Annotated in this window: 101 protein-coding genes and 1 pseudogene (2 of these 102 running past the window's edge); 76 read left to right on the top strand and 26 right to left on the bottom strand. The window is 62.9% G+C overall.

Translation table 11 applies throughout. The annotated features are described in order from the left end of the window. Nucleotides 1–172: the 3' end of a mandelate racemase/muconate lactonizing enzyme family protein gene (locus IVA79_RS17120; RefSeq protein ID WP_247554678.1), read on the top strand. 953 nt of this gene lie to the left of the window's left edge; the window shows 172 of its 1,125 coding nt (coding positions 954–1,125); its start codon lies off the left edge, out of view; the stop codon is at nt 170–172. A 103-nt stretch (nt 173–275) separates the two neighbouring features. Here the strand turns inward: IVA79_RS17120 and IVA79_RS17115 are convergent, their stop codons facing one another. After that, on the bottom strand, nt 276–1,553 hold the full coding sequence (locus IVA79_RS17115) for a serine hydrolase (RefSeq protein ID WP_247554676.1): 1,278 nt from the start codon (nt 1,551–1,553) through the stop codon (nt 276–278). 47 nt (nt 1,554–1,600) lie between these two features. On the opposite strand from IVA79_RS17115, the pseudogene IVA79_RS17110 reads away from it, so the two are divergent. Continuing rightward, nucleotides 1,601–1,789: pseudogene (locus tag IVA79_RS17110) on the top strand (hypothetical protein); the annotation flags it as partial. A 126-nt stretch (nt 1,790–1,915) separates the two neighbouring features. Here the strand turns inward: IVA79_RS17110 and IVA79_RS17105 are convergent. After that, nucleotides 1,916–2,152 carry a hypothetical protein gene (locus tag IVA79_RS17105; protein ID WP_247554675.1) on the bottom strand — a complete coding sequence of 79 codons (237 nt, stop codon included), beginning with the start codon at nt 2,150–2,152 and terminating at the stop codon, nt 1,916–1,918. Nucleotides 2,153–2,636: 484 nt separating this feature from the next. Here IVA79_RS17105 and IVA79_RS17100 point away from each other — a divergent pair, with 484 nt between their 5' ends. Continuing rightward, nucleotides 2,637–3,926: a c-type cytochrome gene (locus IVA79_RS17100; RefSeq protein WP_247554673.1), complete on the top strand. Its 1,290-nt coding sequence runs from the start codon at nt 2,637–2,639 to the stop codon at nt 3,924–3,926. 7 nt (nt 3,927–3,933) lie between these two features. On the opposite strand, the gene IVA79_RS17095 is transcribed toward IVA79_RS17100, so the two are convergent. Both IVA79_RS17095 and IVA79_RS17090 read right to left on the bottom strand, forming a co-directional pair. After that, nucleotides 3,934–4,233: a hypothetical protein gene (locus IVA79_RS17095; RefSeq protein ID WP_247554671.1), complete on the bottom strand. Its 300-nt coding sequence runs from the start codon at nt 4,231–4,233 to the stop codon at nt 3,934–3,936. A gap of 34 nt (nt 4,234–4,267) precedes the next feature. Next, on the bottom strand, nt 4,268–6,247 hold the full coding sequence (locus IVA79_RS17090) for a 4Fe-4S binding protein (RefSeq protein WP_247554670.1): 1,980 nt from the start codon (nt 6,245–6,247) through the stop codon (nt 4,268–4,270). Nucleotides 6,248–6,465: 218 nt separating this feature from the next. Between IVA79_RS17090 and IVA79_RS17085 the strand changes: the two genes are divergently transcribed. The 10 genes from IVA79_RS17085 to IVA79_RS17040 all read left to right on the top strand — a co-directional run bounded on the left by IVA79_RS17085 (nt 6,466) and on the right by IVA79_RS17040 (nt 15,581). Then, nucleotides 6,466–7,152 (top strand): biotin/lipoate--protein ligase family protein, encoded by a 687-nt coding sequence (locus IVA79_RS17085; RefSeq protein WP_247554668.1) that lies wholly within the window; start codon nt 6,466–6,468, stop codon nt 7,150–7,152. Next, nucleotides 7,149–7,688, top strand: a complete 540-nt coding sequence (locus IVA79_RS17080) for a DUF6505 family protein (protein ID WP_247554666.1) — start codon at nt 7,149–7,151, stop codon at nt 7,686–7,688. The genes IVA79_RS17085 and IVA79_RS17080 overlap by 4 nt, the downstream gene beginning before the upstream one ends. Continuing rightward, the gene (locus IVA79_RS17075; RefSeq protein WP_247554663.1) at nt 7,685–8,692 is read left to right on the top strand and encodes a DUF6352 family protein; all 1,008 of its coding nucleotides are present in this window, start codon (nt 7,685–7,687) and stop codon (nt 8,690–8,692) included. Before IVA79_RS17080 ends, IVA79_RS17075 begins: the two co-directional genes overlap by 4 nt. Beyond that, nucleotides 8,689–9,204, top strand: coding sequence for a DUF3305 domain-containing protein (locus IVA79_RS17070; protein WP_247554661.1), 516 nt, complete (start codon nt 8,689–8,691; stop codon nt 9,202–9,204). Before IVA79_RS17075 ends, IVA79_RS17070 begins: the two co-directional genes overlap by 4 nt. Continuing rightward, complete coding sequence (locus IVA79_RS17065; protein WP_247554659.1) at nt 9,201–9,821, top strand: DUF3306 domain-containing protein; 621 nt, start codon at nt 9,201–9,203, stop codon at nt 9,819–9,821. Before IVA79_RS17070 ends, IVA79_RS17065 begins: the two co-directional genes overlap by 4 nt. Nucleotides 9,822–9,956: 135 nt before the next feature. Then, complete coding sequence (locus IVA79_RS17060) at nt 9,957–10,736, top strand: molecular chaperone TorD family protein (RefSeq protein ID WP_247554657.1); 780 nt, start codon at nt 9,957–9,959, stop codon at nt 10,734–10,736. A 29-nt stretch (nt 10,737–10,765) separates the two neighbouring features. After that, the gene (locus IVA79_RS17055) at nt 10,766–10,975 is read left to right on the top strand and encodes a twin-arginine translocation signal domain-containing protein (RefSeq protein ID WP_247554655.1); all 210 of its coding nucleotides are present in this window, start codon (nt 10,766–10,768) and stop codon (nt 10,973–10,975) included. Nucleotides 10,976–10,989: 14 nt separating this feature from the next. Beyond that, nucleotides 10,990–13,932 (top strand): formate dehydrogenase subunit alpha, encoded by a 2,943-nt coding sequence (locus IVA79_RS17050; protein WP_247554653.1) that lies wholly within the window; start codon nt 10,990–10,992, stop codon nt 13,930–13,932. Between the two features lie 11 nt (nt 13,933–13,943). Continuing rightward, on the top strand, nt 13,944–14,540 hold the full coding sequence (fdh3B, locus tag IVA79_RS17045) for a formate dehydrogenase FDH3 subunit beta (protein ID WP_027571966.1): 597 nt from the start codon (nt 13,944–13,946) through the stop codon (nt 14,538–14,540). Between the two features lie 39 nt (nt 14,541–14,579). Continuing rightward, complete coding sequence (locus tag IVA79_RS17040) at nt 14,580–15,581, top strand: formate dehydrogenase subunit gamma (RefSeq protein WP_247554651.1); 1,002 nt, start codon at nt 14,580–14,582, stop codon at nt 15,579–15,581. Nucleotides 15,582–15,611: 30 nt separating this feature from the next. Here IVA79_RS17040 and IVA79_RS17035 read toward each other — a convergent pair whose 3' ends face one another. The 3 genes from IVA79_RS17035 to IVA79_RS17025 form a co-directional block, all read right to left on the bottom strand. Beyond that, nucleotides 15,612–15,815: a hypothetical protein gene (locus IVA79_RS17035; RefSeq protein WP_247554649.1), complete on the bottom strand. Its 204-nt coding sequence runs from the start codon at nt 15,813–15,815 to the stop codon at nt 15,612–15,614. A 160-nt stretch (nt 15,816–15,975) separates the two neighbouring features. Beyond that, nucleotides 15,976–17,343, bottom strand: coding sequence for an amidase (locus IVA79_RS17030; protein WP_247554647.1), 1,368 nt, complete (start codon nt 17,341–17,343; stop codon nt 15,976–15,978). Then, nucleotides 17,324–18,520, bottom strand: coding sequence for an MFS transporter (locus IVA79_RS17025; protein ID WP_247554645.1), 1,197 nt, complete (start codon nt 18,518–18,520; stop codon nt 17,324–17,326). The genes IVA79_RS17030 and IVA79_RS17025 overlap by 20 nt, the downstream gene beginning before the upstream one ends. 26 nt (nt 18,521–18,546) lie before the next feature. Between IVA79_RS17025 and IVA79_RS17020 the strand changes: the two genes are divergently transcribed. Further along, nucleotides 18,547–18,882 (top strand): hydroxyisourate hydrolase, encoded by a 336-nt coding sequence (locus IVA79_RS17020; protein WP_247554643.1) that lies wholly within the window; start codon nt 18,547–18,549, stop codon nt 18,880–18,882. Here the strand turns inward: IVA79_RS17020 and IVA79_RS17015 are convergent, their stop codons facing one another. Genes IVA79_RS17015 through IVA79_RS17000 form a run of 4 tightly spaced genes read right to left on the bottom strand, consistent with a single transcriptional unit; the run spans nt 18,883 to nt 22,742 of the window. After that, nucleotides 18,883–19,698 (bottom strand): ABC transporter permease, encoded by an 816-nt coding sequence (locus IVA79_RS17015; protein ID WP_247554761.1) that lies wholly within the window; start codon nt 19,696–19,698, stop codon nt 18,883–18,885. Beyond that, nucleotides 19,698–20,561 carry an ABC transporter permease gene (locus IVA79_RS17010; protein WP_247554641.1) on the bottom strand — a complete coding sequence of 288 codons (864 nt, stop codon included), beginning with the start codon at nt 20,559–20,561 and terminating at the stop codon, nt 19,698–19,700. The genes IVA79_RS17015 and IVA79_RS17010 overlap by 1 nt, the downstream gene beginning before the upstream one ends. Before the next feature lie 9 nt (nt 20,562–20,570). Then, nucleotides 20,571–21,617 (bottom strand): ABC transporter substrate-binding protein, encoded by a 1,047-nt coding sequence (locus IVA79_RS17005; RefSeq protein ID WP_247554638.1) that lies wholly within the window; start codon nt 21,615–21,617, stop codon nt 20,571–20,573. Between the two features lie 30 nt (nt 21,618–21,647). Continuing rightward, a complete protein-coding gene (locus IVA79_RS17000; RefSeq protein WP_247554637.1) occupies nt 21,648–22,742 on the bottom strand; it encodes an ABC transporter ATP-binding protein in 1,095 nt (364 codons plus the stop codon). Between the two features lie 88 nt (nt 22,743–22,830). Here IVA79_RS17000 and IVA79_RS16995 point away from each other — a divergent pair, with 88 nt between their 5' ends. Then, nucleotides 22,831–24,219 (top strand): amidase family protein, encoded by a 1,389-nt coding sequence (locus IVA79_RS16995; protein WP_247554635.1) that lies wholly within the window; start codon nt 22,831–22,833, stop codon nt 24,217–24,219. Here the strand turns inward: IVA79_RS16995 and IVA79_RS16990 are convergent, their stop codons facing one another. Both IVA79_RS16990 and IVA79_RS16985 read right to left on the bottom strand, forming a co-directional pair. After that, complete coding sequence (locus tag IVA79_RS16990) at nt 24,220–24,969, bottom strand: aspartate/glutamate racemase family protein (RefSeq protein WP_247554759.1); 750 nt, start codon at nt 24,967–24,969, stop codon at nt 24,220–24,222. It lies immediately after the preceding gene. Between the two features lie 2 nt (nt 24,970–24,971). Next, entirely contained in the window at nt 24,972–25,682 is a 711-nt protein-coding gene (locus IVA79_RS16985) for an FCD domain-containing protein (protein WP_247554633.1), read from the bottom strand. 204 nt (nt 25,683–25,886) lie between these two features. Here IVA79_RS16985 and IVA79_RS16980 point away from each other — a divergent pair, with 204 nt between their 5' ends. Beyond that, nucleotides 25,887–26,627 (top strand): aspartate/glutamate racemase family protein, encoded by a 741-nt coding sequence (locus IVA79_RS16980; protein ID WP_247554631.1) that lies wholly within the window; start codon nt 25,887–25,889, stop codon nt 26,625–26,627. A 14-nt stretch (nt 26,628–26,641) separates the two neighbouring features. Further along, a complete protein-coding gene (hydA, locus tag IVA79_RS16975) occupies nt 26,642–28,051 on the top strand; it encodes a dihydropyrimidinase (protein ID WP_247554629.1) in 1,410 nt (469 codons plus the stop codon). Nucleotides 28,052–28,096: 45 nt separating this feature from the next. Here hydA (IVA79_RS16975) and IVA79_RS16970 read toward each other — a convergent pair whose 3' ends face one another. Both IVA79_RS16970 and IVA79_RS16965 read right to left on the bottom strand, forming a co-directional pair. Beyond that, the gene (locus tag IVA79_RS16970) at nt 28,097–29,515 is read right to left on the bottom strand and encodes a cytosine permease (protein WP_247554627.1); all 1,419 of its coding nucleotides are present in this window, start codon (nt 29,513–29,515) and stop codon (nt 28,097–28,099) included. Between the two features lie 118 nt (nt 29,516–29,633). Further along, nucleotides 29,634–30,128 carry a MarR family transcriptional regulator gene (locus IVA79_RS16965; RefSeq protein WP_247554625.1) on the bottom strand — a complete coding sequence of 165 codons (495 nt, stop codon included), beginning with the start codon at nt 30,126–30,128 and terminating at the stop codon, nt 29,634–29,636. A 156-nt stretch (nt 30,129–30,284) separates the two neighbouring features. On the opposite strand from IVA79_RS16965, the gene IVA79_RS16960 reads away from it, so the two are divergent. The 10 genes from IVA79_RS16960 (at nt 30,285) to IVA79_RS16915 (ending at nt 40,999) form a co-directional block, all read left to right on the top strand. Beyond that, a complete protein-coding gene (locus IVA79_RS16960; RefSeq protein WP_247554624.1) occupies nt 30,285–31,562 on the top strand; it encodes an amidohydrolase/deacetylase family metallohydrolase in 1,278 nt (425 codons plus the stop codon). A gap of 9 nt (nt 31,563–31,571) precedes the next feature. Further along, nucleotides 31,572–33,965 (top strand): xanthine dehydrogenase family protein molybdopterin-binding subunit, encoded by a 2,394-nt coding sequence (locus IVA79_RS16955; protein WP_247554621.1) that lies wholly within the window; start codon nt 31,572–31,574, stop codon nt 33,963–33,965. Further along, nucleotides 33,962–34,798: an FAD binding domain-containing protein gene (locus IVA79_RS16950; protein ID WP_247554618.1), complete on the top strand. Its 837-nt coding sequence runs from the start codon at nt 33,962–33,964 to the stop codon at nt 34,796–34,798. Before IVA79_RS16955 ends, IVA79_RS16950 begins: the two co-directional genes overlap by 4 nt. Continuing rightward, a complete protein-coding gene (locus tag IVA79_RS16945; RefSeq protein ID WP_247554613.1) occupies nt 34,795–35,979 on the top strand; it encodes a 2Fe-2S iron-sulfur cluster-binding protein in 1,185 nt (394 codons plus the stop codon). The genes IVA79_RS16950 and IVA79_RS16945 overlap by 4 nt, the downstream gene beginning before the upstream one ends. 75 nt (nt 35,980–36,054) lie before the next feature. Next, nucleotides 36,055–37,209 carry an ABC transporter substrate-binding protein gene (locus tag IVA79_RS16940; protein ID WP_247554609.1) on the top strand — a complete coding sequence of 385 codons (1,155 nt, stop codon included), beginning with the start codon at nt 36,055–36,057 and terminating at the stop codon, nt 37,207–37,209. A gap of 70 nt (nt 37,210–37,279) precedes the next feature. Next, entirely contained in the window at nt 37,280–38,152 is an 873-nt protein-coding gene (locus tag IVA79_RS16935) for a branched-chain amino acid ABC transporter permease (RefSeq protein WP_247554607.1), read from the top strand. Beyond that, nucleotides 38,149–39,195: a branched-chain amino acid ABC transporter permease gene (locus tag IVA79_RS16930; protein WP_247554605.1), complete on the top strand. Its 1,047-nt coding sequence runs from the start codon at nt 38,149–38,151 to the stop codon at nt 39,193–39,195. Before IVA79_RS16935 ends, IVA79_RS16930 begins: the two co-directional genes overlap by 4 nt. Next, on the top strand, nt 39,195–39,977 hold the full coding sequence (locus IVA79_RS16925) for an ABC transporter ATP-binding protein (protein ID WP_247554603.1): 783 nt from the start codon (nt 39,195–39,197) through the stop codon (nt 39,975–39,977). The genes IVA79_RS16930 and IVA79_RS16925 overlap by 1 nt, the downstream gene beginning before the upstream one ends. Beyond that, the gene (locus IVA79_RS16920; RefSeq protein WP_247554602.1) at nt 39,970–40,674 is read left to right on the top strand and encodes an ABC transporter ATP-binding protein; all 705 of its coding nucleotides are present in this window, start codon (nt 39,970–39,972) and stop codon (nt 40,672–40,674) included. Before IVA79_RS16925 ends, IVA79_RS16920 begins: the two co-directional genes overlap by 8 nt. Next, nucleotides 40,646–40,999: a Rieske (2Fe-2S) protein gene (locus tag IVA79_RS16915; protein ID WP_247554600.1), complete on the top strand. Its 354-nt coding sequence runs from the start codon at nt 40,646–40,648 to the stop codon at nt 40,997–40,999. The genes IVA79_RS16920 and IVA79_RS16915 overlap by 29 nt, the downstream gene beginning before the upstream one ends. Before the next feature lie 123 nt (nt 41,000–41,122). On the opposite strand, the gene IVA79_RS16910 is transcribed toward IVA79_RS16915, so the two are convergent. Continuing rightward, complete coding sequence (locus IVA79_RS16910; protein ID WP_247554598.1) at nt 41,123–41,983, bottom strand: alpha/beta hydrolase; 861 nt, start codon at nt 41,981–41,983, stop codon at nt 41,123–41,125. A gap of 316 nt (nt 41,984–42,299) precedes the next feature. Between IVA79_RS16910 and IVA79_RS16905 the strand changes: the two genes are divergently transcribed. The 8 genes from IVA79_RS16905 to IVA79_RS16870 all read left to right on the top strand — a co-directional run bounded on the left by IVA79_RS16905 (nt 42,300) and on the right by IVA79_RS16870 (nt 51,832). After that, nucleotides 42,300–43,649: an extracellular solute-binding protein gene (locus IVA79_RS16905; RefSeq protein WP_247554597.1), complete on the top strand. Its 1,350-nt coding sequence runs from the start codon at nt 42,300–42,302 to the stop codon at nt 43,647–43,649. An 80-nt stretch (nt 43,650–43,729) separates the two neighbouring features. After that, on the top strand, nt 43,730–44,614 hold the full coding sequence (locus tag IVA79_RS16900; protein WP_247554595.1) for an ABC transporter permease: 885 nt from the start codon (nt 43,730–43,732) through the stop codon (nt 44,612–44,614). Next, nucleotides 44,611–45,516, top strand: a complete 906-nt coding sequence (locus IVA79_RS16895; protein WP_247554592.1) for an ABC transporter permease — start codon at nt 44,611–44,613, stop codon at nt 45,514–45,516. The genes IVA79_RS16900 and IVA79_RS16895 overlap by 4 nt, the downstream gene beginning before the upstream one ends. 7 nt (nt 45,517–45,523) lie before the next feature. Further along, a complete protein-coding gene (locus IVA79_RS16890; protein ID WP_247554590.1) occupies nt 45,524–46,630 on the top strand; it encodes an ABC transporter ATP-binding protein in 1,107 nt (368 codons plus the stop codon). 28 nt (nt 46,631–46,658) lie between these two features. After that, a complete protein-coding gene (locus IVA79_RS16885; RefSeq protein ID WP_247554588.1) occupies nt 46,659–47,144 on the top strand; it encodes a (2Fe-2S)-binding protein in 486 nt (161 codons plus the stop codon). Between the two features lie 2 nt (nt 47,145–47,146). Next, a complete protein-coding gene (locus IVA79_RS16880) occupies nt 47,147–49,534 on the top strand; it encodes a xanthine dehydrogenase family protein molybdopterin-binding subunit (RefSeq protein ID WP_247554586.1) in 2,388 nt (795 codons plus the stop codon). Between the two features lie 11 nt (nt 49,535–49,545). Continuing rightward, a complete protein-coding gene (locus IVA79_RS16875) occupies nt 49,546–50,343 on the top strand; it encodes a xanthine dehydrogenase family protein subunit M (RefSeq protein WP_247554584.1) in 798 nt (265 codons plus the stop codon). A gap of 16 nt (nt 50,344–50,359) precedes the next feature. Further along, a complete protein-coding gene (locus IVA79_RS16870; RefSeq protein ID WP_247554582.1) occupies nt 50,360–51,832 on the top strand; it encodes an amidase in 1,473 nt (490 codons plus the stop codon). Nucleotide 51,833: 1 nt separating this feature from the next. On the opposite strand, the gene IVA79_RS16865 is transcribed toward IVA79_RS16870, so the two are convergent. Continuing rightward, on the bottom strand, nt 51,834–52,733 hold the full coding sequence (locus tag IVA79_RS16865) for a LysR substrate-binding domain-containing protein (RefSeq protein WP_247554580.1): 900 nt from the start codon (nt 52,731–52,733) through the stop codon (nt 51,834–51,836). A 128-nt stretch (nt 52,734–52,861) separates the two neighbouring features. After that, nucleotides 52,862–53,749 carry a LysR family transcriptional regulator gene (locus tag IVA79_RS16860; protein ID WP_247554578.1) on the bottom strand — a complete coding sequence of 296 codons (888 nt, stop codon included), beginning with the start codon at nt 53,747–53,749 and terminating at the stop codon, nt 52,862–52,864. A gap of 151 nt (nt 53,750–53,900) precedes the next feature. Between IVA79_RS16860 and IVA79_RS16855 the strand changes: the two genes are divergently transcribed. From IVA79_RS16855 to IVA79_RS16810, 10 genes are read left to right on the top strand one after another with little or no spacing between them, the layout of a single operon-like run. After that, complete coding sequence (locus tag IVA79_RS16855) at nt 53,901–54,860, top strand: N-carbamoyl-D-amino-acid hydrolase (protein WP_256465629.1); 960 nt, start codon at nt 53,901–53,903, stop codon at nt 54,858–54,860. Between the two features lie 35 nt (nt 54,861–54,895). Beyond that, nucleotides 54,896–55,720 carry an ABC transporter substrate-binding protein gene (locus IVA79_RS16850; RefSeq protein ID WP_247554576.1) on the top strand — a complete coding sequence of 275 codons (825 nt, stop codon included), beginning with the start codon at nt 54,896–54,898 and terminating at the stop codon, nt 55,718–55,720. After that, a complete protein-coding gene (locus IVA79_RS16845) occupies nt 55,717–56,574 on the top strand; it encodes an amino acid ABC transporter permease (RefSeq protein ID WP_247554574.1) in 858 nt (285 codons plus the stop codon). Before IVA79_RS16850 ends, IVA79_RS16845 begins: the two co-directional genes overlap by 4 nt. Then, on the top strand, nt 56,571–57,335 hold the full coding sequence (locus IVA79_RS16840) for an amino acid ABC transporter ATP-binding protein (RefSeq protein ID WP_247554571.1): 765 nt from the start codon (nt 56,571–56,573) through the stop codon (nt 57,333–57,335). Before IVA79_RS16845 ends, IVA79_RS16840 begins: the two co-directional genes overlap by 4 nt. Before the next feature lie 13 nt (nt 57,336–57,348). Then, nucleotides 57,349–58,164: an ABC transporter substrate-binding protein gene (locus IVA79_RS16835; protein WP_247554569.1), complete on the top strand. Its 816-nt coding sequence runs from the start codon at nt 57,349–57,351 to the stop codon at nt 58,162–58,164. Continuing rightward, a complete protein-coding gene (locus tag IVA79_RS16830) occupies nt 58,151–59,041 on the top strand; it encodes a polysaccharide deacetylase (RefSeq protein ID WP_247554567.1) in 891 nt (296 codons plus the stop codon). Before IVA79_RS16835 ends, IVA79_RS16830 begins: the two co-directional genes overlap by 14 nt. Nucleotides 59,042–59,061: 20 nt before the next feature. Continuing rightward, on the top strand, nt 59,062–60,645 hold the full coding sequence (locus IVA79_RS16825) for an ABC transporter substrate-binding protein (protein WP_247554566.1): 1,584 nt from the start codon (nt 59,062–59,064) through the stop codon (nt 60,643–60,645). Continuing rightward, on the top strand, nt 60,642–62,015 hold the full coding sequence (locus IVA79_RS16820) for an amidohydrolase family protein (RefSeq protein ID WP_247554564.1): 1,374 nt from the start codon (nt 60,642–60,644) through the stop codon (nt 62,013–62,015). The genes IVA79_RS16825 and IVA79_RS16820 overlap by 4 nt, the downstream gene beginning before the upstream one ends. A gap of 36 nt (nt 62,016–62,051) precedes the next feature. Then, on the top strand, nt 62,052–62,978 hold the full coding sequence (locus tag IVA79_RS16815) for an N-carbamoyl-D-amino-acid hydrolase (protein WP_247554562.1): 927 nt from the start codon (nt 62,052–62,054) through the stop codon (nt 62,976–62,978). 18 nt (nt 62,979–62,996) lie between these two features. Beyond that, nucleotides 62,997–63,641, top strand: a complete 645-nt coding sequence (locus IVA79_RS16810; RefSeq protein ID WP_247554560.1) for a flavin reductase family protein — start codon at nt 62,997–62,999, stop codon at nt 63,639–63,641. A gap of 16 nt (nt 63,642–63,657) precedes the next feature. Here the strand turns inward: IVA79_RS16810 and IVA79_RS16805 are convergent, their stop codons facing one another. Continuing rightward, the gene (locus IVA79_RS16805; protein ID WP_247554559.1) at nt 63,658–64,320 is read right to left on the bottom strand and encodes an aspartate/glutamate racemase family protein; all 663 of its coding nucleotides are present in this window, start codon (nt 64,318–64,320) and stop codon (nt 63,658–63,660) included. Between the two features lie 153 nt (nt 64,321–64,473). Here IVA79_RS16805 and hydA (IVA79_RS16800) point away from each other — a divergent pair, with 153 nt between their 5' ends. The 8 genes from hydA (IVA79_RS16800) to IVA79_RS16765 all read left to right on the top strand — a co-directional run bounded on the left by hydA (IVA79_RS16800) (nt 64,474) and on the right by IVA79_RS16765 (nt 74,452). Further along, nucleotides 64,474–65,943, top strand: a complete 1,470-nt coding sequence (hydA, locus tag IVA79_RS16800; protein ID WP_247554557.1) for a dihydropyrimidinase — start codon at nt 64,474–64,476, stop codon at nt 65,941–65,943. Between the two features lie 12 nt (nt 65,944–65,955). After that, entirely contained in the window at nt 65,956–66,933 is a 978-nt protein-coding gene (locus tag IVA79_RS16795; protein WP_247554555.1) for an NAD(P)-dependent oxidoreductase, read from the top strand. Between the two features lies 1 nt (nt 66,934). Beyond that, nucleotides 66,935–67,696, top strand: a complete 762-nt coding sequence (locus IVA79_RS16790; protein WP_346658184.1) for an SDR family oxidoreductase — start codon at nt 66,935–66,937, stop codon at nt 67,694–67,696. Then, a complete protein-coding gene (locus tag IVA79_RS16785) occupies nt 67,693–69,129 on the top strand; it encodes an NAD(P)/FAD-dependent oxidoreductase (protein ID WP_247554551.1) in 1,437 nt (478 codons plus the stop codon). Before IVA79_RS16790 ends, IVA79_RS16785 begins: the two co-directional genes overlap by 4 nt. Before the next feature lie 127 nt (nt 69,130–69,256). Further along, nucleotides 69,257–70,876 carry an ABC transporter substrate-binding protein gene (locus IVA79_RS16780; protein ID WP_247554549.1) on the top strand — a complete coding sequence of 540 codons (1,620 nt, stop codon included), beginning with the start codon at nt 69,257–69,259 and terminating at the stop codon, nt 70,874–70,876. Nucleotides 70,877–70,905: 29 nt separating this feature from the next. Beyond that, nucleotides 70,906–71,937 carry an ABC transporter permease gene (locus IVA79_RS16775; protein ID WP_247554547.1) on the top strand — a complete coding sequence of 344 codons (1,032 nt, stop codon included), beginning with the start codon at nt 70,906–70,908 and terminating at the stop codon, nt 71,935–71,937. After that, a complete protein-coding gene (locus IVA79_RS16770; protein WP_247554545.1) occupies nt 71,934–72,794 on the top strand; it encodes an ABC transporter permease in 861 nt (286 codons plus the stop codon). Before IVA79_RS16775 ends, IVA79_RS16770 begins: the two co-directional genes overlap by 4 nt. Next, nucleotides 72,791–74,452: an ABC transporter ATP-binding protein gene (locus IVA79_RS16765; RefSeq protein WP_247554543.1), complete on the top strand. Its 1,662-nt coding sequence runs from the start codon at nt 72,791–72,793 to the stop codon at nt 74,450–74,452. The genes IVA79_RS16770 and IVA79_RS16765 overlap by 4 nt, the downstream gene beginning before the upstream one ends. Nucleotides 74,453–75,046: 594 nt before the next feature. Here IVA79_RS16765 and IVA79_RS16760 read toward each other — a convergent pair. After that, nucleotides 75,047–75,262: a hypothetical protein gene (locus tag IVA79_RS16760; protein WP_247554541.1), complete on the bottom strand. Its 216-nt coding sequence runs from the start codon at nt 75,260–75,262 to the stop codon at nt 75,047–75,049. A 666-nt stretch (nt 75,263–75,928) separates the two neighbouring features. On the opposite strand from IVA79_RS16760, the gene IVA79_RS16755 reads away from it, so the two are divergent. The 3 genes from IVA79_RS16755 (at nt 75,929) to IVA79_RS16745 (ending at nt 78,533) form a co-directional block, all read left to right on the top strand. Continuing rightward, a complete protein-coding gene (locus tag IVA79_RS16755) occupies nt 75,929–76,174 on the top strand; it encodes a hypothetical protein (protein ID WP_247554539.1) in 246 nt (81 codons plus the stop codon). Nucleotides 76,175–76,345: 171 nt separating this feature from the next. Continuing rightward, nucleotides 76,346–77,470 carry a serine/threonine protein kinase gene (locus tag IVA79_RS16750; RefSeq protein WP_247554537.1) on the top strand — a complete coding sequence of 375 codons (1,125 nt, stop codon included), beginning with the start codon at nt 76,346–76,348 and terminating at the stop codon, nt 77,468–77,470. Then, on the top strand, nt 77,457–78,533 hold the full coding sequence (locus IVA79_RS16745) for a nucleotidyltransferase family protein (protein WP_247554534.1): 1,077 nt from the start codon (nt 77,457–77,459) through the stop codon (nt 78,531–78,533). Before IVA79_RS16750 ends, IVA79_RS16745 begins: the two co-directional genes overlap by 14 nt. Before the next feature lie 133 nt (nt 78,534–78,666). Here the strand turns inward: IVA79_RS16745 and IVA79_RS16740 are convergent, their stop codons facing one another. Beyond that, a complete protein-coding gene (locus tag IVA79_RS16740) occupies nt 78,667–79,050 on the bottom strand; it encodes an H-NS histone family protein (RefSeq protein ID WP_247554532.1) in 384 nt (127 codons plus the stop codon). Nucleotides 79,051–79,771: 721 nt separating this feature from the next. Here IVA79_RS16740 and IVA79_RS16735 point away from each other — a divergent pair. Further along, nucleotides 79,772–80,140, top strand: coding sequence for an H-NS histone family protein (locus IVA79_RS16735; protein ID WP_247554530.1), 369 nt, complete (start codon nt 79,772–79,774; stop codon nt 80,138–80,140). A 55-nt stretch (nt 80,141–80,195) separates the two neighbouring features. Here the strand turns inward: IVA79_RS16735 and IVA79_RS16730 are convergent, their stop codons facing one another. From IVA79_RS16730 to IVA79_RS16720, 3 genes are all read right to left on the bottom strand, one after another. Beyond that, nucleotides 80,196–81,665, bottom strand: coding sequence for an exopolysaccharide biosynthesis polyprenyl glycosylphosphotransferase (locus IVA79_RS16730; protein ID WP_247554529.1), 1,470 nt, complete (start codon nt 81,663–81,665; stop codon nt 80,196–80,198). 141 nt (nt 81,666–81,806) lie between these two features. Beyond that, complete coding sequence (locus IVA79_RS16725; RefSeq protein ID WP_247554527.1) at nt 81,807–83,906, bottom strand: hypothetical protein; 2,100 nt, start codon at nt 83,904–83,906, stop codon at nt 81,807–81,809. A gap of 94 nt (nt 83,907–84,000) precedes the next feature. Continuing rightward, entirely contained in the window at nt 84,001–86,334 is a 2,334-nt protein-coding gene (locus IVA79_RS16720) for an AAA family ATPase (protein ID WP_247554525.1), read from the bottom strand. 294 nt (nt 86,335–86,628) lie between these two features. Between IVA79_RS16720 and rfbC the strand changes: the two genes are divergently transcribed. From rfbC to IVA79_RS16675, 9 genes are all read left to right on the top strand, one after another. Further along, nucleotides 86,629–87,186, top strand: a complete 558-nt coding sequence (rfbC, locus tag IVA79_RS16715) for a dTDP-4-dehydrorhamnose 3,5-epimerase (RefSeq protein ID WP_247554523.1) — start codon at nt 86,629–86,631, stop codon at nt 87,184–87,186. A gap of 10 nt (nt 87,187–87,196) precedes the next feature. Further along, nucleotides 87,197–88,255 carry a dTDP-glucose 4,6-dehydratase gene (gene rfbB, locus IVA79_RS16710; RefSeq protein WP_247554521.1) on the top strand — a complete coding sequence of 353 codons (1,059 nt, stop codon included), beginning with the start codon at nt 87,197–87,199 and terminating at the stop codon, nt 88,253–88,255. Between the two features lie 7 nt (nt 88,256–88,262). Further along, a complete protein-coding gene (gene rfbD / locus IVA79_RS16705; protein WP_247554519.1) occupies nt 88,263–89,252 on the top strand; it encodes a dTDP-4-dehydrorhamnose reductase in 990 nt (329 codons plus the stop codon). Further along, nucleotides 89,161–90,063: a glucose-1-phosphate thymidylyltransferase RfbA gene (gene rfbA / locus IVA79_RS16700; protein WP_247554517.1), complete on the top strand. Its 903-nt coding sequence runs from the start codon at nt 89,161–89,163 to the stop codon at nt 90,061–90,063. The genes rfbD and rfbA overlap by 92 nt, the downstream gene beginning before the upstream one ends. Nucleotides 90,064–90,149: 86 nt before the next feature. Next, a complete protein-coding gene (locus IVA79_RS16695; RefSeq protein ID WP_247554514.1) occupies nt 90,150–96,761 on the top strand; it encodes a DUF4082 domain-containing protein in 6,612 nt (2,203 codons plus the stop codon). Between the two features lie 10 nt (nt 96,762–96,771). Further along, nucleotides 96,772–97,107, top strand: coding sequence for a hypothetical protein (locus tag IVA79_RS16690; RefSeq protein ID WP_247554512.1), 336 nt, complete (start codon nt 96,772–96,774; stop codon nt 97,105–97,107). Continuing rightward, a complete protein-coding gene (locus tag IVA79_RS16685) occupies nt 97,085–99,289 on the top strand; it encodes a peptidase domain-containing ABC transporter (RefSeq protein ID WP_247554510.1) in 2,205 nt (734 codons plus the stop codon). Before IVA79_RS16690 ends, IVA79_RS16685 begins: the two co-directional genes overlap by 23 nt. A 110-nt stretch (nt 99,290–99,399) precedes the next feature. After that, a complete protein-coding gene (locus IVA79_RS16680; protein ID WP_247554509.1) occupies nt 99,400–100,713 on the top strand; it encodes an HlyD family type I secretion periplasmic adaptor subunit in 1,314 nt (437 codons plus the stop codon). Beyond that, complete coding sequence (locus IVA79_RS16675; RefSeq protein ID WP_247554507.1) at nt 100,710–101,957, top strand: hypothetical protein; 1,248 nt, start codon at nt 100,710–100,712, stop codon at nt 101,955–101,957. The genes IVA79_RS16680 and IVA79_RS16675 overlap by 4 nt, the downstream gene beginning before the upstream one ends. On the opposite strand, the gene IVA79_RS16670 is transcribed toward IVA79_RS16675, so the two are convergent. Then, entirely contained in the window at nt 101,954–102,841 is an 888-nt protein-coding gene (locus IVA79_RS16670) for a glycosyltransferase (protein ID WP_247554505.1), read from the bottom strand. The genes IVA79_RS16675 and IVA79_RS16670 overlap by 4 nt on opposite strands. Nucleotides 102,842–103,017: 176 nt before the next feature. Here IVA79_RS16670 and IVA79_RS16665 point away from each other — a divergent pair, with 176 nt between their 5' ends. From IVA79_RS16665 to IVA79_RS16625, 9 genes are all read left to right on the top strand, one after another. Continuing rightward, a complete protein-coding gene (locus IVA79_RS16665; RefSeq protein ID WP_247554503.1) occupies nt 103,018–103,812 on the top strand; it encodes a WecB/TagA/CpsF family glycosyltransferase in 795 nt (264 codons plus the stop codon). A 3-nt stretch (nt 103,813–103,815) separates the two neighbouring features. After that, nucleotides 103,816–104,940: a UDP-N-acetylglucosamine 2-epimerase (non-hydrolyzing) gene (wecB, locus tag IVA79_RS16660; protein ID WP_247554502.1), complete on the top strand. Its 1,125-nt coding sequence runs from the start codon at nt 103,816–103,818 to the stop codon at nt 104,938–104,940. Next, the gene (gene wecC, locus IVA79_RS16655) at nt 104,933–106,195 is read left to right on the top strand and encodes a UDP-N-acetyl-D-mannosamine dehydrogenase (RefSeq protein ID WP_247554500.1); all 1,263 of its coding nucleotides are present in this window, start codon (nt 104,933–104,935) and stop codon (nt 106,193–106,195) included. Before wecB ends, wecC begins: the two co-directional genes overlap by 8 nt. Nucleotides 106,196–106,260: 65 nt before the next feature. Continuing rightward, nucleotides 106,261–107,322 carry a Gfo/Idh/MocA family oxidoreductase gene (locus IVA79_RS16650; RefSeq protein ID WP_247554498.1) on the top strand — a complete coding sequence of 354 codons (1,062 nt, stop codon included), beginning with the start codon at nt 106,261–106,263 and terminating at the stop codon, nt 107,320–107,322. Between the two features lie 46 nt (nt 107,323–107,368). Then, nucleotides 107,369–108,844, top strand: a complete 1,476-nt coding sequence (locus tag IVA79_RS16645) for an oligosaccharide flippase family protein (protein WP_247554495.1) — start codon at nt 107,369–107,371, stop codon at nt 108,842–108,844. A gap of 31 nt (nt 108,845–108,875) precedes the next feature. Next, nucleotides 108,876–109,388, top strand: a complete 513-nt coding sequence (locus IVA79_RS16640; protein ID WP_247554493.1) for an acyltransferase — start codon at nt 108,876–108,878, stop codon at nt 109,386–109,388. A gap of 106 nt (nt 109,389–109,494) precedes the next feature. Next, nucleotides 109,495–110,673: a DegT/DnrJ/EryC1/StrS family aminotransferase gene (locus IVA79_RS16635; RefSeq protein WP_247554491.1), complete on the top strand. Its 1,179-nt coding sequence runs from the start codon at nt 109,495–109,497 to the stop codon at nt 110,671–110,673. Further along, a complete protein-coding gene (locus IVA79_RS16630) occupies nt 110,670–111,671 on the top strand; it encodes an NAD-dependent epimerase/dehydratase family protein (protein WP_247554489.1) in 1,002 nt (333 codons plus the stop codon). The genes IVA79_RS16635 and IVA79_RS16630 overlap by 4 nt, the downstream gene beginning before the upstream one ends. Further along, entirely contained in the window at nt 111,611–112,807 is a 1,197-nt protein-coding gene (locus IVA79_RS16625; protein WP_247554487.1) for a DegT/DnrJ/EryC1/StrS family aminotransferase, read from the top strand. Before IVA79_RS16630 ends, IVA79_RS16625 begins: the two co-directional genes overlap by 61 nt. 21 nt (nt 112,808–112,828) lie before the next feature. Here the strand turns inward: IVA79_RS16625 and IVA79_RS16620 are convergent, their stop codons facing one another. Beyond that, entirely contained in the window at nt 112,829–114,148 is a 1,320-nt protein-coding gene (locus IVA79_RS16620) for a glycosyltransferase family 4 protein (RefSeq protein WP_247554485.1), read from the bottom strand. Nucleotides 114,149–114,328: 180 nt separating this feature from the next. On the opposite strand from IVA79_RS16620, the gene IVA79_RS16615 reads away from it, so the two are divergent. After that, a protein-coding gene (locus IVA79_RS16615; protein WP_247554483.1) for a class I SAM-dependent methyltransferase crosses the window boundary here: on the top strand, nt 114,329–115,343 show its 5' portion. The gene runs 530 nt beyond the window's last position; only the first 1,015 of its 1,545 coding nucleotides appear in the window; its start codon is at nt 114,329–114,331; its stop codon lies off the right edge, out of view.

Here is a 115,343-nt window from a genome sequence, read left to right as displayed (position 1 = left end):
CGGCGTCGGAGGCGATGGCTGGCTGGAAGTCGATGCCAACGACAACCCGTTGCGCGATCTGTTTTGCGGCCCGATCCTCAATGTCAGCGACGGCACGGTCGAACTGGACCACGAGCCGGGGCTCGGCGCCGCGCCTGATCTCTCCAGTATCGAGCGCTATCGCTGCATCTAGCATGTGTGGAAGCCGGTCAGCGTTCGTCTACATAGCGGCCACACCGACCAAACGCGCCGCCGCGTCAGTTGTCGCGTTCGCGTCAATGAGGGCCACCCGCGGCCTACCGAACCTGCGCTCGCAGCGCATTCCAAAGAGCGAACAGCTCAGCGGTCGCGGGCGGGTCACCGCTGAGCGCGGTCTGCACGAGAACAAGCTTTAGGTCCGGATCGACAAAGACAAATTGTCCGCGGAGGCCCTGGAGCGAGAAACGTTTGGTGTCTGCGGAATACCAGATTTGATAACCGTACTTCGCCAGGGGTGTATATGTCGGAAGCGAATCAGCAGCCGATGCCGTGAGCCAGTCTGCCGGCACGATATGCTTTCCATTCCAATTGCCGTGATTGGCCAGCATCAGGCCGAGCCGCGCCCAATCGCGCAGCACCGCGTTGACATAGGCAAATGTGATTTCCTGCCCGGTCGCATCGATGATCCATGTCGCATCAGCTTCCGCCCCCATTGGCTGCCAGAGCCTTTCGGCGGCATAGTCGGACACGGTTCGCTTGGTGGCAGCCGCGAGCACCAGGCCCAGGACCAGCGATTCAGCGGACGAATAAGAAAAACGCACGCCGGGCGGGGAGAGACGGGTATTGAACTGCTTCACCGCGGAGAGGCTGCCGGGAGAGCCCGGCTCAATCGTCAGACGGGCCAGCTTGTAAATATCGCTCAATTTGCTGCCGTAATCCTCCGAGAATGCGACACCTGAAGACATCAGCAGCAAAGCCTTGATCGGCGTCCGGCCGTATTCGGTGTCCTTCAGGTCAGGGACATAGCTTTCCGCGAGATCATCGACGGACCGGATGGCGCCCTCCTTGACGGCGATCCCGATGAGCAGCGAAAGCACGGTCTTCGCCATCGAGAAGGACGCGAGGCGATCCCTATCGCTGCGTCCGTACTGGTAACGCTCGACCAGGATCGTATTGTCTTTCGCAATCAATAGGCCGGTGGCCGGTTGGCGATTGAGGTAGTCATCGAGCGTCAGCTGGAGTCCGGCGAAGGCGTAGTGAATGACGGGTTCGTGCGCTGCGCGAGCCAGCGGGATTGACTGTTTCGGAGCACTGATGGTGCGTGCAGGAAACAGAGTGTCATAGCGGCTCAGCGCGCCTACCCGGCAGCGCTTTTGGTCAACATAGTCGATACCCTTGCAACTCGGATATCCGTCCTTCTGGCCAAATTCGTCTGCAGCCGGTCCATCCGCACGAAAGCGGGGACTGGCAGCTTGTGGTGCCGGCTCTGTTTGGGCGAAGGCGCGATGCGAATTCAGCGTGAGCACATCCAAAAGGAGCGGAAATGCCACCGCACCGGCGATGCAAAGTAGCTGTTTGAAGCTTCGTCCAGTCATTGAGAGAGCGCCCAAAGCAAATGAAGCCAGGGAACATGATAATTGACGAACGTTTCTTCAATCGGATCAAGCAATGCCGTCGGGTGGCGACACGTTACGATAAGGCTGCGGCCAACTACCTCGCCTTTGTCCTCCCGGAATTTGGGTGTCTCAGAGACGTACGCCGGTTGTGGCAAACGCTTGCGCGACCGGCTCCTGGACTCGGTTCAAGAGCACCATCCCCGCAATTGCGATGACCAAGGCCGCGACGCAGCCTAGAAGAAACGCCTTCATCCTCAGTCTCCATCGAAGAGCATCAAGGTACTTATACGACACAGCTTGCCGCGAGCAAACTCGTTGATCGCATCACGCCACGAGCCGACTTACGGGCTTTTGAAGATGGGATCGGCGGAAAATGCATTGCCCATCAGGCCAAGGGACTGAAGCGCGGCGTGATTCAGGTCGACCTCCAACATCGCGAGAAGAAGCGCAAGCACGACGGCAATGAGGATCAGAAAGGGCGACGCGTCTCGGGAATCGGGATCTTGCGATCCATCAAGCGCGCGCAAAGCGCGCAGTCGCGCCAGCATCTGCAGAAATGGCCGCGTTCGCCCCTGCATGCCGTCCGCCTTGACGTCACCAGACCTGCGCAAGCGTAGTGCCCGGCCTCCCGGCGTTCAAGCAGGATATGCAACGCCAGTCTGTTGCGGCGCACATTCCGGAACGTAAGCGGTGTCAGCTCGTTTGGTACGTGCATCGGAGGATCCGACGTGAAATTGCTGACGACGATTTTGTGCTTTGCAGCACTCGTGCTCTTCGAGAGCGCCTCCGCCCAGCCCGCGCAACCCAACTCACCGGCGGCGCAAACGCCTCCCGAGGAGAAGGGCCAACCGCAGCCGCAAGGGTGGACGGGTCCAACATATACGGGTTCGGGTGGCGCGCCCGCCGAAAGTCCCCAAGGTCAGAGTCCGCCTGGAATGCAGGCCGCGCCTGAAGGATCATCCAAGACCACGACGGCACCAGCCAAGTAGATCGGATATTCATCTCCGCCGGCTGTTCTGGCAATCTCGAGGGCATGAACGTGATCAGGGCCGGTGAGGGGCAATGAGGTTACCTTTCTGCGCCGGTGGCGCCGCAGTCCTGTGGGCCATCGTTGCAGTATCATCCGTGCACGCGGACATGGTGGGACATGGCGGCCCCGTACGGGCTCTCGCTATCTCCCGCGATGGGAAGGGGCTTTTGTCCGGCGGCTTCGACACTGCGGCCATTCGCTGGTCGCTAGAGACGGACACCGCGGAGCAGGTGTTGCGGTATCATGCTGATGCCGTCAATGCGGTCGCCTTCCTGAACGACGGCCGCATGGTCACGGCGGGTGCTGATGTACGCATTGCGGTGTGGATGGCCGGTCGGCAGCAGCCGGACCGGGTGTTCGAGGGACATGAGGGTCCGATCGTCGCGCTTGCGGCCTCTCCCGAGGGGGCGCTTCTCGCATCCGCTTCCTGGGATCGCACGGTGCGGCTATGGTCGCTGTCCGATGGCGCCTCGCGCGTGCTCGCAGGGCATTCGCAGAACGTCAACGGCGTCGCGTTCACGCCGGACGGCAAGTCGCTTGTCAGCGTCGGCTATGATCTGACGATGCGCATCTGGCGCTTGCCGGACGGCCCGCCCGAAATCGTGACGTTGCCGGCGCCGCTCAATGCCGTGGCCGTGGCGCCGGACGGAGAAATCGTGACAGGCGCGGTCGATGGCATGCTGCGCATGCTGACCACGGACGGCAAGATCAGCGGCGAGGTTGCGGCCGGCCCGTCATCGGTGGTGGCCTTGGCGATCTCGGCGGACGGCATGTTGATTGCCGCAGCCGGCATCGGCGGCACGATAGCCATCATCGACCGCAAATCGCGCAGCCTGCTGCGCACGTTGATCGAGCCTGGACTTCCGGTTTGGTCGGTCGCTTTCCTGCCAGATCGCGAGACGCTGATCACGGGTGGCGCGGACGGCAAGATCCGGCGCTGGAACGCGCGTACGGGCAACCCGATCAGCCCAGGCCAACCCGGCGAAGCGGCCGATCCGCTGGCGAGCTATGCTGGCGACCACGGTGCAGAGGTGTTTCGTGCCTGCGTTGCCTGTCACACGCTGTCGGACAAGGAGGTTCAGCGTGCGGGCCCGACGCTTGCGGGACTCTACGGCCGCAAGATCGCATCGCTCCCGGGCTATCGCTTCTCCGAGGCCCTGAAGACGATGGACATCACCTGGACGCCGGAGACGGTCGCAAAGTTGTTTGAAGTCGGACCGAACACTTACACGCCCGGGACGAAGATGCCGGAGCAGCGCATCGGCTCGGCCGAGGACCGGCGCGCATTGACGGATTTCCTTGGCCGCGCCACGTCGCGGTAACCGCCTCTCAGATCGAATCCCAATTGTCCATCGGCAGATCCTTCATCTCCGGATGCTGCTTGAGGATCTGAATGACCTCGACGATGGGATGCTCCTTTAACGCTTCGGCAACGCAGTGGTTGACGTATTTCCGGCGCGACAGCCACGCGATTTTCTTGCCCTTGGCTTCGGCCTTGCAGGCGACGATCGCCTGCTTCACCGCGATCTTCTGCGCCTTGGTCAGGGGAGGAGCGGCGGCTTCGGCCGATCCACCGGCAAGAGCAATCGAGATCATGCACGTCGACAACGCTGCAATGAAACGAGCCATGGTGATGCTTCCTTAAGTTTCCGACCCTGCGAAATTACCCGTTGTTGTCCTTGGCCTCGCGCTGACGCAGATAGTCGTCCGTGGTGCGCGGTGGCGTTCGTTCGGGAACGCCCTTGAACGGATCGAATTGCTGTTCACTCATGACGATGACGCGGCAGTCGGCACACATCCTGAGTGCCGCGACGCGCTTATCGCCCGCCGGATACATCCAGTGCCGGCCTTCGAGCTTGGCCGCGATGCGGTCGATCGTGCTCTTGACACCGAAGGCCGTGCCGCAGCGGACGCAAAGCGCGGGCTCCTCTTCCTTGATGGTCACGGCGGAAGCGCGGGCTGCGCGGAAATCGATCTGCGGCTTGAGACTGATGACCTTCTCCGGGCATGTGCTCTGGCACAGGCCACATTGCACGCATGCGTCCTCGACGAATTTCAGCACGGGGCGCTCGGGATCGTCGCGCAGTGCGCCGGTCGGGCAGGCCGAGACGCAAGAAAGGCACAGGGTGCAGCCGCCGGTATCGACGCTGATCGCGCCGATCGGCGCTCCCGGCGGTAGCGCGATCACGTCCACCGGTGTCGGCGCCAGGCGGTGCAGCTCGCTCAGTCCAAATCGCAAGAGGTCGCGCCGCTTGCCGACCGTCTTGAAGGTCGCGGGCGTCGCGACGGCGGCGAGCGTGCCGATCTCTGTCAGATGCGCGCCGAGCGCATCAGGATCGTCCGTTTCGATGGTGGCGAGGCGGCGGCCGGTAAATCCGAGACCACCAAGGATCGCCTCCGCCATGCCGATCGTCTGCAACAATCCCGTCACATCGTGGCGCGGCTTTGCCCGCAGCAGGAACCGTACCGCCGATACCCCATAAGCGAAGGCGCCGACGATCGCCTCCAGTCCGAGCTGCGTCAGTTCGTTGACGGCAAAGGGAAGCACGTTCGCCTGCAGGCCGTCGCCATATCGCGCCAGGGCATCGATCAACGGTGTGCCATGCGGGCTGTCATGAAAGAGCAGCACGGCATTCGTGCCACCGGCCTCGCGATAGGCGAGCAGCATGGCGCGAATGCGCTGGAGCTGCGTATCGGCGGGCGGCAGCGTGTAGGACGCAGCGCCAGTCGGGCAGGCGGCGGCGCATTGGCCGCAGCCCGCGCAGATGTTCGGGTCGATTGCGACATGATCCCCGACGGGCGTGATCGCCCCGGTCGGGCAGAGATCGAGGCAGCGATGGCATCCCGTGCGCTTCGAGCGCGAATGGGCGCACAGACTGGGCGTCACGTCGACATATTTCGGCTTGTCGAAGCTGCCGACGAGGTCGCGCGCGCTCAGCACCGCACGCAACACCGCCGCGGGATCGTTCGGATCCGCGCGAAGGTAGCCGTCGCGCAGCTCATGGGCAGGAAATAGCGGCATCCCGCCGGAAAGATCGAGCACGATGTCGCAGTGCGAGGTGACGCCGCTTCGTGACGCGTCGAGCACGAAGCGATCGCGCGAAGAGGGGCGGGGACGCGCATAATCGTCGATCGCAAGCTCGAAGGCGCCGAAATGACCCTTCGCGGAGCGGATCGTGCCCTTCACGATCGGGAAGACCGCTGCTGTCGGCGGCACCAACTCATCGAGCTGCTTCAGCATCACCGTGACGTCGAGGTGATCGGCTAGCAGGCGGCCGGCCTCGATCGCGGCCTCATCGCGCCCATAGATCAGGACCACGCCCTCGCTCGACAAGGTGACGAGCGGATAGTCTGGCGCCGGGATGGAGGCGGATGCGAGCAGGGCAGCCATTTTTGCACCGGCCCGGGCGCCGTCGCGTGACCATCCCGCCGTTTCGCGGATGTTGACGAAGCTGACCGCATCAGGCCGTTCGCCGGCCTCGTCCGAAAATTGCGCCGCCTGCTGCGTGCAGGCGACCGTTAGCGTGCCCTCTGTCGCCGCGATCGTGCGGAAATGATCGAGCTCGGCACCGCAGAGATGGCGGAAGCCCCTGATCTCGCTGCTCGGACATCCGCGCTTGATCGTGGCCACGTCGAGACGCATCGTGTCTTCGCACGAGCAGATCAGGACGGTGTTCGATGGCTGCTCCAGGTTAACCCCTCCGCCATTCGGACGACGACGACGGACTCGCGCCGGCCCTTGGTCTCGTATAGACATTATCCATCGGGAAGAAAAGGAAAGCGGAGAACGGTCTGTCCTCGACCTTAGTCAGCCACGTTTCCCTGGCGGAACCGATTCACCTGCCGCCGCCGTTCACATTGGTGCGGCTGCGCGAGAGTGGCGACGCTTTTGCCCATGCATGCCGCATTGCACCGGAGAGCGGCGCCGGCACGCTCGTCTATGTCGGCCGCTTCGACCTCGCAGAGTTCGCGGTGGTGCTCGAGCCGGCCGAGCCGCTGCGCACCGCGCGGCGCGCCTTCTACGCCGGCATGGTCGCGCTCACCGATGCGCTACGCGCCTATGCGCCGCCGAGCGAACCCATCACGATCGGCTGGCCGGATGCAGTCAGGATCGATGGGGGGCTGGTCGGTGGCGGACGGATGGGCTGGCCTTCCGATGCCGACGAGCATGCACCGCCGCCCTGGCTGGTATTCGGGGCCATGATCCGGACGGTCGCCATGAACGACGACGATCCAGGCGTTCACCCGCTGGCCTCGGCGCTCGACCAGGAAGGCTTCGGCGAGGCTGGCGCGGCGCAGATCACGGAGAGCTTTGCCCGGCACCTGATGCTGGCATTCGACGGCTGGCGGGCGGACGGTTTTGACGGCGTCGCGCGCGAATATCTCTCCCGCATGCCGCGCGAACGGCAGACCGTCCAGCGCATCGACGATCACGGTGATCTCCTCACGCGCCGGATCGGGGCGGGCGCGACCGAACGTGGCGACCTCGTGCAGGCCCTTGCGACCCCATCCTGGCTCGATCCGGCCCTCGGAGGCCCGCGGCTGTGAAGCTCCTGCGTACCATCGCGCTCGATCCCTCCGACACCTTCGTGTTTGACGTGGCGGCAGAGCCCGGCGAATGGGCCGTTTCCGGTGCTTTCCGCTTCTGGGAGTGCGATGCTGCGACGCTCGAGGGCAAGGAGCGGGCGGCGTTTCGCGGCGGCTTCCTCGGGGTGCAATCCTGGGGCTGGTCGACGCTGGCGCAGATCGTTCCGGCGACCGCGGACGATTACCAAAGTCTGATCGATCTCCTGGCAAGGCAGCTCGTCGACCGCTTCGGCGCGCCGGACGTCGCGACCGCAAAGGCCGCCGCGGAGGAGGAGGTGGCATTCTCGCAGGCGCTTTGCAGCCATCCGATCAGCTCGCTTATTGCGGTGCATCGGGCGGTGAGTGACGGCGAGGTCCGCGAGTCGTTCCGCCGCCTGCAACTCCGCGAGGGGCAGGGACACGGCAAGGCGTTCTCGTTCATGGAAATGGAGGACGACGTCGAGCCGGACGGCAGTCTCCGGCTTGCGGATCTCGGCCGGGGACCGACCGCCAGATGAACGATTTCTGGATCGCCTGCGGCCATCATCTGCTCGATCGCGACGAGGGCGGTGGACTGCGCGTCACCGATGACTTCCTCAAGGCTTATTTTGCCCGACCCGAGCTGATGCCGCCGGAGGATGCGTGCCCGGCCGAACGCCGGCTGCATCGCGAATTGCTTGCCGACCCGCGCCAGGCGGTCGGTGCGAAGGAAGTTGCGGCACTTGCCGATCCCGACGCCCGGGAGAACTGGCAGTTCGTGCTGGCGTTTCGCGATCTCCTGGTGCGGCATCCGACGGTCGAAGCAGCTTATCTTGCCTTCGTACGGTCCGGGGCGAACGACCTGCCGCCGCTGTTCGTCAACCAGCTCGTGCACGTCATCCTGCGGAACGCCCTCGACGGCTGCGACGATCCGTTCGTGCTGCGCGCGGCCGAGCTGTTCTTCCGGGTCCAGCGGGTCCTGCCGCATGAGCAGGCCGTGCTGCTCGGTGACGAGGAGATCATCGGCGGCCGCAGTCCGACCCCGGTGCTCTCTCTCATGTCGATGCTGGGAGCCACCACCGATGCGGTGGTCGACGTGTTGAGCGAGGAGAACGCCGGGGGCTATTGGCAGCGCAGCGATCAGTTCGACATGGCCCTCGACCTCACCGCCGGCGGACGCGGACCAACTGCGCTGGCACAGGCGATGACGCGCTGGATCGCCCATCTGCTCGGCATCGATGTCATGATCGAGCCGCTGCGCGCGTTGCAGGACGAGAAGCTCACTTGGTATGTCGGGCTCGATGCCGACGCCACCCGGCTCGGCGACCGCCTTTGGCACGGTGAGGAACTCGATCAGCGCAGCGCCGACCGGGTGCTTGCACTGTTCCGGCTGACCTTTGCGGATCCAAGGCGGACGCTTGACGATGTCAGGGACGAGCCGGTCTACTTGATCCTGTCGATGACGGCGGACCAGAAGCTCCGGCTGAAGCCGCAAAATCTGTTGACCGGGCTGCCGGTGAAGGGCCTGGAGGTGGCAACATGAGCCCTGCGGCGCGGCCCTTATTGTCCATTGCCGTCGGTGTCGTGGTGGAGCGGCGCAAGGCCGACTCGCCCTGGGTCGATTTCATCTGGCGCGGAATTGCCGTCCTGCCGGACGAGCCGGACACACGACCGTGGACCGTGCTTCGCGAGCAGGACGGCTCGACACTGTTCTACGCCGGGTGTGCGACCGTGGATCTCTATCCGTCCGAGACGGCGCGCTATCGTGACAATCTCGCCTCCGGCAGTCCGAGTATATGGACCGTGCTGTCGCCTTCGGAAGGCGAGTGGCCCTATGCAATTGCCGCGGTCACCGCCGATCCCGCCGAGGGCGAGGGCTTTACCGAAGCCGCCGACAATCTCGTCGAGGCCGTGCCGATGCCGGAGGTGCTGCGCGAGGCAATTGAAAGCTTCGTGGCCGAGCACCATGTCGAGCGGGAATTCGTCAAGCGCAAGCGGCGCCGCGCCGACCCGGAGGCGCTGGCGCGGCGCGAACATGAGGGCGGACAGGAATGAGCGAGGAGGAGTTCCTTGCACGTTGGTCCCGCCGCAAGCGCGAGGCGCGAGCGGAGCCGGCGACGCCTGCTGCGGCGCAACCCACGCCTCCCCTCGAGGTCAAGAACGACGAGAGCGAGATCGATCTCTCGAGCCTGCCGTCGATCGACGAAATCGATGCTGCAACCGACATCACCGCGTTCCTGAGCAAGGGTATTCCACAGGAGTTGGGTCGTGCGGCTCTTCGCCGCGCTTGGGCGGCCGATCCCGCAATTCGCGACTTCATCGGTCTGGCGGAGAACGCATGGGACTTCAACGATCCGACCGCGATGCCGGGTTTTGGGCCGTTGGATTGTTCGTCGGAGGAGCTGGCTGCACTCGTCGACCGGATCGTCGGCGGCGTGCGGGAGGTGGTGCAGTCTCTCCCCGACGCGTTGACTGAAACAGCGGATTCTTCGGATTCTTCGGCGCAATTTCATCAAGCCGGTGCGACGCCTCCATCGGAGATCGCCGAGCCGCCGGGTGAGACGGAGCACCCGGCCATTCCTGTTGCAATGCAACCAATAGTGGGGGAGAGATTCGCGGATCTTGCTGAGCCTGTCAGGCCGCGTACGCACGGCGGTGCATTGCCGCGCTGAGCAATAGACCAAAGGCTATAGGCTCGGACTATGAGCGGGCGATTGACGGTCCGTGGAACCGAGACTACGCTTCCACTAGTGCTTTGAAAAAGACTGACAATATCTGCAGACGGGACTCTTGGATGGGAGGTCCACGTGCGTGATGACGGGCTTGAGCGCGCGATCGATGCCGCAGGCGGCATCGCTCAGCTTGCGCGCAAAATTGGCATCAGTCAGCCCTCCGTCTCGACCTGGAGCCGCGTGCCGGCACAACGGGTGGTTGCAGTCGAGTCCGCCACCGGTGTTCCTCGCAACGACCTGCGGCCCGATCTTTACGGCGAGCAGGCCGGCTCGGCCGAACTGGTCGATCCCATCGATGCGGCGCGCGCGCGCGAATACGCGCTGCTGGCTGCGCTGCTGTCTGCGCCTCCATCAAAACGAATGCTCGATCAGCTCGCTGCGTTGAGCTGTGACGCGACGCCGCTCGGGCGCGCGCATGCGGCGCTGGCCGACGCCGCCTCAAGTGCCGTCGCAGCGAAAGTCGAGCGGGAGTATTTCGATCTGTTCGTCGGACTCGGCCGCGGCGAATTGCTGCCCTATGCCTCCTATTATCTTACGGGCTTTCTCAACGAACGGCCGCTGTCGCGTCTGCGCGCCGACCTGACGAAGCTCGGCATCGAGCGGATTGCCAACAATTCCGAGCCCGAGGATCACGCCGCCATCCTGTGCGAGATCATGTCGGGCCTTGCCGACGGCTGCCTGGATGCTTCGACCGAGGCCCAGCGCGCCTTCTTCGACAAGCACCTGTCACCCTGGATGGGGCGGCTCTTCGCAGACATGGAGAGCGCCGGAAATGCGCGCTTCTATCGGGCGGTCGGGGCGCTCGGCCGCACCTTCATCGAGATCGAGACGGAAGCATTCACATTTGCCAATTGATCGACGCGCGTCGGTCCGGGAGAGATGCGATGAGTGACGAGACGAAAGCAAAGGTCGGACGCCGCGACTTCCTGCGCCAGGTCGGCATCGGCACGGTCGGCGCCGGCGCTGCGCTTGCGACGCCGTTGGTCGGGTCGGCGCAAGCGGACAGCGAAAACAACGATGAGAAGCGCAAGGCGCGTTACAAGGAATCCGATCACGTGAAGGCGTTCTACCGCGTCAACCGTTATCCGGCCTGAGAGGGAGGCTGCCCGTGCTTATCAAGCGAACACACCAGCATTCCGATCGCCGAGGTTCCGTCGCCGAATCCCTTGCGGGCCAGGCCGGCGGTCTCGACCGCCGCAGCTTCCTGCGCAAGTCCGGCCTGGCCGGCGGCGCGCTTGCTGCGCTTGGCACCATGCCGCTCGGCAGCGTGCGTAAGGCGGAAGCAGCTCAGGCCGGTCCGCTCACCGCAGGCGCGACCGTCCGCAAGAGCATCTGCACGCATTGCTCGGTTGGCTGTACGGTGACGGCCGAGGTCTTGAACGGCGTATGGATCGGCCAGGAGCCCAGCTGGGATTCGCCGATCAATCGAGGCTCGCATTGCGCCAAGGGTGCTTCGGTGCGCGAACTCGTGCACAGTGAGCGGCGGCTGCGCTATCCGATGAAGCTTGTGGGCGGGCAGTGGACACGCGTGTCCTGGGAGACCGCGATCAACGAGATTGGAGACAAGCTTCAAGCCGTGCGCGAGAAGTCGGGCCCTGATTCCGTCTATTGGCTCGGCTCGGCCAAGATGACCAACGAAGGCGCCTACCTGTTCCGCAAGCTCGGTGCGTTCTGGGGAACCAACAACACCGATCACCAGGCCCGCATCTGCCATTCGACTACCGTCACCGGCGTCGCCAATACCTGGGGCTACGGCGCGATGACCAACAGCTACAATGATATCCGCAATGCGAAGACACAGGTCGTCCTGGGCGGCAATCCGGCCGAAGCGCATCCGGTATCGCTGCAACATCTACTTGAGGGCAAGGAGCTGCAAAAGGCCAACTTTGTCGTCATCGACCCGCGCCTGACGCGCACGGCCGCGCATGCAACCGAATATGTGCGGATGCGGCCGGGCACCGACATCCCCATACTCTACGGCATGATGTGGCACATCCTCCAGAACGGCTGGGAGGACAAGGAGTTCATCCGGCAGCGCGTCTACGGTTTCGACGACATCAAGAAGGAGGTTGAGAAGTGGCCTCCGGAAGAAGTCGAGCGCGTCACCGGTATTCCCGGCGAGCAGCTCAAGCGCGTCGCCAAGATGTTCGCCACCGAGAAGCCGGCAACCCTCATCTGGGCCATGGGCCAGACCCAAAAGACCGTCGGCACCGCCAATGTGCGCGCCAGTTGCATCCTGCTGCTGATGACCGGCAATGTCGGCGGAGCGGGCATGGGAGCGAACATTTTCCGTGGCCACGACAACGTGCAGGGTGCGACCGATGTCGGGCTCGATATCGTCACGCTGCCGTTCTACTACGGCCTCGCCGAAGGCGCCTGGAAGCATTGGTCGCGAGTCTGGGAGGTCGATTATGACTTCCTGAAATCCCGCTTCGACTCCAAGCAGATCATGGAAACCCCGGGCATTCCGCTGACCCGCTGGTTCGAGGCGGTGACGCTGCCCAAGGATCAGGTCGCGCAGAAAGACAATGTGAAGGCGGTGTTCGTGCAGGGACACGCCTCCAACAGCATCACCCGCATTCCTGAGTCCCTCAATGGTCTGAAGGCGCTCGAGCTGCTCGTCATTGCCGACCCGCATCCGACGACCTGGGCCTCGCTCGCCGTCGAGGCGGGCCGCAAGGATGGCGTCTACATTCTGCCGGTCGCCACGCAATTCGAATGCAAGGGGTCGCGCGTCGCCTCCAACCGCTCGCTGCAATGGGGCGAGCAGATCGTGAAGCCAATCTTTGAATCGAAGGATGATCTCGAGGTCATCTACCTGATGGCGAAGAAGCTCGGTTTCGCCGACCAGATGTTCAAGAAAATCAAGGTCGAGAACAATCTTCCTGAAGCGGAAGATGTACTGCGCGAGATGAACCGCGGCAGCTGGTCGACCGGCTATTGCGGACAATCGCCCGAGCGCCTCAAGGCTCACATGAAGAACCAGGCCAAGTTCGACATGCTGAGCATGCGGGCACCGAAGGACGATCCCGAGGTCGGCGGCGACTATTACGGTCTGCCCTGGCCATGCTGGGGAGCACCGGAGGTCAAGCATCCCGGCACGCCGCTGCTCTACAACACCAATCTGCACGTGATGGACGGCGGCGGCACGTTCCGGCCGCGGTTCGGCATCGAGCGCGAGGAGAAGCTGCCGGACGGCACGACGCGCAAGGTGAGCCTGCTCGCGGATGGCTCGTACTCGCTGGGGTCGGGCATCCAGGACGGCTATCCGGAATTCACGCTCGCGAGTTTGAAGAAGCTCGGCTGGGACACCGAGCTCACCGAAGCCGAAATGGCCGTGATCAATAAGGTCAATCCGGCGACTCCGGACGCGGTGTCGTGGGCGCTCGACCTGTCGGGCGGCATCCAGCGTGTCGCGCTGGCGCATGGCTGCGTTCCCTACGGCAACGGCAAGGCGCGCATGAATGCCTTCGGCTTGCCCGACCCGATCCCTGTTCACCGCGAGCCGATCTACACGCCGCGCGTCGACCTCGTCGCCAAATATCCGACGCTGCCCGACGCCAAGCAGTTCCGGATGCCGAATATCGGGTTTTCCGTGCAGAAGGCGGCGGTGGAGAGGGGTATTGCAAAACAGTTCCCGCTCATCCTGTCGTCCGGCCGGCTGGTCGAATATGAGGGCGGCGGCGAGGAGACCCGAACCAACCCGTGGCTCGCCGAATTGCAGCAGGACATGTTCATCGAGATCAATCCTGCCGATGCCGCCGAGCGCGGTGTCAAGGACGGTGGCTGGGTTTGGGTCACCGGTGCCGAGAACAATTCCAGGGCGAAGATGAAGGCGCTCGTCACCGAACGCGTCGGCAAGGGAGTTGCCTGGATGCCCTTCCACTTCGGTGGCTGGCTTGGGGGCAAAGATCTCCGCGGCAACTACCCGAAGGGCACCGACCCGATCGTGCTCGGTGAAAGCGCCAACACGATCACCACCTACGGATACGACCCCGCGACGAACATGCAGGAGACCAAGGTCACTCTCTGCCAGATTGCGGCGGCATAGGAGCAACGACGATGGCACGTATGAAATTTCTCTGCGACGCTGATCGCTGCATCGAGTGCAACGCCTGCGTCACCGCCTGCAAGAACGAGCATGAGGTGCCCTGGGGCATCAACCGGCGCCGCGTCGTCACCATCAACGACGGCAAGCCTGGCGAGCGCTCGATCTCGATGGCCTGTATGCATTGTACCGACGCGCCCTGTGCGGCCGTGTGTCCGGTGAACTGCTTCTACACCACCGCGGATGCCGTGGTGCTGCATTCCAAGGATCTTTGCATCGGTTGCGGCTATTGCTTCTACGCCTGTCCGTTCGGTGCGCCGCAATACCCGAAGGTCGGGAATTTCGGCTCTCGCGGCAAGATGGACAAGTGCACCTATTGCGCCGGCGGCCCGGAGGCCGATGGCAGCAAGGAGGAATACGAGAAATACGGCGCGAACCGGCTGGCCGAAGGCAAGCTGCCGCTCTGCGCCGAAATGTGCTCGACCAAGTCGTTGCTTGCGGGCGACGGCGAGATCATTGCGCAGATCTACAAGGAGCGCGTCATGAAGCGCGGCTACGGCTCGGGCGCATGGGGCTGGAAGACCGCCTATCGCGAGACAATCGAGTCCTGACGTGGGCAGCCGAGGGCGCGCAAGACCGGGGAGGACGTGATGGCGTCGTTTGGAAGGTTCATTCGTCTGGCGCTGGGCGCCTGGGCGCTGCTTGTTTTGGTAACGGTGGCCCCCGCAAGTGCGCAACAGGTGAATCCGACTGCAAGCGCGGTCAAGGAGCAGCAGCTTCTGCAAGAGCTCAACCGGGTCCAGGGGCGCGTCAGCATTCCGGATCAGCGCTCCGGCGTTCTCGAGCAGCCGCAGGGACGGGAGTGGCGGGACTTCCGCAATGTAACGCTGCCTTGGATCGGCGGCATCGCGATCCTCGGCATGATCGCAGGTATCGTGATCTTTTATCTCACCGTCGGGATGGTGCGTCTCGAGGCCGGACGGTCGGGCCGCACCATCGTGCGGTTCAACGCATTTGAGCGGTTCGTGCACTGGCTGACCGCAACCTGCTTCATCGTCCTGGCCATTTCCGGGCTCAACATCACGTTCGGTCGGCCGTTGCTGCTGCCCTTGATGGGCTTGGAGGCTTTCTCGGAATGGTCGCAATGGGGAAAGTACGCCCACAACTATCTGAGCTTCCCGTTCACCCTCGGCGTCGTCCTGATCTTCCTGATGTGGATCGGCGGCAACATCCCGAACAAGGTGGATGTCGAATGGGCGAAGCGCGGCGGCGGGATGATCGGGCATGATCATCCGCCGGCCTATCGCTTCAATGGCGGCCAGAAGATGATCTACTGGATCGTCGTGATCGGTGGTGGGCTCGTCGCGGCGAGCGGCTATGCGCTGATGTTCCCGTTCTACGGCACGGGAATCCAGGGCATGCAAATGGCCCAGATCGTCCACTCGATCGTCGCGGTCCTGTTCGTCGCGGCGATGATCGGGCACATCTATATCGGCACCATCGGGATGGAAGGTGCCTTCGAGGCCATGGGCTCGGGCGAAGTCGACGTCAACTGGGCCCGCGAGCACCACAGCCTCTGGCTCGACGAGCAGAAGGCGCGAACGGGACCGAACGACGGACAACCGCAGCCCGCAACCGCGGCGGCGGAGTAATTTGCGCAGCCTGAAAGCGGGCAGCCGGCTCTATGGGGCCGGCTCTTTGCCGAACAGGACGGAACGATCCTGGATGTCCTGTTCGGGGAGCCGGGCCGTTTGACCTGTCTGCATGCTTTGGATGGACGCCATGCCGCTCTGACCGGAACGGAACAGGGCATGCGATTTGAGCACAGTGCTGGCCGCACCGGCCAGAATCAGGGCCGCGGTAAGCGAGAGCACGAGGCGTTTCATGCGCATCTCCGTCTGCCATGTCCACCCGGCACGACTGATAGACCTACATTGTCTGGCGCGATGTGAGCCACTTCACAGGCAGCGGTTCCAATTGCATCGACCCTCCCAGCGGGGCGGGATGAAGCGACGCAACTAGACCAGTGTCTCGCGACGGCAGGCTTTACGTTCGCAGCACTGCCTCAATCTGTTGCGCTGCTCCAAGGAGCGTGCGGTCTTGTCCGCGCGCGGCGATGATCTGAAGGCCGAAGGGCAATCCGCTCCGATCCGTTCCGCACGGAATCGAAATCGCCGGCAGGTGGGCATGATTGACAAAGGGCGTGAACATCGCGTGGGCGCGCGCGCTCGCAGCTTCTCCGCCGATCGTGTCCGGGCCGAGCTGCGTCAATGGCCACGCGACGCAGGGGACGGTTGGCGTCAGCAGCAGGTCGATCTCGCCGAAGAGCGCCGCAAATGCCCTGGCGATGGCAGCGCTTGCGAGCAGCGCCCCAGCGACTTCTGCGCCCGACCACGACAGTCCCCGCTCGATCTGGCCCGCGATATCAGGATCGAACAGGCTTGGATCCTGGCGGAAGACATCGCCATAGAGGGCGGCGAGACCTGCATGTTGAAGCGGCATGATGGCCTGTTCGGTCGCATCCGGAGGCCAGGCGGGATCACATTGGGCGATCCGTAGCCCAGCCGCCGCGAGACGCTCGACGGCCAATGAGAAGCCGTCGGCGACGGCCCGATCAACGGCGGCATCAAGTCCAAGGCGCGGCGAGAAAGCGATGCGCAAGCCCGAGAGCTCGCCGCTATCGCGAGCGATCGTTGCGGAATCCGGGTCGCGCGGATCGCCGCCGACCATGGCTTCGAATGCCAGCGCGATATCGGCCACATCAGACGCGATCGGCGCGATGACGGAGAGGCCGAAGAACGGTTCGGCGAAGCCGGGCCCATAAGGAATTGCGCCATAGGATGGCTTGAACCCGGCGACACCGACATGGGCGGGCGGCCTGCGGCTGGAGCCGCCAGCATCGGTGCCGATCGCGAGCGGTACGAGGCCGGCTGCGACCGCGACAGCCGGACCGCCGGACGAGCCGCCCGGTGTCAGCGCGGGATTGAGAGGATGCCGCGTCGGACCATAGAGCGGTGAGGTGGTGACGCCCTTGCAGGCGAACTCGGACGTCGCTCCGATGCCGACGATGACGGCACCGGCCCGACGCAGCCGCTCGATCGCGATTGCATCCTGCGGCGCGACGAAATCGGCGAACAGGCGCGAGCCCTGCGTCACGCGCCAGCCAGCGGCCCAGATGTTGTCCTTGACGACGACGGGGACGCCGGCGAGCGGCATCGTCTCGCCGGCGCGCAGGCGCTCGTCGACAGCCATAGCGTCGGCAAGCGTGCGCGTGGGATCGATGGTCACGACGGCGTTCAGCGCCTTGGCGGCCTCGATGCGCGCGAGCGCGGCCATGGCGGCCTCGACCGCGCTTGTCCGCCCGGCGGTGACGTCGGCTGCAATGTCGCGCGCGCTATTGACCGGCTTGGTCATGGCCTCCCCAGATCAGCGCCAATGTCCCGCAGAGCGCAAGGCACGCCAAGGCGAAGAAGGCCGCGCCGAGGCCGGCCGCGCCGTCGAGGATCGAAACCAGCACCGGTGCGGCCAGCAGGCCCATATAGGAGGCGGTCAGTACCGCACCCGTGGTCTCGCCGATCCGGTCCTGCGGGGCGAGGCGGGCGATCTCGGCGATGAAGACGCCGTTCCAGCCCGAGGCCGTCAGGCCGAACAGTGCCGCGACCGCAAACTGCCAGGTACGGCCGAGCGATGCGCCGTCGAGGCCGAGCAACGCGGCGCAGAACGCCATGCCGAGGCCGATCACGACGAGAACGCCGCGTGAGGCGTCGAGCCGCATCGCGACATAGCCCCAACCCAGACGGCCGACCAGGCCGCCGGCCTGCGCGCAGGCGAGCGCCATGCCGGCCTCGATATGGCTGAGGCCGAGCTCGCGGGTGCCGAGCGTGACGAATACGGTGTTCAGCGAGACCTGCATGGCACTGAATGGCATCGAGGCCAGTGCCAGCATCGCGATGCGCGGGTCCGCGGTGACGAGCGCCAGCCGTGCACGGAGATCCAGCTTTGGGGGTGGGACGAGCTTGCCGGCGTAGGCCGGCCGCAGCCGCTCGAACAGCAGGATCGCCAGCAGCGCCAAGGCAGCAACGGCCGCATAGCACCAGGCCGGCCCGAATGCGATGGCGATCGCGGGCAGGGCGAGCGAGCCGCAGACCGCGCCGATCTGGTTGCCAGTCTGGCGCACCGAGAACACGAAGGCGCGCCGCTCGGCGGTTACGAGCCGTGCCAGCAGCGCCGCGCTCGCCGGCGTCTCGGGCCCCATGGCAAGGCCGAGGCAGAGGCCTGCGGCCAGCAAGGCAGCGCTCGAGCCGAGCGAAGCCAGCGCCATGCCAACGACGATCGCCGCCGCGCACAGGCTCGCGATCCGCAGTGAGCCGACCCGGGCGATCAAGCTGCCGCCCCAGAACGAGGCGGGAATGCCGACGACAAACACCGCGCAGGAAAACAACGAGAGCTGCCAGACCTCGATATGGGCGCGGGGCGCAACCACGCCCGGCGCGAACAAGGCCAGAGCCACCAGCGCCTGGAGCGAGGTCATCGCGCCGAGTGCCGGCAGCAGCGGGGGTGCTGGCCGAAGGTACGTGTTTGCGCCTACCATGGCGCTGCGTTCACGGGAGCAACATTGTGGCAGGCGGTATTTCCATTCATGCGGTTGATGTGGCGAGCGGGCGGCCTGCGCAGGGGCTGCGCGTCGAGATCTGGCGGATCGATCCGGAGCGGCTGCGCATCGCCGACGGACGGCTCGGCGCCAACGGCGTGCTCGATCATTCGGTCGCGCAAGGCGCGGGTGTGACGGCGGGCGAGTACGAAGTTTTGTTTCATCTCGGTGAATTTTTTGGCGACAGCGACGGCTTCCTGACCGTGACGCCGTTCCGCTTCCGCATCAAGAACGTTAACGAGCATTTTCATCTGCCGCTGAAATTCACCCGCTGGGGCTATTCGCTGTTCCGAGGCGCCTGATCAGCTCGTCAGCCGCCGCGACAGGCCGGTGACGCGCTCCATCACCGCAACCAGCGCGACGGTCGCGATGATCAGCACGCCCGACAGTGCGGCGATGGTCACGTCGAGCTTGCCCTCGAGGTCCTGCCACATCCGGATCGGCAGCATGTCGGTCGCGGCATCGCGCAGGAACAGTGACACCGGGACGTTGTCGAAGGACGACATGAAGGCGATGAAGGCGCCCGCGATGATGCCCGGCCGGATCAGCGGCAATACGATGCGATAGAACGTGTAGAGCCGGCTCGCGCCCAGCACCGCCGAGCTTTCGAGCAGGGTCGGCTCCAGCTGCGCCAGCGCAGCAACCGTGTTGCGCACGACATAGGGCACGCAGACCACGGTGTGGCCGATTACCAGCGTCAGCGGGGACACCGGCAGGCCGACCAGCGAGAACAGCATCAGGGCCGCAAGGCCGAAGGCCAGCGCCGGCAGCACCAGCGGCGACATGAAGAGGGAATCGAGCAGCCGCGCCGACAGCGTCCGCGATCGTGAGATCGCGAGCGCCGCGGCGACGCCGAGCACGACCGACAGGCCAGTTGCCCATAGCGCCACGATCAGGCTGTTCTTGGCGGCGAAATGCAGCTGCCAGGCATTCCACAGCTCGACATACCAGCGCATCGAATAGCCCGGCGGCGGGAAGCGCAGCGAGAAGCCGCTGGTGAAGGAGACGATCAGCACCACGAGTGAGGGTGCGATGATGATGATCAGCGCGATGATCGCGACCAGCGTCATGACCAGCTCGAAGCTGAACGCTTCGAGAGTTCGCTTGCGTCCGCTCATCATGCGCCCCCATAACCGCGCGAGAGGCGGCCGAGCGTGGTGAAAACGGAGACGACCGCGAGCACGGCGAGCAGGAAGATGATCGAGATCGCGGCCGCGAACGGCCAGTTCTGCAGGGTCGAGGCCTGCTGGTAGAGATACATCGGCATGAACAGCATCTGCCCGCCACCGACCAGCGACTGGGTGATGAAGGCGGTGATCGCGGCGGCGTAGGTCAGCGTGCAGCCGGCGATCACGCCCGGCAGCGACAGCGGCAGCACGACGCGGAAGAAAGTGCGCCAACTTCCGGCGCCGAGCGAGCAGGAGGCGTCGTCGAGATTGGGATCGATGCGGCCGAGCGCGGTGATCAGCGGCAACGTCATCAGCGGCATTTGGACCTGAGCGAGCGCGATCACCACGCCGAACTGGGTGTAGAGCAGCTTCAATGGGGTATCGATGATGCCCAGGGATTGCAGCGTCGCGTTGATGATGCCCTGGCGCCCGAGGATGACGATCCAGGCGAAGGTGCGGACGACCACGCTGGTCAAGAGCGGCAGCAGCACGATCAGGATGATGATGGTCTGAAGTTTTGGCGCGACCCGCTGGTAGAGCCAGGCGATGGGAAAGCCGAGCACGAGGCAGACCGCCGTCACCTCGGCACCGAGCAGCAGCGTCGAGCCGAGCACGCCGAGGCTGAAGGGATCAGTGAGGAAGTGCAGGTACTGGCCGAGCCCCCAATGGAGCCCGGCCGTGTCGTTGTGCAGCGAGAGCCAGAGCAATTGCAGCAGCGGCGCGACGAAGAAGGCCAGGAAGAACAGCGCCAGCGGCGCTGCCAATCCCAGTCCATAGGACGTCACGTCCCGTGATGCCGGTGCTGCGCCCATCGCCGAGCCTTAGATCTTGATCTCGCGGTTGAAGCGCTCGATCCAGGCCGAGCGCTGCTCGTTGATCTTTTTCCAGTCCTGGAACACGAATTTCTGCTTCAGCTCGGCTGTGTCCTTGGCGAGCACGCGCGCGATCTCGCCGCCCATCGTCACCTTGGAATTGGTCGGCACGATCAGATAGGGCGGGTTCATCAACGTGGTCTGCACCTCCGGCGTCAGCGCAGCCTCGATCAGCTTGAAGGCGAGCTCGCGGTTCGGCGAGTTCTTGACGATGTGGATCGTGGTCTTGAAGGCGATGGCGCCTTCCTTCGGCGCCACGAACTCGACCGGCACGCCGCGCGCTTTGAGGATCTGGATGGCGTTGAAATTGCCGGGCGAGATGTCGATCTGGCCCTGCTGGAACAGGGTGGCGAGTGCGCCGGGATTGGCGGCAACGGCCGCGAGATTGGGCTTGAGTTCCTCCAGCGCCTTGAAGCCGGGATCGACATTGGCTTCCGAGCCGCCGCGCATCTTGGCGATCTCCACCAGCCATCCGGTGCCGAGCGTCGAGTTGAGGTTGGTGATGCCGACGCGACCCTTGAACTCGGGTTTCCAGAGATCGGCCCAGGACGTCGGCGGTGTCTTGACGGCTTCCGGATTGTAGGTGAGGCCGACGACCTGGAAGAACGGGGCAGGGCCCATCGGCTCCTGCGCCTCGGCGATCAGATCCTTGTAATAGGCGCTCTTCTCGACCGGATAGGGCTCGACCAGATCCTGGCCCATCGCGACGAGAGCCGGGCCCGGATCGTGCAGCATGACGTCGATCGGCGGATTGGCCTTGGCGGCGTTCACCTTCGCGATCTGGTCGACCGAGAGCATGGGATCGAGCACCATTGCGGCATCGGCGTTGGCTTTCCGGAAGGCCGGCACCAGCACGGCCTTGTGCGCTTCCTCCCAGCTGCCGGTGAAGGTCGCGAACACCAGCGGGCGGGCCTGCGCAAAACTCAGCCCGGGAAACGCCTTCATGGCGCCGAGTGTGAGTGCGGTCGTCATCAGGCTGCGGCGGTTGAGGATCATGTCGAACTCCGTTGTGGACAATGACTGGAACTAAAGCGTTGCAGGAAAGGCGTTGGCGAGCGACGGGGCGAGCGGCGCGAGGCGCACCGCAGCGCCACTCTCCAATGCGCGCGTCTCGCCGATGCGCGCCTGGGAGACTTTCACGCCGGAGCCGTCGGCGGTGGTGACCTCGTGCACGACGGTGGCACCTAACGGCAACGACATGCCGACCACGCCGGCAAAGCCGGTCCCGTCGCCGACGAATTGCAGATGTTCGGGACGGATGCAGACGGTGACACGGCCGCCTTCGCTGAGTGCACCGCCGGCGGGCCGTGCGATGATCTCCGCGCCGGCATCGAGGCGAACCCTTGCCGCCGTGCGATCCGCCGAAACGACAACGCCGGGCATGCGGTTGGTAGAACCGACGAAGGTGTTCACGAACAGCGTCTGCGGGCGATCGTAGACGTCCGACGGCGAGCCGAATTGCTCGAGCTTGCCGTGGCTCAGCACGGCGACGCGGTCGGCCATCGAGAGTGCCTCTTCCTGATCGTGCGTCACGATCAGCGTGGTGATGCCGGAGACGCGCTGCAGCCGCTTGACCTCGATCTGCATGTCCAGCCGCAAATTCTTGTCGAGCGCGGCAAATGGCTCGTCGAGCAGCAGGATCGACGGCTTGATCGCCAGCGCGCGGGCTAGCGCCACGCGCTGCTGCTGGCCGCCGGACAGCTGCCGCGGCAGCCGCTCGGCCATGGTCGGGAGTTGCACCAGTTCGAGCAGGCGCTGGGCCTCGCGCTGGCGCGTGGCCTTGTCGATGCCGCGGGCGGCGAGGCCGTAGCCAACGTTCTCGCTGATCGACAAATGCGGGAACAGCGCGTAGTTCTGGAACACGATGCCGACGGCGCGGCGGTTCGACGGCAGCGCGTCGACGATGTCGTCGCCGATGATGATGCGCCCCTGCGTCTGCGCGATGAAGCCGGCGATGATGCGCAGGAGCGTGGTCTTGCCGCAGCCGGACGGACCCAGCAAGGCGATGATCTCGCCGCCCTTGATGTCGAGATTGATGTTCTCGACCGCGAGCGCGCCGCTTGGATAGCGATGGGTGACCGCGTCGACGACGAGCGAACGTCCGCCTTGCGTTTCAGCCATGGTGTTGCCTCCGGTTCGCTCGAGGAAGAAAGCAAGTCTCATGCCCGCTGCGCTCGCCTTTCGACGCGAGGTTTGGCATGGTGCGGCGATGACATCGAAGCCATCGATCTGCGACCTCACTGCCACGACTCTTGCGCGCGCCATCGCGAAGGGCGAGCTCTCTTCGCGTGACGCTGTCGAGGCGCATCTGGCGCGGATCGCGGAACAGGACCCGCAATTGGCGGCGTTCGTGACCGTCGATACGGAGGGCGCCCATCGTGCCGCCGAGATTTGCGATGCCGCGCTCGCGCCGATCGGACCGCTGCATGGCGTGCCCGTTGCGATCAAGGATCTCACCGATACGGCAAGGCTTAGGACCACCTACGGCTCGGTGCTGTTTGGCGATCAAGTTCCGGTCGAGGATGATCTCGTGGTGGCGCGGCTGCGGCGCGCCGGCGCGATCATTCTCGGCAAGACCAACACGCCGGAGTTCGGCTTCGGCGCGGTCTGCACCAACAAACTGCGCGGGCCGACCCGCAATCCGTTCGATTCCGGGCTGACCTCGGGCGGGTCGTCCGGCGGCTCCGCCGTCGCGGTCGCGGCCGGCATGGTGCCGCTGGCGCATGGCACCGATTTGGGTGGCTCGGTGCGCACGCCCGCCAGCTTCTGCGACGTCGCTTCGATCCGGCCGACACCGGGCCGCATTCCGTCGCCGCGCCGGCCGCTCGGCTGGGACATGCTGGCCACCCACGGCTTCCTCGCCCGTGGCGTTGATGATCTCGAATTGGCGCTGTCGGTTTGCGCCGGAAGCGATGCGAATGATCCGCTCTCGCTCGGCAGCATCAGTGATGATCGACCCATCGCCGGCCGGCCCCGGATAGCGGTCACGCCCGATTTCGGCGTCGCGCCCGTTGCGCGCGAGGTCCGTGCGCGCTTCGCGACGGCTTGCGAGCTGCTGGCGCGTGTTGCCGATGTCGCGCCGTCCTCGCCCGATTGCGGCGGGGCGATCGAAGCCTTCCGCACCTTGCGCGCCGCGCACATCGCCAGCAGCTATGGCGAGTTGCTGAGGACCCGGCGTGCGGAGCTCACTCCGACGGTGGTTTGGAATATCGAGGCTGGTGCAAACCTGTCCGCGGAGGATTACCTGAACGCCGAGCGGCGTCGCACGGCAATCTATCGCAGCTTTCGCGCGCTGTTCGGCCGTGCCGAGTTCCTGATCGCGCCGGCGGCGTCCGTCTTCCCCTGGCCGAACGAGATCAACGATGTCACCGCGATCGACGGCACGGCGCTGGAGACGCCGATCGACTATCTCGCCGTCACTTTCATCGTGTCGCTGGTCGGTTGCCCGGTCCTGACCTTGCCGGTGCCGCGCGGGGAGAGCGAGCTGCCTTTCGGTATCCAGATCATCGCGCCGCCGGGGTGCGAATCCCGCCTGTTTGCGTTCGGCCGTATCCTTGAGAACGAATTGGGTTTTTCGCATCGCTGGCCGCCTCTCTGATCAGCTGTCACGATGCTCGAGCCGGGCGGCGAGCGCGCCGGCAAGGCCAATGGTCGGCTTGGCGGCAGGGCGCCGATACGTGCCCGCTGTCGCCTTGCGCAGACGCAGCGCCACCAGCGCTTCGGCTTGCTTCACGGCGGCGACGACCTGATCGACGACAGGGACGGGGATTCGGTCGGCAACGCGTTCGGCAAGGCCCGAAAGCGGGGCGCCCGCAAAGATCAGCACATCAGCTTCGTCCGCAACGATGGCGCGCTGGGCGAGATCAACCAGCACGTCTTCCTTCTCGGTGCCGACCTCGGAGATCGCCTGAAAGGGTGTATCGAGCATGCGGATGCCGGCGCAGCGCTCCCATAGTCCATGCGAGCGAACGCATTCCTCGTACCAGGGCCCCAGCGCCTGCGCGAAGGTGACGATGGCAAAGCGGCGTCCGGCCATGCACGCCGTTAGCATCGCCGCTTCCGCCATGCCGATTACGGGAATGTCGAAGGTCTCGCGCGCGGCGAACAGGCCGGGATCGCCGAAGGCGGCGATGATCGCGGCGTCGGCCTTCATGTGCTGCTCGGCCAACATCTCCAGCGCAATGGCGCCGCCGAGCTGCGCCTCGGTGCGCGTGGCGATATAGGGCACGCCGCGGGTCGCGGTGCAGGGCATGAGCTCGGTGCCGGGTGCGGCCGCGCGCTGCCCGACATCCGTCATCAACTGCGTGACGGCGGTGCTGGTGTTGGGGTTGAGCAGCAGCAGCTTCATGGTCACGCCGCTGTCAGCTTGGGTTTCGAGGACGCGAGAACCTCGAGCAGCGCGATGCCGGTCTGGCGGACATGGGCACCGAGCAGGCGTCCTGCCGCCTCGCCGTCGCGCGCCTCGAGTGCGGCGAGGATGCCGGCGTGCTCATCGACCGAATTGCTCCAGCGCATGTTGGCGCCGAGCGCGAGATAACGTGCGCGCTCGGCTCGGGAGATCAGCGTCTCGTGCGCCTCGCGCAGCGGCGTGTTGCGGGCCATGCGGACGATGCTGTTGTGGATCTCGCCATTGATGGCGAAATACTCGTCGAGCTTGCCGTTGCGGTGGTGACCCTCCATGCGGGTCTGGAGCGTGCGCAGGCGGGCGAGATCGCGACCGGTCGCGCGCACCGCGGCAAGCTCTGCGGCAAGCCGCTCGATGCCGGCGAGGGCCTCGAACAATTCCGAGATGCCGTCAATTGCGATGTCGGCGATGCGCGGGCTGCGGTTGGGGCGGAGCTCGATCAGCCCTTCGGCGGCAAGCACCTTCATAGCCTCGCGCAGGGGAGTGCGCGACACGCCGAGCTCTTTCGACAGCCTGGTCTCCTGCGTCTGCGATCCCGGTGGCAGCTCGCCGCGGATGATCATCGTCCGCATCCGCGCGGCGGCGCGCTCGTGCAGACCCATCCGCTTGAGCTTGGGCGACTTTCGTCCCGGGTTCTGTTCGGACTTCTGTTGCACGCTGGCCTTCCTGCCTGGGCACGATCCTAGCCAATCCGCGCCGAACGAGGTGCTCAAATAGAAGACGTATGTGGCTCAAGACACATGCATATCGAACAAATTGTATGCAGCATGCAGATTGCGGGTTGCACAGGCGCACGGGGATGCAGATGATCTTTTTCGGGGGCGCAGAGGCGCTCCGCCGCAATGGAGCGTTCGTGGTCGATGTCGGTCTTGCGCAAACGTCTCGGCATGATCACGCCCTCGTCCAATTCGGTGCTCGAGCCTGTCACGAGCGCAATGCTGCACGGCGTAGCCGGCACGACCGCGCATTTCTCACGGTTTCGCGTCACCGAGATCGCGCTCGATGCTGCAGCGCTGAACCAATTCGACGCCTCGGTGATGCTGCCGGCGGCGGACCTGCTGGCGGACGCCAAGGTCGATGCCATCGCCTGGAACGGCACCTCCGCAAGCTGGCTCGGCATTGGCCGCGACAGGCGCCTTTGCGCGGCGATCACGGCGCGCACGGGTGTGCCGACGACGACGTCGACGCTCGCCTGCATCGAGGCCGCGCGCGCGCTCGGCGCCGAACGCGTCGGCCTCGTCTCGCCCTATACAGATGACGTGCAGCGACGCATCGCCGATGTCTGGGCCGAAGAGGGGATCACCCCGCATGCCGAGCGGCATCTCGGCCTGCGCGACAATTTCTCCTTCGGCGAGGTCGCGCCGGTGACCATCGCGGACATGATCCGCGCCGTGGCGGCGGAGGGCGCCGATGCCGTCGTGATCCTCTGCACCAATCTCGACGGTGCTGCCCTTGCGGCCCCGCTGGAACGGGAACTGGATATCGCGGTGCTCGACTCGGTCGCGGTCACGCTGTGGCGGACCCTGGAGCTCGCCGGCGGCGACATCGCAACCCTTGCGGAGTGGGGTCGAATATTCCAAACGTCGGCGGTCATCAAGTGACGGAGACAACACCAGTGACGCAGCTTGATCTCGCCATTCGCGGCGGCACCATCGTGACGGCCAGCGACGAGTTTCGCGCCGATATCGGCATTCGCGAGGGCCGCATCGTCAGCATTGCCGATCACATCGACGGCGCCGCCCGCGAGATCGACGCGACCGGCCTGCTGGCGCTGCCGGGCGGCATCGACAGCCACGTCCACATCTCCCAGCCTTCGGGCCCCGACGTGGTGATGGCGGACGATTTTGCCTCGGCGACGCGCGCGGCGGCGGCCGGCGGCAACACCATGGTGCTGCCCTTCGCGCTCCAGGAGAAGGGCACCTCGCTGCGCACCTGTGTCGATAACTACCGCAAGCTCGCCGAGGGCGAGTGCTACATCGACACGGCGTTCCACCTCATCATCTCCGATCCTACCGCGGTCGTGCTCGGGCAGGAGCTGCCGGCGCTGGTCAAGGACGGCTACACCTCGTTCAAGGTGTTCATGACCTATGACGACCTCGTGCTCAGTGACAAGCAGCTGCTCGAGGTGTTCGAGGTCGCGCGCCGCGAGGAGGCGCTGGTGATGGTCCATTGCGAAGGCTACGACGCCATCCGCTTCCTCACCACCAGGCTCGAGCGCGAAGGTCACATCGCGCCCTATTATCACGGCGTCTCGCGTCCCCAGGCGGTCGAGCGCGAGGCGACGCATCGTGCCATCAGCCATGCCGAGGTGATCGGCGTTCCCATCATGATCGTTCACGTCTCCGGACGCGAGGCGATGGAGCAGGTGCGCTGGGCCCAGCAGCGCGGATTGCCGGTGCATGCGGAGACCTGTCCGCAATACATCACGCTGACGGCCGACGACATGAAGGATCTGAACATCGACATGTCAGGCGCAAAATATGTCTGCTCGCCGCCGCCGCGGGATGCCGAGAGCCAGCAGGCGATCTGGGAAGGCATCACATCAGGCGTGTTCCAGACCTTCTCGTCCGACCATTGTCCGTTCCGCTACGACGATCCCAAAGGCAAGTTGACGCCGAATGCGCGCACCTCGTTCCGCTGGGTGCCGAACGGTATCCCGGGCGTCGAGACGCGGCTGCCGATCCTGTTCTCCGAGGGGGTGTCGAAGGGACGGATCAGCTTGCAAAAGTTCGTCGAGCTGACTGCGACCAATCACGCCCGCATCTACGGCCTCTATCCGCGCAAGGGCTCGATCGGCGTCGGCTTCGATGCCGATATCGTGCTGTGGGATCCGAAGCTGAAGAAGCCGATCCGGCAGGCCGAGCTGCACCACGGCGCGGACTATACGCCCTGGGAGGGCTTCGAGATCACGGGATGGCCGGTGACGACCATCGCCCGTGGGCGGGTTGTGTATGAGCAGGGGCGGATTGTCGGGGCCAAGGGCGCCGGCGAAGTTCTCAGCCGCGGCAAGTCGAGCCTGATCTGACTTGCGCGCGACCTGCCTGCGCGACTCTGCCGTTGCCGCCCGCCGCTACCTGCCTGCGCTGCTCGCAACGACCGAGGAGGGCGATGTGACGAGCTTGGCCAGCGCAAGATAGACGAGGCCCGAGACCCCAATCCCAAATAGCCAGCTCAGATCGGCACCGCCGAGCAGGTTGATCGAGACCGGCCCCTGGAGCGCTCCGACCAGGCCGTCCTCCACCAGCCATCCGGCGACGAGGCCGGACAGGAAGGCGACCATGCCGGCCCAGTTGATGTCGCCAAAGGCGCTGGTCTCCGGCGAGCGGTAGAGCTCGGCAACGTCGATCCTGCCCTTACGCCTAATGAAGAAGTCGGCGAGCACCACGCCGGCCCACGGGCTCATCCACAACAACAGGCCGATCATCCAATTGTCGAACGCTTTCGCAAAGGACGGTGCGAAGATGAAGTAGAGCGTGACCAGGTAGCCGGCGACGCCGACGATGACGGTGAGCCAGAAGCGCGAGAATTTCAGCCCCGCGCTCAGCGCTGCCAGTGTCGCCGAATAGACGTTGAGGATGTTGGTGGCGATCGGACCGTGCAGCACCATCAAGAGGACCAGGATGCTGACCGGTCCGCCGAACACCGCGCTGACCATCTTCGCGGGATCGGTGTCCAGCGTCGTCGAGGCGATGGTCGCGCCGAGGATGCCGAGCCAGACCGTCGGCACGAACATGCCGATATAGCTGTACCAGAACACGGATTTCGACGGCACGCTTCTGGGCACGAAGCGCGAATAGTCTGAGGCCCAGGTCACCCAGGAAATGCCCCAGCCGACACCGATCGCGGTCGTGAGCAGGGTCAGCATCGCCAGATGCGCGCCCGGCGGCAGCGAGGTCGTGAGGCTCCAATTGACCACGCCGGGGCGCGTCCATGCCAGCACGCTCATCAGCACCATGATGGCGATGGTCGGCGGCACCGTGTACTTCTCGAAGGTGCGGATCGCGTAGAAGCCGTAGATCCCGATCAGCACCTGCACCGCCATCACCAGCGTGATGACGATCATCTCAATCAGCCAGGTGTCGGGAACGCCGAACTGGCCGAGGATGCCCATCGAGACCTTGACCGGGAAGTAGGTGTTGACCCCGATCCAGCCCAGCGTCATCAGGAACATCAGGATGCTCGGCAGGTAGGCGCCGCGGACGCCGAACGCGGATCGGCTCAGCACCATCTGGTTGACGCCGGTCTTGTGCCCCATCACCGTGAAAGTCGCGAAGATCGCGCAGCCGACGATGTTGCCGAGCACGATGACAGCGATCGTCTCCATCAAGCCGAGCTTGAGGATGATGCCGAGCGCGCCGAGCGCCCAGTTGACGGGCGCGATGTTGGCGCCGGCCCAGATCCACATCTGCTGCGGCCCGGTCGAGTCCCGGTCCGCATCGGGAATTGGCTCGATGCTGTGAAGGTCGGTGCGAAGCTCGGAATCCGTCATGACATCCCTCAATACGAAGCACGCTTCGCATCGTCGCAGCATAAATCGTGCCATTGCACGGCCAGGCAGCGGTACGATGATAAATTGAGCAGGCCAACTGAAAACGCGGCAGCGGCGTCTAATCGAATAGGGCAGTAGCGCTGTCGCGACTCGGGTTGCCAGCCACGATGCGCTGCATCATTTCGATGAAGAGCGCCTGTTCCCGCTCGCTGAGATCACCGAGCGTTGCCCGATGCGCGCGTCGCGCGGCGCCCTCGATCTTCACCAGAAGCGCGGCACCGGCCGGCGTCAAGCGGCACAGTCGCGCGCGGCGATCGTCCTTGTTGACGGCGCGCTCGACCAGGTGTCGCGCGGCGAGCCGCTTCAAGGCGCCGGTCGTCGTGGTGCGATCGAGGGCAATATCGGCCGCCAAAGTAGTCTGATCGGCGGTTTCGCGCACCGCCAGTGCCGAGAGCAGGCTGTATTGCAGCGGCGTGACCTCGAACGCACCGCAGGCATCCTGGAATAGCGCGACGTGAATCTGGTGCAGTCGCCGGATCAGATAGCCGGGCCGCTCCGACAACGGCCAGGGACGGTGCCTGCCCCCGCTGCGACGTATCTTCGCCTGCCGCAATGCACATTCTCCCAAGCCAAAACCCTGCCGCGCTTAGCTCGATTCGAGTGCGCCCGCCACATCAGGATCATGGCACGAAGCTTGCTTTTGTCAAAATACGAAGCATGCTTCGTAATTCGGGTGAAGCCGTCGCCCGTGCAAGGAGAGGAGAGCGCCATGTCCGTCACTGCCAGCTTCGACCTTCTGCTACGAGGCGGTCGCGTGATCTGTCCGGCCTCCGGCGTTGATGGCATCAAGGACGTCGCCATTCGTGGCGGTAAAATCGCCGCGGTCGCGTCCGACATCCTGCCGACCAGCGCGAAGGAGGTCGTCGATGTCAGCGGCAAGCTGGTGCTGCCCGGACTGATCGACACCCACGCGCATGTCTATCAATATGTCTCGGGCCGCTTCGGCATGGACCCTGATATGGTCGGCGTGCAGTCGGGCGTGACGACGCTGGTGGACCAGGGCGGTCCCTCCTGCATGACGCTGCCCGGCTTTCGCCATTTCATTGCGGACCAGGCGGCCTCGCGCGTCTATGCGTTCCTGTCCGCCTACCTCGTTGGCGGCCTCGAGGGACATTACTATCCGCAGCTCTACAGTCCGGACGGCGTCGACATTGACGCGACCGTCAAGGCGGCGACGGCCAATCTCGATCTCGTGCGCGGCATCAAGGCTCACGCCGAGATCGGCGGCTTCGCGCGATGGGGCATCCGCGTCATCGAGATGGCGGCAGAGATCGGCAAGCGCGCGGACCTGCCGGTCTATGTGCATTTCGGCCAGCTCTGGGGCCTGCCCGAGAGCGGCGCCAATGGCGAAGACGCGGACACGATCCTGACCCGCGTGATCCCGCTCTTGCGCGAAGGCGACGTTCTCGCCCATCCCTTCACGCGCCATCCCGGCGGCTTCGTCAATCGCGAGGGCGAGGTGCATCCGGTGATCCAGGCCGCGCTCGACCGCGGGTTGAAGGTCGATGTCGGCCACGGCAGCCACTTCTCCTACCGGCTGGCGAAGAAGGCGATCGCCGCCGGAATCATTCCGACGACGCTGGGCGCCGACATTCATGGATACAACACCCATGTGCCGGCGCCGGCTGGAACGCCCGACCAGCACGAGGACGAGGAGAACCATCCCTTTGCCGGGCAGGCCAAGTTCAGCCTGGTCCAGGCGATGAGCTCGATGATGGCGCTCGGCCTGTCGCTGGAGCAGGTGGTGCCGATGGTCACGTCCAATCCCGCAAAAATGCTTGGCCGCAGCGCTGAGATCGGCGCGCTCAAGGTCGGCATGGACGCCGACGTCTCTGTGCTCGCGGAGAAGAACGGCCGCTTCGTCCTCACTGACAACGAGAAGAACGAGGTAATCGCCGAGCGTCTGCTGCAGCCGGCCTTCTGCCTGCGCGCCGGCACGCGGTTCGATGCGGTTGCGCCGATCCTGCCACAGGCTGTCGCGGCGTAAGGCTGCGCGGTGAAGGAGGAATCCGGCGTGCGCAACGAACGAGAATTTCCTTCGGGCAAATCCGGGCAGGGCGTGGGCGCGCGGCTGCCGCGCAAGGAAGACGACCGCTTGATGCGCGGCCGCGGCCAGTACGTCGCGGATATCAGGCTCGCGGGCCTTCAGGACGTCGCCTTCGTCCGCAGCCCGATGGCACATGCCCGCATCCGCGGCATCCATGTACGCGAACGTTATCGCGATCGTGTGTTCACGGCAGCTGACCTCGTCGGCATCAAGCCGATCCGCGCGGTGTCGGGATTGCCAGGCTTCAAGATCTCCGAGCAGCCGGTGCTCGCGGCCGGAAAGGTGCGCCAGGTCGGCGAGCTCGTTGCGATGTGCGTCGCTCCGACGCGCGCCGAGGCCGAGGATATTGCGGCCTCCGTGACGTTGGATCTCGAAGAGCTGCCGGCGATCTACGACATGCTGAAGGCGCGCGAGCCAGGCTCGGCGCTGGTGCACGAGCATTGGGGCGACAATATCTTCCTGGAGACTAATTACGAGGTCGACATTTCCGCCGCGCTCGACGCGCCGATCAAGGTGACGCGCGAGATCTCGACCGCACGGCAATGCATGTCGCCGCTGGAAGGCCGCGGCGTGGTCGCGGCCTTCGATGCGAGGCTCGACCAGCTCACGCTGCATTCCGCGGCCCAGATGCCGCACATCACGCGCAGCGGCCTTGCCGAATGTCTCGGCATGGAAGAGGGCCAGATCCGCGTCATCTCGCCGGACGTCGGCGGCGGTTTTGGCCACAAAGGCATTCTGTTGCCCGAAGAAGTCTGCCTGTCCTGGCTGACGATGCAACGCGGCCATCCGGTGCGCTGGACCGAAGATCGCCGCGAGCATCTCGTCGCCAGCTCCAATTGCCGCGAGCATCATTACAAGATCACGGTCTATGCCGATCGCGACGGGACGCTGCGCGGCATCGATTGCGAGGCGACCGTGGATTCCGGCGCCTATTCGTCCTATCCGTTCTCGGCCTGTCTCGAAGCCGCGCAGGTCGCAAGCATCCTGCCCGGTCCGTACCAGATGCCGACCTATCGCTGCCGCACCTTCTCGGTTGCCACCAATAAATGCCCGATCCTGCCGTATCGCGGTGTGGCGCGCACCGGCGTCTGCTTTGCATTGGAGTTGATGCTCGACCTCGTGGCCGCCGAGGCAGGACTCGAACCCGGCGAGGTACGGCTGCGCAATCTCGTGCTGCCCGAGCAGATGCCGTTCGACAACATCACCAGGAAGCACTTTGACAGCGGAGACTATCCGGAAGCGATGCGGCGCGCGCTGGCTCAGATCGACATCAACGCCATTCGTGGGCGCCAACGCGAGGGCGAGGCCGACGGCCGCCACATCGGCGTCGGCGTCTCCATCTATTGCGAGCAGGCCGCGCACGGCACCTCGGTCTATTCCGGCTGGGGCATTCCGATGGTGCCGGGCCATGAGCAAGCGTCGGCGCGGCTGACGCCTGATGGCGGGCTCGAACTGCGTGTCGGCGTGCACTCGCACGGGCAGGGCATGGAGACGACGCTTGCCCAGGTCGCGCACGAGATCCTCGGCGTGGACGTCGCCAAGATCCGCATCATTCTCGGCGATACCGCGATGACGCCCTATTCGACTGGCACCTGGGGCTCGCGCTCGATGGTGATGGCGGGCGGCGCGGTCGCGACCGCCTGCCGCGAGCTCGGCGAACGTGCAAGGCGCATCGGCGCCAAATTGTTGCAGCACGATCCGGCCTCGGTGGTGTTGCAGAATGGCGAGGTGCGCGGGGTCAACGGCAGCGTCAGCCTGAAGGCGATCGCCCACACCTGGTATCGTCGCCCGCAGGATCTGCCTGTTGATGTCGATCCCGGCGGGCTGGAAGTGACGCAAGGCTACAAGCCCGTGCGCGACAGTGGCACCTTCAGCTACGCCGCGCATGCGGCCGTCGTCGCCGTCGACCCTGATGTCGGCGAGGTCGAGATCCTCGACTATGTGATCGTCGAGGACGGCGGCGTGCTGGTCAATCCGCTGGTTGTCGACGGCCAGATCTATGGCGGCCTCGCGCAAGGGATCGGCACCGCGCTCTACGAGGAGATGCCGTTCGACGCCTCCGGCCAGCCGCTGGCGACGACGCTCGCCGATTATCTGCTGCCCGGCGCGACCGAGGTGCCGGCAGCCCGTCTCGATCACATGGAGACGCCGTCGCCCTATACGCAGTTCGGCGTCAAGGGCATCGGCGAGGGCGGGGCGATCGCGCCGCCGGCTGCGATTGCCAACGCCGTCAACGATGCGCTACGCCCGCTCGGCGTCGAGCTGATGCAGTCGCCGATCACGCCGCATCGCGTCGTTGCGGCCGTGCTGGCCGCGCGTGCCGCCGAAAGGAGCGCGGCATGAAACCGGCGCCCTTCGCTTACGAACGTCCGCGCGATCTCAATGCGGCGCTGTCGATGCTGGCGGCAAGCAGCGGGTCGGCGAAGATCATCGCCGGCGGCCAGTCGCTGGGGCCGATGCTCAATCTGCGGCTGGTGCAGCCGGAGCTGGTGGTCGACATCTCCGGCCTTGCCGAGCTCAAGCGGGCCGAACTCTCCGGCGGGGAACTCGTGCTCGGAGCCTTGGTCACCCACGCCGATATCGAGGACGGCCGCACGGCCGACGTGACACGCGGCGCGATGCGCACCGTTGCAGCCAACATCGCTTACCGCGCGGTGCGCAACCGCGGCACGATCGGCGGCTCGCTCAGCCATGCCGATCCCGCCGCGGACTGGATCTCGGCGCTCGCAGCGCTGGGCGCCCGGGTGACGCTGCGCAGTCTGTCCGGAGCGCGCACGATGCCCGTTGAGGCATTCGTCGTCGGTGCGCTGGAATCAGCGCTCCACGCCGGCGAGATCGTCGAGGCGATCCATGTGCCGGCCCGAGCGGCCTCCGCGCATTGGGGCTATGCCAAGAGCTGCCGCAAGACCGGCGAGTTCGCTCATGCCATCGGCGTAGCCCTGGTCGATCCGGCCGCTGCCTCCGCCCGCATCGTGATCGGGGCAATCGACACGGCGCCGATCGTCGTGACAGATGCGGCCGAGCTGTTCGGCGGGCGGATCGCGGCCGACTACAAGGAGCGTTTCGACATCCGCGTTGCCGACGCTCTTCTTGTCAAGGCCGGTGTCGACGACCCGGCGCAGCGCCACATCCATCTCAGCGTATTGAAACGCGCCGTCCAGGAGGCCGCGGCATGACCACGATCGCGCTTCAGGTCAATCGCCGCGCGGTGGAAGTTTCGGCCGAGCCGCGTACCAGCTTGGCCGATTTCGTGCGCGACAAGCTCGACCTGACCGGAACGCATCTCGGCTGCGAGCACGGTGTTTGCGGTGCCTGCACCGTGCTGCTCGACGGCGTGCCAGCGCGCTCCTGCATCACCTATGCGGCGGCCTGCGAGGGCGCTGATGTCACCACGATCGAAGGTCTCGACGAGGACGAGGTCACGGCCGAGCTGCGCGCCGCCTTCACCCGGGAACACGCCTTGCAGTGCGGCTATTGCACGCCGGGCATGCTGGTCTCCGCGCGCGACCTGGTGCTGCGCTTGCCCGATGCTGATGAGCGGCGCATTCGCGTCGGCCTCAGCGGCAATCTCTGCCGCTGCACCGGCTATGTCGGCATCGTGCGGGCGGTGCAGTCCGTCATCGAAGCGAGGCGCGCGCGCAACATCGCGCCGCAATCAGATGGTGGACGGACGAGCCTTGGTCCAGTGGGATCGGGGCGAGCTGCGTCCGGCCGAAGCGAGCCGCCTGCCGGGACGGCGCCGATCCCGATGATTGACAGGGTCGCGCGCGACACCATTCCCGACTTCACGCCGGCGACTGTTCTCGACCAGCGCTTCACGCTGCCGCACCCGCCGACCGAGGTGTTCGCCATGTTCGACGATATCGCGGGCATCGCCGCCTGCCTTCCCGGCGTGTCGCTGACAGCGCCACCGAGGCCGGAGCGTGTGGAAGGGGCGATCCGCGTCCGGCTCGGGCCGATCGCGGCAGCCTTCGAGGGAGCTGCGCGCGTCGAACGCGATCCCAAAACGCAGTCTGGCCGCATCGTCGGCATCGGCACCGACCAGCGCAGCCATTCGGCGACGCAAGGCGAGATCCGCTATCGGCTGCGGCCGCTCGACGGCGGCGCGGCCACCAGTGTCGAACTGTCGATCGGCTACACGCTCACGGGACTACTGGCCCAGGTCGGCCGTCCCGGTCTGGTTCGGGATCTCGCCCGGCGCCTGATCGCGGACTTTGCCGCCAATCTCGATCGACACATAGCCGGCGTGCCATCGGATCCGGGGACGCCAGCGGAGCTCAGTTTCTGGTCGATCGTATCAGACGTTTTGCGTGCACGGGTCGCCCGCATCCTTGGCCGCCGGAGCGGGGCGGGGTGAGGAGGTGCTCGCGCACTTCGACGTGACGAAGCCTGGACTGACTAGACATCAACAGCGTGGGATTTGGAGAGACACATGACACGAGCACTCGGATTGGTTGGGACAATCGCGCTGGCGACGGCCTTGGTCGGCGGCGCCGCACAGGCGCAGACCATCAAGATCGGCGTCAACGAGCCGCTCACCGGCGCCTTCGCAGCCTCCGGCACCTACGTCGTCAATGGCGCCAAAATCGCCGCCGACGAGATCAACGCCAAGGGCGGCGTGCTCGGCAAGAAGATCGAGCTGGTGATCGAGGACAACAAGAGCAACCCGACCGAGGCCGCCGCCGTCGCCGAAAAGCTCATCACCAGCGACAAGGTGCCGGTGCTGATGGGCGCCTGGGGTTCGAGCCTGACGCTTGCGGTGATGCCAAAGCTGATGGAGTACGAGACGGCGATGGTGGTGGAGACCTCGTCCTCGGGCAAGATCACGACGACAGGAAACCCCTTCATCTTCCGCATCTCGCCGCCTTCGGCGGTCGAAGCCGCCGCTTTCAAGGGCATCGTCGACAAGCTTGCCCTGAAGAAGGTCGACTTCCTCGTCATCAACAACGACTGGGGCCGCGGCACCGCCGAGGATTTCAGCAAGATGATGAAGGATAAGGGCATCGGCGTCGGCCTGGTCGAAACCATGGACCAGGGCGCGCAGGACATGAGCGCGCAGCTCTCCAAGATCAAGAGCTCGGATTCCGAGACGGTCATCGTCACCACCGCCGTCGACCAGCTCACCCTGATCTTCAAGCAGGCCGCTGCACTCGGCTTGAAGAAGCGCATCATCACCACCGGCGGCTCGCAGAATCCGGACCAGATCATCGCGCAAGCCGGAGCTGCCGCCAACGGGACCATGCATCTGACGACGTTCCTGCCGTGGTTCCCCGACAAGACGCCGAACCCCGAAGCGACCAATTACTTTATCTCGGAATGGAAGAAGCGGGGCTTCGAGTTCGCCGGCTGTACCGAGAGCTTTCGCGGCTATGACGGCATCCGCACTGCGGCCGCGGCGATCGAGAAGGCGGGCAAGGCCGAGCCCGCGGCGATCAAGGCGGCGTTCTGGGACATCAAGGTGAAGGGGCTCAACGGCGATATCGTGTTCCGCAAGTCTGGCCCGGAAGGCAAGGAGAGCGGTCAGAGCCAGCCGAACGTCTATCTCATCGAAATCAACGACGGCAAGATCGAGATGAAGAGCCTCTAGTGCCGCTTCACACGAGGCGAGGGCGGCGCATCGCGGCCCCCGCCGGCATTTAGATCATTCGGGAGCGGCCTTGAGCGAATTTCTCCAGCATCTGGTCAACATGCTCGTGCTCGGCGGCACCTATGCGCTGCTCGGCATCGGGCTGACGCTGATCTTCGGCATCATGAACGTCGTGAACTTCACGCATGGCGTGCTCTACACGTTCGGCGCCTACGTCATGTTCATCGTGGTGCAGCAGCTCGGGCTAAATTTCTTCCTCGCATTGCCGGTGGCCGTGCTGGCCGGATGGCTGCTCGGGGCGGCGATCGAGCTGACCCTGCTGCGACCGCTGCGGGGCTCCGACATCGACACCACGATGCTGGTCATGATCGGCGCCTGGATCGCGATGCAGTCGGGGGCGCTGTGGATCTGGGGCGGCGTCGCCAAATCGGTGGCAACGCCGTTTCCCGAGGCGCCGCTGGTGCTCGGACCGGTGTCCGTGTCCTGGCTGCGCCTGTTCGTCCTTGCCGCCGCGGCGCTGCTGATCGTGGTGACGTACCTGCTGATCAACAAGACCAGTCTCGGCCGCGCGATGCGGGCGACGTTCCAGGACCACGACACGGCCTCGCTGATGGGCGTCAATGTCGACATGATCTACACCTCGACCTTTGCGATCGGCTCGAGCCTTGCCGCCGCCGCCGGCGCACTGCTCGGGCCGGTCTACGTGATTTTCCCGCAAATGGGCGACCTTGCCGCGGTCAAAGCCTTCGCCATCGTCATCCTCGGTGGGCTCGGCAACATCTCCGGCGCGGTGATCGGCGGCTTCATTCTGGCCTTGGCCGAGGAGCTTGGTGCCGGCTATGTCTCGTCCGGCTACCGTGACGCCATGGGTTTCCTGATTATCATCGCGGTCCTGATCTTTAGGCCGACCGGCCTGTTCGCACGCGCGGAGCGCGTCGGATGAGGATCGTCGTCACCATTCTCGCCGTTGCTGCGCTTGCTTCGGTCCCGCTCTGGCTGCGCGATCCTTATCTGCTCAATGCGCTGATCACGACGGGCATCTTCGTCATCGGCGCAATGAGCCTCAATCTGCTGCTCGGCTTCACGGGCCAGCTCAGCCTCGGCCATATCGCCTTCTTCGGCATCGGCGCCTATGTCAGCGCGCTGACATCGCTCGGCTTCGACGTCGGCCTGCCCGGAGGGTTTCGTCTGGTCCACGCACCATGGCCGCCAATCATGGGCTTCGTACTCGCGATCCTGGTCGCCGGATTGTGCGGCTATTTCGTCGGGCTGCTCTCGTTCCGCGTTCGCGGCGCCTATTTCGTCATCGTGACGATCTCCTTTGCCGAGGTCGTTCGGCTGGTGGCGCTGAACTGGGTCGAGCTGACGCAGGGACCGCTGGCGCTGACCAACATTCCATCCGTCGCGCTGCCGTTGCCCGGCCTCAGTGAGCTCACGCTGCGCACCAAGATGCAGAACTACTACCTCGTGCTGGTGGTGGCGCTCATCGCCTATCTCCTGATCGCGCGCCTTGTTCATTCCCATTTCGGCCGCGCCATGCGTGGGCTGATGGAGAACGAGACGCTCGCCGTCTCGGTCGGCATCGACGTGACCAAGACGCTCACGATTGCCGCGGTGATCTCGGCGGCGATCGCGGGCGCGGCCGGCAGCCTCTATGCGCACTACATCCGGATCATCGATCCTGAAGTCTTTGCCTTCATCAACACCGTCACCATGGTCATCATGGTCATCAGCGGCGGCAAGGGTTCGCTGGCCGGGCCCGTTGTCGGCGGCATGATCTTCGGGCTGCTGCCGGTCGCCTTGCGGCCGGTCATGGCGCCGGAAGCGCAATGGATTGCCTATGGCGGCGTATTGATGGCGATCCTGTTCGTATTGCCGCGCGGCATCGTGCCTTCGCTGGCACAGCGATTTGGCCGGCGAGGGAGCCGCACGCCGGTGCTGGCGCCGGTGGCGCTCACTGAAACCGGCGCCAAGGAGCTGGCGTGATGATGGCGCGCAGCATTGCCATGACGATCGAACAGGTCGCGGTCCGTTTCGGCGGGCTGGTCGCGATCTCCGACATGAGTTTTACCGTTGGCGAGGGCGAGATCGTCAGCCTGATCGGGCCGAACGGTGCCGGCAAGACCACCGCCTTCAACGTCATGACAGGTTTCCTGACGCCGAGCGCAGGCCGCGTCACCTACCAGGGCATCACGCTCACCGGATTGAAGCCGCACGAGATCGCCGATCTCGGCCTGATCCGCACTTTCCAGCGTACCAGCGTTTTCCCCAACGACACCGTCTACGACAATCTCCTGATCGGGCTGCACCGCCAGGGCAGGGTGCGGTTGCTCGACGCCATCCTTGGGCTGCCCGGCGCGCGCGCCTCCGAGCGCAGGCTGCGGCAGCGGGCGAGCGAGTTGATCGAGTGGGTCGGTCTCGAACGCCTCGCCCATGATGCGGCCGGCTCGCTCTCCTATGGCGAGCAGCGCCTGGTCGGTGTCGCGCTGGCGCTCGCGGCGGAGCCCTCGATGCTGCTGCTCGACGAGCCGGTCTCGGGCATGAACGCGTCGGAGACGCACCGCTTTGTCGAGCTGATCCGCAGCATCCGCGACCGCGGCATCACGATCCTGCTGGTCGAGCACGACATGCCGATGGTGATGACGGTGTCCGATCGTATCGTGGTGCTGAACTACGGCCGCATCATCGCGGGGGGGACCCCGGACGAGATCCGCAACAATGCGGCGGTGATCGAGGCCTATCTCGGACATGGAGCTGCGCGTGCTTGAGATCCGCGACATGGTGTGCAGCTATGGCGGCGTCACGGCGCTACGCGGGATCTCGCTGGACGTGAAGGTCGGTCAGCTCGTCGCCCTGATTGGCGCCAATGGCGCCGGCAAGAGCACGACGCTGCGCGCGATTTCAGGCTTGGTGCCGCCGCGCGCAGGGCAGATGCGGTTCGAGGGCATCGACATCACCGGGGCGAGGCCTCCGCGCGTGCTGGCGAGTGGGATTGCGCATTGCCCGGAGGGGCGGCGGGTGTTCCCGCACATGAGCGTCGAGGAAAATCTCGACATGGGGGCCTACCTCCGTCGTGGTTCAGGCGAGATCGCGGCCGATCGCGATCGCATCTACACGGAATTTCCGCGGCTTGCCGAGCGGCGCCGGCAGGCGGCGGGCACGCTGTCCGGCGGCGAGCAGCAGATGCTCGCGATCGGGCGGGCGCTGATGTCGCGGCCGCGATTGATCATGTTCGATGAGCCCTCGCTCGGGCTCGCGCCCAACATCGTCGAGCGCACCTTTGCGATCATCCGTGGCATCCGCGATGCCGGCACCACGGTGCTGCTGGTCGAGCAGAACGCGTTCGCAGCGCTGGAGATGTGCGATCATGCCTATCTGCTCGAGAACGGCCGCATCGTGCTGTCCGGGGCCGGCGCCGAGTTGATCGAGAACGAGCATGTGCGGAAGGCCTATCTCGGTGGGTGATGCGGCCGGGTGGATTCCGGTCTGCGATCTCGACCGGCTGAAGGCGGAGACGATCGTTCGCGTCGCCGGGCGCGACCTGCTCGTGATCTGGAACGAGGGCCATGTCGTCGCCTGCGAACGTGCGTGCCCGCATGAACAGGCGGATCTCGGTCTGGGACGCGTGGCGGCGGGGCGGCTCTATTGCCCGCGCCATGCGGCATCATTCGACTTGCGCGACGGGACGATGACTGCGGGATGGCCAAGCCCGCCGTTGCGGCTCCATCCGGTGCGGATTACGGGCGAGCAGATCTGGATCGAGGCGCAGGAGCGGCAACCGGAGCGATGATGCCATCATCGCCCCCTGTTTTGCCCGACGTGTCAAAGCAGCCGGTGGTGCCGATTTGCCTTCAAAAATTTGCCTTTGAAAACAATGGCGTCTCTACTGTGCATGGGGTTGTTTTCGCGTTTTTTAGTCCAGCAGTCGCCGAGCGGCGTCAACCAGGCGTCCGTCAGGGCGCCGCAGCGCCTCGAGGATGGTGAAATGGTCGGCCCCTTCGACCGGGATGAGCTTGCCGGGCGCCAGTGCGGCCGCGCGCTTGTCATGGAAATTGATTGAATCGAGCACGAGCGCCGGGAGCTCGTTGCTGCCATAGGCGATATCCAGCCGCTTCTGCGTCACCGGCAGCCGCAGCGGCGAGAGCTTGGCGATTTCCTCGTCCGTCAGCTTCAGCGCGTTGTTGAGACCGGTGTCGCGGATCGGCGCGAGATCGTAGACACCGGATATCGCCAGCCCGGCATGGACGCGCGGATGGTCCAGCGCCATCGCGACGAGGTGGGCGCCTGCGGACCAGCCCGACAGCACAACCGGCCCGGCGATGCCGTAGGATGCGCCATGCGCGGCGAGCCAGTCGAGTGCACGCGGGATTTCGGCGACGATGTCGGTGAGAGACACCTCCGGTGCCAGCGAATAGCCGGGAATGGCGACCGACCAGCCATGCGCGGCAACGCCTTCGACCAGCATCGCGAACAATTCGCGGGAATTGCGCTGCCAATAGCCGCCGTGCAGGAACACCAGGCAGGGCGCATCGGGCTTCGCTGCCGGGTAGAGGTCGATCTTGTTGTTCGCGCGCTCACCGTAAGGCAGGTCGAGATGGGATTTCAGCGTGCCTCGCAGCCGGCTAGAAGCCTCGTTGCGCTCGGCGATCAGGGCCGCGCTGTTCTTGACGGCCGCGTTGTTGTCATAGGCAGCATCGCGTTCCGCCTTGGACAGCGCGGACCACCTGGTACGGGGATCGAGGGGACGGTTCAGCAAACGGCTATCTTCAACCATGTGGTCTCCGGCATAAGATGGTTACACGAGCAAGAAATCGATGTGGGCACCGGACGGCAAGAGAAATCTTGTGAGCGCAGAAGTGCAAGATCAGCGACTCTTCTGTTCATCGCGATCGCATCTGCCTGCTGCCATCCTGAGCTGCCTGCCGAGATGAAGTGCAGAGGATGGAGCCATTAGTGGCGCTTATGCCGTGAATTGTTACTTCCAATTTTACTTCGCAAAATCCTGACCCTAGCCTCACGCGCAACTGATCACATCCGCAGCCGGTCAATGGCGATCGGTGCGGCGTTCATCGTAACCAATGAGGGTTGCCATGCCTGATGGGGCTAAGGGAACGTCCACGTTCAGTCCGGCTGGAACGGACGTGAAGATGACGAAAAAGTTGAGCCGGCGCACGCTGTTGAAGGGTGCGGCGGCCGTTGCGGGCGCAGCCGCGGGTTCGGATGCGATCCGCGGATTTCCGACCATCTGGGCGCAGGAGATCAAGGACATCGAGCTGCGCCATGTCGGCGTCTCCTATTCCGTGGTGAAGGCGATCGGCGACCAGGCCGCCAAGGATCTCGGCTTCAAGGTGACGATGCAGAACCTCGACACTTCGGCTGCCATCAACCGTTTCATAAGCCAGCCCAATACAGTCGATATCGCCGATCTCGAGGGCTGGCAGGCCAAGCTGGCCGCCAAGCGCTCCGTGATCCAGGGCATCGAAGTCAAGAAGATCAAGGAGTTCGACAATATCCTGCCGATCTTCACCAAGGGCGAGATCGACGGCCACAAGATCCCGCGCCAGGGCATCTCGCCCTATGAGGCCATGTACATCGCCAAGCCCGACGCGACCGACTTGAACGACGGCATCACGGAGTGGGCGACGTTCCTGCCGCAGGTCTACAACGCCGACTCCATCGGCTACCGGCCTGACCTCGTCGGCCATGACGTGACCGAGTGGAAGGATCTGATCGATCCAAAATTCAAGGGCAAGGCCGCGATCCTCGACGTGCCCGCGATCGGCATCATGGACGCTGCGCTCTGCTTCGAAAGCGCCGGACTGATCAAGTACGGCAACAAGGGCAACATGACCAAAGAGGAGATCGACTTCACCTGCAACAAGCTAATCGAGCTGAAGAAGCAGGGCCAGTTCCGCGCGACCTGGACCACCTTCGACCAGTCGGTGCAGCTGATGGCTGCGGGCGAAGTGGTCATCCAGTCGATGTGGTCGCCGGCGGTTGCCGCGGTCCGCGTCAAGGAAATCCCCTGCGTCTACGCGCCGGTGAACGTCAAGAACGGCAAGGAAGGCTATCGCGGCTGGTGCAACGGCATGGGCCTGATGAAGCATCTCTCCGGCAAGAAGCTCGACGCGGCCTATGAATACCTCAACTGGTATCTCTCCGGCTGGCAGGGCGGCTTCGTCGCGCGCTACGGATATTACAGCCCGGTGCCGTCGACCGCGAAGAAATTTCTCACTCCCGCCGAATGGGCGTTCTGGTACGAGGGCCAGCCCGCGCCGGAGGTGGTCAACGATCCCTACGGTGTGCCGATGGAGAAGACCGGCACCAAGCGCGACGGCGGCTCCTTCCTCGATCGCGTCAAGAACATCTCCTGCTGGAACACGCTGATGGACGAGGCGGCCTACATGAACAAGCGCTGGAACGATTTCAAGGTGGCGTGAAACCTGCTTCCCTCACGTAGCGTAGCGCCGGCGCGGGGACGCGCCGGTGCGAGAAGATCGACTTCGAGGCGTCTGCCGCTATGCAGCCAAGTCCAGCTCAAACTCCGCCACGCGCCAATCTTGCCGGCTGGCTCTATGTGTCGCCGCTGGTCCTGGTGCTCGTGCCGTTCTTCGTGGCGCCGATCCTGGTCGTGCTGCTCGCGAGCTTCTTCGCCACCGACGGCTTTGGCGGGCTGACGCCGGGTTTCACGCTGGCGAGCTATGTCGAGGTGCTGCATTCGGCGCTGACGCTGAAGCTGTATCTGGCGACGATCAAGTTCACGGTGCTGACCTGGATCTTCACCCTGGTCATCGGCTTTTTCGTCGCCTATTTCCTGGTGTTTCACGTCCGCAGCCAGCTGCTCGCGATCGGCCTGTTTCTGCTGTGCACCGTGCCGTTCTGGACCTCGAACATCATCCGGATGATTTCCTGGATCCCGCTGCTCGGCAAAGAAGGCCTGATCAATCAGGCGCTGCTGGGACTGGGCGTGATCCGCGCGCCGCTCGAAGTGCTGCTGTTCTCCGACCTCGCGGTGGTCATCGCCTATGTCCACCAGCTCACGATCTTCATGATCGTGCCGATCTTCAATTCGATGGCGCGGATCGACAAGAAGCTGATCGAGGCCGCGATCGACGCCGGTGCCAGCCGTTTCGACATCATGCGCCTGATCGTGGTGCCGATGTCCAAGAGCGGCATCGCGCTCGGCACCATCTTCGTGGTCTCGATCGTGATGGGCGATTTCTTCGTGGTCAAGGTGATGTCCGGTGGCGGCTCGGCCTCTGTGGTCAGCGCGTTTTACGAGGATGTCGGCGTGCTGCAATATCCGACCGCGGCCGCAAGCGCCGTGCTGCTGACGCTGGTGCTGGTCGCGGTCGTCTCGCTGATCCTGCGTACCGTCGACATCAGGCAGGAGATCGCGCGATGAGCGCAGTTCTCACCGACATGCCCAAAACCGACATGTCCAAGTCGGTCGCGCCCGCCACGACCAAGGCGATCGCGCCGAGCAAGGGCGGTCGTCCCTGGACGTTCTACGTGCTGGCGACGCTGTTCTCCCTCTATGTTCTCGCACTCTACGGCCCGATGTTCTGCATCTACATCCTGTCGTTCCAGGATATCCGCGGCGGGCTCGTCTTCCCGATGAAGGGCCAGTCGCTGCACTGGTTCGTCGACCTTTTTACCCAGGTGCGGACCGGCGACGTGAAGGGGTCGTTCGACCGCTCGATCAAGCTGGCGGTCATCGTCACCATCATCACGGTGGTGGTCTCGTTTCTCGCCGGGCTCGGCTTCCGCAAGCGCTTTCGCGGCGACACCGCCGTGTTCTACATGATGATCGGAAGCCTGGTCGCGCCGGGTCTCGTGCTCGGCCTTGGCACCGGCCTGCTGTTCCAGGCGCTCGGACTGAATGCAAGCTGGTACACCTCGGCGCTGGGCGCGCAGCTATCCTGGACGCTGCCGTTCGGCGTGCTCGTGATGTTCGCGGTGATGTCGCGCTTCGATCACGTCTGGGAGGAGGCGGCCTATGATCTCGGCGCCGGCCGCTGGCAGTCGATCCGGCTGGTGATGATCCCGGTGCTCGCGCCCGGCCTGGTCGCGGTGGTGCTGTTCGGCTTCACACTGTCCTACGACGAATTCGCCCGCAGCCTCCAGACCGCTGGTTCGCTCAACACGCTGCCGCTCGAGATCTGGAGCATGACGCTGAACGTCACCTCGCCTTCGCTCTACGCGCTGGGCACAGTGACGACCGTCATCTCCTTCATCGTCATCGGCGCGAGCCTGGGCAGCATCGTGTTGATTCAGAAGAAGCGCGGTAGCAGCGCAAAGGGTTGAGTGGGGAATGAAGAGCGATCGCGGCGATATCGAACTGGCGGGCGTCTGCAAGAGCTTTGACGGCGTTACGAACGTCGTGGACGGCGTGAATCTGAAGATCGCCGACGGCGCCTATTGCTGCTTCATCGGTCCGTCCGGCTGCGGCAAGACCACGATCTTGCGTATGATCGCAGGCCACGAAGATCCCACCGCGGGCGAGATCGTGATTGGCGGCCAGAACGTCGTCGGGCTTGCGCCGGTGCAGCGTCGTACCGCGATGATGTTCCAGTCCTACGCGCTGTTCCCGCATCTGACCGTGCGCGAGAACATCGCCTTTGCGCTACGCGTGCGTGGCATGTCCAAGACGGATCGGCTGCGCGCCGCCGATGCCATGATCGAGAAGGTGCGGCTGACGCAATTCGCCGACCGCCTACCGGCGCAGCTGTCCGGCGGTCAGCAGCAGCGGGTGGCACTGGCGCGCGCCGCGATCACCGAACCGCGCGTGCTTTTGCTCGACGAGCCGTTGTCGGCGCTCGACGAGCAGCTCCGCGTCCAGATGCGGCAAGAGCTGCGGCGGATGCAGCAGGAGCTCGGCATCACCTTCATCCACGTCACCCACACCCAACTCGAGGCGATCGCGCTCGCCGACCTTGTGGTGGTGATGGAGCAGGGCAGGATCAAGCAGGCGGGAGCGGCGCGCGAGGTCTACGCGCATCCGCATGATCGCTATGTGGCCGAGTTCATGGGTGGCCAGAACGTGCTGTCGGGCTGCGTCGAGAAGGTCAACGGCGCGAGCTTTACGCTGGCGCAGGCCGCGCCTGATGGCATCGAGGTGCCGCTTCAGGCGCGCTCCTCGATCAATGTCGGCGACAAGGTCGATATCGCGGTACGTCGCGACGACGTCGCGCTGGTGCGGCCGGGAAAGGAGCTGCCGCCCGGCTGCACCACGTCGCTGCCGAGCCGGGTGCTCGCGATCGAATACCAGGGCTATTTCGTCAAGGTCATGCTGGACACCGTGCCGGACGACGAGTTTATCGCCTACGTGCCGGAAAAGACCTTCTTCGCGGATCCCTTCACCATCGGCGATGTCGTGGTGGCCACATGGGCCACTGGCAGCGCACTTCCACTTGCCTAGAGACCCGTCGCGCATAGGGAGCTTGATCGTGCAGATATCGTTCACACTCAACGGACGCTCCACCACTGTCGATGTCGAGCCTGCGACGCTCGTGGTCGAGCTGCTGCGCGAGCAGCTCAACCTGACAGGTACTCATATCGGCTGCGATACCAGCCAGTGCGGCGCCTGCGTGGTGCATCTCAACGGCTTGCCGGTGAAGAGCTGCACGTTGCTGGCGCCTGCCCTCGATGGCGCGAACCTGCTCACCATCGAAGGTCTGCAAGGGGCGCCTGGCTCGAACCGGCTGCATCCGATGCAGGAGGCGTTTCGCGAGCATCACGGCCTGCAATGCGGCTTCTGCACGCCCGGCATGCTGATGACTGCCGTCGCGCTTGCAGCGGAGAACCCGAACCTGACGGAGGCCGATGTCCGTCATGGGCTCGAAGGTAATATCTGCCGCTGCACCGGCTATCAGAACATCGTCGTCTCGGTGCTGGCAGGCGCTGCCGCCATGAACGCCGCCAAGGGAGAGTGATCATGGGCAATGTGATCGGTATCGGCGCTGCACCGAAGCGCAAGGAGGACCAGCGCTTCCTGACTGGCCGCGGCAACTACGTCTCCGACATCAAGCGACCCGGCATGACGGCGGGCGTGTTCGTGCGCTCGCCCCACGGACATGCGGTCCTGCGAGCCATCGACAAGAGCGCGGCACTGGCGGCCCCGGGCGTGATTGCGATCCTGACCGGGGATGACGTGGCCGACGATGGCCTGGGCTCGCTGCCCTGCGGCTGGGGCATCACGGACGCCAAAGGCGTGCCGATGAAGGAGCCGCCGTTTCCGATGTTGGCCCAGGACAAGGTGCGCTTCGTCGGCGATATGGTCGCTTTCGTCGTCGCGGAGACGCCGGAGCAGGCCGATGAGGCGGCCGAACTCTTGAAGGTCGATTACGAAGTGCTGCCCTCCGTTGTCGGTGTGCTGGAAGCCGTCAGACTAGACGCGCCACAATTGTTCGCCGACGTGCCGAACAACATTTGCTGCGATTGGGAGCTCGGCGACAAGGCCGCCGTCGAAGCCGCGTTCAAGAAGGCGGCGCATGTCGCAAAGCTCAGTCTCGTCAACAATCGCCTGATCGGCAATCCCATGGAGCCGCGTGCGGCGATCGCCGAATACGAGCCCGGCACAGATCGCTTCACGCTGTGGACCACCAGCCAGTTCCCGCACGTCGTGCGATTTCTGATGGGCGCGCTGGTTTTGAACATCCCGCAGCACAAGTTGCGCGTGGTGGCGCCGGACGTCGGCGGTGGGTTTGGCGTCAAGCAGTTCCACTACGGCGAGGAAGCCGTGATCACCTGGGCGGCGAGGCGCGTGCGACGGCCGGTGAAATGGGTGGCGAGTCGCTCGGAGGGATTCGTTTCCGACCGCCACGGCCGCGATCACGTCACGGAGGCCGAGCTCGCGCTCGACGAGACCGGGAAATTCCTCGCCTTCCGCGTCAAGACGCTGGCCAATATGGGCGGCTATCTCTCGACCTTCGGGCCGAACATCCCGACCAATCTCTATGGGCCGCTGCTCGGCGGTGTCTACACGACGCCCGCGATCTACTGCAACGTGAAGGTCGTTTTCACCAACACCGTGCCGGTCGATGCCTATCGCGGCGCCGGCCGACCCGAGGCGACTTTCGTACTGGAGCGCATCGTCGATGTCGCAGCCAGCGAGATGGGGATCGACCGCGTCGAGATCCGCCGCCGCAACATGATCCCGAAGGAGGCCTATCCCTACCAGACGCCGGTGCTGGTGCAGTACGATTCTGGCGATCCGATGGGCTGCCTCGATGGCGCGCTAGTGGCCGCCGACGTCAAGAATTTCGGAATCCGCAAGGCGGCGTCCGCCAGCAAGGGCAAGTTCCGCGGGCTCGGCTACTCCACCTATGTCGAGGCCTGTGGCCTTGCGCCCTCGCGTTTCGCAGGGCGGCTGGGGGCGCGCGGCGGCCTCTATGAGAGCGCCACGGTGCGTGTGCATCCGACCGGCCAGGTGACGGTGATGATCGGCACCCACAACCATGGTCAGGGCCATGAGACGACGTTCGCGCAGATCGTCTCGGAAAAGCTCGGTGTGGCCTTCGAGAATGTCGATATCGTGTTCGGCGATACCGACCGCGTGCAGTTTGGCATGGGTACCTATGGCTCGCGTTCGCTGGTGGTCGGCGGCGCTGCCTTGTCGAAGGCGACCGACAAGGTGATCGCCAAGGGCAAGAAGATCGCTGCGCATCTGCTCGAGGCCGCCGAGGTCGATATCCAGTTCGAAAGTGGAAAATTCTCGGTCGCGGGCACCGATCGCGGCAAGACATTCGAGGAGATCGCGGGCGCCGCCTACGTGCCGCACGATTATCCGCTCGAGGTGCTGGAGCCGGGACTGGAGGAACAGGCCTATTACGACCCCGTCAACTTCACCTATCCCGGCGGCTGCCACATCGCCGAGGTCGAGGTCGATCCGGAGACGGGCACAGTGACGCTGCTCAACTACACCGCTGTTGACGATGTCGGCACTGTCATCAATCCTATGATCGTCGAAGGCCAACTGCACGGCGGCATCGTGCAGGGCGTCGGCCAGGCGCTGTTCGAGAACGCGGTCTATGACGAGGGCTCTGGCCAGCTCTTGTCGGGATCGCTGATGGATTACTGCATGCCGCGCGCCGACCATCTGCCGATGATGAAGGTTGCGACGCACTCCACGCTGTGCACGCACACGCCGATGGGCGTGAAGGGCTGCGGCGAGGTCGGCACCATCGGCTCGCCGGCCGCCATCATCAATGCGGTGGTCGATGCGCTGTCGCATCTCGGCGTCACCCATGTCGACATGCCGGCGACACCGAACCGGATCTGGCGCCTGCTGCAGAACGCGTCGCTTCCGGTCGCCGCGGAATAGGGAGGACCACCATGAAACCGTTTGCCTATCACCAGCCGGACCAGCTCCCCGATGCGGCCAAGCTCTTGAGTTCGATCGAGGACAGCAAGCTCGTGGCCGGCGGCATGACGTTGATCCCGACGCTCAAGCAGCGACTGGCCAGTCCGGTCGCGCTGGTCGATCTCTCCAGGCTCGAAAATCTCAGAGGTATCACCGACGACGGCGCCACGATCACGATCGGTGCGATGACGCCGCATGCCGTGGTGGCTGCCTCGAAGCTCCTGCAAACAAAAATCCCCGGGCTTGCTGCGCTGGCCTCGATGATCGGCGATCCCGCCGTGCGCAGCCGCGGCACCATCGGCGGCTCGGTCGCGAACAATGACCCGGCGGCCGACTATCCGGCCGGCGTGCTCGGTCTCGGCGCCACCATCGTCACCAGCATGCGCGAGATTGCCGCCGACAAGTTCTTTCTCGGCTTGTTCGAGACCGCGCTTGAACCCGGCGAGATCATCACGGCGATTCGCTTTCCCGTGCCGTTGAGGGCGGGCTATGCGAAGTTGAAGGCTCCGGCCTCGCGCTATGCGCTGGTCGGCGTGTTCGTCGCCAAATTCACCGATGGCGTTCGGGTTGCCGTCACGGGCGCGGGGGCGGGCGTATTCCGTGTGGCACCGATGGAGGCGGCGCTCTCGGGCAATTTCGGTCCATCCGCGATCGCGGCGATCAAGATCGACACTGACGGTCTCACCTCCGACATTCACGCCGAAGCCGACTACCGTGCGCATCTCGTCACGGTCATGGCCAAGCGCGCCGTCGACGCGGCGCTCAGCTAGCTCTTTAGGGTTGATGATGACTGATGGTTCCGGCCGAACGGCCTTTCCGCCGGCGCCGACTGGCCTTGGCGCGCTTTCTGCAACCGAGATCATGGCCGGCTACCGGCGCAAGGCCTTCACCCCGCGCGATGTCGTCGATGACACCGTCGCCGCGTTAGAGGCAACAAACGAGACCTGCAACACGGTGGTGACGCCGATGTACCAGCAGGCGAGGACGGAGGCCGATCGTATTACCAGGGAGATGCGCGCGGGCGAGTCCAAGGGACCGCTCGCCGGCGTGCCTGTCACGATCAAGGATCTTGTCTTCGTTGCGGGCGTTCCGGCCTATGCTGGCTCGCCGATGAATAAGGCGTTCGTGCCCGACGTCGATGCCGCCGTGGTTTCGGCGCTGAAGACGTCCGGCGCGATCATCACCTGCAAGACCACGACCTGCGAGGCCGGCTACAAGCTGACCGCGGACTGCCCCGTCACCGGCATCACGCGAAACCCTTGGAATCCCGGCCGCACCAGCGGTGGATCGAGCGGCGGCGCGGCGGCGGGCGTTGCGGCCGGCTGCGGCCCGATCGCGATCGGCACCGACGGCGTCGGCTCGATCCGTGTGCCGTCGTCTTTCTGCGGCGTCTTCGGTTTGAAGCCGACGTTTGGCCTCGTGCCGCGCTCACCCGGCTTCTCGCCGCCATCCTGGGCTTCGCTCGCCCATACCGGGCCGATCACACGCACGGTGGCCGACGCTGCGCTCACGCTGGGAATCATCGCCGGCTACGATCTGCGCGATCCTGCCAGCCTACCGGTCGCGCCGCGACGGTTCGATGCGAACGCGGCCCCGCTGAACGGCATCCGCATCGGCGCCAGCGTCGATCTCGGTTATGCCGCCGTCAGCCCTGACGTGCGCGCGGCGTTCGGCAAGGCGCTTGCCATTCTCGATGCTTGCGGCGCGCAGGTCACGATGGATGGTCCGGGCCTCGATCCCGGCATCCTGGAGCACACGCTGAAGCCGATCGCCTTCACCGAACAGGCGGCAGCGGTCGCAACCAAGACTGCGGTCGATCTTGCAGATTCCGAAGCCGAGTATCGCGATGTCATTGCGGCTGGCCGACACTACAGCGGTACCGTTTATATCGAAGCCAGCTACCGGCGCGGCCAGGCACGCAACGGGTTTTTAAAATTGTTCGAGCGCGTCGATGCGCTGGTGACGCCGACGGTCGCGGTGACCGCCTTCGAAGCCGGCCACATCGGTGTCGGCACGATCGACGGCAGCAGGGTCGATCCGCATCTCGGCTGGTCGCCCTTCACCTGGCCGATCAATCTCGCGGGCCTTCCGGCGGCAACGCTGCCTTGTGGCTTCGATCGCGATGGAATGCCGATCGGGCTTCAGATCGTGGCGCCCTGGCTCGACGAGCCCACGATCTTCCGCATCGCGGCCGCGTTCGAGGCGGCGCAGCCCTGGGCAAAGTTCTGGCCGCAGCTGGCGCTAGGCCAGAGGGCCTAAGCTAGGACAGCTCAATCGGCGCTCCGCGGCCGCTGAGCTCTTCGTCGAGGCGCAGATAGTGCGCGAGATAATCGTGCAGGGCGGTCGCCGCCTTCGAGGTCGCGCCGCTCGATTTGTAGAGCAGCAGCTCGATCTTCGGCAGCGGAGGCAGTCCCTCGTTGGGGCCGATCTCACGCATCGCCGGCACCAGCGCGCTGCGTCCGAGCACTGTTACGGCCATGCCCGCGAAAGCGGCGGCCTGGAGGCCGCCGACGCTTTCGCTGACGCAGGCGATACGCCAGCGCAAATCCGCGCGCTCGAGCGTGTCGATGGCGTAGTCGCGATAGATGTTGCCGGGTGGCAAGAGAGCCAGCGGAATCGGACGCTCCTGATGGGCGGCGGATTGCTCGCCGGTCATCCAGACCAGCTGCTCGCGCCGCACCACCTGACCGCCGGTGAAATCGTTCATGCGGGTGACGAGCGCGATGTCGACGTCGCCGCGCTTGACGAGGCCGACCAGCGGGGTCGACAACGCGCAATTGAGCTCGACCTGGACGCGTGGAAAGGATTTTCGGAACACGCTGAGAATCTGCGGCAGCATGAAGGCGGCATAGAGGTCGGGCGTGCCGAGTACGACCTGCCCCTCGATTTCCTGCGACGCAAGTTGCGAGATCAGCTCGTCATGCAACCTCAGGATGGACTTGGCATAGGTGAGGACGGTGGTGCCGTCATCGGTCAGGGTCAACCTGCGGCCGCCATGCTCGAACAATTGCTTGCCGGTCAGTTCCTCCAGCCGCTGCAACTGCAGCGTAATCGCCGGCTGGGTGCGGCCCAGCCGGCGCGCGGTCTCGGTGATACTGCCGGTCTCGACCACTGAGATCAGCGACCGGAGCATGCGGATGTCGAGACTGATGAGGTTCATGCGGCGTCCATGTCGCCCGGTATTTATGCAAAACCCATGCTAGCGCACGGACCCTGCGCTGATAGGACGAGCCAGACCGGTCGATCAGAGTCCGTTCGCCGATTTCCGTCCTCCGGAACGGTCCCTGATCATTCCAGCTGTCGGCTTGCTCGGCGCACTTCGTCGAGGAACGCTCTTGCAAGACGCGAGAGCGGCTCCGCTTCGGACCACAGCATGTATGCCAGCGCAGGTGTTACGGGAAGGAAGGGGCGTATGACCAACTCTTGACTGCCAGCCTGATGCGGCGAGAACGGATCCACCACCGCCGCGCCGACGCCTGCTGCGGCGAGCACGCAGGCGGTGTTGCAGTATCGCACCTCGACGGTTGGCTGGAATGGAGCGCCGGCCGAAGCAAAACTCGCACGCACGGCTTCACCCAATTGCGTTCCGCGCTCGAGCCCGATGAAGGGGAGATCGACGAGATCGGATGCGGCGATCACCGCGCGATCCGCCAGCGGATGCTGCGGCGGCATGACACAGACCATCTCGCCGGTGTGTACCAGTTCATGCGCGATGCCCGGATGATGGGAGAAGCCGAGCACGAAGCCGAGCTCGGCGACCCGGCTCAGGAGCCCCTCGATGATGCCCTCATAGCGGCGAACGTCGAAGAACATCCGCGTCTGCGGCCGTCGGCGCAGGAAGTCCGACAATGCGGGCGGGATGATGCTGTAAGCCAACGGCGGCGTTGCGACGATCGACAGATGCCCCGTGCGACATTCCCTGAGATCGCGGACGCGGCTTTCCAGCTTGGCATGCAGCGCAAAAATCGTCTCGCTTTCCTTGTAGAGTGCCATCGCCTCGGCGGTCGGAAACAGGCGGTTGTTGACGCGCTCGAACAAGGCGAAGCCCGCCTGCGTCTCCATCGCCTTCAACGCATTGCTGATCGCCGGCTGTGACAGCGACAGCTCCCCGGCTGCTGCGACTGTCGTCCGGTGCCGAACGACCGCACGCAAGATTTCGAGTTGGCGCAGGTTCATCTATTCGTGCCCGTTATAGTCTGGCCGAAAATATCATAGCACGAGTGATTGCCAATGCCGCTCTCATTTCTTGTAATGCGGTGCGGAATGAGCGCTGCCGAGGGAATATCGGTCCGCCTATCGAGGCAGCAATCCGCATCATTTGGAGGCAATGTTGACTCGCGTTCTTCGTGCTGCCGCTGCCCAGATGGGGCCGACGCAAAGAGCTGATGCCCGCGCGCACACGCTTGATCGCATGCTCCGGTTGCTCGATGAGGCGGCCGGGCGGGGGGCGCGGCTGGTGGTGTTTCCCGAACTCGCCTTCACGACCTTCTTTCCACGCTGGCTGCTCGAAGACGATGGGCTCGATCAGTATTTCGAGCGCGGCATGCCGAATCCGGCCGTCCAGGCGCTATTCGACCGAGCCTGCGAACTGCGCGTCGGCTTCTATGTCGGCTATGCCGAGCTTACCCCGGATGGCCGTCGCTACAATTGTGCGATCCTAGTTGGCGACAGCGGCGAGATCATGGGCCGATATCGCAAGGTGCATCTGCCTGGATCGGTCGAACCGCGGCCGGGCGCGCGCTACCAGCAGTTGGAAAAACGCTACTTCGAATATGGCGATCTCGGCTTTCCCGCCTTCCGCGCGGGGTCGGCGTGGAGCCACGCCATCATGGGCATGATGATTTGCAACGATCGCCGCTGGCCGGAAGCCTGGCGCGTGCTGGGCCTGCAGGGAGTCGAGCTGGTCTGCATCGGCTACAATTCGGCGGCCTATGACCCGAACGGCGGCGCCACCGAGGACGCGGCACTGCGCACCTTCCATTCGACGCTGGTCGCACAGGCCAATGCCTACATGAACGCGACCTGGGCGATTGCGGTAGCGAAGGCCGGCGAGGAAGATGGCTCTGGCCTGATCGGAGGCTCATGCATTGTCGATCCGAACGGCAGGATCGTCGCGCAGGCGAAGACACTGGCGGACGAGGTCGTTGTTGCCGACATCGATCTCGATCTCTGCCGCCAGGGCAAGGACAAGATGTTCAATTTCGCCGCCCACCGGCGGCCCGAGCAATACAGGATGATCACTGAACGCGCCGGCGTGGTCGAGCCGGCCGTTCTCGATATGGACTGACATGCGGCCAGTCGCGCGTTGGCAAAGGAGCTGACATGACACGCCTCTCGCTTTTCCTCGGCCTTGCCGCGTTCGCTGCTGCCGCCTCTGTGCGGGCGGCCGAACTGCCGGCGGAGATCAAGCAGACCGGTACATTGAAGCTGACGGTCAATTCGACCTATGCCCCGATGGAGTACCGTGATCCCGCGACGAACGAACTCGTCGGCCTCGACATCGATCTGGCCAATGAACTTGCCAGGCGGCTCGGCGTCAAAATCGTCTGGAGCGAAACGCCGTTCGCCGAACTCATCCCGTCGCTGCAGACCAAGCGCGCGGATTTCATCATCAGCGGCATTTCCGACCGTAGCTCACGGCGCGAGACCGCCGATTTCATCGACTACCTGGCCACCGGACCGCAGTTCTTCGTTCTGGAGGGGCATGAGGCAAAGCTCGCCGCCGACCTCTGCGGCAAGAAGGTCGGCACCACGCGCAGCACGAGCTTCCCGGTCGAGATCGAGAAGTGGAGCAAGCAGAACTGCGAGGCTGCGGGCAAGGCGGCCATTCAGTATGTTCCGGGCGAGAACTCGATCGACGTTCGCAACCAGCTCAAGCAGGGCCGCATCGACGCCGCCGTGCAGGGCAGCGAGACGCTGCCCTATGCCCAGCAGCAGGAGACAGGCAAGTACCGTGTTGTCGGCGAGCCCTTCGCACTCGGCTATCAGGGCATCATGTTCCGCAAGGGCGATGCTGCGCTGCGCGAGGTGGTGACGGAGCATCTTGCGGCGATGATCGCTGACGGCTCCTACAAGAAGATCCTCGACAAATTTGGCTTGGGAGCGAATGCCGTCGCCAAGCCGATGATGAATGCGGCGCCCCAATGAGGGTGGGCCCGACTCTGGCGGAAGACTTTCCCGATCTCTCACAGATGCAGATCGCGCGGGAGATCCACTGGCGGCGGTGGCTGGCTGCGGCCGCGATCGTCGTGGTACTGGCGGCCATCGCCCGTGCCTTTGCCGCCGGCCAGATCGAATGGTCCTATGTCAGCCGCTTCCTGACCGCGAAGGTGATCCTCGAGGGCATCGTCAACACCATGGTGATGGCGGTGTTCGCCATGGCGCTCGGCATCATCCTCGGCGTGGTCGTGGCGATCATGCGGCTGTCACCCAATCCGGTGCTGAAGTCGGTCGCTGCAGGCTACACCTGGCTGTTCCGTGGCACGCCGCTGATCCTGCAATTGCTGCTCTGGTTCAATCTCGCACTGGTGTTTCCGACCATTGGTGTTCCCGGCCTGTGGACGGCACGCGCCGTCGACGTCATGACTCCCTTCCTCGCAGCGCTGCTCGGACTCGGCATCAATCAGGGCGCCTACACGTCGGAGGTGATGCGCGCCGGCATGTTGTCGGTCGATGCCGGGCAATATGAAGCGGCGCAGGCGATCGGGATGGGCCGGCTCCGCGCGCTGCGGCGGATCATCCTGCCGCAGGCGATGCGCGTGGTGATCCCGCCGCTCGGCAATGAATTCATCGGCATGGTGAAGGCGACCTCGCTCGCCAGCGTGATCCAGTATCCCGAGGTGCTGCATAACGCCGAGAATATCTACTATGCCAATTCGCGCGTCATCGAGCTCCTGATCGTCGCCGGCTGCTGGTATCTGCTGGTGGTGTCGATCCTGACCCCGCTGCAGATGCTGCTCGAGCGCCGCTTTGCGCGTGGAACGGCACGGATCAACCGATGACGAAACCCCTCGTTGCGATCCGCTCCGTCAGCAAGGCCTTTGGAGAGTTCCAGGCTCTCAAGAATGTCTCGCTCGACGTGTGGCCCGGCGAGGTGCTCTGCCTGATCGGTGCGTCGGGCTCGGGCAAGACGACGCTGCTTCGTTGTGTCAACCAGCTCACCGTGATCGACAGCGGCGGCATCTGGCTGGACGGTGAACTGCTCGGCGTGCGCGAAGAGCGTGGCAAGCTGCGCCGCCTGACCGAGCGGCAGATCGCGCGCCAGCGGCTGAAAACCGGGATGGTGTTCCAGCGCTTCAACCTGTTTCCGCACAAGACGGCGCTGGAGAACATCACGGAAGGACCGGTGCAAGTGCAAGGCCGCCCGCCGGACGAGGTTCGTGCCGAGGCGACCGAGTTGCTGCGCCGGGTCGGGCTTGCGACGAAAGCAGATTCCTATCCGTCGCAGCTCTCAGGCGGTCAGCAGCAGCGCGTGGCGATCGCGCGCGCACTGGCGATGAAGCCGATGCTGATGCTGTTCGACGAGCCGACCAGCGCGCTGGATCCCGAGCTCGTCGGCGAAGTGCTGTCGGTCATGAAGGAACTCGCGCAAAGCGGTATGACCATGATGGTTGTGACACATGAGCTTGGCTTTGCCCGCGAGGTCGCTGATCGCGTCGTCTACATGGACCATGGCGTGATCCTGGAGTCTGGGCGCGCCGCTGACGTTCTCGGGGCGCCGCGCGAGGCGCGCACACAGGCATTTCTGGCTGCGGTGATTTGATGGGGGAAAGTTGATGATCAGGCTGATTATGGCAGGCGTACTTGGATTGGTGCTGGCCGGGCCGGCCTTTGCGATCGAGCTGCCGGCGGAGATTGCGAAGCGCGGCGGCATCAAGGTCGCGATCGTGCCGAACTATCCGCCGATGGAGTTCCGTGATCCCGCCACCAATGCGCTGGCTGGATTCGACGTCGATCTCGGCGAGGCGCTCGGCCGCAAGCTCGGCGTCAAGCTGGAGTGGGAAGAGACCAGCTTCGCGCAGTTCATGCCGTCGATCTCGTCCGGGCGGGTGGATGCGATCCTGTCGGGCTTTACCGACTATGCGACGCGGCATGAGACGGCAACCTTCGTCGATTATCTGCGCAGCGGCCCGCAGTTCTTTGTACAGAAATCGCGTGAGGCCGAGTTCAAGGACATGGCGGCGCTGTGCGGCAAGAAGGTCGGTGCCAGCCGCCGCACCATGTTTCCGGATCAGATCGCGGCGTGGAGCACGGCGCATTGCGGCAGCAACGCGATCGTATTCGTCGGCACGGAAGGGTCCGCCGACGCGCGCACGCAACTGAAGCAGGGGCGGATCGACGCGGCGGTCCAGGGCAATGAGACGCTGCCCTACATCATGGACCAGGAACCCGGCGCCTATGCGCCGGTCGGACACCCGATCGCGGCGCAGTTCACCGGGATCGCGTTGCCGGTCAGGGAGAAGGCACTGCAGCAGGCCTTTGTAGAGGCGCTCGATGCGTTGATCGCCGACGGCACCTACCGCAGCCTGCTTGCAAAGTGGAAATTGAGCGACAACGGCGTAGAGAAGGCGACCATCAATGCTGGACAGTAAGGCCCTCCAGAGCATCCCGCTCGTTCCGGCGAACACCGCGGACCCGGCGCCGAACTACCCCTGGCCGAAGCCGTGGACGTCGGCAATGTTCCTGTCGTTCGACGTCGACGCGGAAAGCGCCTGGACCAGTAAGGACGCCGTCCACGCACAGCGTCTGATCACCATGAGCTATGGCGGCTATGAGGCGCGCGTCGGTACGCCGAAGCTTTTGGAGCTGCTCGATCAGCTCGACCTGAAGGCGACGTTCTTCGTTACGGGATGGTCGGTCGACGCGCATCCCGCGATGGCGGAATCCATCCTCAAGGCAGGCCATGAGATCGGCCATCATGGCTACCACCATCTGCTGCCCGACCCCGGCGATCCCTGGATCGAGGAGGAACTGGAGCGGGGGTTCGAGGTGCTGAAGCGCCGGCTCGGCGTCAAGCCGATCGGCTATCGCGCACCCTATGGCGAGTTCACGGAGGAGCTGCGCCGCGCGCTGGTCCGGCATGGCATCGTCTACACCTCGTCGTTCCGCGACGACGTCCGGCCCTATCGCCATCGCCTCGCGGACGGCAAGCCCGGCACGATCGAGTTGCCGGTCACCGCGAGCTATGACGACTGGATGCACGGCCTCTCGGCGCGGTTCAGCCCGCGCTCGATCTTCCCCAAGGAGCACGTGCTTTCGATCTGGAAGGACGAGCTTGACGAGGTCCGCGACTGGGGCGCGATGGTGACCACCGTGCTGCATCCGCAATGCAGCGGCCGTCCGATGCGGCTCCGTCTGCTCCGCGAGTTCCTGACCTACGCCAAATCCTGTCCAGACCTGTGGATCACGACCGGGGCGGCGATCGCAGCAAACTTCCAGCACCACGAAGCCGCGGGTCAATCGCGCTGATCAGCATGGGCAAGTCTTCGATGCAGATCTCCCGCCGGTCCCTGTTGCGCGCTGCCGCGGTGGCGCCGGCGTTGTCGTTTCCGGGTATCGTGCGCGCGCAATCGCAGACCACGCTGCGCTTCATCCCGGTGATCGATCTGGCGTTCGTCGATCCGATCTATTCCACCGCACAGGTGTCGCGTAACCATGGCTTCATGGTCTACGACACGCTCTATGGCATCAATTCGGCGCTGGAAGTCTCGCCGCAGATGGTCTCGGGCCATGTCGTCTCCAATGACGGCAAGCAATGGGACCTGACGTTGCGCGACGGGCTGTTCTGGCATGACGGCGAGCGGGTGCTGGCGCGGGACTGTGTTGCCAGTATCCGCCGTTGGGCCTCGCGCGACGGGTTCGGCGGTGAATTGATGGCGGCAACCGAAGAGCTGTCCGCGCCGGATGACCGCACCATCCGCTTTCGCTTGCGGCGGCCGTTCCCGCTGCTGCCGCAGGCGCTCGGCAAGGCCGCGGTGCATGCTGCTTTCATGATGCCCGAGCGGTTTGCGAGCCAGGATCCGCTCCAGCCGATCATCGAAGTGATCGGCAGCGGGCCGTTCCGCTTCATCGCGGATGAGCGCGTGCCGGGCGTACGCAACGCCTATGCCCGGTTCGAGCGTTATCAACCTCGCCAAGACGGCAAGCCGGATTGGACCGCCGGTCCCAAGGTCGTGCACTATGACCGCGTCGTGTGGACCACGACGCCGGACCCGGGGACCGCCGTGGCGGCCCTCCAGACTGGCGAGCAGGATTGGCAGGAAACCACGCCGCACGATTTGCTGCCCGTGCTGAAGCAGTCCGATGAGGTTGAAACGCGTGTGCTCGATCCCCGCGGTTATGCGTGCATGCTCCGCGTCAATCACCTGCAGCCGCCGTTCAACGATCCGGCAATCCGTCGTGCGCTGCTCGGTGCGATCGATCAGACCGACTTCATGACCGCGGTCGCGGGCGGAGATCCGACGTATCAGCTCTCGCCGATCGGCTATTTCGCACCGGGAACGCCCATGGCCAATGACGTCGGGCTCAGCGTCTTCCGCGGCCCGCGCGATATGGCCAAGGTGAAGGCCGCTCTTGCGGCGGCTGGCTACAATGGCGAGAAGGTCGTGCTGCTGTCGCCGAGCAATTCGGCCGCGCAAAAGCCGCTTGGCCAGGTCGCCGCCGACATGCTGCGGAGGGCCGGGATGAACGTCGACCATCAGGCGCTCGACTTCGCTGTCGTGCTGCAGCGCCAGCTCAAGAAGGACCCAATCGACAAGGGCGGCTGGAGCGCTGCCGTCGGCAATTGGCAAGGCATCGACTGGCTCAACCCGGCCGGTAACACCAATCTGCGCGGCGAAGGCAGGGTCGCCGGATGGTACAGCAGCGAGAAGATGGGCGGCCTGCGCGGCCAGTGGCTCGCGGCTTCCTCTCTCGAAGAGCAACAGCGGATATGCCGGGAGATCCAGGCGCTGGCGTTTGAAGAGATCCCGTATTTGCCGATCGGCCTGTACAAGCAACCGACCACCTACCGCAAGAGTATCACCGGCATCCTCGACGGCACCGCGGTCTTCTGGAATGTGCGTCCATCATGAGCAGCATCGCGATCTTCGGCAGCTACGTATTATCTCGCCGCGACGATACGCAGGACGTGCTCCGCGATCATTGGGTGCTGGTCGAAGGCAAGAAGATCGCGGCTATCACCAAGGACAAGCCGTCCGCCGCCGAGGTGCACGATCGTCCCGGCCGCTTCATCCTGCCGGGCCTGATGAACTTGCACAATCACTGTTTCAGCGAGGCAGTGGCGCGCAGCCACACCGAAGACGGCAACGGCCGGCGCAACAATCAGAGCATCGTCTATACGGTGCTGTTGCCGCTGACCAAGCGCGGCGCCGATCTGCTCTCGGCCGAGGAGCGCCTTGCGGTCGCGCGGCTCGGCATCCTGCAGTTGCTCAAGGGCGGGGCGACCACGGTGATGGAGCCGTTCCGCAACACGATTCCCGAGATGTTCGACGCCGCCGAGGAGATGGGAATCCGATTCTATGGGGCACCGTATCTGTTCTCGACCTCGGACGCCAAGGCCGGTCCGGACGGCGTGGTCAGATATGCCGGTGATGATGGCGCGGTCGATCTCGCCACCTGGAACGTGCTCTATCAGCGCTGGAACGGGCGTGGTGAGGGACGGATTGGCCTCGCGATGAGCCCGCATGCGACCGACACCTGCGGACCCGATCTGCTTCGAGCTTGCGCGGCACGGGCCCGTGAGCTCGGTGTTCCCATCACCACCCATCTGGCGCAGAGCCGTGCCGAGGTGGAAACGATTGGCAAACGTTATGCCGGCCGCACGCCGACCGAATATCTCGATTGGCTAGGCCTGCTGGCTCCCGATCTTCTCGCAGCGCATTGCATCGCAAGCTCCGACCGCGATCTGAAGCTGATGGCGGCGCGGGGCGCCGCGGTGTTGAATTGCCCGCGGGTGTTCGCCCGATCCGGCGTCACGGCGGCGTTCGGCCGGTTTGCCGAACATGGCGTGCGCACCGTGGTCGGCACCGACGGCTACAACATGGACTTGCTTGGCGAGCTCAATGCGGCCTCGATGATCTCCAAGCTTGCGCTGCAGCGGGCCGAGGTCGCGAGCGCGCCTGACCTGATCGAAGCGGTGACAGCGACCGCGGCCGCGCTGGTGAAGCGTCCGGATCTCGGCGCGATTGCGCCCGGTGCAACCGCCGATCTGACCGTCGTTGACATGACCCATCCGCACCTGCAGCCGCTGTTCGATCCGCGCCGCGCGCTGATCGCGCTCGGCAACCGGGCCAATGTCGATCAGGTCATCGTCAACGGCCGCTTGCTGATCGATGCGGGAAGCTATGTTCATGGCGACGAGGCTGCGATCACCACCGCGGGGGCAGCCGCGATCGGCAAGATCTGGAACCTGCCGGAAGCGCAGGCCGCGTTCAATGGCTGAGGTCCCGCCGCACGATTTGCAAGGAGAACAACAACCATGCGCATGATCAACGTCGCCGCAGCCCAGATGGGCCCGATCCAGCGCGCGGAGGGCCGCGATGTCGTGGTCAGGCGCATGCTCACGCTGATGGATGAGGCCAAGGCGCAAGGCGCGGACCTGATCGTCTATCCCGAGCTCGCGCTGACCACTTTCTTCCCGCGCTGGTACATGGAGAATCGCGCCGACGCCGATAGCTGGTTCGAACGCGAGATGCCCAATGACGCCATGCGGCCGCTGTTCGATCGTGCGGCCCGCCACGAGATGGCGATGAGCTTTGGCTATGCCGAAATGACGCCGGACGGTCATCATTTCAACACCGCGATCCTCACCGATCGCAGCGGCAACATCGTCGGCAAGTACCGCAAGATCCATTTGCCCGGCCATGCCGAGTTTGATCCGGAACGTACGCACCAGCATTTGGAGAAACGTTATTTCGAGCCGGGCGATCTCGGCTTTCCGGTCTGGCGCAATCTCGGCGGCATCATGGGCATGGCCATCTGCAACGACCGCCGCTGGCCGGAAACCTATCGCGTGATGGGCCTGCAGGGCGTCGAGATGGTGCTGATCGGCTATAACACGCCGTCGGTCAACGCGCAGAAGGGTGACGAAGGGCCGGAGAAGCGGCTGTTCCACAACCGCCTCTCGGTGCAGGCCGGTGCCTACCAGAATTCCTGCTGGGTGATTGCCGTCGCCAAGGCCGGTGACGAGGACGGCCATCCCCTGATCGGTGGCAGCATCATCGTCAATCCGGACGGCGAGATTGTCGCCGAGGCCAAGACGGAGGATGACGAGCTGCTGGTGCATCCCTGCGATCTCGACGCCACCGCGTTCGGCAAAGAGACGATCTTCAATTTCGCCGCTCATCGTCGCACCGAGCATTACGGCCTGATCACCAGCCGTACCGGCGCGATTCCGCCGCCGTAAGCTGAAGGTCGTGGTGCGATGACGAGCCTTTCCTTTCGCGACCTTGAGCCTCGGGACCGCTACAAGCTGCTGTGCGGCGTGGTGGTGCCGCGACCGATCGCCTTCGTCACGACGATGGACGAGAACAGCGCGCTGAACGCGGCGCCGTTCAGCTTCTTCAACGTGTTCTCCGAGGACCCGCCGTTGATCGTGCTCGGCCTGCAGCATCATCCTGACGGCCGGTTCAAGGACACCACGCGCAACATTCACCGTACCGGCGAATTCGTCGTGCATATGGTGGACGAGGCGCTGGCGAAAGCGATGAACGACTGCGCGGTGGACTTTCCCTCGGGCGAGAGCGAGGTGGCGGCCGTGGGTCTGACGACAGAGGCCAGCGCCGAGGTCAAGGTGCCGCGGCTGGCTGCGGCACCCTTTGCGCTGGAGTGTCGGCGGCAGGTCTCGCTCGCATTTGGTCAAGGCCGCGAGTTGCTGGTCGGCGAGGTCTTGCATCTGCATGCCCGCGAAGGTCTGCTCGATCCGGCGCGGATGTATGTCGACATGGCGGCCTATCAGCCCATCGGACGGCTGTTCGGCAATCTCTATTCGACCCAGCGCGACATGTTCGCGATGGACCGCGAGAGCTACGACGATTGGCAGGCGAGGCGGGCGCGTGAGGCACGCTAGCCCGCCAATCACCGCATCACGACGCGCCGAATTGCACGGCGCCGAGCGCCATCGTGACGGCCGCTTGGGTCGGATCGATCACCGGGATGCCGAGTGCGTCCTCGAGCGGCTTGCGATGGCGCGCCATGCCCGCGCAGCCCATCACGATGGCGCCGGCACCATCTTCTTCCTTCAGGGCGCGGCCGACCGTGATCATCTTCGCGAGCGTGCCTTCGCCCGATGCGGTTTCCGCAACGCTCATGTCGAGCGGACGCTCGCCGGCCAGCCGATCCATCAGGCCCATCTGGCGCAGATAGCGCATGTGCCGGCGGATCGAGCGCTGCGCGATCGCAATCACGCCAAAAGTCTCGGCGCGGGTCAGTGCAGTCAGCACGCCGCATTCGGCAATGCCCAGCACCGGCCGCATGGTAGCCTCGCGGCAAACATGCAGGCCGGGATCGCTGTAGCAGGCGATCACGAAGGCCGCCGATTCGTTGTCGCCGGCGACGGTGCGCCGCAGCGGCATCACCACACTTTCGGCGTCGGCCTGGCTTTCGATACCGTAGGGTCCTTCGGCCAGGGTCTCGCACACAATCTCTGGGCCGTCGGCAAAGGACAACGGCTTCAACGCCTCGGCAAGGCCGGCGGTGACCACGCGGTTGGAGTTCGGGTTGATGACCATGATGCGCGGTCGGGGCATGGGAGGTTCCTGTTTGGGCAGCGTTGACGGTGCGAGACAGAGGCAATCACTATGCCATGCACAGCATGAAGCGGTCATGCGCAGGGCGCAAGGGCGCGCCGCGACGAAAACAGGCGCAGATGAATTTCGAAAGTTACGCAAGGAGACACCGTCATGACCGAACCCGCCTATGACCTGATCATCCGCGGTGGGCGCGTCGCCACGACCACGGACGTGTTCGAGGCAGACGTGGCGATCGCAGGCGAGGCGATCGTCGCGGTCGGGCGCGGGCTCGGTCCGGCCAAACGCGAGATCGACGCGCGCGGCAAGCTCGTGCTGCCGGGCGGCGTCGACAGCCATTGTCATATCGAGCAGTTGTCTGCTGCCGGCATCATGAATGCCGACACTTTCGAGAGTGCCACGACGTCGGCGGCCTTCGGCGGCACGACTTCGGTCATCTCCTTTGCCGCGCAGCATGTCGGCATGCAATTGGGGCAGGTGCTGGAGGACTATCACGCGCTGGCGCGCAGGGGCGCGGTGATCGACTACGCCTTTCACATGATCATCGCCGATCCGACCAAGGAAGCGCTGGAGCGCGACCTTCCGCTGCTGATCCGTCAGGGCCATGGTTCGATCAAGATCTTCATGACCTATGACCGACTGAAGATCGACGACGAGCCGCTGCTCGACATTCTCGTTGCCGCGCGCGAGGGCGGCGCGATGCTCTGCGCCCACGCCGAGAACCACGGCATCATCTCCTGGATGGTGAAGCGGCTGTTGGCGCGCGGCTACACCCATCCGAAATATCACGCGATCAGCCATGCGCGCTTTTCGGAAGCCGAGGCGTTCAACCGCCTGATCGGCATGGCGGCGCTGGTCGACCAGCCGATCATGATCTTCCATGTCTCGACCGCCGAGGGCGCGCAGACGATCCGCGATGCCCGCGGGAAGGGGCTGAAAGTGTTTGCCGAGACCTGCCCGCAATATCTGTTCCTTACCGCCGACGATCTCGACAAGCCGGGTGCGGAGGGTGCCAAATGGATGTGCAGCCCGCCACCGCGCCGCAAGGACGACCAGGAGGCGCTGTGGAAGGCGTTGGCGCTCGGCGACTTGCAAACCATCTCCTCCGACCATGCGCCGTATCGCTTTGACGAGACCGGCAAGCTGCGCGCCGGGCCGAACCCTAATTTCAAGCAGGTGGCCAACGGCCTGCCGGGCCTCGAGATGCGGCTGCCGCTGTTGTTCGACGCGATGGTTTCCAAGGGGCGGCTCGGTCTGGAGAAATTCGTCGAGCTGACCGCGACCGCGCCGGCCAAGATCTACAATCTGCATCCGCGCAAGGGGTCGATCGCCGTTGGCGCTGACGCCGATATTGCGATCTGGGATCCCGATCGCCGTGTGACCGTCACCGACGCGATGATGCATGATCTGGCGGGCTACACGCCGTTCGCCGGCCGTTCGCTGCAGGGCTGGCCCGTGATGGTGCTCTCCCGCGGCCGCGTCATCGTCGAGAGCGGCAAATTGAACGCTTCGCCGGGCTCCGGCCGCTTCCTTGCCCGCAGCGGTGGCGAGGCGGCGAAGCCGACCGGTCGGTTGGTCCCGGACATGAGCCCGGAGCAGAATTTCGGTGCCAAGCTATTGTGAGCGGTCAGGGCGATGAAGGTCGTGATCTTCGGCGGCGCAGGTTTTGTCGGGCTCAATATCGCGGAGCTGCTGCTTGCCCGCGGCCATGAGGTCACGCTGTTCGATCAGGTCGAACTGCCGGCGGAGGCGCGCTGCGCCTTTGCACCTTACGGTGAACGATTGCGTGTGCTGCGCGGAGACGTGACCGACCACAGCGGGGTTGAGGCCGCAGTCGGGACGGCATGCGATGCCGTGGTGCTGGGCGCCGCGATCACGGCAGGCGCGGCGCGCGATGCCGCCGAGCCGCAGCGCATCCTGGCCGTCAATCTGCTAGCGCAGGTGCCGATCCTGACCGCTGCGCGCAGAGCGAACGTGCGGCGTGTGATCAACCTGTCGTCCGCTTCAAGCTATGGCGCGAGCGGCCAGCACTATCCGCTGCTCGAAGAGACGACGCCCTGCGATCCGCAATCGCTGTATGCGATCACGAAATTCGCCTCCGAGCGTGTGGCAGCGCGGCTCGCCGACCTCTGGCAGGCCGATGTGATCAGCGTCCGGCTCTCGGGGGTGTTCGGCCCGCACGAACGTGCCGGCGGTGTCCGCGACACGCCGTCGCCGCAGGCGATGATCGTGGATTGCGCGCGGCGGGGCGCGCCGGCGTTGCTCAGCGAGCCCGGCGCACGGGATTGGGTGTATGCAGCCGACGTTGCCGACGCCGTCGGCGTGCTGCTCAATGCCGGCCGGCCCCGCCACATGCTTTACAATATCTCGAGCGGCGTAACTTTCACCGCCGAGGCCTGGGGCAAGGCTTTTGCTGAGCCGGACGGCGGTTTCGTTTGCCGCGTGGCTGCCTCCGGCGAGACACCAAATGTGACGGTGCACGGCCGGACCAGGGCGCCGCTATCGGTACAGCGCATGGTCGACGAATTCGGATGGCGCGCCAAATATGGCTGCGAGGAGTCCGCGGAGCATATGCGGCGCTGGTTGCATGATCATGATCGGGAAGGCGCCTGAGATGAAGCTGGCGGGCAGGGTGGTCATCATCACAGGCGGCGGCTCCGGGATCGGCCGGGCCAGCGCCGTTCTGTTCGCCCGCGAAGGCGCTCTTGTTGCGCTGGTCGATCGCGATGCTGACGGTGCGGCCGAAACGCTGGCCATGCTTCGGGAACAGGGTGGCAGCGGCAGCGTCCATGTCGGTGATGTCGGCGACGCCAATTTTGCAGGCGCAACCGTCGAAAGTGTCGCAACAAGCCGCGGCAGGCTCGACGTGCTGATGACGTCTGCCGGCTTCTCCTGCGGCGGCACGGTGATCACGACTTCGCCAACGGATTGGGACGCGGTGTTCCGCGCCAACGTCGGCGGCACCTGGTTGTGGGCGCGAGCGGCCGTGCCGATCATGCAGCGGCAAGGCAGGGGCGCCATCGTCACGCTGGCGTCGCAGCTGGCGATCGCCGGCGGCAAGGGCAACAGCGCCTATATTGCTGCCAAGGGGGCGATTGTCAGCCTGACCCGCACCATGGCGGTCGATTTCGCCGCCGATGGCATCCGCGTCAACGCGTTGGCACCCGGCGCGATCGACACGCCGCTGCTGCGCCGCAGTTTTGCGCGCCATGCCGATCCCGAGCCGGTGCGCGAAGCTTCGCGGCAGCGCCACGCCATGAGGCGATTCGGCCGCGCCGACGAAGTGGCCGCGGCCGCGCTCTATCTCGCCAGTGACGATTCCTCCTTCGTCACTGGTACGGTGCTTCCAGTCGATGGCGGGTGGCTCGCAGCATGAGTGATGGTCTTGCAGCACTCGCGGTTCAGGTCCGCGCCGATCTTGCCAAGACGGCGCATCCGAGCATGCCCTGGCTGGCGCCGATGATTGCTCCCGATGGCAGCCGCGCTCTGGATGTGCTGATTGTTGGGGCCGGTCAATCGGGTCTTGCGACGGCTTTCGGCCTGCAGCGCTCACAGGTCACCAACATCCTCGTGCTCGACAAGGCGGATGAGACCTTCGAAGGCCCGTGGCTGACCTATGCGCGGATGCCGACCCTGCGCAGTCCGAAGGATTACACCGGCCCTGATCTCGACGTGCCGAGCCTGACTTATCAGGCCTGGCATGAGGCCAAGTTCGGCATGCAGAGCTGGCGCGACCTTGGTCTGATCCCGCGCGAATATTGGGCGGCCTATTTGTCGTGGTATCGCGAGGTGCTTGATCTACCGGTGCGCAACGGCTGCGAGGTTACCGATATCGCACCCGGGATCAACGACCTGCTGCAGGCCACAGTGAAGACCGCTCGTGGCGAGGAGGTGCTTTACGCCCGCAAGATCGTGCTCGCGACGGGACAGGAAGGCATGGGCGATTGGGGCATTCCCGAACCGTTGCAGCATCTGCCGGCGTCGCGATGCGTCACCTGCACGGCGCCGACGGATTTCACCGCGCTGCACGACAAGCGAGTCGCGGTGATCGGCGCGGGCGCCTCGGCCTTCGATAGCGCAGCGACGGCACTCGAGGCAGGTGCGGGCGCCGTGCATTTGCTCTGCCGGCGCGCTGCGATCCAGCTGGTGCAGCCCTATCGATGGCTGACCTTCCGCGGCTTCCTCAGGCATTTCTCCGAGCTCGACGATTCCTGGCGCTGGCGCTTCATGCGTGCGATCCTCGAGCTGCGCGAGGGATTTCCGCAAGCCACCTATGATCGCTGCGCCCAACATGCGACATTCCATCTGCACGAGGGCGCACCGGTCGAGCAAGCGCGGGAGACCGTTGACGGCGTGCTGCTGCGCACGCCACGTGGCGAGATCGCGGTCGATTTCGTCATCTGCGCCACCGGCGTCATGATGGATTTCGCCGGTTGCCCCGAACTGAAGCGTTGCGCCGATAACATCGCGCGCTGGGCCGACTGCTACACGCCGCCGGCGCAGGAGCAGAGCCCGCGGCTTGGCGCCTTTCCCTATCTGTCGGACGATTATGCCTTCTGCGAGCGCGCGGCGGGGCGAACGCCGTGGATCTCCGACATTCACCTGTTCGCCATCGCCTCGACCATGAGCTTTGGTCCGTCCGGCTCCTCGATCAATGCGATGACGACGGCGGTGCCGAAGCTGGTCCACGGCCTCACGCGCGGCCTGTTCCGCGCCGATATCGACAAGCACTGGGCGGCATTCCAGGCCTATGACGTGCCTCAGGCTGTAATCCGGCGCACGCGGGCGGCTGCGGCGGGGGACGCGTGATGACGGCCAGCAAACGAGCCCCTCCCGATTCATTCCGCTGCGACGAAGACGCATGCCAAACTGCCCGTTTCTGGCACATGATTTGCTGCCATGTCGGACGTGCGCGGCCTAACAAAGGACAGAGGCGATGTACCCCGTGATTTCCAGGCATCTGATTTCGGCGTCCGCCGTTCTTCTTTCGGTGACATTGATTGCGCCCGCGGCCCATGCGCAGAGCCGCGCTGAGACCTTGCGCTACGTGACGGCGGCAACGGTCAACACGCTCGATCCCAACATTCCCGGCTCGACCCGCGAAGCCTTCGCGCTCAGCATGAGCAGCTATGACCGGCTGGTGTCGTTCGGCCGCAAGCAACTCAACGGAAGATGGGTGTTCGATCTCGATACCATCAATGGCGAGCTCGCGGAGTCCTTCAGCATCAGCCCCGATGGCTTGAAGCTCACCTTTAAGCTCCGCCCCGATGCCAAGTTCCATGACGGCTCGCCGGTCACTGCAGAAGACGTGAAATGGTCGCTCGACCGCTGCGTTACCGCGCCGGTGCTCGGCAAGGCGCAATTGCTGACGGGCTCGATGACCAGCGCGGACCAGTTCAAGGTGATCGATCCCCTGACCTTTGAAGTGACATTGCCGCGGCCCGACAAGCTGGCGCTGCCGAACCTTGCGACGGTCTATCCCATCATCATCAATTCCAAGCTCGCCAAGTCGCATGCGACGCCTGAGGATCCCTGGGCGCTGAGCTGGCTGAAGGAGAACGAGGCGGGCAGCGGCGCCTATGTCGTCGAAACCTTCAAGCCGGGCGAGCAGGCGATCGCAAAGCGCAACGAGGCCTGGAATCGCGGCTCGTCGGACAAGCCGGCCTCCTTCAAGCGGCTGATTATCCAGTCGGTACCCGAGCCGGCGACGCGCGCCAATCTGGTCGAACGCGGCGACGCCGACCTCGTGATCGACCTGCAGGCCAGCGACGTGCAGGCGCTGGAAGCCAAAGGCAAGCTGAAGGTGATTTCGACGCCGCAATACAATGCGGTGACCTTCATCTCGATGAACAACAAGATCCCACCGTTCGACAACGTCAACGTCCGCCGGGCAGTCGCCGCGGCGCTACCCTATGATGACATGTTCAAGGCGGCGCTGTTCGGCCGTGGTGCGCCCCTGTTCGGTGCCAGCTGGGCCGACGGCAAGCCACCGAGCGGCGGCTATCCGATTCCGCAACCGGTCAAGCTCGATCTGGAGAAGGCGCGGGCCTATCTGAAGGAGGCTGGCGTGCCCGAAGGTTTTGCCACGACCTTCAGCTTCAACGTCGGCCAGGCCTCGACTGCCGAGCCGATGGCCGCCCTGGTTAAGGAATCGCTGGAGAAGATCGGTATCAAGGTCGATATCCAGAAGCTGCCGGACGCGCAGATGTCGACCTCGATCAATGAGAAGAAGCTGCCCTTCTTCACCGAAGGCATCGTCGCCTGGTTGCCGTCGACCGATTATTTCTACCGCAACTTCTACACCGGCACTCAGCGCTGGAACTATTCTTCTACGGACAATGCCGAGTTGGAGAGGATTGCTCAGGCGGCGCGCTTCGAGCCGGACAAGGCGAAGTACGAGGCGGAAGGCAAGGAGCTCAACGCCATCCATTTCGAGCAAATGTTCCAGGTCCCGCTCTGGCAGCCTGCGCAGGATGCGGTGATGGCCGCCAAGCTCGACGGCTATGTCTACCAATTCACCCGGCAGGTGGATTATCGTAACCTGAGCCGCAAATAGCAGCGGAGCTGGGAGCGCGGCGCAGCACCATGGGCACGATCAGTGCAACTTTGATCCGAGCCGGGCGGCGCTTTCTCTCGTCGCTGCCGGCGCTGTTCGGCGTGCTGGTCTTCACCTTCCTCCTGATGCGGGTGCTGCCAGGCGATCCCGCCGTGTTCTTTGCCTCCGGTCCCAGTGCCGGCAAGGAGGAGATCGAGATCGTCCGCAAGCAGCTCGGGCTGGACCGGTCATTGCCGGAGCAGCTCGGCATCTATCTCTACGATGTCGGCCGCGGCAATCTCGGCCGGTCCATGATGACGGGGCAGCCGGTTGCCAGGGACCTGCGGCAGCGGCTGCCGGCCTCGCTCGAGCTCACGCTGACCGCGCTCGTGATTGCGCTGATCGCGGCGGTGCCGCTCGGCGTGCTGGCGGCGCTGCGGCCGAACTCGCTGATCGATCACGGCGTACGGCTGTTCTGCTCGCTCGGTGTCTGCGTGCCGACCTTCGTCTCCGGACTGCTACTGATCTATGTGTTCTACTATCTGCTGGGCCTTGCCCCCGATCCGACGGGACGGATCGACATCTTCGCCTCGGTGCCGCCGGCGCGCACCGGCTTCCTGATGGTGGATTTCCTGCTCGCGGGTGACTTCGAGGGCTGGTGGGCCGCGGCGCGTCAGTTGATGCTGCCGGCCTTAACGATGGCGCTGTTCGTGATCGCGCCGCTCGCCCGTATCACCCGCGCCTCGATGCTGGTGTCGCTCGGCAGCGATTTCGTGCGTACCGCGCGCTCGATCGGCCTGTCGCGCTGGCAGATCGTGGTGACCTATGCGCTGCGGAATGCAATGCTGCCCGTGATCACCATCGCCGGCATCGTGTTCTCGACCATGCTCGGTGCCAATGTGCTGGTCGAGAAAGTGTTCTCCTGGCCGGGTGTTGCGTCCTACGCGCTCGATGCACTGTTGGTCTCCGACTATGCGCCGGTGCAGGGCTTTGTGCTGCTGATGGCCAGCATCTTCGTCGTGGTCAATCTGCTGGTCGATGTGCTCTACGGCATCGCCGATCCCAGGGCCACGGTCGCATGAGCCTGATAGGAACATCGTCGGGGCTGCGTCACACCATGTGGGTGCTGCGCGGCAATCTCGTCACCGCGACCGCCGCCGCGGGGGCGATATTGCTGGCGCTGATCGCGATCTTCGGTCCCATGCTGGTGCCGTATGACCCCGTCGCTTCGGACGTGCCGCGCGCGCTGCAGCCGCCGAGCGCGCTCCACTGGGCCGGCACCGACCAGCTCGGCCGCGATGTCTTCAGCCGATTGATCGTCGCCACGCGGCTCGATCTCGCCATTGCCGTGACGGCTGTCAGCGTGTCCTTCGTGATCGGCGCGGTGATCGGCTCGCTCTGCGGCTATGTCGGCGGCAAGCTCGATCATGCGATTGGCCGGTTCGTCGACGTGCTGATGGCTTTTCCGCTGTTCGTGCTCGCCATGGCCATGGTCGCCGCGCTCGGCAACCGGGTCGAGAATATCGTCATCGCGACCGCGATCATCAATCTGCCGTTCTACATCCGCTTCGCTCGCGCGGAGGTCAATATCCGCCGCAATCTTGGTTGGGTCGAGGCCGCACGTGCCTGCGGTGACGGGCATGTCTCCGTCGTGCTGCGCTTCCTGCTACCCAACGTGCTGCCGGCGATGGCAGTGCAGATGTCGCTCAATCTCGGCTGGGCGATCCTCAATGCCGCGGGCCTCTCCTTCATCGGCCTGGGCGTCAAGCCGCCGACGCCGGAGTGGGGCATCATGGTCGCCGAGGGCGCGCGCTTCATCTCGACGGGCCGCTGGTGGCTGGTGTCGTTTCCGGGGCTGGCCCTGATGCTGACCGTGCTCTGCTTCAATCTTCTCGGCGACGGATTGCGCGATATCCTCGATCCGCGCATGCGCACATGATGTCGCCACTGCTCGAAATCGACAATCTCGGCGTGACGTTCTCGACCCGACGCGGGCTCGTCGAGGCGCTGCGGGGCGTCTCACTGTCGCTGCAGCCGGGTGAAATGCTCGGCCTCGTCGGCGAGAGCGGGTCCGGCAAATCCGTGACCGGATTCGCCGTCACGGGCCTGCTCGACAAAGCGGGCCGCATCACGGCCGGTCGTGTCAAGTTCAAGGGTCAGGACATCACGCGCGCGTCGGGAGCGGAACTCCGCAACTTGCACGGCGCCAACATGGCGATGATCTTTCAGAATCCGCGCGCCGCGCTCAATCCGATCCGCGCCGTCGGTGCCCAGATCTCCGATGCCATCCTTTCGCATCGGCGGCTCTCGAAGCAGGAGGCGCGGTCCGAGGCGCTGAAGCTGTTGCACGCGGTGCAGATCCGCGATCCGGAGCGACGGCTGGACGCCTATCCGCACGAGCTCTCCGGCGGGATGTGCCAGCGCGTGATGATCGCGATCGCGATTTCCTGCAATCCATCGCTTCTGATTGCCGACGAGCCGACCACCGGCCTCGATGTCACGACACAGAAGGTGGTCATGGACCTCTTGGCGCGCGTCGTCGCCGAGCGCGGCATGACGACAATCCTCATTACCCACGACCTTGGTCTCGCGGCACACTATTGCCGACGCGTGGTGGTGATGGAGCAGGGGCGGCTCGTGGAAGAGGGCGCGCCACAGACATTGTTTCGGGCGCCGCAGCACGCCTATACCAAGCGACTGGTGGCGTCATCGCCGACCGCGACATCGCGTGTCGGCGACCTCGTGCCGGCTGACCAGGCTCCGTCGGTTGTCGAGGTGAAGGAGCGGCCGACGCCCGCGCCCGGCACACCGCCGCTGCTCGACGTCCAGCACATCGTCAAGCGTTTTGACGATGGCGCCGCCGCAGTGGCGGATTTCTCGATGACCATGACGGCAGGCGAGAGTGTCGGCCTGGTCGGTGAGTCCGGCTCCGGCAAGAGCACCACCGCGCGCATGATCTGCCGGCTGATCGATCCGAGCGAGGGCGATATCCTGTTCGACGGCTATTCGATCGCAAAGCTGCCAGCGCGCGATTTTCATCGCTCGTCGCTACGCAAGGAGATCCAGATCGTCTTTCAGGATCCGCATGAGAGCCTCAATCCGCGCTTTACCGCGTTCGACTGCATTGCCCATCCGCTGCTGCGGCTCGCCGGCCTGCGCCCCGGCGACGCTCTGCGTTCCCGGGTCGAGGAGTGCGCCGACCGCGTCGGTCTGCCGCGCGAGTTGTTGTCACGCTTCCCGCATCAATTGTCGGGTGGCCAGAAGGCGCGTATCGGCATTGCCCGCGCCATTGCGTGCCGGCCGCGTTTGCTGGTGCTCGATGAGCCCACTGCGGCGCTCGATGTCTCGGTGCAGGCCGTGGTGCTGCAGCTGCTCGACCGGCTTCGGCGCGAGGACAATCTCGCCTTCCTGTTCGTTAGTCACGATCTCAACGTGGTGCGCATGATGTGCAGCCGTACCATCGTGCTGCGCGCCGGCGGTATCGTCGAGCAGGGCGAGAGCCTCGCTCTGTTTACCAATCCGCAGACTGATTACACGCGCGAGCTGATCGAGGCTATTCCACACATTGGTTCGCCTGCTTCGCTTCTGCCCGCCTGATTTCGCGATCTCGGTGCCCGTTGATGGGGCTGGCGCTCACCCGACCGGGACGCGCATCGACGGTACGCGGTTCGTTGAGGTCGCCGCTTCGATCAGCCATGGCTTGCGCAGCCTGCTGGTCTTCAATCGAGCCAGACGGTGATCAGAGACGCACTGGCTTGGGTATCCCGTGCGTGCGATACCTCGTTGCTCGGGGCTTTTGCGTGCGCGGCGACGAGGCTGACCGCCGTCTTTCTACCGAGCGCCGTGCTTCCGCTCTTCGTACTCTCTCCCGGAGCCGCTTCAACTGGCCCAGCAGGCTAACGAGTTCGATCGTTGTGTGACGCAGAACAGCCAGGCTACAAACTCCACTACTCACTACCACACCCCCAAACAGGCCTTGCCGAATCCGTGACGGGAAGCTCGAAATTGTGATGACGTGCCAATCACGTCTAAGCGATGCATCCTCGAGCCGTCCGTTCGCTTTACGACGATACGCGGAAATATTTTCTAGCGTTCTGGTGCGCTGCAACAGAAATGCCTGTCTCGAAAAAGGAGAATTTGGACGCACTCTTTGAAACGGCCTCGGCATTTGAAACGGCCTCGGCATTTGCATCAGCACGAGGGAGCCGCGCCAAGGATATCCGTGGTCCGAACGACTGGCTCTTCGACCCAGGCCTCGCGAGCGAACCAGTTGTGATCGGCCTGGCAAGTCGGGCAACGCGTATTGCCGAAAAACACGATGCTGCGCAGGAAAGTCTCTCGATCGGATTTGATGCCGGTGGGAATCGCGCGACCGGTTTTCGGACACTTGACCATAATCATACCCATGTGAGCCTCCCTGAAACATCTGCCGAATAAAAGGGGCCGGTCGGCCGGAGTGCGCTCTCGTCGGTGCGGGTTTACTTGGGGGGGCATCGCACCTGGGTCGATGTTCGAGCAAAGGGCAACTTGCTCGTGACGGCGCTTCTCCAACCGACCGGATTCTTGCTGGGCGAATTCTCGGGATACTGCCGGCTTTGGCCCGGCAGGCCCCATGAAATGAGGCTTCGATCTCAACCGAAAGCTTCTGGGGGGCCCCTCACAATTATCGCGGAATATTCCGCTCGCAACGATGCCAATGTCTTCCTCTTGTCGGACAGGTCGGACAACCGGATCACTGGTCTCACTCCCCCCTCACGCAGTTCGTTAATATTTTCGGCGCTTCATTTAATGTGCAATTAAACTCTCGTTGTCGGTCCGGTTTGCGACTCTCGACCGATTTATTTTGCCCGGCCTTCGGCGGGATGTCATCTTGGAAAAACGTCGGGCCCCCCTCGCACATTCAGTCATTTCCTCACTACCGGGTCGCCGGGATTTGACTTGGTAACGGGCAGTTGTGCGCGGTTCAAATGTGAAATAAATTTTGATTATAGGGCGGTCTGTAAATATCGTTGTTAATTGTTGCCGATGACGTAAGCTAAGCTCGTCCAGGTTTTCGTTCGGCTGGAGGAGACAATGTGGGATTTGACTCTTGGCGAGTACGACCTTTTCCCCGATGCGCCGCAATTGGCCCAGATGCGCGCGGAATTGGTGGGCATTGGCGAGAAGGAGCGCATTCTGCGAGAACGCAGTGCCAATCGTGAAGCCTATCGGTACCTCCTGGATGCTCATCGGTTGAGCGCGAGCGAGCGTTCTTTGAGAGCAGGTGTTGAACATTTCTCCGCAGTGAGGGGGCAGGGCGGCCAGCTGTGGAATGACTGACCGGATTGTCGTTTCGAAACGAGACCGATTAGGTGACTTGTGCCCGGCAGACCGCCGTGCCGCCGACGGGTCAGATCGAACTTGGTAGGCTGCCGAGGGCCGCGAGCATCCCAGACGCATCGTCGTCTCGTGCTACAGGACGAGGCAGATTTCGTTACATTGGTTGGAGCCGTGCTGGAAAAATCGTCGGCAGAGATGGTGCTGAGGCCGGCTTCGGATGCAGTGTTCGCGCTGCTGGACGGTCGATCGATGCTCTTCAGCGAAGCAGGGCAAAAGATCTTTGAACTGGACCGAGTAGGGGCATTCATTTGGTGCAAGTTGGCGCAAGGCGCCTCTCTGGAAGACACCTATCAGGGGCTTGAGACGCTAGGCATTGACGAGCACACCGCACGCCAGTTCACGCGACAGGTTGTAAATGTATGGATCGACCGGGCGTTGCTCGAAGTCGATTGGCGAATGCCGACCGATTGTGCTTATGCCTTCTCAGCGATCCTAGGTCGGCACAGAATAGGTGTCCGGGCTGCAAATCGGGACCTCTTGAGACAGCTGCTTTCGCTATTTTGTGTTTCGGACCAGAGCGCCGGCGGCGGCGACGATATTGAGATCGAGGCAATGATGCTCGACGAGCAAGTATTCTTGCGCGGAGAGGATTCCAGCATCTCCAGATGTCAAGTCGAAGCACTGGCCCCCACGATCAAAGCCCACATCACCGAGCGACTTATTCGAAGCAATCGTTGGACCTTCTCCCTTCATGCCGCTTCCCTCGTGAAAGACGGTATGGGCCTATTGTTGTGCGGCCAACCGGGAGCTGGAAAGTCTACCCTTACACTGCAGCTGGCGGACGCCGGGCTTCGGTATGCCGGGGATGATGTTGCGCTGGTTGGAGCTGACGGAACGATTTGCGGCATCCCGTTTGCTCTCACCTTGAAGGAGGGGTCGTGGGACTTGCTCTCGCGACTACATGGGGACCGGTACGACGCGACGCATTGTCGCTCCGACGGCGTTCGGGTGCGGTACGTGCCCATTCCGGATGCGCACCAGGAATGCTTTTCCGCAAGCTGGATCATCTTCTTGAACCGTGTAGCGAGCGGTCCGGGCGAATTGACCGTGATAGATCAGCTGGATTCGATGAAGCGGCTCATCGAGAATGCATTTGCTGCTGACGGAAGACTTTCGCAGGCCGGCTTTTTCGCTTTGAAGCGGATCGTCGCTGGCGCGCGATCGTTTCAGTTGACCTACAGCGAGGCTGTGGAGGCTCGGCGCGTGCTTATGGATCTATGCAATGGCAGGGCATAGCACGGCGCTGACGAGCCTCTGCAATTGCTTGCAAGGCATGCCGCCTGTCGACGTCGAGTGGACGTCCGTAATCGGGCTCGCAAACCAGACTCTGACGACGCCGGCGCTCATCGATTTTGCCGACAAATTTGCAGAGATCCTGCCGGAGGACGTCTGCGGATATATTCGCCAGATCCACAGCCGAAACGTGCTGCGTAACAATCGGCTCGTCGCTCAACTCGAAGAAGCCGTCATTGCGATGAACGGCCTGGGAATTACGCCGATCATGCTCAAGGGGGCATCGACGCTGGCGACCGCGCCCAAGGAGCGACGAGGCGTTCGGTTAATGTCTGACCTGGATATTATGGTTATGCCGGACGAAGCCAAAATGGCAGTCTCCGCTCTATGCGCAATTGGTTACGATATCGACTATCAAACCCCTCCCGAAAGCCCGAGATGGCACGTCGAGCTGAATCGGCCGCAGGATGTCGGGACCATCGACCTGCAGCAGGCAGCTCCAGGCCCTGCGTACCTCTACCAGAGCGTCGGGCATCCGCTGAACCATTGTGTCCCCGCGCCGCTGGGACGCGGGCGCCTGTATATCCCCACCCCTACTTACCGGGCGCTTATGTTGATCATCCATGATCAATTTCAAGACTATGGTTATTGGCTCGGCGATCTCGACCTGCGTCACCTTGTTGAATTACGTGATCTAAGCAATTCTGCCGAGGGCCTCGATTGGAAAGAGCTTACCTCTCTTGTCTCGGGCGAATTGATGAAGAACGCGGTTGAAACCCAGCTGTTCGCTCTTGCTGAGCTACTTGACGTCGAGATTCCACAAGAGTTGCGCTCTCGGCTGATTCCCCGTCTGCAGTTCATGCGACAGTTGATGCAAGCACGATTTCCGGCCACGCGTGTGCCCTTCCTCGCAATGACGATGCTGGATCTCGGAAACTACCGGAAGATGGTAAATGGCACCATTCAGCCCGCCGCGCGCCGGCGTGGATTGTGGTCCTTGCCGAGGACGGGAACCCTGCAGTTTCTGTTGAAGGCGGCCGTCGCGGTGCGCGCAGGGAAGGCCTAAACCACAAGCTCCTTCGTTAGGCGGCAGATCCCATGCGGAAGCTTTCAAATAGCCGCGTTCTGAGCGAACGCCAGCTTCCGGATCCGTGGATCTAGCGATTTCTCGCATGCAGGCATTTGCAGTGGCAGGGCTATCAATGCTCCTGACCACCAGCATTCTGGTTGGAGGCTTCACCGTTCTCGTGAATCCTGAACTCCTCCAGCGTGTGCCCTGATTGTAGCGCGGCGACCAGCCAGCGCGGCTGTTTGCCACGCCCGGACCAAGTCTCTGTCGGTTTGAGGGGGTTGAAGTATTTCGGTACGACCTTTGGGTATTTGCGGCGGGGAGGCTGACCTAGGCCCGTCTCTGCCGCCCCGCTCTCGGGCCCACCGACTTGTTCCGGTTGATTGAGTTGCGCCAGGCGCTTCTCCAACTCCCGCTTTTCGGCCGTGATCTTTTCAGCGAGAATCTTTGTTAGCTCCTCGTGGAGGAGCCATAGTTCTTCAAAATCCATGGCTTCGAGATCTTGCCTGCGCATAGCATTCTCGTCACCGTTCGACCCCATCCTCCGACTACCTTGTCATCTCCACTCCGAATATCGCTTTCGAGTGCTGCATATAGCGTAGGTCCAAGGTTGGGTCTTTCAAATTGACGCGACAATAAATAAATAATATATTATTTAATATTTATTGCGAGGATTATTTTCATCGTTTTAATGACAGGCGAGGCAGCCTTGCTGCAAGTCCGAAGAGAAACATTGGATGTTATCGATTGCCCTCTGGGGCGCCTTCAGGCGGCGGTCGGCCAGTTCATCGCTCCCTCGGCTGGATTGACCGATATCCAGGCTTTGAAGCTACAAATCCAGTTGCGACGGCTCGCGCTGAGGGATATCGCAGTCATAAGCTTCCGGTTGCAGCGGGTTGATGGCCGTATTTCATCAAGGACGAAGCAAGGCAGTCTCGCGCGCCGATCATATTTGCCGAGAGTGCGGCGTCGCAGATTGATCGCGCGGCCAGCTGGATGTGCCATTCCTAGCTGAAGTCGAGATGTCGGTGCACGCAAGGCGCGTGGTATTAGCTGTGGGCCGCTATTAATTGGGCGAATAGTTCATTTTTTTGTCTTGATTAGAACCGACGACACAGTTATGTGGAGCACGAACTTACCGTTCGGTTCCACATATTTTTTGTTTAAGCTTGTCATTTGGTTCTTGATTACCCGGCCGGGACAATATTAAATGGGCGCAACTACAGGATGCTAACATGTCGACCAAGAAGCTCGAACTAGAAGCGATGTCCCTCGACGATCTATGGTCGCTTCACGAGGAAATTAGCGGCATTTTGTCGGATCGGATCAAGGCGGAAAAGCAGGAACTGGAGAAGCGCCTGGCGGTTCTCGGCGGCGGGATGGCTGCGCTAGCCGAAACAGGCGGGGCGGGCGTCTCCCCGACCGGCAAGCAGAGGCGCAAATATCCGCGCGTGCTGCCGAAATATCGCAATCCCCAGACTTCTGAAACTTGGTCAGGACGTGGCAAGCAGCCGCGGTGGTTGGTTGCTGCCATGAAATCCGGCCGTCGGATCGAGGAGTTTCGCATAGGGGGAGCAGGTCCGAAGCTTCGGCAGAGGGCGTGAAGCGGCGCTACGCCAGCAGGCTGGCGTAGCTTGGCGCTTTGAGCGGAGATCGAGCCTAGTAGGCGTTGCGGCCCCGCAATACTTCCATCGGAGTTCGCAACAGGATTGCGAGATCCAGCCGAAGACTCCAATTGTCGATGTACCAGAGATCGTACTGTACACGTGCTTCGATCATGGAGGCCGTGGGAGTTGCGCCGCGGCAGCCGTGGATCTGGGCCCATCCGGTCAGTCCTGGCGTGACCCTGCGGCGAAACGCGTAATTTCGCACGAGCTTGTCAAACTGTCCGTCGTGGGCCAAGGCGTGGGGACGCGGTCCCACCAGCGACATGTTGCCCTCGAGCACATTGAGCAGTTGCGGCAGTTCGTCGAAACTAGTTCGACGCAGCCATTTGCCCACGCGGGTGATGCGTTGGTCGAGGGGGGTGGCCTGAACGATCACACTGCCGTCCTCGAGCACATGCATGGTCCGAAATTTGCGGATCAAGAATGTCCGACCATTAAAACCACAGCGTTGTTGTCGGAAGAATACGGGGCCGCGAGAATCAAGCTTGATTGCGACCGCAGCCAGCGCAAGCAGTGGTGCAGATATAGCCAGGGCGAACCCCGCGCCAAGAATATCGATAATTCGCTTGGTCGCGCACTCAAACGGCGCAAGGGGGCCGCGCTGCAATTCTACGCAAACGGCACTTCCAAGGCTCCGCGTAGGATGCCGAAGCAATTCGGATGTTGTGCCGACCGGCACGAATATGATCGGAAACGGCAATACCCGCAACTCCGCAATGAATGCCCGAAGCTCGGGCCATCGCTCCGGGCCGGCTTCGACCACCACCTGGTCGAGTTGGGCGTTGCGAATATGGTCGATTACGCGAGACGTGAGCCGCCTGCGGCCGGCGGGACCGAACCCAGTCGGCGGCAGGCTGAACCGTCCCTCGACGCAATAACCGTGCATGGCCAAGGTTTCCGGCAGGCCCGCGTTCTTCGAAAGCGGCTGGTCGGTAATTAGAATGATATTCGTGCTGGCGAATCTTCTTTCGCTCAGACCTCTTACCAACAGCGACCTGACACCCCATCGCTCGGCGACAAGAAGTCCCAAGCCCAGGATGGCGAAGAGTGGGCCGGCTTCCTGAGAAGCGCCCGGGCGAATTGCAAAGCCGTACGCGGCCCAGATCAAGAGCAGCAATGACGCCCATGTCACACAGACGGCCCGAACCTGGTTCTTGAGGACGAGGAGCTCAATCGGGCGATAAAGGCCTTGAGCCTTCAGCACGGAGGCCACGCAAGCTGCGCTGACCAGCGCCACGCCAAATGCGTTGCCATGGCTTCCCTCAGCTTGCCCGCTTTGGAGCCGGTACAGCAACGTGGAGATCGCGCTTGCAAACAAAATCGTCGCGACATCGGCGCAGAGGGCAACATGTTCGATCCAGTCATAACGGAGGGGCCATTTATGCCTGGGGAACACCGGTGGCTCGAGGCTGACACGAGCCGTATCGTTTCGATCGGGAAAGTGTCGGTTCACGAAATTCATGGCGGCACCTGAGAGCGGCATTTAATGTATTATTAATTTATTGAATATATCAAGATAAAACTAGCAATTTAAATGTTGCCATTTGCCGCTTTTGTCCCGTACGCAGGCGGCCTGCTTATTGCATCGGAACAAGCTTGGGAACTACCGCGGCCCTCGGCCGGGGACCCGGTTCGGCAGAGGCAAATCCGATCCGGGCGAAGGAATCGGGATTTCCTTGCGCATGCTTTGAAGAGCTGCTGCTGAATCCCATTCCGATATCAGACTATCCACAAGGGTCTTCCCATTAGCCGACGCCGATTGATAAGCAGCAATGAGAGCGGGTCGGAGAGTGGGCTGCGTAGCAAAGGCAATCTTGACGTCGCGCTGCACCAGTTCACGCAATTCGGGCTCGCTGACGACCGAGGCCTCGCCGAGAGCGAGCGTCAGTCGTAGCGGAAGCAGGGGCAAATCGTTTGGGGCTGTGTAGTACGAGAGTTTCAGCAAGGCCGCGACGTCGTATTCGACCGATCTTTGCTCCCTCGACACTGCCGCAAGCATGAGCCAAAGATCTCCTCGTAATGGCGAGGACCGCAGTGCCTGTGCCAGTACAGTCGGCGCGGCAGGATGGACTCCGAACTCCGGTCTTGAGGCTGCCGCTCCATTGGCCGCCGGTTGTGGGGTGGGAGCGAGTCTGCCAGACCGCAAATCGCCATCACTGCGCAGTGAATTCGGCGGTGGCACCCTCAGAAGCGCTTGGCGTGACCCATCATTGGCGGCGAGCGCTTCAACCGGCAGGCCGCCAGGATACGACGGCTGAGCGAGCAGCCAGACCGTTTGCGCGATCAGCGCGACTGCAATGGAGCCCAATCCAATACGCATCGCTACATTGCCGATCCCATCTGAGCGTCTTGACGCGCATGCTGGACCTGGACTATCCGGTCCACCTATGGGCCGCGTTGAACGCGACTGCACGGTCGCAGCGCCTGTATCACGCTGGCGTTGACCGACCGCAAGTCCGAACAGCGCTGCAGCCAGCAGCGATGCGCCGAACTCGAGAATGCCGTCCTCGACCAAGGCCAGCATAACCAACGAAGCCGCAGCGCCGGCGCCAGCGGCCGCGTAGACGTAGTCATGCCTTCGCCGCAGGGAGCATCTGAGCAAAGCCCCGGCGCCAAGTACCGCAACGATCAACACGCCGTACAGAAAGGGGCGGCCCATCTCGATTGCGATGGCCGCGGCAGCCGTCGGGTGCTCTCGTGACAACGGCGCGGCAATATCGCGATGGATTGGTAGCAATGCTGCGTAGGTTCCCGCGCCGGAGCCGGCATAGCGGGCATCCTGCAACATCCGCTCGGTCGCCCCCGGGGTGTGCTCGGCCAGGGCGACTGTCAGATCGGCATTAGGCCGAATTGGCACGAGGGTGAAGGCCGCCAGAAACAACACTGCAGCCGTGGCCAGGACGCTCGCGATACCCCAAACTCCAGAGAACCAGTTCTGGATCGCGAACGCGGCGAGCACGATCCCCACTCCGAGCAATGCCGCTGTGGCAGTTCCCGTCCCGTCTCCGCTGACGAGGATTGCCGACAGACAGAGAAACGTTGCGAGGATTGCGAACGGCAGGGTCGTCGCTATTCGAAACAAGCGTTGCTTGACACGGCGGCGGTCCTCGAATGCACGGGCCATCATCGCTACGGACAGCACCAGCCCTAGCACAGCCGGGACTGCGCCGGTCACGGCGAGGATGGCAGTACCGCCGCGCGAGAAACCGTTCGATCCGATCGTCTGCCGCAACAGCAGGTACGCACTGACGACCGTCGCGATCGAGACCAGCATGGAGAGCAGTTGCCACGCGCGCTGTCGGTCCAGCGCGACGATGGCCGTGATGAGCGCGAGGGCGACGGCAGCATTATAGTGCAGGAATGCCTGCACAGTTGCATGGATGTCCACCGTGAGCCGTTCAGCGAGCGGGGCATTCAATGCGGCCGACGCGGTTTCCCATATCGGATTGCCGATTCCGCGGATCGGCATTGGAACGAGTTGGAAGGCCATGTAGATCGCCGGTACGGCGAGAATGAGGATGAGAAAGAATCCCGACCGTCGTACCAGACTCGCGATTGCTGAGGATGAGGCGAAGACTGCGGCTGCCAGCACCGCGGTCGCGAGGAGAGCAGAGCATAGAGCTCGTTGCAGCGAGATCTCGGGCATTGCGAACGCTGCAGCGACGGACGCAACGAGTGCCAGCATCAGGAACCTGACGAGCATACTAAGTCACCTCTCTGGCGTGGCGTTCCTCCGGATGCTCAGATCGGCAGACCGTCCAATGCGCAAATCGTGATGGTGCATTGCGCCAGGCCGCTCAGGAGCTCGAAAGGCCATAACGAACGTAGTGACTGTCGTCGTAATAGTCGCTTCGCTGGGTGTCGTAGCGCGCCATCGCCTTGATGTCCGTCTTGTTCAGGACAGCGCCGATCAGCGAGTCCGAGATCGTCGGGGCGGTGTGCAGTGCATGCTGAACGACCTCGATCTTGGTGCGTCCCCATTCGACGACGAGAACGTAACAATCAATGAGAGGCGCTGTCACCCGCACGTCGACAAGCGGACTCAGCGGAGGAAGATCGACAATAACGTAATCATAGCTTTGTCGCAGTCGATCAAAGAGCTTGCATATCGAGCTGTCGGACAGAAGTTCGCTCGAGTGAAGCACGGGGCCGCGTTGAACGGCCGGAAGAACGGCAAGATTTGTCCTCGGATCCCGCCAGACGACCTCCTCGAGTGGGCGATCGCCGTTCATGACCTCAATAATGCCATCCACTGCCTTCGGGACGACACGGGCCGAGAGCGATGGATTCCGGAGATCGCAGTCCACTATGATGACCTTCTTCCCGCTGTGTCCGATGAGCTGCGCCACGGAAGCAGCAATCGTGGTCTTGCCCTCATTTGGGAGAGCTGACGTCACGCCAATCACCTGGTTGGGGGTTTTCGCCGGGCTATGATCGATTGCAATCTTGATCGCACGGATGGCCTCCGTGTACCGAGAGAGAGGCATGCCTACGACGGCGCGATGAATGTCCGGAGCGGCCGAAAGTATTCGCTGGTTCGAGTCTTCCTGCGTCTGTTGAAGCCGCGCCGACGGCCTCTGCTGCTTGGGCAAGGTCAGGATCGGAACGAGAGAGAGGCACGGCAGTTCCAGCGCAGCCTCGAGTTGGGAAGACGTACGGAAAACGCGGTCCATTACGTCTCTCACGAAACCGAGGAGTAGTCCCAGCGCGAGGCCACCCAGAAGACCGAAACTCAGCACGACCTTCGTCTTGGGTTTGCTCTTGGTTTGAGCGGCGGAGGCGGGGAAGATGACCCGGGTTTCCGAGATAGGGAAGGTCTCCTGCTGCGTCGAGCCCATGTACTGCTGAAGGAAGGTGTCGTAGAGGGCCCGCAGGCTTTTCGCCCGACTTTCCAAATCTCTTATCGTCAGCTCTGCCGAGTTCGTGAGGCGCGACTGCGCGATGGCCACGGACAGACGTTTTTCGATCTCTTGCTGCCGCTGCTTGGCGAGTTCGGCTTCGCTGCGGCTGATCTCAGAAAGTCTCTTAACCTCGTCTAGAATGGAAACGCGAAATTCACGGAGCCTGTTTCGGACGTTAACGACCGCCAGATGGTCGCGCCCGACGCGTGCCGATAACTCGGCCTCACGCCTGGCAAGTTCGAGATATTGCTGGCGTAGAGACGTAATGATGGGACTGTTCATCGCGTCGGAGCCGATGGCGTCCAGATTGCCGATCGAGGCTGGTTTTGTCGGATCGGCGCCGAGGAGAGTTTCGTAGCGCGACAGCTTGGCCGCAGCCTCCGAACTCTGCGCGCGGGCGGTAGCCAGCCGAGTGTTGAGTTCGGTGATCTGCTGCTCGTCGATCGGCTTTCCCCCCGGCGAAACGATGTTGTTCTGAGATTTGTAAGCCTCGACGGCGCGTTCGGCAGTCAGCGCCTCCTCACCGAGGTTTCGTAAGCGTTCCCGCAGCCAGCTTGTTGCAGTTCGGCTGGCTTCAAACTTCGCCTCGAGCTGATCGTTGATGTAGGCTTTGGCAATCGCGTTCGCGATTTCCGCGGCTAGCGCTGGGTCGCTCGAGGTGAAGGCGACTTCAATAACGTGACTATAGCCAACCCGACCTGCAGATAGGCGATCCAGAAAGCTCGCAATGATGGCTTCTGAGGGCTGCTCTGGCGTGGCAGATTGCGCAGCTTCCGACGGATTCGATCGCCATCGTCGAAGCCAACTCAATAGCCAGGACTGCAGCGGCCGGGTCTCTCTGAAATCCGGATGATCGCCCAATTTCAACAGCTTGATCACGGCCGCAGCGGTTGCCTGCGACTTGATGATCTGCAACTGCGTTTCGATCTGAGTGACGTCGACGATCGGTTCGGAGAGAAGCGATTGCTTCTGGAGGAATTGTGCCCTTGGATTTTCGAACAGGACCTGAACCTGCGCCGTATAGGCCGGCGAGACCAGTCGGAGGTATATGAGGCTGACGGCACCTGCCAGGACGATGGTGAAAATGATGACGAGGTATTGCCGCCGTATAAAGACCAGCGCCAATTTAATGAGCTCGCCGATGCCCGCGGCGTCTTGGCGATCCGACTGCATCGGCATGGCGGAGGGCAGGCGTGCCCCATCGGTCTGGAGCGTATTGGTCTGAAGCATCGGACAATTTTCTCGCTGTCGGCAATCGCGCGGGAGCACAAGGGCGCAGGCGAGATTAGAACCTGCGGTCGCATTTAAAATAATATATCTGATAAAATTTGTATTGCCAATTAAATTGAGCTCAGGCATTAATTGTCGAGATAATTAATTCCGTGAAGGGTTGGCGTCGGATTAAACCCGATATTTTTCGTGAACGGAGCGAGGCGGACCTGGTTCGCCGCTGCTCCGTTGGGCAGGCATCGGGGAGATCAGGCCGACGTCCGGGCAATAGCGCCGCGATCGGAGCGTGCGGTCATGCTGGAAGTGCGAAGTTTGGCGATTCCGGATGTCAAGCTGGTCCGATCGAAGCGCTTTTCCGATACGCGGGGCTATTTTTGCGAGACGTTTCGCCGCTCGGATTTTGCCGAAAAGGGAATTCCTCACGATTTCATCCAGGACAATCAGTCCTGCTCGGAGCGGGTCGGGACAGTTCGTGGACTGCACTTCCAGAGGCCTCCCTTCGCGCAGGCCAAGCTGGTCCGCGTGTTGAGAGGAGCGATCCTTGATGTGGTGGTCGATCTTCGGCGGCGGTCGCCGACGTTCGGCAAGCACGTCTCGGTCAAACTGGATAGCGGAAATGACGAGCAGTTGCTCGTTCCAAAAGGGTTCGCTCACGGCTTCTGCACGCTCGAGCCTCAAACCACGGTGTTTTACAAGGTCGACGAGGTCTATTCTCCGGACCACGACGGCGGTGTCTATTGGGCGGATCCCGAATTGGCTATCGAATGGCCGGTGAAGGCCTCGGCGGCCCAGCTCTCACCGAAGGATCGAGCGCTCCCCACCTTCGACCAGCTTGCATCAGTGTTTGAATAGAGGACGTGGCATGCGTGTCCTGGTGACCGGCGGAGCGGGATTTATCGGGTCTGCGGTCTGTCGACAGTTGGTGTCGGAGGTCGGGGTCTCGGTCGTCAATGTCGACAAACTGACCTATGCTGCCAATTTGGCCTCGCTGGCATCCATCGACGGTACAAGCCGCTATCGATTTGAGCAGCACGATATTTGCGATCAAGAAGCGATCACTCGTCTGTTTTACATGTGGGAGCCAAGTGCGGTCATCCACTTGGCAGCGGAGAGCCATGTCGATCGGTCGATTACCGGATCGGCAACATTCGTTAGTACCAACATCGTCGGCACCTACACTCTCCTGGAAATAGCCAGACGATATTACGACGGGCTTTCAAGCCAGAGGCAGAGAAAGTTCAGGTTTATTCACGTGTCGACTGACGAGGTCTATGGTTCATTGGGGCCGGTGGACTGCTTCCGGGAAGATAGCCCTTATCGGCCGAGCTCACCTTATTCGGCGAGCAAGGCCGCCTCGGACCACCTCGCGCTCGCCTGGCATAAGACTTATGGCTTGCCGGTGATCGTGTCGAATTGTTCGAACAATTACGGACCATTCCAATTTCCGGAAAAGCTCATTCCGCTAACGATTCTCAACGCGTTTGAGCACAAGCCGTTGCCGGTCTACGGCGACGGCAGCAATGTGCGCGATTGGCTTCATGTCGACGATCACGCAGCAGGCCTGATCAGGCTGCTATTCGAGGGCAGGGCCGGAGAGAAGTACAATTTCGGCGGCGACAGTGAGCGCTCGAACCTGGAGGTAGTCACCCAGATCTGTGACGTGCTTGATCGATTGCGTCCAGGGCCGGCAGCGAGGCGATCATTGATCTCGTTTGTGCCGGACCGTCCGGGGCACGACGCACGTTACGCAATCGATGCGTCGAAAGCTCGCAGCGAGCTGGGATGGCAGCCGACCCGAAGCTTCGAACAAGGTCTCGCCGACACGGTGGAATGGTATCTGGCCAGCGGCGCCTGGTGGTCGCCGGCTCGCAATATGGTCTACGACGGCGCGCGCCTTGGTCTTCCAGCCACTCGACACTGAGGTTGCCATGATCGAACGACCGATTCTGATCGTTGGTCGAAATGGCCAGTTAGGCAGCCGCCTTCGTGATCTCGCTGCTCTTCGCGGCCTGTCTGCATTGGCCCTCGGACGCAAGGAGCTCGACCTAGAAGTCCGAGACGGGATCGACAGGACGGTCGCCTCGATCGCCCCCTGCATGATCATTAATGCCGCTGCTTATACGGCTGTGGATGGGGCAGAGTCTGAAGTTGGAAAAGCCTTCAGTATCAACCGCGATGGTGCGGCTGCATTAGCGGATGTCGCATGGCAGAGAAACATTCCATTTGTGCATTTGTCGACGGATTATGTCTTTGACGGTGCCAAGCGTGAGGCTTACGACGAAGCCGACGTGCCGGCGCCGCTGAACGCATACGGTGCATCAAAGCTGGCCGGCGAGGCGGCCGTTTTGGCAGCGCATCCGCTCGCGACCGTCGTCAGATCTTCTTGGATCTACAGCCCAACAGGCAGCAACTTCGTTCGGACCATGTTACGGCTGGCCGAAACGCGACCGATCGTGAAGGTCGTTTGCGACCAACACGGAAGCCCGACTTCAGCAGCGGAGCTGGCCGCGGCGCTTCTGAAGATTGCCGAGCGCTCGCTCACCGATGACCGCCGCACCGCAGCGGGAATATTTCATCTCGCCGGTCAGGGAACAACGAGCTGGCACGGCTTTGCGGAGGCAATCTTCGATGGTTTATCCCGTCGTGGAGTGCGGCCGCCGGCGCTGGAAGCGATCACGACCGAGCAGTATCCCTGCGCTGCGCGCAGGCCCCTAAACTCACGCCTGGACTCATCCAAAGCGGAGAGCGTGTTTGGAATTCGATTGCCGACCTGGCGCCACTCTCTCGAAACCTGCCTCGACCAACTTGTCGGAAAAGGAGACACCGATGCTGAAGGGAATCGTCCTGGCTGGAGGCAGCGGAACGCGGCTCTATCCGATCACGCGTGTGGTCAGCAAGCAATTGCTGCCCGTCTATGACAAGCCGATGATCTACTACCCGCTGTCGACGCTGATGCTGGCAGGAATCCGCGAGATCCTGGTGATCACGACCCCGGCAGATCGGTCCCAGTTTGAACGATTGCTCGGGAATGGAAGTCAGTGGGGGATTCGGCTCAGCTATGCGGAACAACCCCGTCCCGGCGGGCTTGCGGAAGCGTTCATCGTAGGTGCCGATTTCATCGGAACCGATCGCGTCGCAATGGTACTCGGAGACAATATCTTTTTCGGCGGCGGATTGAGCGAGCTACTCGCCAAGGCCGCTGCCCGCGAGGAAGGCGCAACCGTGTTCGCGTATCACGTACGCGATCCCGAACGATACGGCGTCGTTACGTTCGACGAGGCGGACCGCCCGCTGCGAATCGAGGAGAAGCCTAGCAAGCCGACATCGAACTGGGCCATCACCGGTCTCTATTTTTTCGACAGCCGGGTCGTGCGATATGCCCGCCGGGTCGAGCCGTCGCCGCGGGGAGAGCTCGAGATTACTGATCTGCAAATGCGCTATCTCGCGGCCGGCGCTCTGCACGTCGAGCGCATGGGGCGGGGATTAGCATGGTTGGATACGGGCACTGTCGAGTCGCTTATCGATGCAGGGACGTTCGTCCAGACGCTAGAAAAGCGCCAGGGCATGAAGGTGGCTTGTCTTGAGGAGGTCGCCTTCCGGCAGGGATTCATCGATCAAGATCAGCTTCGCGGGCTGATTCAGCCGCTCGAGAAAAGCGGATACGGCAGGTATCTCAATGAGATCCTGCGGCTGCCTGCACCCCCTACCGGCGCCGCAATCGACGTTTAAATTAAATGTGATATTACTATTTTAATTAATTGACCGGTGCGATTTTTTTAATTTAAATTCTTCCCTCGCGGATTTTGAGGCTGGCCATGATAAATCAAAAGGCGAGCGTTTTTTATCGAGCAGCAAGGCCTCTCCTCTCGGAAGAGAGTGATTTCAGCCAGATTGATTTGCTTCTGCCGGGTGCCTCCCATTGGACTGCGTCCTGGAGCCGCGATCTGGCCGCCCGGCAGGTGTCCGATCTGCGGGCGGTGGCCGGGCCGTCGCGTTCCAGGGTCAGTGAGACGCATTGGATCGCTTCCAGCGGCGGCTATTGGAACGTCGCTGCGAACTGGAGTGCGGGCATTCCGGACGCCGGGTCCGCCGCCTTCATCGACGCGCCGGGATCCTATGTTGTCACGACCAGCGTCAATGTTGATGTCGGCAGCCTGATCGTCGATGCGGATGCGACGATTGCGCTCGGTCGGGAGTCGTCCTTTGTCGTGGAAGGTGACACCATCAACAACGGCAGCATAAAGCTCGGACCGGTCGGCGACGACGGGAGTGCTGCAGCAGGCTTCAGGGGCGACGTCCGCGGAGCGGGCGACTTCGCAATTGCCGACAGATCGGTTCTCGAGATCGGAGGGGCGGTCTCCGGGCACCTCGCCAACGGTTCATTCTCTGGCATAACCGTCTCCTTCGAGACGGACGTCGGCACCTTGGTTCTCGACCGCTCTGCTCAATTCCATGGCCTGATCGGAAGCTCATCGCCGGATCGACCGCTTTCAGCCGGCAATCTGATCGACCTCAGGGATTTCGCTTTCACGTCGACGATGTCAGCGTCGGTTCACTACGACCGGAGCTCAAACATCAGCACAGTCGATTTCAGCAATGGGGCGGGCAATGTCACTCTGCTGTTCTCCGGACAGGATGAGAACTGGACCTTCGCAAGCGATGGACAGGGCGGCACCCTCGTTGCAGACCCAGTTACGAACCCGATCGTTTTGGAAAATCAGAAACAAGGCACATCGCCGAGCATCTGGCAGATCAATGTCGGCGCAAACTCGACCCGAATCCAGGGATTCACGACGGCGATAAGCACCAATGTCGGCAGCACCGTTCAATTCAAGATCAACAACCAGACAGGCGCGCCGAACTATCGCATCGATATCTATCGGCTTGGTTACTACGGCGGCAACGGCGCCAGGCTGGTTACGACGGTGCAGCATCAGGCTGCGACCTCCGTCGTGCAACCGGCGCCGTTGAAAGACAGCTCGACCGGCCTCGTCGATGCCGGCAATTGGAGCGTGACCGACTCCTGGAACGTGCCCACCGACGCGGTTTCTGGCGTATACATTGCCAACGTGATCGACGGAACACAGGTGTTTCAAATTCCGTTCGTGGTCCGCAATGATGCCTCGCAAAGCGCGATCGTGTTCCAGACCGCCGATCAGACCTGGCAGGCCTACAACCCCTGGGGCGGGGCCAATCTCTACTTCGGCAACGGACCTGGCGTGGACGGCTCCGCTTACGCCGTGAGCTACAATCGTCCGATCACGACGCGCGACGGCGGGCTCGCGAGTTCTTCCAACGACATGGTGTTCTCGGCCGAGTATCCGGCGATCTACTGGCTCGAGCAGAACGGATACGACGTCTCCTACATTTCAGGCATCGATGCGGCCACCAACGGATCGCTCCTGCTCAACCATCAGGTCTACATGGATGTCGGCCACGATGAATATTGGACCGACAGCCAGTTCTCCAACGTCCAGGCGGCCGGCCATGCCGGCGTCAATCTGATGTTTCTCAGCGGTAACGAGGTGTATTGGCAAACGAGACTCGCGCCCAGCATCGATGCCAGCCAGACGGCCAACCGCACCCTGATCTCGTACAAGGACACCCACGCCAATCAGTTGATTGACCCAACTGGAACGGCGACTGGCACTTTCATGGACGCGCGCTTCGCGTCGACCGGAGGCCTGTCGGGTACCCCTTCCAATGCCCTCACTGGCCAGCTCTTTCAGGTGGACTCCAATCGCACGGATATTATCCAGATTCCGTACGACATGACGAATCTGCGCTTCTGGCGCAATACGTCGGTCGCCAATACGCCGGTGGGCCAAACCGCCTCGCTTGTACAGAACCTGCTCGGCTATGAGTGGGATGTGTCGCCGGATAACGGCTTCCGCCCGGCTGGACTTGTCAGTGTGTCGTCTTCGACACTGCAGATCACCGGCCAGTATCTCCTCGACTACGGCAACACCACCGGTAACGGAACGGCAACTCATAATCTGGTCGAGTTTCGTGACCCGGTCAGCGGTGCCCTTGTTTTCGGGGCCGGTACGGTGTTCTGGTCGTGGGGCCTCGCCTCCGATCACGACCAGCACACTGGGTCCGCAACGCCGATTGATCCGAACGTCCAGCAAGCAACAGTCAATGTGCTCGCCGACATGGGCGTGCAGCCCGCGACTTTGCAAGCAAGTCTGATAATCGCTGCCCAATCGACCGATCACACTGCCCCAACGTCCACCATCACAAACGTGTCGGCCAGCAGCATCCCGGAAGGCCAATCGGTCACCGTCACAGGATCGGCGAGCGATGCGGGCGGCGTCATCGGCGGTGTTGAAGTCTCGACCGACAGCGGACAGACGTGGCATCCCGCCAGCAGCAGGGTCGGCATCGCGAATGTGACGTGGTCGTATACATTCTCCGCTGGCGCTTCCGGCCAGTACAGCATCAAAAGCAGGGCGGTGGACGACAGCCTGAACCTCGAGGCGGCTGGTCCGGGCGCTGCTTACACCGTCACGCCTTCGTCGAACCTGACGATTTTCAGTCCGACCGATACGCCGGCCGTGATCACAAATAACGACGCCGCGGCTGTGGAATTGGGTGTGAAATTCGTCGCCGCCGAGTCGGGCGACGTCACTGGCATCCGGTTCTACAAGGGGCCGCAGAACACAGGGACGCATCTGGGCGATCTCTGGACGACGAACGGCGTACTGCTGGCGAGCGCAACGTTCACCAACGAAACCGCGAGTGGTTGGCAACAGGTGAATTTCGCGACACCGGTCCATGTGCAGGCCGGGGTCACCTACATCGCCTCCTATCACACGAATACCGGGCAGTACTCTACGACGGATTTCTATTTCAACAATGGCGGCCATACCCTCGGTCCGCTGACGGCGACAGGCAGCGGCCTCAACGGTGTCTATGCCTACGGCCCCGGACCGCTTTTCCCGAACACTGTTTCGATTGTGAAGGCTCAAAATTATTGGGTGGATGTCGTCTTCGGGAATACAAGCCAGCAGCCACAGGCCAACAATGACAGCGGCTTTAACGTAACCCAAAACGGTGTCCTGACGATTCCGGCATCGGCGCTGCTCGCCAATGATACGGATCCGGCCGGCCTGTCGTTCTCGATCACCGGCGTGAGCAGCCCGATCAACGGGAGCGTAAGCTACAACGCTCAGACCCAGATAGTGACGTTTACTCCGACCACGAATTACGCCGGACCGGCGCAATTCTCCTATACGATCACTGATACGAGCGAGGCCACCGGTACCGGCCAGGTTCTCCTCAACGTCAACTATCCGGTTTCCGCGCAAAGCCTGTTCGGTACCAACGATGTGCCCAGCGTGGTGAATTCGGGTGATGCGAGCTCCGTCGAACTCGGCATCAAGTTCTCCGCTTCGGTGAACGGAACGATAACCGGCCTGCGCTTCTACAAGGGATCAGCGAATACCGGTACCCATGTCGCGCATCTCTGGAGCTCGACGGGAACGCTCCTTGCTACGGCGACCTTCACGGGGGAGACGGCCAGCGGATGGCAGCAGGTCAGCTTCGCGAGCCCGATCGCCATTTCCGCGGGAACGACATATGTCGCGTCCTACCACACCAGCGGCAATTATTCCGACACTCAGAACTATTTCACGAACTCAGTTGCGAACGGCCAACTGAGCGCACCAGCGGCCGGAAATGGAGTGTACGCCTACGGAACCGGCGCGCCATTCCCGACCAACGTCTACAAGTCGACCAACTACTACGTTGACGTGGTTTTCAACGGATCGTCCGGCACGAATGGGCCGCCGACCGCCGTGGCCGACACCGGCGACGCCACCGAGAAGGGCGGCGTCAATAACGGCGCCGGCGGTTCGCTGGCCACGGGAAACGTCCTGACCAACGACACCGATCCGGACGCGGGCGATACGAAGACGGTGACCGCAGTCAGCTTCGGTTCGACCTCCGGCACGCTCGGCTCAGCCTTGAATGGCGCGCATGGAAATCTCGTGCTCAACGCCTCAGGTACCTTCACCTATACGGTCAACGAGACTGATCCCGCCGTGCAGGCGCTGCGGCTTGCGAGCAACACGCTGACGGACATCTTCAACTACACGATGCGTGATGCAGCCGGCGCGACATCCTCGACCACGCTCACGATCACCATCCACGGCGCCAACGATGCGCCGGTGCTCGCGGTCCAGACAGCCAACCAAACCGCGACAGTGGGTTCGGCGTTCTCGCTAACGCTGCCGGCGGGCACGTTCACCGATGTCGATTCCGCCGACTCGCTCACTTACGCCGCGACAACGGCTAGCGGGTCCGCACTTCCTGCCTGGCTCACCTTTGACGCATCAACCCGAACCTTTAGCGGTACACCATCGTCAGCCGACGTCGGCACGCTTGGTGTGAAGGCAAGTGTAACGGATCTCGGCAGCCTTACCGCAAGCGAAACGTTCAACATTGTCGTGACGACCACCCCGAACGCCTCGCCAACCGCCGTCGCCGACGCGGGCGACGCGACCGAGAAGGGCGGTGTCAATAACGGCAGCGGCGGTTCATCCGCCACCGGAAACGTACTGACCAACGACACCGATCCAGACGCGAGCGATACCAAGACCGTGACTGCCGTCAGCTTCGGTTCGACTTCCGGCACGCTGGGATCGGCGCTGAATGGAGCGCACGGAAGCCTCGTGCTCAATGCTTCAGGTGCTTTCGCCTATACCGTCAATGAAACCGACCCCGCCATCCAAGCCCTGCGGCTTTCGACCAACACGCTGACGGACGTCTTCAACTACACGATGCGTGATGCCGCCGGTGCTACATCCTCGACCACGCTCACGATCACGCTTCACGGTGCGAACGATGCGCCGGTGCTGGCGGCGCAGACCGGCAACCAAACCGCCACGGTGGGTTCAGCGTTCTCCCTGACGTTGCCCGCCGCCACGTTCACCGACGTCGATTCGGGCGATTCGCTCAGCTACACCGCAACCGCCGCCGACGGTTCGGCACTACCGGCCTGGCTGACCTTCAACGCCTCGACCCGGACCTTCAGCGGTACACCGACGTCGGCCGATGTCGGCACGCTCGGCGTGAAAGCCAGCGCGACCGATCTTGGTGGCCTCACGGCCAGCGAGACGTTCAACATTGCGGTGGGCACAGCCCCCTCGACGGTCAGCTTGTTCTCGGCTTCCGATACTCCTTCGGTGCTGTCGACGTCCGACACATCCCAGGTCAATCTCGGCGTACGGTTTACGTCTTCCGCGGCTGGCACGATTACCGGGATCAAATACTACAAGAGTGCGAACGACACGGGCACCCACACAGGCTCACTGTGGAGCAGCACGGGAACGCTCCTCGCGAGCGCAACCTTCTCCAACGAGACCAGCACCGGTTGGCAAACCCTCGCATTCAACAGCCCCGTCTCGATTGCGGCCGGAACCACCTACATCGCAAGCTTCCACAGCAACGGCCGTTATGCGGTTACATCGAACTACTTCACCACCGCACGCACGAATGGGCCGCTTACTGCTTCCGCGAGCAACAATGGTGTGTACACCTACGGAACGGGCAATCTGTTCCCGACCAGCACATTCAACGCGACGAATTATTGGGTCGATGTCGTGTTCAGCAATGCGAGCGGCGGCACGAACCAGTCGCCCATCGCCAACAACGACAGCGGCTTCAACGCGACCCAAGGGGTTCCGCTGAGCATCTCAGGTGCGTCGCTGCTTGCCAACGATACCGATCCGAATGGAGACGCGTTGACGATCACAGGGGTCAGTGGAGCCGTCAATGGCACCGTCAGCTTCAGCACCCAGAGCAATACGGTGACGTTCACATCGGCGAACAATTACAGCGGGCCGGCCTCGTTCAACTATACGATCTCGGACGGTCGGGGTGGGACGGCGATCGCAAGCGCGGCCGTGACCGTTCACGTTCCGTCAGCAAGCACTGTAAGCCTGTTCAGCTCGAATCCGACGCCCAGCGTGGTGACGGTGAATGATCCTAATTCGGTCGAGCTCGGTATGAAGTTCCAGGCGTCCACCACTGGCGACGTCATGGGGCTGCGCTTCTACAAGGGACCGTCCAATACCGGCACTCACGTCGCCGATCTTTGGAGCAGCACCGGCACCCTGTTGGCGACGGCCACATTTACCAATGAGACGGCGAGTGGCTGGCAGCAGGTCAACTTTGCGACGCCGGTCACCATTACGGCGGGCACGACCTATATCGCCTCGTACCACACTGCGGGAAACTACTCGGACGATCCGAATCTATTTGCCAGTTCGGTAACCAACGGACCATTGACCGCCCCCTCGTCCGCGTCCAGCGGGGGGAACGGCGTCTACGCGTACGGATCCGGAAGCCTCTTCCCTACCAACACCTTCAACGCGACGAGCTACGCGGTTGACGTCCTCTTCAGGCCGCAACTCGCAGCATAGGAGAACCACAATGCATGCCGAGATCTATACCGATGGGGTGGACGAGGTCACGATTGGCGGATCGATCGTGCGGGTCGACCTGATCAGTCTGTCGCCCACGGAACGGGACGCCAACAACGCGCCCAAGAAAGTCTTCCGCCAAAGGCTGATCTTCTCCGTGGAGTCCTTCGCGAACTCCGTAGAGGTGATGCAGAACGCGCTTCAGGGGCTGGTCGACGCCGGGGTCGTCCAGCGCTCTCGGCCGAGAGGGTCGATTGCTTCACCACAGGCGAGCGCGCGAGCCGAGCCTGCCTCGCCAGTTTCGGACAACTTACGATCTCCAAATGTCTCAACCAACTTCCGTTGAAATTGACAGGCGTGAACCGGCACCGCCTACGTCGGAGGACGAGCCGCGTCGGGCTGCTCAAACCGCACTTGAATGCCTGTCGAGGGTCGCTGCCCATCACGGTATCGATCTGCCTTCCGACCGCCTGCGGCACGCCTATGCTGTCGACGAGACCGGCATCTCGACCGATCTCGTGCTGCGCATGGCGCATGATGCAGGCCTTCGTGCCCGCACGGCGCAGCTCGATTGGAAGGCGATATGCCAGCTCGGCGAAGCCTATCCGGCGCTTGTCCAGCTCTCGAACCTGAACTGGGTCCTCGTGGTCGGCGCTGGACCGGAATGCGACGCTGTAACGGTCCTCGACCCTCTGGCCGAGCGAAGGGGAGAGCACCTGCTGATCGACGCGGACCGCTTTTGCGCCAGGTGGTCCGGAACGGCCGTTCTGTTCAAGCGCGAGAGCTCTCCATCGCAGGGCCAGACACACTTCGGGCTACGCTGGTTCGTACCCGAAATGCTGCGGGAGTGGCGGCTATTTTCTGACGTCGCAATTGCTGCGGTGTTCCTCTATGCGCTGGGCCTGGCGCTTCCGATCTTCTTTCAACTCGTGATCGACAAGGTTCTCGTGCACGAGAGCCTCACGACACTCTACGTGCTCTCGGCTGGCGCGATCATTGCGCTGTCCTTCGACGCCATATTCAGCTTTTTGCGTCGTTACCTGTTGCTGTATGCCACGAACAAGATCGACATCCGGGTTGCGACCAAGACATTTCGGCATCTTTTGGGACTTCCCGTAACCTTCTTTGAGCGCATCTCGGCCGGCGTTCTGGTCAAGCACATGCAGCAAGCCGGGCGGATCCGCGAATTTCTGACCGGTCGGCTTTTCCTGACCGGCTTGGACGCGCTTTCGTTGTTTGTCTTCCTGCCTGTCCTCTCGCTCTATAGCGTCAAGCTGACCTGCGTTGTGCTGGCGTTCACCGCCGTCAGCGGGAGCGTGATTGCGATTTTGATGGGACCGTTCCGACGACGGCTCTACCAGCTCTATCAGGCCGAAGCCGAACGCCAGGCACTTCTGGTCGAGACCGTGCACGGGATGCGCACGGTGAAATCGTTGGCCATGGAGCCCAGCCAGAACAGGGCATGGGACGATCGCTGCGCGCAATCGGTATCGATGCGGTTTGGCGTTGAAAAGATCTCGGCAGGCGCTCAGGCGCTGACCGGCTTTCTCGAGAAGATGATGACGCTCGGCATCGTGGCCCTGGGCGCGCTCGACGTCTTCGGCGGTGAGATGACGATCGGCGCGCTGGTCGCCTTCAACATGCTGGCGGGGCGCGTTTCGGGCCCGCTGGTGCAGATGGTGACCATGGTTCACGAATATCAGGAGGTCGCGCTCGCGGTTAAGATGCTCGGCGAGGTCATGAACCGGGAACTGGAACGGGATGGTCGTCGCGAGGGCCTGCGACCCGACTTCGCCGGGCAGATCGAGTTTGAAAACGTCACGTTCCGCTATGGCGAGGGTGCGCCGGCGTTGGACGATGTGTCGTTTTCAATCGCTCCCGGGGCGATCTTTGGGATTGTCGGCCGGAGCGGTTCGGGCAAGACGACGCTGACGCGATTGATCGCGGGAATGTATCCGATACAGCAGGGATTGCTGCGGATTGACGGCCATGATTCGCGCGAGATCGATCTCACGCATCTACGGTGCAATCTCGGGGTCGTACTCCAGGAAAATTTCCTGTTCCGGGGCACGGTCCGCGAGAATATCGCTTGCGTGAAGCGTGATGCCACCTTCGACGAAGTTGTCAGGGCAGCCCAGCTCGCCGGAGCCGACGAGTTCATCGAGCGGCTGCCGAGGGGGTTCGATACCATGCTCGAGGAGCAGGCATCGAATCTGTCGGGCGGGCAAAGGCAGCGGCTTGCCATCGCGCGCGCCTTGATCGTCAACCCGCGTATCCTGATCCTCGATGAAGCCACCAGCGCGCTGGATTCCGAGAGCGAAGCGATCATTCGGCGCAATCTACGACGTATCGCGGAAGGACGAACCGTCATCGTCGTATCGCACCGGCTTTCGATGCTGTCGGACGCAAGCCAGATCTTGGTGATCGACCGTGGACGGATTGTCGATGTGGATCGTCATGACGCGCTGCTGTCGAAGTGCACCTTCTACAGGCATCTCTGGAATCAGCAGACGAGGCAGGTCGCATGAGTGCGGCTGACAAGACCAGAGCTGAAGCGGCCCGGGGCAGATCCGGGCCTCCGTCCGGTCCCCGGACGAGACGCCCCCTTTCGAGGTCGGCGCCCACAGGCTCTCGCATTGTGGCTCAATTTCAGTCAGACGCAGCCGAGATCGAGCAGCTGACGCCACCGCGGGTGGGACGGATCACGCTCTATTGTGTCGTTGCCCTGATCGCTGCGGCGATCACATTCGCATGCCTGTCTCGCGTTGATATGATTGTGACTGCACAGGGCAGGTTGATCACGACGCGTCCCAACCTGGTCGTACAGCCGCTGGAAACGTCGGTCATTCGGGAGATTCGGGTCAAGGCCGGCGACGTCGTTAATCGCGGTGACGTGCTTGCGGTACTCGACCCGACGTTCTCTCAAGCCGATCTCGCTCAACTGCGCGCCCGCCTGGCGGGTTTCGACGCCTCCATCGATCGACTTCGAGCCGAGTTGGACGGCGCCGACTACGGCGTCGATGAGACGGCGAACGCCGACCAAGCTCTGCAGAGACGGGTATTCCTGCAGAGGAAGGCGGCGTACGACCTTCAGATCCAGAACTATGACGCGCAGATTGCGTCCGCACGGGCCAATCTAAAAACGGCTCAGAACGAGGAGTTGGTGCTGGCCCAACGGCTGGACACGATGCAGTCCATTGAAGCCATGCGAAATGCGTTGATGGCCAAGGAAGTCGGTTCAAGGCTGAACTTCCTGCTATCACGGGATGCGCGGTTGGAAGTCGAAAGCAACCTGGCGCGAATCCGTGGCAGCATCGTCGACAACACGCATCGCCTGGACAAGGCCCGTGCGGACCAGAAGGTGTTCGCCGCCGAGTTTCGCCGCGCTGCCTATCAGGAACTGGTCGAGACATTGCCAAAGCGCAATGGCACCGCCGAGGAGCTCAAAAAGGCGGAGCTCCGCCGGCAGCTGATCGTGCTGAATGCACCGGCGGATGCGGTGGTGCTCGACATCGCAAATCGGACGGTGGGTTCGGTGGTTCGCGAAGCCGAGACATTGTTCGTGCTGGTCCCTCGGGATGAGACACTTCGGGCGGAGGTCAATGTCGAGGGACGGGATATCGGGCAGGTGGCGGTCGGGCAGGCCGTACGAGTGAAGTTCGAGGCATTTCCATTTCAGAAGTACGGCACCGCTACTGGCGAGGTCGGAGTCATTAGTCAGGACTCGTTCTCGCCAGAGGCGAAGGCCGAAGGTGTGCGCCGGTCGTCAGCTCCCTATTACCGCGTACTGATCGATCTGCGGGACACGCACCTTCGGCTGCCGTCCGGGCGCGTTCAGTTGATACCCGGTATGGCAGTTACGGCCGAGATGAAGGTCGGACAGCGAACGGTGATTTCATACTTCCTTTACCCTCTGCTTCGCGGCCTGGATGAAAGCATCCGGGAGTATTGACCGAATTTGCAATGGTGCTGGCAATGATGATCAGTTCGAATTCTGGTGTGAAGTTCATAGCGCCCGCTGCAATCAAAGTGCCCGCACCGAACTCACCTCTGGTGAACTATGCGCTCAAGGGGCTTGAACGCTGCTGGCTGCCTTCAGAGCGTCGTTGGTCGCATATTTATCACCTCGATGGGCGCGCTTCGCCCAATGAGTCGCTACCGCAGAGTGACGTATTCTATACCCTCAACGTCTTGCTTGGGATGTCGCGGGTCACGGAACTTCCGGCCGATATTGATCTCCCGGACATATTCTATCGAAATGCCATGAGCCTTACCGCGCTTCCCGTACGCAAATATGCGTTCGGCATGGCGTTATGGGCCGCAGCGGAGCTCCGCCTTCCGATTCCGGAGCAGGTCAGGCGCGAGCTGAGAGCAGTTCTCTCGGATCAGTCGCAGTGGCAGGCCTTTCGGGCGCAGGACCTGGGCATGCTGCTGACGGGAGTCATCGCGCAGGCGAGAGCAGGCGAGAAGGAGTGGCTATGCTTCGCAGGCCCGCTCTACCGTTTCCTGAAGGAACGTTTCCAAGGCGAGTCCGGATTGTTTCTCGACGCGCCGTCCGGTTTCCGTCGCCGTTTCGCGTCGTTTGCGACGCAAACATATCTCTCCATCGCCTGCTATCAGTACGGCGAATTCACCGGCGACGCGTCCGCGCTCATCATGGCCGACACTTGCGTGCGCGATCTGATTGCGCTTCAAGGCCCACAAGGCGAATGGCCGTGGTTCTTCGATGCGATGAGCGGCCGCATCCTCGATTTCTACGAAATCTATTCGGTCCATCAGTATGGAATGGCCCCGGCGCTGCTGGAATGGGCCGAGCGCTTTGGACGACGGGGAGCGCGGGATGCCCTGGTCAGGGGATTCAACTGGGTTCTGGGTCACAACCAACTAGGCCGGACCATGCTCGTGCCAGAACTGAACCTGACGATCCGTTCGCAGGTCCGCAAGGGTGAATTGATGACCAAGGCGCCGCGTGTCTTGCGTGCGATCAAGAACGTCTGGCTCGAGAACGGGGGACAGCTAATCGACAGCGCGAATGTGGGTGTTCGACTCGAGTGCCGTAGCTACGAACTCGGCTGGATTTTATGGTCATTCGGTCGGCGTACCGACTTGCGGGATCTCAGCCATAACGTCGCGTTCGAACAGCCAGCTTGCCTGCCTGGCGGCGAGCCGCAGCGCAACGGCACCAGGATCGGCTAGCGATTCCAGACGATCGTGCCATCTCTCCAAAGCAGGGCCAGCATCTTGGTCGTTCGATGGCTGCGAACCGCGCAGAGAACGGCAATCGCTTTGAGGCGTGCGCTTATCCCATGGAGGCGTCCGCTCGTCAGCACGGTGATGGCGCCGACCGCCGGCGATGCGAGGACGAGCAGGGCCGTGGCAAACCAGCGCAGTTGCCAACCGCGCGCGACCTGCGCCGTGTTGCGGTAGTGCGTGATTTGGCGGTCCCACTTCGCATAGAGCTCTCGAAGAGAGCGTCGCGCAGGGTGAAACACGATCATCCCGGGGACGTAGAGAAATTCGCACCCGGCGCGGATGGCCATTTGTCCCCATTGCATATCTTCCGCGAACTGAATGCCCGGGAAAGGTCCGATCCTCGCAAAGTCGGCGCGGCGAACCGCGAGATTTGCCGTGACGGAGTAACCGTGCCTCTCGACGTACAAGCGATTGCGAAAGCCAAAAACGCTTTCATAGGCCTCGATCGCGGTGAAATTCCCTTCGACGGCAGGCCTGATGCGAACCTCTCCGCCGAGGATCGTCGCGGGCCTGACCTGCTGGAACGCCTTGTGGATCGCGGTCAGCCAGTCCGGATGAGCCCGGCAGTCGGCATCCATAAAAGCGAGGATGTCGCCTCTCGCGCAAGCCGCGCCTGCGTTTCGCGCCGGACCCGGGCCGGGATGCGGTTCGTGCTCCAGCCTGACGCCGGAATGGCCGGCAATGACCTCCATCGGCGACATCGTCGAGCCGTTGTCCACCACGATCACCTCGAACAAGTCCCGCGACAATGTCTGCGCATCCAGGCTTTGCAGGCAAGCTTCCAGCGCATCGGTCTGGTTGAGGTGGGGAATAATGACTGAGATCATTTTAATTGCCCCATTTAATTCTATAGATTGCCATCCGAGCTCCTCGGCGCAGAGCGCTCATTTCATACGGAAAGCCTCGCACTTAATCCTTGCAATTAAATATCAGTCCAATATTATCGATATAATAATCTTAAATGCAACTTAAACAAAAATTGCATTTTGGGAGGTCAATTCAAATGCGTGCATCGTTCCTGGGCTGCCCTATCGATCTGCTGACGATGGCGGAGACCGTCGAGCTTGCGCGCGGCGCCATGCGCAGCCGCCGACGGCTGCAACATGTGGCGTTGAACGTCGCCAAACTCGTCAACATGCGGTCCGATCCTGTGCTGGCGGCCGATGTCGCCAACAGCGACATCGTCAGCATCGACGGCATGGGGATTCTCTGGGGAGCCCGGGCCCTAGGGCTTCCGGCCACCTCGCGAGTCGCCGGCGTCGATCTCCTGACCGAGTTGCTCGCGGTATGTGCGCGGGAAGGCTACAAGCCATATTTTCTGGGCGCCACTCCCGCCGTCCTGCACCAGGCAACGCAACGCGCGCGCGAGAGATGCCCCTCACTCGTCTTCGCGGGCTGGCACGACGGTTACTTCAAGCCAGAGCAGGAGATTGAGGTCGTTCGAGACATCCAGTCCAGCGCGGCCGACTGTCTCTTTATTGGCATGCCGACACCACGGAAGGAACGCTTTCTCGCTGCCCATCGTGACGAGCTCGGCGTCCCCTTCATCATGGGCGTAGGCGGTGCATTCGATATCCTTGCAGGCACTGTTCTGCGCGCGCCGGCACGGATTCAGAAGCTGGGCCTCGAATGGCTTTACCGCATCTATCAAGAACCCGAGCGGATGTGGTGGCGATACGCCACGACCAACACATTGTTTGCGGGCATCCTGGCGCAAGCGCTCGTCAAGCAAGCAATAGAGCATACATTTGGCACGCCGGGCGCCGTGCCGCCGGGCCCGAGTCGGATCGGAGGGTGAGACGTGCGCAAGCATTTTTTCATCCTTTTGGGAACCCGGCCCGAAGCAATCAAGCTCTTTCCGGTCATCAACCGACTCAAGGCCGAGAATCGCAAGGACATCTCGTTGACGATCTGTGCGACGGCACAGCATCGACAGCTGCTTGATCAGGTCCTCAAGCTCGCCAAGGTAGTTCCGGATTTTGATCTGAACGTCATGACGGCCAATCAGACGCTGGATCATCTGACCGCCCGGTTGCTCGGAGAAATCGGTGAGCTCCTCGACAAAGTGAAGCCTACCAGGGTCATCGTCCAGGGCGACACGGCGACGGCCATGGTCGGCGCGCTGGCGTCCTATTACCACCGGATACCGGTTTCGCACATCGAGGCGGGATTGCGCAGCGGCGACATCTTCGCTCCGTGGCCCGAGGAGGTGAACCGCAAGATCGTCGGCTCGATCGCCGATCAGCATTTCGCCCCGACAGAGCGCGCTGCGCGCGCGCTGCGCTCCGAAAACGTCTCGGACGACCGCATTCACGTCACCGGCAACACGGTGGTGGACGCGCTCATCCTCGCGAAAGCCATGGTCGAATCCGACCCGGGGCTCTCGTGCCGCTGGGATGGCATCAAGAAGCGCCACGGCAACCGGCGCATTATTCTGGTGACCTGCCATCGCCGGGAGAATTTCGGCGGCGGCGTCGTCAACATCGTGAACGCGTTGGAAACGATCCTGCGCAGGGAAGACGTTGCTGTGGTGCTCCCCATGCATCCGAATCCGAACGTCCGCGACTTGTTTGCGTCCCGGTTGTCGGATCACCCGAGGGTCGTCCTTATTTCTCCCCAGGAATACACGGACTTCGTGAGCCTGCTCTCGTTGTCGCATCTGGTCCTGACGGATTCAGGTGGCGTCCAGGAGGAGGCCCCCACTTTCGGCAAGCCAGTCCTGGTGATGCGGGATACGACCGAGCGTCCTGAGGGGGTGGAGGCTGGGACGGCGCGCCTGGTCGGTGCGAACTACGACAAGATCGTTGCCGAGACATTTCGCTTGCTCGACGATGACGAGACTTATGCCGCCATGGCCCGTTCGCATAATCCGTTTGGTGACGGGCACGCGAGCGAGCGTATCGTGAAGGTGCTTCTCGATGCCTGAACTCCAGAAAATCTGTGTGGTTGGACTTGGCTATATCGGGCTGCCGACCGCGGCGCTGATTGCGAGCCGTGGGCTGCAGGTGGTCGGGATCGACACCAATGAGCGCATCGTCGATACGGTCGCGTCCGGAAAGATCCATATTGCGGAGCCCGATCTCGATGGTCTCGTTTCCAAGGTCGTGTCGAGCGGTGCCCTGACGACCTCCACCAAGCCGCAGCCTGCTGACGTCTTCATCATCGCAGTGCCGACGCCGATCGATCGGGAAAACCGTCCGGACTTGTCGAGCGTGAATGCCGCAGTCGACCGTATCGTCGATATCCTTGCGCCAGGCAATCTCGTCATCCTCGAGTCGACTTCGCCGATTGGGACGACTGAGGCCATCGCCAAGCGGATCGTCGAACGCAGGCCAGATCTGCACATAGGTGTCAACGGCAAGGAAGACGGGGCGATTTACGTCGCCTATTGTCCAGAACGCGTGTTGCCGGGGCGGATCCTGACCGAGCTTATCAATAACGACAGGTGCATTGGGGGAATTACGCCAACCTGCACGCGGCGTGCGCAACGCTTCTACAAAATGTTTGTTCGTGGCGCCTGCGTCGGGACCACGGCGCGGGCGGCCGAGTTGGTCAAGCTGACGGAAAACGCCTTCCGCGATACCAACATAGCATTCGCGAACGAGCTCTCGCTGATTTGCGAGAGGTTCGACATCAATGTCTGGGAGGTGATCGACATCGCCAACCGCCATCCACGCGTGAACGTATTGCGGCCAGGACCGGGAGTAGGTGGGCACTGCATTGCGGTCGATCCCTGGTTCATCATCGACTCCGCACCGGACCTGGCGCGCGTGATGCGAACAAGCCGGGAAGTCAACAACGCAAAAACTCAGAAGATCATCGAACGCACAGAGGCGCTGATCGACGATCATCCCTATGCAAACGTCGCTTGTTGTGGATTGACCTTCAAAGCCAATGTCGACGATTTGCGTGAAAGTCCCGCCATGGAAATCGCCACGCATCTCGCCGCGAAGTACGGAGAACGGGTCAAGGTCGTTGAGCCGAACCTGCGCCGTCTGCCGCCCCAGTTGGTCGACTATCGCGTCGCCTTCGTGAACATCGAGGAGGCTCTGCGCAGTTGCGAAATCGCGGTTCTCCTCGTCGATCATGACGAGTTCAAGATGGTGCCCCTGTCGGAGCGCCGGCATCTCGATGTCATAGATACCCGGGGCATATGGCAGGACATGCCAGCGCGGACCTAATGCCCGGCGTGATGTGATCGTCGGCAATGATTAAAGTCGTACTCTCTGGATGCATCGAGGTTAGCATGCGAGACGATCAACTGGGAATCGGCGTCGTGGGGTGCGGCTATTGGGGACCCAATCTCGTTCGCAATTTCTCGATCAATCCTGCGACCCGCGTCGTCAGCGTGAGCGACCTCGACCCAGGCAGGGTTGGCGCAATCAAGCAGGTTTATCCGGCGGTGGAGATCACCACTCGCTACGAAGATCTGCTGAAGGATGCCAGGATCGATGCGATCGCAATTGCGACGCCGGTGCATACCCACTATGAGCTGGCGATTGCGGCGTTGAAGGCCGGAAAGCATGTGCTGGTCGAGAAGCCGCTTGCCCCTAGTGCCGAGCTCGTGACCCGCTTGATTGACGAAGCGGATCGGCGCGGCTTGACGCTCATGGTCGATCATACCTTCCTCTACACGCCAGCGGTCCAGAAGATTCGGGAGCTCCTGCTGAGCCGAGAACTCGGAGATATCTACTACTACGACAGCACGCGCGCGAGTCTCGGGTTGTTTCAAAGGGACGTAAATGTGATCTGGGACTTGGCGGTGCACGATATCTCGATCATCCAGCATATTCTCGATGAAGCGCCGATCGCCGTCTCTGCGACCGGATCGTGCCACGTCGCCGGTTCGCCGGAGAATATGGCTCACATAACCTTGTTCTTCCCCGACGCGTGCGTAGCCCACGTCAGCGTCAATTGGCTGTCGCCCGTCAAGGTGCGCCAGACTTTCATCGGTGGCAGCAAGAAGATGATTGTCTACGACGATCTCGAGCCGACCGAAAAGATAAAGGTCTATGACAAGGGAATTACGCTTGATGCGCCTCCCGAAGATGCACATCAGTTTCGGATTGGCTATCGCGCCGGCGACATGTGGGCTCCGCATATCTCGACCACGGAGGCGCTACAGTCGGAGGTGGAGCATTTTGTCGATTGCGTAAGCACCGGTAGGCAGCCGATTTCAAGCGGTCTCTCCGGGCTCCGCGTGATCGAAGTGCTGGAAGCGGCATCGTGCTCGATCGCAAAACAGGGGGCGCCGGTATTGCTGCGTGAGCCTTACGGAACCCGGCAGCGGGCGAGAGCGATCGCATGATGCATGCGGCAACGTAGCTGACACAATCGATATGGCGGAAGACGCAATGAGATCCGTGCAGCGCTCGATTCTGTTCTCAGCGCTCGACCGCTACGTCGGCCTGCTGCTGGTCTTTGTCGCGACCGCCGTTCTTGCGCGTTTGCTGTCCCCGGAAGAGTTTGGCATCTATGCCGTCGTGAACGCCATCACGTCCATCATCGCGGCCTGCTTCCAGGAATTTGCAGGCGCAAGCTATCTGATTCAGAAGCGAGAATTGTCGCGCGCGAGCGTGCAGACGACGTTCACGATTACTCTCATGATCTCAGCTGCCACGGCTTTGGTGCTGTTCGTGCTTGCGCAGCCGATCGCGCGCTTCTTCGAGCTGGACCGCTTAGGCCGAGGGATCGAGGTCTCTGCCCTGAATCTTCTCTTGCTGCCGTTCTCCGGAACCATAGCCGCATTGTTCCGTCGTGAGATGCAGTTTGGCGTGCTCGCAATCTGTAACCTCGCGGCAGGTGTGACGATCGCCATCGTTTCGGTTGCTCTCGCAATGGCGCAGTTCAGCTACATGGCTCCGCTCTGGGGAGGAGTGGCCGGCAACGCGGTGCTGGCCGTGATGCTGCTGATATGGCGGAGAGATTTTGAAGTGATGCGGCCGTCCCTGGTCGATTGCCGAGAGATCGTCGGTTTCGGTCTCTACTCGGGCGCGGTGAGCGTCCTGAATGTGTTTTACGGCCTGGCGCCGCAGCTGTTCCTGGCCAGAGTGCTCGACTTCGCCGCCGTCGGTCTTTACAGCCGGGCAACCGCCGCGACGCAGATATTCGACAAGCTGGTCACGCAAGTCATAAGTCCGGTCGTCATGCCGGCAATCGTTGGCCGAAGCAAAGCAAGCGGCGATCTCAAGTCTGTCTATCTCGAGGCCATTCAGTTGCTCTCCGCCGTGCAGTGGCCGTTCTTGATCTTTATGGCCATCATGGCCCGGCCAATCATTCTGCTCTGGCTCGGTCCGACGTGGATTGAGGTCGTTCCGCTCGTGCAACTGCTCTGTATCGGCAACCTTGCGCTTTTCGCGGCCTGCTTAACCTATCCGGTCTTTGTTGCAGTCGGAAGGGTGCAGGATGCGCTGATCTCGTCGTTGATTTCGCTGCCACCATCACTTCTGGTCATCTTCGGCGCATCCTTTCTGGGCGTGCACGCCGTTGCAGCGTCCGCTCTTGTGACATTGCCATTTCAAGCAGCAGTCGCGTTTTATTTTCTGGGCCGACACCTCGGCCTTCGGCCAGCCGAATTCATACGTACCTTATGGAGAAGCGGAGCTGTAACCGCTCTTGTGATCGCCGGTGCATCTATTTGTACGGCGCTCACGGAGGCTGGAGGTCTTACCTCAGGTGCAGGGTTGGCCTCGGCCTTCTTCGTTGCTGTACTCTGTTGGTGGCTGGGACTGGTGGTTACCGGGCACCCGCTCTTGCAGCAGTTTCAGTACGCCGCAGCCGGCTTGGTGAGAATGGCACCGGGGCTGTGGCCTTCGCGGACGGCGCCATAGCGGTTCTACGAGATCATTCGGAGTGCGGAATATGCCCATCACGCAAGACGTAGAACTTGGTCGCGAGGTCCGTATCCCTCACCCGGAACTGGTTAACCTGTACGGCTGCATCGTTGGCGATGAGAGCAGGATCGGAACTTTCGTCGAGATCCAGGCTGGAGCGAAGATAGGCGCGCGGTGCAAAATATCATCGCACAGCTTCATCTGCGAAGGCGTCACGATCGAGGATGAGGTATTTATCGGTCATGGCGTGATGTTCACAAACGACAAACATCCGAAGGCCACAACCGCGGATGGTCGTCCTCAGCAAGGTTCGGACTGGACATTGCAGCGCACTCACGTCGGCAAGGGGGCTTCCATTGGCTCCAACGCCACAATTCTATGTGGTGTCACGATCGGCGCGGGTGCGTCCGTCGGTGCGGGCTCGGTCGTGACAAAGGACGTTGCACCGGGTGCCACCGTCGCGGGAGTGCCCGCTCGGACCATGTCCGCCGCCGGAAGCGGGGCCGCCGCGCATCGTGCCTTCATCGGCGAAGTCTCTTAGGGCCACCATCGAATTAATCCATTTTTACATTTTGAAATTGCGCTTGATTTAATATTATAATGCGAGTTAATTATTTAATTGTGACCCAAATCCAAGGTTTTGAATCTTGATACCCTTCCTGGATCTGAAAGCCCAATACTGTCAAATCAAGCCGGAAATCGACGCCGCGGTGGCAAGGGTCGTCGGCAGCGGGCATTTTGTGCTCGGGCCGGAGGTCGCAGCCTTCGAAGGGCGTTTTGCGGAATATTGCCGGACTGCGCATTGCCTCACAGTGAATAGTGGGACCTCTGCGCTTCACCTCGCGCTGTTGGCAGCGGGCGTCGGACCCGGTGATGAAGTCGTCACGGTGTCCATGACGTTCGTGGCGACAACCGCTGCCATTCTCTACAGCGGGGCCAAACCGGTTTTTGTCGACGTTGATCCGGTCACGTGGACGATGGATCCGGCACTGATCGAGGCTGCGATAACACCTCGAACCAAAGCCATCCTGCCGGTCCACCTCCATGGATTGATGGCCGACATGGACCCCATCATGTCGATTGCGCGGCGTTACGGTCTGGTCGTCATTGAGGACGCTGCGCAGGCGCACGGCGCGGAATACCGGGAGCGCCGCGCAGGCTCGATCGGAGATCTGGGGTGCTTCAGCTTTTACCCGGGCAAGAATCTGGGAGCATTCGGCGAGGGTGGGGCCGTCGTGACTGATCGGCCTGAATTCGCGCGCCGCGTGTCGCTGTTGCGGGACTGGGGGCAGGAGGCGAAATACGATCACGTCATTTCGGGATACAATTATCGCATGGACGAGATCCAGAGCGCGATCCTGAATGTCAAGTTGGACTACATCGAGCGCTGGACCGAGGCCCGCCGATCGCTCGCAGAACGATACAACGAACTGCTTTCTGAGCTCCCATTCGCGCGTCCGCGACCGCCCTCGCACTCCCGCCACGTGTATCATGTCTATTCGGTCAGATTGCAGCGGCGCAACGACGCGCTCACGTTGTTGCGGGACGCCGGCATCGGGGCGGGGATTCACTATCCGATTCCGGTTCATCTGCAGAAGGCCTACGCTGAACTCGGTTATCGGGCCGGTGATCTGCCCGTTACCGAGATGCTTGCGAACGACTTTCTCTCCCTTCCCATTTATCCGGAACTGCTGCCGGACCGGGCGGCCGAGATTGTCTCCACATTGAAGAGCGCCGGAGCATTGCGCCCCAGCGAAGCCGCGAGCAACCAGGCGCGGCAATCACAAAGCGTCATAACAAGGTCCTGCAACAGGAGGGCGTCTTGATCGAGCTCAAGGGTAAGCGCGTTCTGGTCACTGGCGGGGCAGGGTTCATCGGCTCCCACATCGTCGATCTGCTCTGCGATGAGGGTTGCATCGAGATCGTTGCCCTCGACAACATGGTGAGAGGCCGGCCGGAAAATCTTCGGCGCGCGCTTGGGCGTGGACCGGTGAGACTGGTTCACGGCGACATACGCGATCGCAAGCTGATGGAAGCCTTGGTGAAGGCTGCCGACATCGTGTTTCATCAGGCTGCACTCCGCATCACTCATTGCGCGGCGGAGCCACGCCTGGCCAAGGAGGTCATGGTGGACGCCACCTACGACCTCCTGGAGCTGTGCATCAAGCACGACATCGAGAAGATCATCGCGGCGTCCTCGGCGTCTGTATATGGCCTGGCCGAGGAGTTTCCGACAACCGAGCGGCAAAATCCGTACAACAACCGGACTCTGTATGGGGTCGCCAAGGCGTTCAACGAAGGGCTTTTGCGAGCCTTCAACGACGCACGGGGTCTCGACTACGTCGCATTCAGATATTTCAACGTCTATGGCAGCCGAATGGACATACACGGACGGTACACCGAGGTGTTGATCCGTTGGATGGAGCGGCTGGAGGCCGGGTTACCTCCTGTCATCTTCGGTGACGGCCGTCAGACGATGGATTTCGTTCACGTCCGCGACGTCGCGCGCGCCAACGTCCTTGCGGCCAGGGCAAAGGTCACTGATGAAGTCTTCAACGTCGGAAGCGGTACTGAGACCAGCCTGACGCAACTGGCAACTGTGCTTGCGTCGGTGATGGGACGGCGCGGCCTGACACCCGAATTTGCACCTGAACGTTCGGTCAATCCGGTGCCTCGACGGCTGGCGTCGACAGGAAAGGCCGAGCGTCTGCTGGGGTTCCGCGCCACGGTTTCGCTCGAGCAGGGACTCGCCGACCTCGTGAAATGGTGGCGATCAGAACGCGACCTCGCTTCGGATCGTCAGCGGCGGGCGGCCGCATCGTGATCCCCATCGCAGCGCCTCTGCTTGCGGAGGAAGAGGCCGACGCCGCGCGCGCCGTGGTGCTGTCGGGCTGGGTATCGCAAGGCCCGCAGGTCGCTGCGTTCGAGGACGAGTTCGCCGCGCTTGTCGGCGCTCCGCACGCCTGCGCGGTCGCGAATTGCACGACCGCCCTGCAGCTCGCCCTGGCCGCGCTGGGTATCGGCAGGGGCGACGAGGTGATCACGGTCAGCCATTCCTTCATCGCAACCGCGAACGTGATCCGATATCAGGGCGCCACGCCGGTTTTCGTCGACATCGAGCCCGAGACATACAATCTGGATTGCGCTCGGCTGGCTGAAGCCATCACCGAGCGCACGCGTGCGATCATCGCGGTGCATCAGATGGGCATGCCGTGCGACATGGCCGCGCTCATGACTGTGGCGCGCCGCCATGGGATCGCCGTGATCGAGGATGCGGCTTGTGCCGCCGGATCGCAGATCTGCGTGAACGGGCAATGGGAGGCGATCGGCAAGCCACATGGAGACATTGCCTGCTTTTCATTTCATCCGCGAAAGGTGATCACGACAGGTGAGGGGGGAATGCTCGCCACCTCGGATGCCGAGCTCGATCGCAAGTTCAGGCTGTTACGCCAACACGGGATGAGCGTTCCTGACATCGTGCGCCACGGGTCGCAGCGTGTCATTTTCGAGGAGTACGTCCTCGTCGGCTACAATTATCGAATGACGGATATGCAGGCCGCGATCGGGCGCAAACAGCTCGAGCGGCTCCCGCAGCTGATTGCGCGGCGTCGCGCGCTGGCATCCCGTTATGCCGAGCTGCTCGGTAATATCGAGGGGCTGCGGTTGCCGTTCGAGCCGGCGTGGGCACGATCGAACTGGCAGAGTTACTGCGTGCGCTTGCCCGATCGATTGAATCAGCGGGCGACGATGCAATCGCTGCTTGACCAGGGCATCGCTACGCGCAGGGGCATCATGTGCTCGCATCGCGAGCCGCCCTATGCCGGCGCGGAGTCGCGGCACGATCTACGACAATCCGAGCTCGCTCAGGATCACGCGATCCTGCTTCCACTCTATGCGCAAATGGACGGTACGGACCAGGACCGTATCGTGGATGCGGTGAAGCGTGAACTTGCCCGCTGAAACCGACCGTGCCGATCCGGGTCAAGGGTCGGTTTGCCGGGATATCTTATGAGCCGGATCTGGCGCGACTCTGTCTGATCGAGATGCTTTCGTCTTGGCGGACAGCACCGCGGAGATTCGCGCCCGATCGTTGTCGTCTTCGGCGGAAGCCAAACCCATCCAACGCTGGTATTTCCTCTGCACCTTGTAGTGAGCAAGGTTGGCTGCGCATCGGCCGGCATCTGCCAATTGTTGCCTGGTTGAGGGCTTGCTGCGCAGGGCATGCAGATAGGTTTGCTCTATCGCCTTCGCCGCGTGCGCGAGGCTGAAGCGGTGTTCCACCAGTCGCCGGCCGAATCCGCCAAGCTCCTGACGGAGCGATGCGGAGGCGAGGATGGTCTCAAGAGCCGAGCGAAGCGCACTGGCACCGGCTCCGCGCGAGCCGTTGCCCAATCCATACCAGCCCTGTTGCAAGAAGGTCGGCGCGCTCTCGGGCGTCAACAGCTCACTGAACCCGTCCTCGCCTACCACCACCAGCGGCTTGCCAAAGGCCATCCCGCGCAGCGCCGAACCACCTTGGCCAATGATGACGTCCGCGGCAGCATAGCCAGGGCGCGGATCGGACATCTCTCCCGCCAATATGACGGCGTTCCGGCCGACCAGCGAGTTGGTTCTGGCTGCCCGCGCTTCGACGCTCGGTCTCGCCGGCCCATCACCAATGATCAGCAGCCGCACTGGCGGGCCGCCGAGTGCTATTTCGCCGACGGCATCGCACGCCGATAGCAGGCCCTCCAGTTTAAGGTTCGGCACAAGCCGGCAGACCATCGCAATGACGACCTCGTCCGGACAAATATTCTGAGCCGCGCGAAAGTTCGTGCCGTCGACGAGGGGATGGTCTGACTTCGTATCGACTGGCGGCTCGAGCAAGGTAACATCCTGATGTCCTGCAGCGATCGCAGCTCGATGGATCATTTCGGTGCCCACGGTCAGAGGAACGCTGCGCGGCAGGAACGCCGGAACCGACATCGACATGACCGTTCCCACGACGGCAGCCCTGGTCGATAGCCCAACGCTCAGAAAAGCTTCGACAATGGGGGGCCATTCATGACCGTGCACCACGTCTACGGAGCGTTCGTTGACGATGCTGCGGAGCATCTGGCCAACACGGGGCGAGGGGCGGGCTCGGTGCCGGGGAATCTCAATGTGCCTGAGACCCGTGTCCTTTACCCTGTCCAGCAGCGGGCCGGTCTCGGATGCCACGGTAACATCGTGACCGAGGTCTCGAACCGCCTCGGCAAGCTGAACTGCGTTGAGCTGCGACCCTCCCAGTTCCATGGAATGGGGATAGACCAGCACCTTCATGCGATGGGATTCTCCGGGTGTCGCGCCAAACGCCGAGACCAACCTGCTCCTGAGGACCATATCGCGGTATAATAAAAATTTAAATCATAATAAATGTCGACCAATCCCGATTTGGTTATATACTCTGAGCGGATTTAAACGCGAGACCCGCATAATGCCCCTCACCGGGATCCCGATGCGATGAACGAGCATGCTGCCCAGCATGTGACGCGCCAGGACAGCCGTCGGCTGCCTCACGTACTGGTCGCGATTGCAAGCTATGGAACCTCGAATGACGGCTATCTCGAGAGAGTCACTAGAGAATACGAGTCGATGTCCCTCGCCATTGATGTCGTTGTGTTGTCGAACATCGATAAGAGCGCTAAATCCGGGGTGGAATGCATTGTTGGCATGCCCGCCAGGAACCCGTGGTCCCTGCCGTTCGCGCATAAGAAACTGTTCGCGGAACGTCGTGACCAATACGATCTGTTCATCTACTCCGAAGACGACATTCTGATCACCGAGAGGAACATCCGCGCCTGGCTGGAGGTAACGTCGTTTCTACCTCCTGACGAAGTCGCTGGGTTTCTGCGGGTCGAATTCGGCGAAGACGGTGAGCTTAACTACCCTGATATTCACGCGCACTTTCACTGGGATCCCTCATCGGTCAGGCGGCGTGGCGACTATACTCTGGCGCATTTCACCAATGAGCACGCTGCTTGTTTCGTTCTTACACGGGAGCAGCTCGCCAACGCCCTGCATTCGGGCGGCTTCGAAGTGGCTCCGCACCAGGGCAAGTATGATCTGGCTTGTACGGCCGCGACGGATCCATACACCCAATGTGGTTTGAGGAAACTGGTGCCAGTCTCCCACCTGCAGGATTTCACCGTGCATCACCTCACCAACCGGTACGTCGGCCGGATGGGGATCGGGGACGAGGAACTTGGCAGGCAAAAGGCGATTCTGCTGCAAATCGCGGACGGTCGTCGCTCGCCCTACTCGTTGCTTCCAACGGAGACGCGCCTTCGTCGCGCGAGTTTTTCCAAGGACTATTATGAACCTGAATCCGAGGCGACGATCGCGCTCGTGCCGGCATCGGCGCGCAGCGTGCTTTCGATCGGTTGTGGATCGGGTAAGACGGAGAAGCGGCTGCAGGCGCGAGGTCTGCACGTCACGGCAATTCCGCTCGACCCAGTGATCGCAGCCGGTCCCGCCG

The sequence above is a fragment of the Bradyrhizobium sp. 138 genome (assembly GCF_023074075.1).
Taxonomy (GTDB): domain Bacteria; phylum Pseudomonadota; class Alphaproteobacteria; order Rhizobiales; family Xanthobacteraceae; genus Bradyrhizobium.
Note: the sequence above shows the minus strand (reverse complement) of the source record. Positions and strands in the feature narration are given on the sequence as shown.

Coding starts and splice junctions, on each gene's coding strand:
- IVA79_RS16735 (WP_247554530.1), top strand. CDS start 79,772: ATGTCGACCAAGAAGCTCGAACTAGAAGCGATGTCCCTCGACGATCTA.
- IVA79_RS17070 (WP_247554661.1), top strand. CDS start 8,689: ATGAGCCCTGCGGCGCGGCCCTTATTGTCCATTGCCGTCGGTGTCGTG.
- IVA79_RS17030 (WP_247554647.1), bottom strand. CDS start 17,343: ATGACCAAGCCGGTCAATAGCGCGCGCGACATTGCAGCCGACGTCACC.
- IVA79_RS16775 (WP_247554547.1), top strand. CDS start 70,906: ATGGGCACGATCAGTGCAACTTTGATCCGAGCCGGGCGGCGCTTTCTC.
- IVA79_RS16650 (WP_247554498.1), top strand. CDS start 106,261: ATGCGAGACGATCAACTGGGAATCGGCGTCGTGGGGTGCGGCTATTGG.
- IVA79_RS16990 (WP_247554759.1), bottom strand. CDS start 24,969: ATGAAGCTGCTGCTGCTCAACCCCAACACCAGCACCGCCGTCACGCAG.
- IVA79_RS17095 (WP_247554671.1), bottom strand. CDS start 4,233: ATGGCTCGTTTCATTGCAGCGTTGTCGACGTGCATGATCTCGATTGCT.
- IVA79_RS16795 (WP_247554555.1), top strand. CDS start 65,956: ATGAAGGTCGTGATCTTCGGCGGCGCAGGTTTTGTCGGGCTCAATATC.
- IVA79_RS16625 (WP_247554487.1), top strand. CDS start 111,611: ATGGTGGCGATCAGAACGCGACCTCGCTTCGGATCGTCAGCGGCGGGC.
- IVA79_RS16645 (WP_247554495.1), top strand. CDS start 107,369: ATGAGATCCGTGCAGCGCTCGATTCTGTTCTCAGCGCTCGACCGCTAC.
- IVA79_RS16760 (WP_247554541.1), bottom strand. CDS start 75,262: ATGGGTATGATTATGGTCAAGTGTCCGAAAACCGGTCGCGCGATTCCC.
- IVA79_RS16835 (WP_247554569.1), top strand. CDS start 57,349: ATGATCAGGCTGATTATGGCAGGCGTACTTGGATTGGTGCTGGCCGGG.
- IVA79_RS16830 (WP_247554567.1), top strand. CDS start 58,151: ATGCTGGACAGTAAGGCCCTCCAGAGCATCCCGCTCGTTCCGGCGAAC.
- IVA79_RS16890 (WP_247554590.1), top strand. CDS start 45,524: ATGAAGAGCGATCGCGGCGATATCGAACTGGCGGGCGTCTGCAAGAGC.
- IVA79_RS16865 (WP_247554580.1), bottom strand. CDS start 52,733: ATGAACCTCATCAGTCTCGACATCCGCATGCTCCGGTCGCTGATCTCA.
- IVA79_RS17065 (WP_247554659.1), top strand. CDS start 9,201: ATGAGCGAGGAGGAGTTCCTTGCACGTTGGTCCCGCCGCAAGCGCGAG.
- IVA79_RS16895 (WP_247554592.1), top strand. CDS start 44,611: ATGAGCGCAGTTCTCACCGACATGCCCAAAACCGACATGTCCAAGTCG.
- IVA79_RS17055 (WP_247554655.1), top strand. CDS start 10,766: ATGAGTGACGAGACGAAAGCAAAGGTCGGACGCCGCGACTTCCTGCGC.
- IVA79_RS16930 (WP_247554605.1), top strand. CDS start 38,149: ATGAGGATCGTCGTCACCATTCTCGCCGTTGCTGCGCTTGCTTCGGTC.
- IVA79_RS16765 (WP_247554543.1), top strand. CDS start 72,791: ATGATGTCGCCACTGCTCGAAATCGACAATCTCGGCGTGACGTTCTCG.
- IVA79_RS16785 (WP_247554551.1), top strand. CDS start 67,693: ATGAGTGATGGTCTTGCAGCACTCGCGGTTCAGGTCCGCGCCGATCTT.
- IVA79_RS17040 (WP_247554651.1), top strand. CDS start 14,580: ATGGCGTCGTTTGGAAGGTTCATTCGTCTGGCGCTGGGCGCCTGGGCG.
- IVA79_RS16670 (WP_247554505.1), bottom strand. CDS start 102,841: ATGATCTCAGTCATTATTCCCCACCTCAACCAGACCGATGCGCTGGAA.
- IVA79_RS16690 (WP_247554512.1), top strand. CDS start 96,772: ATGCATGCCGAGATCTATACCGATGGGGTGGACGAGGTCACGATTGGC.
- IVA79_RS16725 (WP_247554527.1), bottom strand. CDS start 83,906: ATGCTCGTCAGGTTCCTGATGCTGGCACTCGTTGCGTCCGTCGCTGCA.
- IVA79_RS16840 (WP_247554571.1), top strand. CDS start 56,571: ATGACGAAACCCCTCGTTGCGATCCGCTCCGTCAGCAAGGCCTTTGGA.
- IVA79_RS16960 (WP_247554624.1), top strand. CDS start 30,285: ATGTCCGTCACTGCCAGCTTCGACCTTCTGCTACGAGGCGGTCGCGTG.
- IVA79_RS17100 (WP_247554673.1), top strand. CDS start 2,637: ATGAGGTTACCTTTCTGCGCCGGTGGCGCCGCAGTCCTGTGGGCCATC.
- IVA79_RS17015 (WP_247554761.1), bottom strand. CDS start 19,698: ATGAGCGGACGCAAGCGAACTCTCGAAGCGTTCAGCTTCGAGCTGGTC.
- IVA79_RS17035 (WP_247554649.1), bottom strand. CDS start 15,815: ATGAAACGCCTCGTGCTCTCGCTTACCGCGGCCCTGATTCTGGCCGGT.
- IVA79_RS16925 (WP_247554603.1), top strand. CDS start 39,195: ATGATGGCGCGCAGCATTGCCATGACGATCGAACAGGTCGCGGTCCGT.
- IVA79_RS16945 (WP_247554613.1), top strand. CDS start 34,795: ATGACCACGATCGCGCTTCAGGTCAATCGCCGCGCGGTGGAAGTTTCG.
- IVA79_RS17010 (WP_247554641.1), bottom strand. CDS start 20,561: ATGGGCGCAGCACCGGCATCACGGGACGTGACGTCCTATGGACTGGGA.
- IVA79_RS16745 (WP_247554534.1), top strand. CDS start 77,457: ATGGCAGGGCATAGCACGGCGCTGACGAGCCTCTGCAATTGCTTGCAA.
- IVA79_RS16870 (WP_247554582.1), top strand. CDS start 50,360: ATGACTGATGGTTCCGGCCGAACGGCCTTTCCGCCGGCGCCGACTGGC.
- IVA79_RS16685 (WP_247554510.1), top strand. CDS start 97,085: ATGTCTCAACCAACTTCCGTTGAAATTGACAGGCGTGAACCGGCACCG.
- rfbA (WP_247554517.1), top strand. CDS start 89,161: ATGCTGAAGGGAATCGTCCTGGCTGGAGGCAGCGGAACGCGGCTCTAT.
- fdh3B (WP_027571966.1), top strand. CDS start 13,944: ATGGCACGTATGAAATTTCTCTGCGACGCTGATCGCTGCATCGAGTGC.
- rfbB (WP_247554521.1), top strand. CDS start 87,197: ATGCGTGTCCTGGTGACCGGCGGAGCGGGATTTATCGGGTCTGCGGTC.
- IVA79_RS17005 (WP_247554638.1), bottom strand. CDS start 21,617: ATGATCCTCAACCGCCGCAGCCTGATGACGACCGCACTCACACTCGGC.
- wecC (WP_247554500.1), top strand. CDS start 104,933: ATGCCTGAACTCCAGAAAATCTGTGTGGTTGGACTTGGCTATATCGGG.
- IVA79_RS16915 (WP_247554600.1), top strand. CDS start 40,646: ATGTGCGGAAGGCCTATCTCGGTGGGTGATGCGGCCGGGTGGATTCCG.
- IVA79_RS17090 (WP_247554670.1), bottom strand. CDS start 6,247: ATGCGTCTCGACGTGGCCACGATCAAGCGCGGATGTCCGAGCAGCGAG.
- IVA79_RS16695 (WP_247554514.1), top strand. CDS start 90,150: ATGATAAATCAAAAGGCGAGCGTTTTTTATCGAGCAGCAAGGCCTCTC.
- IVA79_RS16850 (WP_247554576.1), top strand. CDS start 54,896: ATGACACGCCTCTCGCTTTTCCTCGGCCTTGCCGCGTTCGCTGCTGCC.
- IVA79_RS16880 (WP_247554586.1), top strand. CDS start 47,147: ATGGGCAATGTGATCGGTATCGGCGCTGCACCGAAGCGCAAGGAGGAC.
- IVA79_RS16855 (WP_256465629.1), top strand. CDS start 53,901: ATGTTGACTCGCGTTCTTCGTGCTGCCGCTGCCCAGATGGGGCCGACG.
- rfbD (WP_247554519.1), top strand. CDS start 88,263: ATGATCGAACGACCGATTCTGATCGTTGGTCGAAATGGCCAGTTAGGC.
- IVA79_RS16940 (WP_247554609.1), top strand. CDS start 36,055: ATGACACGAGCACTCGGATTGGTTGGGACAATCGCGCTGGCGACGGCC.
- IVA79_RS16665 (WP_247554503.1), top strand. CDS start 103,018: ATGCGTGCATCGTTCCTGGGCTGCCCTATCGATCTGCTGACGATGGCG.
- IVA79_RS16810 (WP_247554560.1), top strand. CDS start 62,997: ATGACGAGCCTTTCCTTTCGCGACCTTGAGCCTCGGGACCGCTACAAG.
- IVA79_RS17075 (WP_247554663.1), top strand. CDS start 7,685: ATGAACGATTTCTGGATCGCCTGCGGCCATCATCTGCTCGATCGCGAC.
- IVA79_RS16820 (WP_247554564.1), top strand. CDS start 60,642: ATGAGCAGCATCGCGATCTTCGGCAGCTACGTATTATCTCGCCGCGAC.
- IVA79_RS16995 (WP_247554635.1), top strand. CDS start 22,831: ATGACATCGAAGCCATCGATCTGCGACCTCACTGCCACGACTCTTGCG.
- IVA79_RS16910 (WP_247554598.1), bottom strand. CDS start 41,983: ATGGTTGAAGATAGCCGTTTGCTGAACCGTCCCCTCGATCCCCGTACC.
- hydA (WP_247554557.1), top strand. CDS start 64,474: ATGACCGAACCCGCCTATGACCTGATCATCCGCGGTGGGCGCGTCGCC.
- IVA79_RS16860 (WP_247554578.1), bottom strand. CDS start 53,749: ATGAACCTGCGCCAACTCGAAATCTTGCGTGCGGTCGTTCGGCACCGG.
- IVA79_RS16845 (WP_247554574.1), top strand. CDS start 55,717: ATGAGGGTGGGCCCGACTCTGGCGGAAGACTTTCCCGATCTCTCACAG.
- rfbC (WP_247554523.1), top strand. CDS start 86,629: ATGCTGGAAGTGCGAAGTTTGGCGATTCCGGATGTCAAGCTGGTCCGA.
- IVA79_RS16970 (WP_247554627.1), bottom strand. CDS start 29,515: ATGACGGATTCCGAGCTTCGCACCGACCTTCACAGCATCGAGCCAATT.
- IVA79_RS16640 (WP_247554493.1), top strand. CDS start 108,876: ATGCCCATCACGCAAGACGTAGAACTTGGTCGCGAGGTCCGTATCCCT.
- IVA79_RS17105 (WP_247554675.1), bottom strand. CDS start 2,152: ATGCAGGGGCGAACGCGGCCATTTCTGCAGATGCTGGCGCGACTGCGC.
- IVA79_RS16790 (WP_346658184.1), top strand. CDS start 66,935: ATGAAGCTGGCGGGCAGGGTGGTCATCATCACAGGCGGCGGCTCCGGG.
- IVA79_RS17115 (WP_247554676.1), bottom strand. CDS start 1,553: ATGACTGGACGAAGCTTCAAACAGCTACTTTGCATCGCCGGTGCGGTG.
- IVA79_RS17025 (WP_247554645.1), bottom strand. CDS start 18,520: ATGGTAGGCGCAAACACGTACCTTCGGCCAGCACCCCCGCTGCTGCCG.
- IVA79_RS16980 (WP_247554631.1), top strand. CDS start 25,887: ATGTCGGTCTTGCGCAAACGTCTCGGCATGATCACGCCCTCGTCCAAT.
- IVA79_RS16780 (WP_247554549.1), top strand. CDS start 69,257: ATGTACCCCGTGATTTCCAGGCATCTGATTTCGGCGTCCGCCGTTCTT.
- IVA79_RS16905 (WP_247554597.1), top strand. CDS start 42,300: ATGCCTGATGGGGCTAAGGGAACGTCCACGTTCAGTCCGGCTGGAACG.
- IVA79_RS16720 (WP_247554525.1), bottom strand. CDS start 86,334: ATGCTTCAGACCAATACGCTCCAGACCGATGGGGCACGCCTGCCCTCC.
- IVA79_RS16825 (WP_247554566.1), top strand. CDS start 59,062: ATGCAGATCTCCCGCCGGTCCCTGTTGCGCGCTGCCGCGGTGGCGCCG.
- IVA79_RS16875 (WP_247554584.1), top strand. CDS start 49,546: ATGAAACCGTTTGCCTATCACCAGCCGGACCAGCTCCCCGATGCGGCC.
- IVA79_RS16770 (WP_247554545.1), top strand. CDS start 71,934: ATGAGCCTGATAGGAACATCGTCGGGGCTGCGTCACACCATGTGGGTG.
- IVA79_RS17000 (WP_247554637.1), bottom strand. CDS start 22,742: ATGGCTGAAACGCAAGGCGGACGTTCGCTCGTCGTCGACGCGGTCACC.
- IVA79_RS16730 (WP_247554529.1), bottom strand. CDS start 81,665: ATGAATTTCGTGAACCGACACTTTCCCGATCGAAACGATACGGCTCGT.
- IVA79_RS16815 (WP_247554562.1), top strand. CDS start 62,052: ATGCGCATGATCAACGTCGCCGCAGCCCAGATGGGCCCGATCCAGCGC.
- IVA79_RS16620 (WP_247554485.1), bottom strand. CDS start 114,148: ATGAAGGTGCTGGTCTATCCCCATTCCATGGAACTGGGAGGGTCGCAG.
- IVA79_RS16950 (WP_247554618.1), top strand. CDS start 33,962: ATGAAACCGGCGCCCTTCGCTTACGAACGTCCGCGCGATCTCAATGCG.
- IVA79_RS16900 (WP_247554595.1), top strand. CDS start 43,730: ATGCAGCCAAGTCCAGCTCAAACTCCGCCACGCGCCAATCTTGCCGGC.
- IVA79_RS16755 (WP_247554539.1), top strand. CDS start 75,929: ATGTGGGATTTGACTCTTGGCGAGTACGACCTTTTCCCCGATGCGCCG.
- IVA79_RS16740 (WP_247554532.1), bottom strand. CDS start 79,050: ATGCGCAGGCAAGATCTCGAAGCCATGGATTTTGAAGAACTATGGCTC.
- IVA79_RS16805 (WP_247554559.1), bottom strand. CDS start 64,320: ATGCCCCGACCGCGCATCATGGTCATCAACCCGAACTCCAACCGCGTG.